The sequence below is a fragment of the Caulobacter segnis genome (assembly GCF_031454995.1).
Classification (GTDB): Bacteria; Pseudomonadota; Alphaproteobacteria; order Caulobacterales; family Caulobacteraceae; genus Caulobacter; species Caulobacter segnis_E.
Genome location: NZ_JAVDRV010000008.1, coordinates 54,858 through 161,837 on the forward strand (window position 1 = coordinate 54,858; position 106,980 = coordinate 161,837).

Sequence of the window (106,980 nt, forward strand, 5' to 3'; positions counted from 1 at the left end):
GACATGGTGTCGTCCCCCAAAGTAGGAATGGCATGGTCGGAAATGAAAAGGGCCCCCGGGACGTCTGCCCCGGGAGCCCTGATTTCAACCCGCTACTTGCGGATGTCAGGCGGGGGTCTTCTGCTTGATCAGGCCCTTGTCGTGCAGGAGCTGGGCGATCTGCACGGCGTTCAGCGCCGCGCCCTTGCGCAGGTTGTCGGCCACGCACCAGAGCGCGATGCCGTTCTCGACGGTCGGGTCGGTGCGGATTCGCGAGACATAGACCGGGAACTCGCCGGCGCTTTCCTTGGGCGTCATGTAGCCGCCGTCCTCGCGCTTATCGATGACTTCCACGCCGTCGGCGTCGCGCAGGATCTCGCGGACGTCTTCCTCGTCCAGCGGGGTCTCGAACTCGATGTTCACCGACTCGGCGTGGCCGACCATGACCGGCACGCGCACGGCGGTGGCGGTCAGCTTGATCGACGGATCCAGGATCTTCTTGGTCTCCGCCATCATCTTCCATTCTTCCTTCGTGTAGCCATCCTCCATGAACACATCGATGTGCGGGATGACGTTGAAGGCGATCTGCTTGGTGAACTTCTTGGGCGGCGAAGCGCCCAGGACGAAGACGCCCTTTGTCTGCTCCCACAGCTCGTCCATGCCTTCCTTGCCCGCGCCCGAGACCGACTGATAGGTCGAGACGACCACCCGCTTGATCTTGGCTTCGGCGTGCAGCGGGGCCAGCACCACGACCAGCTGGGCCGTCGAGCAGTTGGGGTTGGCGATGATGTTCTTGGGCAGCTTGTCGACGGCGTTCGGGTTTACTTCCGGCACCACCAGCGGCACGTCCGGGTCCATCCGGAAGTGGCTGGAGTTGTCGATGACGATCGGACCGGCCGCGCCGATCTTCTCGCCCCAGGCCTTGGAGATCGCGCCGCCGGCGCTCATCAGCACGATGTCGACCGTCGAGAAGTCGAACTGCTCCAGGTCCTCGCACTTGAGGATCTGGTTGCCGAACGAGACCTCGACGCCGATGGATTTGCGGCTGGCGATGGCGTGCATCTTGTCCACGGGGAATTTCACTTCCTCGAGGATGTTGAACATCTCGCGGCCCACATTGCCCGTCGCGCCGACCACGGCGACCCGGTAACCCATCGCGCTCTCCTGAAACTCTTGGTCCGCGACAGATCGCGGAGCCGCGTTCCGTTACGCCTCGCGCCCCCTTTTCGCAAGGCGAGGAAAGCTGGCGCGGCGATCAGCCGGGCTGCCCAGGTCTCAGGGCTGGCCGCCCTGAGGCTTGGCGGTTTCGGCGGGCGCGGCGTCGTCGAAGCTGAACTGGAAGGGCACCGTGACCTTCAGGCCATCCAGGGTGTCGCCTTCCTTCGTCCAAGGGTTCATGCGCATCGCCGTCGCGGCCTTGATGGCGGCCGCGCCGAAGTCGAGCCCGACCGGGGTCTCGCGCGCGGCCTCGCAGTTGACCAGACGCCCTTCGGCGGTGACGACGCAGGTCGCCGCCGCCTGACCCGACATCACCTTGGCCTTGATCGCGGCCTCCGGATAGATCGCGGCCATGCCCTCGGCGGTCAGCGTCGCGATCCAGTGGGGTTTCGTCAGCTTGCGATTGTCCGGCAAGCTCGGGTCGCGGAAGCGGAACGGGACGTCGACCTTGTAGTCGCGAAGCTTCTTGTCGTCGGGATCGACATTGACCTGGAAGAGCTTCGAAAGGTCCTGCGCGGCGCGTCCGAAACCCTTGCCGCGGGGTTCCTCCGAGATCACGGCGCAGGAGCGCGGTTGGCCGGTCTTGGCCAGGATGCAGCGCAAGGCGACTTGGGCGGAGGCGATCCCCGCCGCGCTTATGGGCCAGGCGGCGTTCAGCTCGGCCTGGGTGGGCACGCGGGTCCAAGGCGGATCGAGGATGACGGGCGTGCTGTTGAAGTCCGAACCGCGGGCGGGCTCGCCCCAATTGATCGGAATCTCGACCGTGCCGCCGGGCGCCGGCTTTCCGCCCCGCATCATGGGCGTCATGCGCAGTTGCGGGGTGATCTGCAGTCCGGCCGCGCCGAAGGCGTAGTCCTTGGGCGACTCGCTCAGGACCTTGCAGTTCTGAAGGAAGCCCTCGACCGTCACGTCGCAGCCGATCACGGCCTTGCCGCCAACGCCGTCCGCGAGCGCCTTCTTGGGGAAGACGTTGGCGATGTCCTGGGCGGTGGGCTTGCGTAGCCAGTTCGGATTGGCGTCGCCTGGCGCGAAAAATTGGAGGTAGGTCCGCACGGGTCGGCCCGCGACGGAGTCTCCGGCGTCATCCTTCGGCTTGATGCGCTCATAGCCCACCACCGACAGCGCCGCGGCGCCAAAGCCTTGGCCCGCGGGGTCCTCCTTGGCCACCTTGCAGTCGACCAGCTTTCCGCCGCCGGCGGCGACGCAATCCAGCGCCACCTTGCCGCTCACTGTGGCCCCCCGCGGGTAGGCCGCCTTCAGCTTGTCGGCCGGGACGCTGGCGGTGAATTGCGGCCGCCAGCCGTCCTTGGCGCTGTCCTCCTGGGCCAGGGCCAAGGACACAGATAGGCCGCTGATCAGCAGGCCAAGCACAAGCGGACGCGACAGCACCGGAAACCCCCTCGCGATCATCGATACGCCGAAGGCGCAACTCGACCCTAGGTCGAGGCTATGACAGGTGATCGCGCGCCGCCAGAGGGTTTCCGAGGCTCGCCGGTCCCCCTATGTTCGCGACCATGACCGACGTCGTTTCCGAATCCCCGCCCGCCTCGCACTTGACCCAGGACGGCCCCGCCCTCCGGTTGTTCCTGGTCGACGGCTCGGCCTATCTGTTCCGGGCCTATCACGCCCTGCCGCCGCTGACCCGCAAGAGCGACGGCCTGCCGGTCGGCGCGGTGCAGGGCTTCTGCAACATGCTGTGGAAGCTGTTGCGCGACATGCAGGGCGACACGCCCACGCACCTGGCGGTGATCTGGGACCATTCGGAGAAGACGTTCCGCAACACCCTCTACGATCAGTACAAGGCCCACCGTCCGCCGCCGCCCGAGGACCTGATCCCGCAGTTCCCGCTGGTGCGCGAGGCCACGCGGGCGTTCGGCGTGCCGGCCATCGAGCTGCCGGGCTACGAGGCCGACGACCTGATCGCCGCCTACGCCTGCAAGGCCCGCGAGGTGGGCGGCGAGGCCGTGATCGTCTCGTCCGACAAGGATCTGATGCAGCTGGTCGGCGACGGCGTCTCGATGTTCGATCCGATGAAGAACGTCCGCATCGAGCGCGAGCAGGTGTTCGAGAAGTTCGGCGTCTATCCCGAGCAGGTCGTCGACGTTCAGGCCCTGTGCGGCGACAGCGTCGACAATGTGCCCGGCGCTCCGGGCATCGGCATCAAGACCGCCGCCCAGCTGATCACCGAGTTCGGCGACCTCGACACGCTTCTGGAGCGCGCCGGCGAGATCAAGCAGCCCAAGCGCCGCGAGACCCTGATCAACTTCGCCGACCAGATCCGCCTGTCGCGGGCCCTGGTGAAGCTGGACTGCGACACCCCGCTGCCCGAGCCGCTGGACGACCTGAAGGTGCGCGAGCCGGACAAGGAGGTTCTGGCCGCCTTCCTCGACCAGATGGAGTTCCGCACCCTGGCTCGCCGCGTCGGCGACGGATCGGCCGCCGCGGTTCCGGGGACGCTCGACCGCCCGGCCGCCCCGCCCAAGGCCCCGGTCTCGACGGTGTCGTACATGGGCGCCGCCGCCCGGGCGGCGGCCTCGCCCGTCGCCGAGCCGGTGAAGATCGACCACGCGGCCTATGCCTGCGTGCGCGACCTCGAGACCCTAAAGGCCTGGGTCGATAAGGCGACAGCCAAGGGCGTGGTGGCGTTCGACACCGAGACCGACGCCCTGTCCTCGGCCACCGCCGGCCTGTGCGGCGTGTCCTTGGCCATCGCGCCGGGCGAGGCCTGCTACATCCCGGTCGGCCACTGCGAGAAGGAAGGCCTGGCGCTGGAGGCCGCCGCCGACCTCGTCCAGATACCGCTCGGGGACGTGATCGCCACCTTGAAGCCGCTGCTGGAGGATCCGGCGGTGCTGAAGGTGGCGCAGAACGCCAAGTACGACATCGCCGTCCTGGCTCGCCACGGCATCCAGGTGTCCCCGATCGAGGACACCATGCTGATCAGTTACGTGCTGGAGGCAGGGCTGCACGGCCACGGCATGGACGAGCTGTCGGAGCTGTGGCTGGGCCACAAGCCGATCCCGTTCAAGCAGGTGGCCGGGACCGGCAAGGCGCAGATCAGCTTCAAGCATGTCGCCTTGGCCGAGGCGACCGCCTACGCCGCCGAGGACGCCGACGTCACCTTGCGCCTCTACGAGGTCCTCAAGCCGCGCCTGGCGCGCGAGGGGCTGCTGACGGTCTACGAGACCCTCGAGCGTCCGATGCCGGCCGTGCTGGCGGCGATGGAGAACGACGGGATCAAGGTTGATCCGGAGGCCCTGCGCCGCCTGTCCAACGAGTTCTCGATGCGCATGGCCGAGTTCGAGGCGCGCGCCACCGAACTGGTCGGCCGGCCGTTCAACCTCGGCAGCCCCAAGCAGATCGGCGACGTGCTGTTTGGCGAGATGCAGATCAAGGGCGGCAAGAAAACCGCCACTGGCCAGTGGTCCACCGACAGCGACGTGCTGGAGAGCCTGGCGCTGGAGCACGAACTGCCGCGCGTCCTCCTGGACTGGCGTCAGCTGTCGAAGCTGAAGGGCACCTACACCGAGAACCTGGTCGCGGCGATCGCCGAGCGGACCGGCCGGGTGCACACCTCGTACGCCCTGGCGGCGACGACCACGGGGCGGCTGTCGTCGTCGGACCCGAACCTGCAGAACATTCCGGTTCGCACCGAGGAAGGCCGCAAGATCCGCAAGGCGTTCATCGCCGAGCCAGGCAAGGTGCTGATCAGCGCCGACTACAGCCAGATCGAACTGCGCCTCCTGGCTCACATCGGCGACATCCCGCAGTTGAAGAAGGCTTTCCAGGAAGGCCTCGACATCCACGCGATGACGGCGTCGGAGATGTTCGACACGCCCATCGAGGGCATGGATCCGATGATCCGCCGCCGGGCCAAGGCCATCAACTTCGGCATCGTCTATGGCATCAGCGCCTTCGGCCTGGCCAACCAGCTGGGCATCCCGCAGGGCGAGGCCGGGGCCTACATCAAGACCTATTTCGAACGCTTCCCCGGCATCCAGGCCTATATGGACGCGACCAAGGCCTTTGTGCGCGAGCACGGCTATGTCACGACCATCTTCGGCCGGAAGATCAACATCCCCGAGATCCAGGCCAAGTCGGTCGGCCAGCGGCAGTTCGCCGAACGCGCGGCCATCAATGCTCCGATCCAGGGCGCGGCGGCCGATGTCATGCGCCGCGCGATGATCCGCATGCCAGCGGCGCTTCAGGCGGCTGGCCTGTCGACCCGGATGCTGCTGCAGGTGCACGACGAACTGGTCTTCGAGGCGCCGGAGTCCGAGGCGGACGTCGCGCGTGGGGTTATCGCCAGTGTGATGGAAAAAGCGGCGGAACCGGCTGTCGCCCTGTCCGTCCCGCTGACTGTCGAAGTTCGAGCCGCGCTCAATTGGGACGAGGCTCACTAACGGCGACAATAGTGTTTTCAGTACCTGAAATGAGTTTTCTAAAACCCAATGTGCGACATTCAGTCGCGTCAGGGTTAATGCCTCCGAAACTTTGCCTGCGCGAAAATTGGGCTCGACGGTGATGTTTTGAGCACGGCCCTAGTCTAGGCGTCTATCGAGCCCCCGTCATTCTAGGGATGAGGAGTTCGCGTGGTGTCTTTCGGCAATCTGAAGATCCCCCAAAAGCTTATGGCGGTTTTCGCCGTTATGCTGGCGACGATCATGGCGATGGGCATCGCTCTATACGTCAACAAGGTCAATCTCGGCCAATCGGTCGAGCGGACCCAGCGGGCTTACGAGATGCTGCGTGAGGCCGATACCGCGGCGTTCCGCCTGACCCGGCAGGAGAACTCGCTGCGCGGCTTCCTGCTCTCGGGCGACTCCTACTACGTCAAGCGTCTGGAAGAGGCCCACAAGCCGAAGTTCCTCAAGGCGCTGGATAGCATCAAGACCCTGGCCGACGGCGACGCCGACGACCTGGCCCGTGTCGCCACGGTCGAGGCCGCCTACGCGAACTATCGTAAGCTGGCCATCGAGCCAGGCGAGCGGCTTGGCGCCGATCCGGCCACTCGCCCCCAGGCGATCGAGCTGGTCCGCAATGATGGCGTGGCCGATCAGGCCGTCGGCCCGGTCGAGGACGCGATCGAAGCGATCGTCAAGCATGCCGAAAAAGAGCTGGCCGCCGAGGCCGACGCGCAGAAGAAGGCCATGCTTCAATGGACCCTGGTTCTGGCCGTCGGCATCCTGGTCACCGCCGGCATCGCCATCGCGGGCGGCCTGCTGTTGACCGGCGCCATCGCTCGTCCCGTCGCGGCCATGACCAACGCCATGCGCCGCCTGGCGGCCGGCGACAACAGCGTCGAAGTCCCGGCCATGGGCCGCAAGGACGAGATCGGCGACATGGCCGGCGCCGTCGTCTACTTCAAGGACGCGGCCATCGAGAAAATCCGCATCGAGCAGGCCGCCGCCGAGGAGCGTCAGGCCGCCGAAAGCGAGCGCTCGGCCAACGAAGCCGAGAAGGCCACCGCGGCCCGCGAGGACAACGCCGCGATCACCGCCTTGAACGAGGCCCTGGACCGCATGGCCTCGGGCGACCTGACCCACCGGATTGTCGTGCCGTTCGCGCCGAAGACCGAGAGCCTGAAGGCCAACTTCAACGCCGCCGCCGACCGCATGCAGGACGCCATCAAGGCGATCGGCAACGCCACGGGCGGCGTCAATCGCGGCGCCGACGAGATCGCCGACGCCTCGGACAACCTTTCGCGCCGCACAGAACAACAGGCCGCCAGCCTGGAAGAGACCGCCGCCGCGCTCGACGAGATCACCGCCACGGTGCGCAAGACCGCCTCGGGCGCCAAGGAGGCCTCGCATGTGGTCGCCACCGCGCGGACCGACGCCGAGCGCTCGGGCTCGATCGTCAGCCAGGCCGTCTCGGCCATGAGCGAGATCGAAACCTCGTCCAGCCAGATCAGCCAGATCATCGGCGTGATCGACGAGATCGCCTTCCAGACCAACCTGCTGGCCCTGAACGCCGGCGTCGAAGCCGCCCGCGCGGGTGAAGCCGGCAAGGGTTTCGCGGTCGTCGCCCAGGAAGTGCGGGCCCTGGCCCAACGCTCGGCCGAAGCCGCTAAGGAGATCAAGGCCCTGATCTCGACCTCGACCCAGCAGGTCGAGGCCGGTGTGGACCTGGTCGGCCAGACGGGGGAGGCGCTGCAGCGCATCGTCGATCAGGTCGCCGCGATCGACGCCCTGGTGACCGAGATCGCCGCTTCCGCCGCCGAGCAAGCCACGGGCCTGAACGAGGTCAACACCGCGGTCAACCAGATGGACCAGGTCGTGCAACAGAACGCCGCCATGGTCGAGGAAGCCACGGCCGCGACCCATTCGCTGAAGGGCGAGGCCCGTTCGCTGAGCGAGATGGTCTCCCGCTTCCGCGTCGCTCAAGGCGCCGCCATGGCCTCTTCGGCCCCGGCCCCGGCCCTGGCTCCCACGCCCGCGCCGCGGGCCGCGGCCCCGGCCTCGACGCCTTCGGCGCCACCGGCTTCGCGCCCGGCTCGCGCCGTCCGTCCGGGCCGCGCCTCGGGATCGGCGGCGGTGGCCGTCTCCGAGGACTGGGAAGAGTTCTAGGCTTTAGGTCGCTAACCGCGATGGGCTCCTCGGGCGACCGGGGAGCCCTTTTCCTTGCGCGCTCAGTCGATGGGGATCGTCTCGAACGACGAGCGGGTGGCTTGCGGCTCGTGGGTGACGCCGGGCGTTGGCAGGGCCAGGCCTATGGCGGCGGCGACAAGCAGGGCGACGGCGAAAAAGGCCTTGGCGGCCATGACGGTCGGGTCCGTTATTGTTGAAACGACAACAATAAAGGCCGGAAACCACCTTGGCGGTTCCCGGCCTTCCGACTGTCTTGTTCCGCTCTCGATCAGAAGATTTCGAATGGGCCGGCGGCGCCGCCCCGAGATCGCGGGAGCGATTTCGGGTCTCTTTGGCCGATGGGCGCCGTCCTCCGTCCTGATCGAAATCAGAAGATTTCGAACAGGCCGGCGGCGCCCATGCCCCCGCCGATGCACATGGTCACCACGCCCAGCTTGGCCTTGCGGCGCTTGCCTTCCAGCAGCAGGTGGCCGGCGCAGCGGGCGCCGGTCATGCCGAACGGGTGACCGATGGCGATCGAGCCGCCGTTGACGTTGTACTTTTCCGGATCGATGCCCAGGCGGTCGCGGCTGTAGAGGCACTGGCTGGCGAAGGCCTCGTTCAGCTCCCACAGGTCGATGTCGTCGACCTTCAGGCCGTGGCGCTCCAAGAGGCGCGGCACGGCGAAGACCGGGCCGATGCCCATCTCGTCGGGCTCGCAGCCGGCGATGGCGAAGCCCCGGAAGGCGCCCAGCGGCTCGAGGTTGCGGCGGGCGGCCTCCTTGGCCTCCATCACCACCACGGCGGCGGCGCCGTCCGAGAGCTGGCTGGCGTTGCCGGCGGTGACGAACTTGCCCTCGCCCATCACCGGCTTGAGGCTGGCCAGGCCCTCCAGCGTCGTCTCCGGGCGATTGCACTCGTCCTTGGTGACCACATAGTCGACCAGGCTCTCTTCCTTGGTCTCCTTGTTGACCACCTTCATCTTGGTGGCCATCGGCACGATCTCGTTGTCGAACAGGCCGGCGGCCTGGGCGGCGGCGATGCGCTGCTGGCTGCGCAGCGAATATTCGTCCTGATACTCGCGGCTGACGTTGTAGCGCTTGGCCACGATGTCGGCCGTGTCGATCATCGCCATCCAGAGGGCCGGATGGGTCTGCATCAGCTTCTCTTCGGTGATGTGGAAGCGGTTCATGTGACCGCCGCCTTGCACCAGCGAGATCGACTCCACGCCGCCGCCGATCGCGACGTCGGCGCCGTCGTTGCGGACATAGTTGGCGGCCGTGGCGATGGCCTGCAGGCCCGAGGAGCAGAAGCGGTTGACCGTCTGGCCCGAGGTGGTGACCGGCAGGCCGGCCCACATGGCCGCGTTGCGGGCCACGTTCATGCCGGTGGCGCCCTCGGGGCCGCCGCAGCCCAGGACCACGTCCTCGACCTCGGCGCCGTCCAGCTTGGCGCGCTTGACCGCGTGCTGGATGGCGTGGCCGGCCATCGCCGCGCCGTGTGTGTTGTTGAAGCCGCCGCGGTTGGACTTGGCCAGGCCCGTGCGGGCGTAAGAGACGATGACCGCTTCGCGCATGAGGCGCTCTCCCCGTTAAAACATTAGTTTGAATTGCCGCCACCCTAGACCGGCTTCTCGCGGCGCGAAAGGTCACGCGCGCGTCAACGTCTCCGCTGAAGAAACGGGGTCATGGGCGGCGGCTTGGAGGCGGGGTCTACCGCTTGGGCAGGATGGTCAGGCCGTCGGCCAGTTCGTTGTGGTTGTCGGACCCGGGCGGCACATGCTCGGCCAGGATCGCGCCGGCGCGGCGCACGGCGGCCACGAAGCCGTCGGCGATCGCCTCGCGCTTCATCCCCGCGACCAGGTCGGCGACGACCTCGTCCCAGACGGCGTTCGGCGCGGCGGCGTAGATGCCCTCGTCGGCGATCACCTCGACCCGGTGCTCGGCCAGGGCCGCGAAGATCAAGACGCCGGTTCGGTCGCGGGTGACGTGCAGGCCGTGGCCGAGGAACTGCTCCATGGCGGCCTTCTTGACCCGGGCGGCCTTCAGCGCGCCGGGCGTCAAGGCGCGGCGGACGGGCGGGATCGAGACGATCAGCGCCGCGAGCACGAACACCACGGCTTGCAAGGCGATATAGGTCGAGAGCGCCGACAGGATCGCCCCGTCCATCGCCGCGGAGTGGCCGACGCTCCAGCCGCCGAACAGGCGGGTCAGCATCTCGGGGCGGAAGCCGGCGAACAGCGCCGCCGCCGGCAGCACCAGGGCGGTCGCCGCCGCCCAGACCAGCGGCGTCTCGCGATAGTCCGACACCTCCGGCGCCAGGACGCAGAAGATCTCGCCGGCGGTGGTCTTCTCGGCCTCGGCCACGGCCTCCGCGATGCGGTCGAGGTCTTCCGGGGTCATGTTCATCGCCATCTCACCAGCTCCCCGAACTGCCGCCGCCGCCGAACGATCCGCCGCCGCCCGAGAAGCCGCCGCCGCCACCTCCGCCGCCGCCCCAGCCGCCGCCACCGCGACGACTGTCGCTCAGCGCGCTCAGGATGATCCACGGCAGGGCCGAGCCCAGGCCGCCGCGGCGTCCGCCTCGGAACAGGCTGGAGAACACGAAGACCAGGAACAGGATGATCAGGATCGCCGCGATCGGCGAGCCTTGCGCCTTGTGGCGCTCGGGCTGGCTGGCCTCGGCGACGCGCGCCTTGGCCTGGTCGGCGGGCAGGCTGAGCTGCTCGATCAGGGCGTCCGTCCCGGCCACGACGCCGCCTGGCAGGTCGCCGTCGCGGAACTTGGGCAGGATCACGCTTTGGATGATGACGCTGGACAGGGCGTCGGTCAGGACGGGCTCGAGTCCATAGCCGACTTCGATCCGAACCTTCCGCTCGTTGGGCGCGACCAGCAGGATGACGCCGTCGTCCTTGTCCTTCTGGCCGATGCCCCAGGTCCGGCCCAGCTGATAGCCGTAGTCCTCGATGGGGTAGCCCTGCAGGCTGGGCACGGTCGCGACGACGAGCTGACGCCCGGTGGTCGTCTCGAGATTTTCCAGCTTGTCGGCGAGGTCGCGTTCGGCGTCCGGCGACAGCACCTTGGCCTCGTCGACCACGCGTCCCGTCAAGGTTGGGAAGGTCGGGGCGGCGAGGGCGGGCAGGGCGAACAGCACCGCGACCAGCGCGAGCGCCCACATCCTCACCCGTGAAACGGGGGAGGGGGACCGCGAAGCGGTGGAGGGGGCGTCGGGGCGACGCCGCGAAGCGCCCCCTCTGTCGCGACGCCATTGGCGCCGCGCCACCTCCCCCGCCGCGCGGGGGAGGATGAAAGCGGCCTGGCCCACGATCCTATTGCACCTTCGGCGGGGTCGCCGTCGGCGGGCTGGAGAAGTCCACCGTCGGCGCGCTCTGGGCGGCGGCCGAGGCCTGGAACAGCTGGGCCGGCTTCTGGCCGCTGTAGACGGTCTTGGCCCACAGGATGCTGGGGAAGGTGCGCAGGGTCGTGTTGTATTTTTGCGCGGCCTCGTTGTAGTCGCGCCGCGCGATGGTGATGCGGTTCTCGGTGCCTTCCAGCTGGCTCTGCAGGGCCAGGAAGTTCTGGTTCGACTTCAGGTCCGGATACTGCTCCTGAATGACCATCAGGCGGCCCAGCACGCCGGATAGCTGGTCCTGGGCGGCGGCGAATTTCTGGAACTGAACCGGATCGGTGATGGTCGAGGCGTCGACCTTCACCTGGGTGGCGCTGGCGCGAGCCTGGGTGACGGCGGTGAGCACGTCCTTCTCCTGGGCGGCGTAGCCCTTCACCGTGGCGACCAGGTTCGGCACCAGGTCGGCGCGACGCTGGTACTGGTTCTGCACCTCGGCCCAGGCGGCCTTGGTGGCTTCGTCCTGGGTGGGGATGGTGTTGATCCCGCAGCCGGCCAGGGTGGCCGGGACGGCGACGATCAGCGCCACGCGCGCGGTGTTACGGACGAGACGGTTCATTCAATCCTCCAGCAGTCCGCGCGGCGGCGGACGGTCGCTCGAAAGCCAAACGGGCGAGACCCTAACGCGCAAGTACGACGCGCGAACATGGCTGTTCGCGTACCTCCGTTAGATAGCGCGTCGTTTGATCCGCGTCAGGAGGCGCGGAATTAAACCTTGTCCATATCGGCGTGAGGCGGCGGCCGAAAGTGTAAGCGGTTTCGGCGCCCGCCGCCCGCCAACTATTGAAAGGCTTGTTTGCGCGGGCCGATGTAGCCGAACAGCCAGGCGGCCACCTTGCGCATCTGGATCTCCTCGGCGCCTTCGGTGATCCGATAGCGGCGGTGGTGGCGGTAGATGTGCTCGAAGGCCTTGTGGCGCGAATAGCCGATGCCGCCATGGATCTGCATCGCCCGATCGGCGGCTTCGCAGCACAGGCGGTTGGCCCAGTAGTTACACATCGAGACCTTGTCCGAGAGGCGCTTTTCGACCTCGGGCTTGGTCATCTGGTCCATCTCCCAGGCGGTCTTGCGGATCAGAAGGCGCAGCATCTCGACCTGGGTGGAGAGCTCGACGATCGGGAATTGGATGGCCTGGTTCTCGGCCAGCGCCTTGCCGAACGGCTTGCGAGCGCGCGCGTACTTTATGCTCTCTTCTATGCAGTAGGTCGCCGCGCCCAGGCTGGAGGCCGCCTGGCGGATACGGTTCTCGTGCACGAAGTGCTGAGCCAGGGCCAGGCCCCCGCCCTCGGGGCCGAACATGGCGCTGTCCGGAACCCAGACGTCGGTGAAGCTGACGCGCGGGTGGTCGGTGGGCATGTTGAAGGTCCAGAGGTACTCCTCGATCTTCACGCCGGGCGCGTGGGCCGGGACCAGGAAGGCGGTGATGCCGCGCGCGTCGCCGTCCTGGCCGCTGGTGCGGGCGAAGAGGCAGCAGTGCGTGGCCGCGTGCATGCCCGTGGTCCACATCTTCTCGCCGTCGATCCGCCAGCCGGGCTCGCCATGACGATCCTCGCGGACGGCGCGGGTCTCCATGTGGGTGGCGTCCGAGCCGTGGTCGGGCTCCGTCAGGCCAAAGGTCGGGCGGAAGGCGCCGCGATCCAGCATGTCCTCGATCAAGTGTTGCTGGTCGGGGCGGCCGAAGTCGCGGATCATCAGCACGAACGGATTGTTGCCGACGATCGAGTGCTCGTTCTGCAGGTCGTTGAACAGGCCCAGGCCCTTGGCCGCCAGGTGCTCGCGGATCATCGCCATGCCCAGGTTCGTGCCGTCCTTTCCGCCGTAGGCGGATGGCAGGGCGTAGCGATAGTGACCCGCCTGATCGGCCAGCTTGCGGGCCTTGGCCAGCAGCTCTTCCCACTCGTGGCGGGGCAGGCCGCCGGCGTCCCAGTCGGTGCGGGCCCATTCACGGCGGTGGTCGAAGAAGCGCTGGTTGTCGTCGCGCGCCTGCAGCGGCGCGATCTCCTTCTCGATGAAGGCGTCCAGCTCCGCCAGATAGGCGGTCAGTTCCGGCGGCGGTCGGAAGTCCATGGCCAAGCCTCCCCAGCCCTTTCTGTCGTTGGGCGGAAGAGTACGCTCGTTGCGAGGCCGGCCAACCTTGCCCCGACGGAACGGCTCGATCTTCGCCGTTTCCGCGCGAAACCGGCGTTTTTCGCGAATGTCGAAGCGCGATCGAAAATCCGCTTGCGCAATTTGTAATCACTGTTATCTAAGCGATGCTTAGTTCGGATCCGAAGCACCGGTGGGGATACCGGCGCCGTCATCCCCCGGCTCCGAGCGGCCAGTACGCGTTCCCGCCGATCAACGATCTGACCGCAACTCCCCAAACGCTGGAGGGCTTTCCCATGAAGCTCCGCACCCTGGCGGCCGTCGCCGCCGTTTCCGTCTCCATGTTCGCTGGCTCCGCTTTCGCCGACGGCCGCATCGCCGCCGCCCTGGACGCGCCGGTCCCGGCCAAGACCAAGGTGGTCGCCGGCGGCGCCGTCTTCGTCTGCGAAGGCTCCGAATGCGTCTCGGCCCAAGCGCCGTCTCGCGCCCTGACCGCCGTCGCCTGCAAGGCGCTGGCCAAGGAAGTGGGTCGCGTCTCGGCCTTCGGGGGCGAAACGCGCTCCCTGGACGCCGACGACCTGACCCGCTGCAACGCCTCGGCCAAGGGCGCCGCCCTGGCCTCGGCCAAGTAGGGAGCGCGCCTGGCGCTCCTTATTCAGTACCCAGACGCTTTGGGCCGTTTCGTTTCTCCGGCCCGTCTGGCTGTTTCCTCGAGCATTCGCCTTAATGGGGCGGCGGAGCTTTCCGCCGCCTTTTTTCTAATTCGGACGACGAGTGACGCTTATGGACACGAGCCTCTCCGCCCAGCTGGAAGCCGCTCTGCGAGACGTCGCGGGCGACGGCTCGGCCCTGACCTCGATGACGATCGACTTCGCGGCCGAGGCCGGGGAGGGCGCTCTCGAACAAAAGGCTTGGGTTGAGCGGGCCACCCGTAGCCTGGTCTTCGCCCAGGGCGAACTGAGGCGCCCTAACGGAAGTCTGGCGGCTTCGGCCTCGGCTGTATTCCGTCGCGCCGTCGACTGATCGCGCCCGCTTGGTTGCGACTGCGAAAAGCCCGTGTTATCAGGCGCGCGGCTTCGGACGGGGCGGCGTTTACGCGCCGGCCGTCCATGTGCTTTTTTCAAGCGCGCTCAAGCCTTTAAGCCGCGATAAGGGTTAACCTTCTTGTTCGCGGCCATTTGCAACGCACCGGGCGGATACCAAGTGGCGGACGAAACCAAGGCGACGGATGCGGGTCAGCGCTACGCGCAGTCCCTGTTCGAATTGACGATCGAGAACGGCTCCCTGCAAAAGGTCGAAGCCGATCTGAAGAGTCTGAAGGCGATGATCGCCGACAGCGCCGACCTGCGCCGCCTGATCGCCTCGCCCGCCTTCTCGGCCGAGGACAAGGGCAAGGGTCTGGTGGCCGTCGCCGTGAAGGCCGGCTTCGACATGCTGACCACGAAGTTCCTGGGCCTGGTGGCCGCGAACGGCCGCGCGGGCGATCTGTTGGGCGCCATCTCGGCCTTCGTCGAGCTGTCGGCCAAGCACCGCGGCGTCGTCACCGCCGAGGTCGTCTCGGCCGCGCCGCTGTCGGCCGCGCAGTTGCAGGGCGTGCGGACCGCCCTGGTCCAGGCCCTGGGCAAGACCCCCGAAGTTTCCACGCGCGTCGATCCGTCCCTGCTGGGCGGTCTGAAGGTGCGCGTCGGTTCCCGTCTCTTCGACGCTTCGCTCCGTTCGAAGCTCGATTCCCTGAAATTCGCCCTGAAGCGCGCCTGAGCGTATAAGCGCGCCTAAAAAGATTAGATCGCAGAGAGCCCTGAAGACCATGGACATCCGCGCCGCCGAAATCTCGGCCATCCTCAAGTCGCAGATCGCCAACTTCGGCGAGGAAGCCGCCGTCTCGGACGTCGGCCAGGTGCTGTCCGTCGGTGACGGCATCGCCCGCATCTACGGCCTGGACAACGTCCAAGCCGGCGAAATGCTGGAGTTCCCGAAGGCCGGCGTGAAGGGCATGGCCCTGAACCTCGAGCGCGACAACGTCGGCGCCGTGATCTTCGGCCAGGACCAGGAAATCAAGGAAGGCGACGAAGTCCGTCGCCTCGGCGAGATCGTGGACGTGCCGGTCGGCCGCGGCCTGCTGGGCCGCGTCGTCAACCCGCTGGGCGAACCGATCGACGGCAAGGGCCCGATCCAATACACCGAGCGTCGCCGCGTCGACGTGAAGGCTCCGGGCATCATCCCGCGGAAGTCGGTGCACGAGCCGGTGCAAACGGGTCTGAAGTCGATCGACACCCTGATCCCGGTTGGCCGCGGCCAGCGCGAGCTGATCATCGGTGACCGTCAGACCGGCAAGACCGCCGTCGCCATCGACACCATCCTGAACCAGAAGGCCGTGAACGCCGGCAAGGACGAAAGCGCCAAGCTCTACTGCGTCTACGTCGCCATCGGCCAGAAGCGCTCGACCGTCGCCCAGATCGTCAAGACCCTGGAAGAGCACGGCGCCCTGGAATACACGATCGTCGTCGTCGCCTCGGCCTCGGAGCCGGCGCCGCTGCAATACCTGGCCCCGTTCTCGGGCTGCGCCATGGGCGAGTGGTTCCGCGACAACGGCCTGCACGGCCTGATCATCTATGACGACCTTTCCAAGCAGGCCGTCGCCTACCGTCAGATGTCGCTGCTGCTGCGCCGCCCGCCGGGCCGCGAAGCCTATCCGGGCGACGTGTTCTATCTGCACTCGCGCCTGCTGGAACGCGCCGCGAAGCTGAACGAAGACAACGGTTCGGGCTCGCTGACGGCTCTGCCGATCATCGAAACCCAGGCCAACGACGTGTCGGCCTACATCCCGACCAACGTGATCTCGATCACCGACGGCCAGATCTTCCTGGAAACCGACCTGTTCTACCAAGGCATCCGCCCGGCCGTGAACGTCGGCATCTCGGTGTCGCGCGTCGGTTCGTCGGCCCAGATCAAGGCGATGAAGCAAGTCGCCGGCCCGATTAAGGGCGAGCTGGCCCAGTACCGTGAAATGGCCGCCTTCGCGAAGTTCGGCTCGGACCTGGACGCCTCGACCCAGAAGATGCTGGCGCGCGGCGAACGCCTGACCGAGCTGCTGAAGCAGCCGCAATACGCCCCGCAGGCGGTGGAAGAGCAGGTCTGCGTGATCTACGCCGGCACGCGCGGCTACCTGGACAAGATCCCGACCTCGGCCGTCCGCCGGTTCGAGACCGAGCTCCTGGCCCGCCTGCACAGCCAGCACAAGGATCTGCTGGACGGCATCCGCACCAAGAAGGCGCTCGACAAGGATCTGGAAGCGACGCTGAAGAGCGCGCTCGACAGCTTCTCGTCGACCTTCGCCTAAGCCCCTCGGAACCGCTCGGAGAGAGTAGCGCCGAATGGCCAGCTTGAAGGAAATGCGCAATCGGATCTCGAGCGTCAAGGCGACGCAAAAGATCACGAAAGCGATGCAGATGGTGGCGGCGGCCAAGCTGCGCCGGAGCCAGGACGCGGCGGAAGCCGCCCGTCCCTACGCCCGGCGTCTGGCCAGCGTCATCGCCAATCTCGCCGCCGGCGTGTCCGGAGACGGCGCGCCGAAGCTCCTGGCCGGCACGGGCCGCGACGACCGCCATCTGGTGGTGGTCGCCGCCGCCGACCGTGGTCTGGCGGGCGGCTTCACCTCGTCGATCGTTCGCGCCGCGCGCCAGCACATCGACGGGCTGATCGCCCAGGGCAAGACGGTGCGGGTGATCTGCGTCGGCAAGAAGGTGACGGCGCAACTCGCCCGTCCCTACGCCGGCAAGATCGTCGAGACGTTCGACCTGTCCGCCTATCGCCAACTGACGCTGTCGGTGGCCCAGCCGATCGCCGACGTTGTCACCCGCGAATACGAAGCGGGCGAGACCGACGTGGTCACGCTGTTCTACAGCCGCTTCAAATCGGTGGTGCAGCAAATCCCGACGGGCTTGCAGCTGATCCCGGCCACGGTCGAGGGCGCGGAAGCGGTCTCGGGCCCGGCGGCGGTCTACGACTATGAGCCCTCGGAAGAGGCCATCCTCGAGACCCTGCTGCCGCGCAACCTGACGGTCCAGATCCTGTCGGCCCTGCTCGACAACATGGCCGGCTTCTACGCCAGCCAGATGACCGCCATGGACAACGCCACGCGCAACGCCGGCGACATGATCAAGCGCTACACCCTCGAGTACAACCGTTCCCGCCAGGCCCAGATCACCAAGGAGCTGATCGAGATCATCTCCGGCGCCGAAGCCGTCTGATCGCAAGCCTAACGACACAAGCACGCAGAGACCGAAAGACCGCACGCCATGGCCAAGACCCCCGCTGAAAAGCCGGCGACCGCCGCCGCCAAGAAGCCCGCCGCCCCCAAGGCCGCGGCTGCTCCGAAGGCCGCCGCCGCCGCCAAGGCTCCCGCCGCCGCCAAGAAGCCGGCCGCGCCCAAGGCCGCCGCCGCTTCGGCCAACACCGCCGTGAACCTGGACGGCGCCACCGGCCGCCTCGTGCAGATCATCGGCGCGGTCGTCGACATCGAGTTTGACGGCGCCCTGCCGGCGATCCTGAACGCCGTCGAGACCGTCAACACCGCCACCGGCCAGCGCCTGGTGTTCGAAGTCGCCCAGCACCTGGGCCAGAACACCGTCCGCGCCATCGCCATGGACGCCACCGAGGGTCTGGTCCGCGGTCAGCCGGTGCGCGACACCGGCGCTTCGATCCGCGTGCCGGTCGGCCCGGGCACCCTGGGCCGCATCATGAACGTCATCGGCGAGCCGATCGACGAACAAGGCCCGATCCGTTCGGACATCACCCGCACGATCCACCGCGACGCCCCGACCTTCGCCGAGCAGACCAACACCGCTGAAGTGCTGGTCACGGGCATCAAGGTCATCGACCTGATGTGCCCCTACACCAAGGGCGGCAAGATCGGCCTGTTCGGCGGCGCTGGCGTCGGCAAGACCGTGACGATGCAGGAACTGATCAACAACATCGCCAAGGCTTACGGCGGTTACTCGGTTCTGGCCGGCGTGGGCGAACGCACCCGCGAAGGCAACGACCTCTATCACGAGATGATCGAGTCGAACGTGAACGTCGACCCGAAGGCCAACAACGGCTCGACCGAAGGTTCGCGTTGCGCCCTGGTCTACGGCCAGATGAACGAACCCCCGGGCGCCCGCGCCCGCGTCGCCCTGACCGGCCTGTCGATCGCGGAATACTTCCGTGACGAGGAAGGCAAGGACGTGCTGCTGTTCGTCGACAACATCTTCCGCTTCACCCAAGCCGGCGCCGAAGTGTCGGCTCTGCTGGGCCGCATCCCCTCGGCCGTGGGCTACCAGCCCACCCTGGCCACCGAGATGGGCAACCTGCAGGAGCGCATCACCTCGACGAACAAGGGCTCGATCACCTCGGTTCAGGCCATCTACGTCCCCGCCGACGACTTGACCGACCCGGCTCCGGCCACCTCGTTCGCCCACTTGGACGCCACCACCGTTCTGTCGCGCGACATCGCGGCCCAGGCCATCTTCCCGGCCGTGGACCCGCTGGACTCGACCTCGCGGATCATGGACCCGCTGGTCATCGGCGAGGAGCACTACACGGTCGCTCGCCGCGTCCAGGAAGTGCTGCAGCAGTACAAGGCGCTGAAGGACATCATCGCCATCCTGGGCATGGACGAGCTGTCGGAAGAGGACAAGCTGGTCGTGTCGCGCGCCCGCAAGATCTCGCGCTTCCTGAGCCAGCCCTTCCACGTCGCCGAGCAGTTCACCAACACGCCGGGCGCCTTCGTCCAGCTGAAGGACACGATCCGCTCGTTCAAGGGCATCGTGGACGGTGAATACGACCACCTGCCGGAAGGCGCCTTCTACATGGTCGGTCCGATCGAGGAAGCCGTGGCCAAGGCCGAGAAGATGGCGGCCGAAGCCTAATGACCGAAGACGCCGATCTGGGCCATTTCTGCTGCGAGGAACTGGCGGAAGCCGTGTCTCCGGACACGACCGCCAGCCTCATCGAGCACGACAGCGGCCTGATCCTGCTGAATCTTGGCGAACGCGAGGAAGAGGGCGAGACGGGCCTGGTGCTGGCCACCATCCGCTTCTGCCCCTTCTGCGGGACCGAGATCCAGACCGACGAAGACGTCGAAGCCGCCCTGGGCGGCGTCGAGGAGACCTTCAACTGATGGCCAAGCTGCACTTTTCCCTGGTCGCGCCCGAGCGCGAACTGTTCTCCGGCGACGTGGACATGGTCCAGGCCCCGGGCGCGGAAGGCGACTTCGGCGTCCTGGCCAACCACGCTCCGTTCATGACCACCCTGCGCGAAGGCAAGGTGACCGTGAAGGACGGCGCGACGACCAAGGTGTTCGACATCCAGGGCGGTTTCGCGGACGTCGGGCCCGACGGCCTGACCATCCTGGCCGAACACGCCGTCGAAGCGGCCTGATCGCTCGGGTTTTTCGAGTTTGGAGACGCCCTCGTTCCTGGTGATCGAGGGCGTTTTCATGAGCGCTCCGGTCTCGGGCGCGAAAAAATTACACTTGTGACCCAATCTCCGCCGCATTCGGCGGCCATAAGGGTTGCGAGGGACCGCCTGTCGGTTTTAATGCCGACCTCTCGTTCAGTTGGGGATAACCAGCCTATGCGCCTAGCGCTCGTCAGCCTGATCGCTCTCGGCGCGGTTTCGACCGCCGCCGTCGCCCAGGAGCAAACCGCTCCGGCTCCCGCCACGCCCGCGCCGGCTCCCGCCGCCGTTCCGGCTCCGGCCCAAGCCGCCCCGGCCGCTCCGGCTGACCAAGCTGCTCCGGCTGCTCCGGCCGACCAAGCCGCGCCGCCCGTGGCGGCCGCTCCGGCTGCGGCCCCCGCCGAGACCTACACCGCTCCGGTGCGCGGCCCGAAGACCACCGACCCGGTCACGCTGAAGCTGCTCGACGTGCTGGACAAGGTCTGCAAGCCGCAAGTCGCCGGCGGCGACTTCGCTCAGCTGGTCAAGGACTACGGCTTCAAGAAGAAGAAGGAGCAGTGGATCCTCGACCTGGGCAAGCCCTTCAACATCACGCTGGATAACCCGGGTTCGAACAAGAACATCTGCACGGTCACCATCGACTACGCGCAGACCCCGGAACAGGCTCAAGAGCTGGCCAACGGCCTTCACGACTGGGCGACCTGGGAGAACAGCCCGCAGCTGCGCCTGATCCGCAACGACCAGACGGTCGGCAGCGACTTCCGCCGCTTCACCGTGTCGTGGGACGACAACTGGGCTGGCGGTCATGCGGGTCTGGTCTATGTGCGCCTGAAGAAGCTGGACGAGTCCTCGGTCGGCAAGAACTTCGAGCGCGCCCAGATCCTGTACAGCACCAACAGCCGCTGATCCGGTTTCGGTTGCCCCGCCTTCCGGGCGGACCTATCTAGCGAAGGCGCGGGGACGACCCCGCGCCTTTTTGCTGTTCCGGGGACGACCCCGCCTTTTTCGAAGAAAGGGCTCGTCGTGGCCTGGATCATTCTCCTGATCGCCGGACTGTTCGAGGTGGGCTGGGCCGTGGGGCTGAAGTTCACCGAAGGCTTCACCAAGCCGATCCCGATCGCGTTCACCGTCGTCAGCCTGGCCTTGTCCATGGGACTGCTCGGCTGGTCGGTGAAGACCTTGCCTCTCGGCACGGCCTACGCCGTCTGGACGGGCGTTGGCGCCGTGGGCACGGCCGTCGTCGGTATCCTGCTGTTCAAGGAGCCCGCCACCGCCGCGCGGCTGGCGTGCCTCTGCCTGATCGTGGCGGGGATCCTGGGGCTGAAGGTGTTCAGTCCCCAGTGAGGGCTAGGCCGCCGCGCGGTCCTCGGCGGCGATGAAGTCGAGGCACAGCGCGGCCACGTTTTCCCAACCCGGTTCGCCCGGCAGCCAGTGGCTCATTTCCGGGAAGATCTCGACCGCCCCGCCGAGGCGCGCGGCCGTCTGGCGGACCGTGGCGGGCGGGTGGATCACGTCCTTGCCGCCGGCGATCGCCAACACGGGACAGCCCGGCGCGGCCACGCTGGTGGTCATGAACGGGTCGAGCCACCAGTTCAGCGTCTCCCACAGCGCGCGGCCGCTCTCGGCCGTCATGCGGGCGAAGATCGCCTTGCGGGCGGGACGGGACAGGCGGTCGACGCTATAGCGGCGCACGACGCCGTAATCCGGCGCGACGGCCTGCAGCCAATAGGGGCCAAGAGCGTAGAGGCTGACCGCTGAGGCGGCTTCCTCGAGGCTAGCGCCACTGACGCCCCATGGCGCCGAGGGGGCTAGAAGGATCAGCTTGGAAACGCGCGCGCGCGCGGCCGCCATCTGGGCGACGAGGCCGCCCATCGAGTGACCGATGAGAATGGGGGGCGTTTCGCAGGCTTCGACAAGCCGGGCGATCTGTCGGGCGTAGTCGGTCATCGAGACGCCAGCCACGCCGCCGGACCCATCGTGGCCGATCAGGTCGGGCGTCAAAACCGTATGGCCAGAGACCTCGAACGGCGCGCGGAACGCGTCGAAGGTCCAGCCGCCGCAGAAGGCCCCGTGGACCATGATGACCGGTGCGCGCATGGACGCCCTTGAACCCGACTAAACCCCGTCGGCCAGCTTGGCCGACGGGGCAGAGTACACGGTCTACTTCGACTTGGGCGAGGTTTTGGCGGGCGCCTTTGTCGCAGGCTTCTTGGCGGCCGGAGCCTTCGCCGCGGCGGCCTTGGCGGCGGGCGCTTTCTTGGCGGCGGCGGGCTTGGCGGTCGCCGGCTTAGCGGCGGCGGGCTTAGCTGCGGCCTTCGGGCTGGCGGCCTTCGGAGCAGCGGCCTTGGCCGGGGCTTTCGCCGCCGCCGGCTTGGCGGGAGCCTTGGTCGCCGCGGGCTTGGCGGCCGGAGCGGCCTTGGCCTTGGGAGCGGGCTTGGCGGCCGTCTTCGGAGCCGCCGCCGCTTTCGGCTTGGCGGCCGGCTTGGCCGCGGCCTTGGCGGGCGCGGCCTTCGGGGCGGCGGCCTTGGCGGCCGGAGCCTTCGCGGCGGGCGCCTTGGCCGGAGCGGCGGCTTTCTTGGGCGCGGCGGCCTTCGGCTTGGCCTCGGCCTTCGGCGCGGCGGTCGGCGCCGGAGCGGGCTTGGGCGCGGGCGCCGGGGTTGGCGCGGGAGCCGGGGCCGGAGCCGGAGCCGGAGCCGGCGCGGGCTCGGCCGCCTTCACGGGCGCGGGCGCCGGAGTCGGCGCTTTCGCGGGGGGCGGCGCGGGCGTGGCGGCCGGCGTTTGCTTCTTGCCGCCCAGCCAGGCGATCAGGTCGTCGAGGATCTTCATCGTGTTTGGCTCATCTATCAGATAGTGGGCGTTGTTGGGGTACTCGCGATACTCGGCGCCGGCGTACTTCTTGCCGACGAGACGCACGTCCCCAACGGGTGTCGTGCGGTCCAGCGCGCCCGCCAAGACCAGCATCGGCGCGGTGACCTTGCTGGCGTCGACATGGGCGGCCTTGTTGGGGTCCTTGGCGGGGTAGGCCAGATCGGCCAGCACCTGTCCGCTGTCATAGACCATGGTGGCGTAAAGAGCGTCGTGACGCTCGGCGGGCACGGCGTTGGCGACGCCGAACTTGAAGCCGGTCTTCCACATCTTGCCGGCCTTGGTCTCGGGCTTGCCGGCCAGGACCATGTTCAGGAACGTGAAGACAGGGGTGAGCTTGGGTTTTCCGCGCGCATCGGCGGGCGAGGCGGGGGCGAACAGCACGACGGCCGAGGCCTGCCCGGCCTCCGCGACTTTTTGGGCGATCAGGCCGCCCATGGAGTGGCCCATGACAATCGGCTTCTTGCCGGTCTCCCGGGTCAGGGTCTGGGCGTAGGCGATCATCTCGGCGACATAGTCGGCCAGCGTCAGGCCGGCGAGGCCCGCGCGGGGGCCATCAACGGTCCGCACCGCCGCCCGGATCGTCGGCGTCTCGACGCGGTAGCCCTCGGCGCGCAGCCGTCCAGCCACGGGGCCCCAGACGTCGCCGCCGCAGCCGTAGCCGTGAATCAACAGAACTGTTTCCACCACCGTTCTCCCCTCGCGCGAAAGCCCGGAAATCAGGCCCTTCGCGCGAACCCCGCGAACGCGGCGACGACTGCTTCGTAGACGCCACGCTTGAAGGGTACGATCAGTTCGGGTGCTTCGTCGAGCCTACCCCATCGCCAGGCGTCGAACTCGACGTGTTCGTCCGCCGTAAGATCGATCTCCGACTCGTCTCCGGTGAAGCGATAGGCGAACCAGACCTGCTTTTGCCCAAGCCAGCCGCGCGAAGATCTAGGGTCGGCCAGAACCTCGGGCGGGAAGTCGTAGGTGATCCAGCCGGGCGTCCGTCCAAGCAGCTCCACGGAGCTGACGCCGGTCTCCTCCGCGAGCTCGCGCCTGGCGGCCGATTCGAGGTCCTCGCCCTCATCGACTCCGCCTTGCGGGAACTGCCAGTTATAGGGCGGCGCCTGTTTGTGCCGCCGGCCCAGCCAGACGCGGCCGTCCGGATGAAACAGGACGACGCCCACGTTCGGGCGATGCTGCGGATAGTCAGGCTCTACGGTCATGCGAGCCTTATTCCACAAGGTTTAGCGGTGGGCGAGAGCCGAGGCCGGCGCCAGCTGCAGGCCGCGCGCCTCTAGACCAGCGGCCCAGAGGCGGACCTGGTTGATGGTCACCGGATAGGCGAAGCCGGACCCCAGCGACTGCCCGCGAGCGGACGCGCCGTTTTCCAGCGCGCGGAGTTGCGCGTCGATCGCGCTGGCCGACAGCTCGTCGTCGATCACCCGATCGGCCGAGGCGCGGGGGATGGGGCCCGCGTGGCGGGCGACCAGGCCGTCGTCCACGAAAGCCAAGCCGCGCGTCTTGAGCACGGCGGTGAAGGTGGCCATCGCCTGATCGTTGTCGACGAAGCGCGCCCCCAGATAGTTCGACAGGCCGAAGTAGCCCGTGGCCCGTGACATCAGCCATTCGAGCTTTCGAACGGTGTCCTCGGGGCGGTTGGCGGCGATCAGGGTGTAGGGGCCAGGATCGTTGGCCGGATAGTCCGCCGGCTCCATCGGCGTCTCCAGCAGCACTTCGTGGCCATGCTCGCGCGCCAGGTCGATCCAGCCTTGCAGCCCTTCGGCGTAGGGCGCGAAGGACAGGGTGATCTCGGCGGGCAGGGTCTCGATCGCGGCGCGGGTGGTCTGGGCGTTGAGGCCAAGGCCGCCGATCACGACGGAGACCTTGGGTCGACCATTCGGCGTGAAGGGGCGGGCGTAGGCGTCGGCGGCGGTGCGCCCGTCGGCGGCGATGATCGGCAGCGGCGCGCCGCCAGGACCAGGCGCGGTCAGGCCGGCGATCGGCGCCTGGGGCAGGCCGGGGCCTTGCTGGATGGGCGGCGGCGGCTGCTCGCCCTCGAAGGCCGGCTTCTCGCCCTCCTCGGCGCCGGCGGCCGGGAACGGGGCGCGGGAGAGCTGAAGCTCGCTGGGCTTCAGCGGCGCCTCGTGCGGGGCCTCGGCCGTGAGCGCCTCGCGCCAGCCCTCGGGCGCGTTCTTGGTGGCGCCGATCTTGGTCAGCTCCAGGCGAACGCTGGGATTGCCCGCGGACGGGTCGCTGGTCACCAGGACCAGCGTCGCCAGCGAAGCCAGGAACAGGCAGGCCGCGCCGCCGGCGCCGATATAGGGATTGGTCAGGGCGGTCCCGAGCTTGGCGCGCAACCCTTCGGACCCGCCGGACGCGGGCGTCGCGGCGGCGTAGGCGGGCTTGCGGGAAAACGTGACGGCCATCGCCTCGCAAGCTAAGCGCAAGGGCCGAAGAGATGGTTAACAAGGCGTCGCCAGCGGGCGCGCCACACGCGACGGGACGCCGCACGGCCTGCGGAAAACGCCGCCTAGAGCGCGTTCGAGCGGCTTAACACCGCTCACACCTAACCTGACGCGCTCTCTCGCGGGGCGAGGCGGCGTTCGAGGCGGCGATGCCGAGCGGAGCCTACTTCTTCTCGGGAGGCGGCGCCTTGCCCGCCGCCGTGGCCGCCTTGGCGGTGACCTCGGCGATCTTGGCGGCCGGCTTGGGCAGCTTGGGCGTGTTGGCCACGCCGCCGGCCTTGAGAACCGCCAAGGCGCGGTCCAGCTGGAAGTCGCCCTTCTTGTCGTCGAAGCCCGTCGGCGGCGCCTCGGCCGGCGCGTGCGGCGCGATCCGGGTCTTGCCCTCGTCGCCGTTCAGGGCGTTCTTGAAGCTGGCCTCGCTGAACCAGACGCGGTTGGCGATGTCCTGGGCCTGGTCGCGGGTCTGGGCGACCTCGAGGTCAGGGGCGATGCCGGTCTTCTGGATCGAGCGGCCCGACGGCGTGAAGTAACGGGCCGTGGTCAGCTTCAGGGCGCCGTCGGCGCCGCCGCGCAGCGGGATCACGGTCTGCACCGAGCCCTTGCCGAAGCTGGTCAGGCCGACCAGTTCCGCCCGGTGACGGTCCTGCAGGGCGCCGGCCACGATCTCCGCCGCCGAGGCCGAGCCCTGGTTGATCAACACCACCATCGGCAGGCCGTTCAGCAGGTCGCCGGGCTTGGCGTTGTAGCGCTGGATGTTGCGCGGATCGCGGCCGCGCTGGCTGACCACCTCGCCGCCGTCCAGGAAGACGTCAGAGACGCCCACGGCCTGGTCGAGCAAGCCGCCCGGATTGTTGCGAAGATCCAGGATCAGGCCCTTCATCTTCGGGTTCTTGGTCTTCAGCTCATTGATCGAGCTGACCAAGGCGTCGGTGGCCTTTTCGTTGAAGCCGGGCAGGCGGACATAGCCATAGTCGCCTTCCATGCGGGCGATGGCGGCCTTGGGCTTGATGATCTCCCGGATCAGCTTGACGTCGAAGGGGTCGTTCTTGTCGCGAGCGATCGTCAGGGTGACCGGCTCGCCGGCCGCGCCGCGCATCTGCTTGACGGCTTCGTTGACCGTCAGGCCCAGAACGCTCTGGCCGTTGACGGCGGTGATATAGTCGCCGGCTTGCACGCCCGCGCGCGAGGCGGGGGTGCCGTCCATCGGCGAGATCACCTTGACCACGCCGTCCTCGCTGGTGACTTCCAGGCCCAGGCCGCCATATTCGCCGCGGGTGGTGTCCTGCATGTCCTCGTAGCTGTCGGGCGACAGATAGCCCGAATGCGGGTCGAGGCTGGTCAGCATGCCGTCCAACGCCGCCTCGATCAGCTTCTTGTCGTCGACCTCGGTGACGTACTGGTCCTCGACCGTGCCCAGCACGTCGCCGAACAGTTCCAGCAGCTTGTAGGTCTTGGTCTTCGGCGCGTTGTTCGCCTGAGCGATGGGGCTGATATAGGCCATGGTCCCCGCGCCGAGGACGAAGGCGGAAACGCCGATGAGCAGATACTTGCGCATTAAGGCCCAGAAGGCTCCCTGGCGACGCGCGGCGTCGCAAACCGATATTAGCCCCGTCCAACCCGATTTGGCGGCTGTCCGAAGACAGTCACATTACCGAAAAAGCCGCTTATCGCGACTCCTGTTTGAACCAACGTTCCGGATCGGCCGGTTCGCCGTTCTCCCGCACTTCCATATAGAGCTCCGGATCGGAGGATACATGGTCCGGCATCTTTCCGATCGCGGCGCCGACCGCGACAGATTGTCCGGGCGCGGCGGTGATCTGGTCGAGGCCGGCCAGCACGACGTGATAGGCGCCCTGTGCTCGTAGAATGATCACCGCGCCCCAGCCGTTCAGCGCGCCGGCGTACTCCACGGTTCCCGCGACGGGCGAGGCGATCGAAAGGCCCTTGGTGGTCCGCAGAGTCAGGCCCGGCGCCCTGCCGCCGGCCGGCATCTCTTGGCCAAAGCGCCTGACGATCGCGCCGGCCGCCGGCGCGCGCAGAACCAGCGGTCCGGTGGGCGCCGCGCGGCCCAGGCCGTCGCTGAGGGCGCCCAGGGTGCGCAGCTCGGTCTCCTGGGCCAGGGCCTCCTGGGCGTAAGCGCGCTCCAGTTGGGTCTTCTCGATGATCAGCCGCTCGATCTCGCCCTTGCGGTCGGCCACCACGCTTTCGGCGGTGAACAGCTCGGCCGAGGCGGCGGCGGCTTCGCGGCGTAGGGTCCCGACGGCCGTGGCCTGGCGGGCGTAGGCACGCGCCCGATCCCGCAGATCCGGCGTCATGGCGCGGATCAGGATCGCGGCGCGGACGGCGTCGCGAGCATTGTCCGGCGAAACCAGCAGGGCCGGCGGCGGATCGCGGCGGAACAGCTGCAGCGCCGACAGCAGCCGGGCCAGCCTCTGCCGGTTGAGGCCAAGGTCCGCCAGGATGGCGCGCTCGCGGGCGTTCAGGGTCTCCAGCCGGGCGCGCTTGGCGTCAACGTCCGCGCCGGCGGCGACGCGGGCGTGGTCCAGGCGATCGAGCTCGGCGCGCAGGTCCTCGATCTCGCGGCGGGTGTCGGCCGCGGTCTGGCGGTCCTTGGCGCGCTGTTCCATGGCGGCGCGGTCGACGCTCTGCCAGGCGATCCCGACCGTGGGAACGGCGAGCGCCAGGGCGGCGATGGTGAGCAATAGACGCGAGGGACGGCGAAGCATCGCGCCCTTAGTAGCGCCTAGCCTGTTCAGGCGAACAGGCTCTTCTTCAGAAAAGTTGAGCATGACAGTCGCCGAAACCGGCTTCCACTTTCGGCTGTCATGCTCAATCCCGGTGATAGGGCGAGCCCGAGAGAATGGTGGCGGCGCGATAGATCTGTTCGGCCAGCATGGCGCGGGCCAGGGCGTGCGGCCAGGTCTGGGGCCCGAAAGCCATGGTCTCGTTGGCGCTGGACAGGATCGAGGGATCCAGGCCGTCGGCGCCGCCGATCAGGAAGACCACGCGGCGGGTTCCGTCATCGCGCAGCTTGGCCAGATGGTCGGCGAAGTCGCGGCTCTTGCGGACCTTGCCGTGCTCGTCGCAGGCGATGACGTGGGCGCCCTCGAGGTGCGGACGCAGCACCTCGGCCTCGGCCGCCTTGCCGGGCTTGCGAGCCTCGACCTCGACGATCTCGACCGGGCCCAACGCCAGGGCGCGACCGGACGCCGTGGCGCGGGACGCGTAGTCCAGCGCCAGCTGAGCCTCGACCATGCGGCCCAGCTTTCCGACGGTGAGGATGGTGATCTTCATCAGGTCAGCCTTTGCCACGGACGCCCGCCGCCTTAAAGGTCCGGCGTCATGACCGCCTTTCAAACGCCTCGCTTGACCGTTCGGCCGTTCGAGCCCGGAGACCTAGACGCCTTGGCCGCGATCGTTGGCGATCCGGAGGTCATGCGCTTCGTTGGCGACGGCCAGCCCTTGGATCGCCCGGCCGTGGCGGACTGGATCGTCCGGTCGCGCGAGAACGTGGCTCGCCACGGTTACGGCACGGCGGCGGTGCTCGATCGGGACAGCGGCGTCCTGATCGGCTGGGCGGGCGTGGCCCGGCCACCCGAGGGCGGAGAGGAGTTGATCTACGGCCTCGCGCGGGCTTGGCAAGGAAAGGGTCTGGGGCGCGAGATCCTGGACGGCTTGATCGCTGTCGCCCGCGCCCGCGGCGTCGAACGCCTCCGCGCCCTGATCTATCCCCAGAACCATGCCTCGGCGGCGATGCTGGCGCGCGCGAGCTTCACCCTCGCCGACACGATGTACGAGGGCGAGGCGGACACGCATCTGTATGTGCTGGAGATCGCCTAGGAAAGGCGGGGCGGCGACGGCTCAGGTCCGTCGCCGCGCGCGAAAGATTAGTTCGCCGCCGTGCGGTGCGGGGCGTCGACCGCCCAGATCTTCTCGATGTTGTAGAAGCTGCGCACTTCGGGACGGAACAGGTGGATGACCACGTCGCCGGCGTCGATCAGCACCCAGTCGCAGTGCGGCAGGCCTTCGACCCGCGCCTTGCCGTAGCCGTTTTCCTTCAACGCGCGCAGCAGGTGATCGGCCAAGGCGCCGACGTGACGGTGCGATCGGCCCGACGCCACGATCAGGCTGTCGGCGACCGAGCTCTTGTCCGTCAGGTCGATGTGGACAATGTCCTGGGCCTTGTCGTCGTCCAGGCGCTCCAGGATCAGGCGCTCCAGCGCCTTGAGGTCGAGGGGGAGACTCAGGCCCGGGGATTCAGTCGAGGATTCGGCTCCAGCCGTTCCCTCGTGCGCACTAAGCGCGGGGTCGCTACGCAGCGTATTGCTCCTTATGGGGTCGCTGTGGACAGTCTTCTTAGCACGGAATTGGGCGAAAACAGAGAGGTCGCGTTCATTGACGTCGATTTGGGCTTCCGTCCGCGCTGAAGCTACCGGCCCAGCTTGCCCTTCTGCCGCGCCCGCATCGCCGTCGATGAGGCGAAATTGAGCGGCCCCGTCAGATAGACCCAGGCCGGCGCGGTGGCGTCGGGAAGCCGCGCCGCGGCGCTGGCCGGCCAGCGGGCGAAGGCGAAGCGACGGGCCGCCGGGGCCGTGCGGGCCTTCAGCGCGATCCACGGCCGCGAGATCACCGCCACCGGAACCTCGCGCATGATCTGGGTCCAGCCGCGCCAGCGATGGAAGCCGGCCAGGCTGTCGGCGCCCATCACCCAGACGAACTTCACGCCCGGGAAGCGGGCTTTCAGAACCCGCAGGGTGTCGATCGTGTATTGCGAACCCAGCCGCGTCTCGGCGTCCGAGACGATCATGCCCGAGCCCCGCGCCCAGCGGCGAGCCTCCGCCATCCGCTCGGCCAAAGGGCGGGTTTCGTGCGAGGATTTCAGCGGGTTCTGCGGCGACACCAGCCAGATCACGCGGTCCAGCTCCAGACGGCGCATGGCCGTCTCGGCCACGTGGGCGTGGCCCTCGTGCGCCGGGTTGAAGCTGCCGCCGAACAGGCCAACGCGCATGCCCGGTTCCAGGTGGAAGCCAAGGCGTTGCGCGGCGGGCCGGCCGGCGTCAGGGACGAGTCTGGCCGGTCCCGCGAACCACATATTTGAACGTCGTCAGTTGCTCGGCCCCAACCGGGCCGCGGGCGTGAAGCTTGTCGGTGGCGATGCCGATTTCGGCGCCGAAACCGAACTCGCCGCCGTCGGCGAACTGGGTAGAGGCGTTGACCAGCACGATGGCGCTGTCGACCGCGGCGACGAACGCCTCGGCGGCGGCCTCGTCCTCGGTGACGATGGCGTCGGTGTGGCCCGAACCGAAGGCGGCGATGTGCGCGGCCGCGCCCTCGACGCCGTCGACCACGGCCACCGCCAGGATCGCGGCCAGATACTCGGTGGTCCAATCCTCGGACGTCGCGGCCTTCATCGACGGGACGAGGGCGCGGGCGGCGGCGTCGCCGCGCAGCTCGCAGCCGGCCGCGATCAGCGCTTCGGCGATCGGCGGCAGAAGCTTTTCGGCGACGGCCTTGTCGACCAGCAGGGTCTCGGCCGCGCCGCAGACCGACACCCGCCGCAGCTTGGCGTTGACGACGATGTCGACGGCCTTCTTGGGATCGGCGGCGGCGTGGACGAAGACGTGGTTCAGACCTTCCAGGTGGCCCAGCACCGGGGCGCGGGCCTCGGCCTGGACGCGGGCGACCAGGCTCTTGCCGCCGCGCGGGATGATCAGGTCGATCGAGCGGTCCAGCCCTTGGAGGATCATGCCGACGGCGGCGCGGTCGGGCGTCTTGACCGCCTGCACGGCGCTGGCGGGGAGGCCGGCCGCTTCCAGGCCGCGCTCGATCGCCGCGTGGATCGCGAGGTTCGAGGCGATGCACTCCGAGCCGCCGCGCAGGATCACCGCGTTGCCCGAGCGCACGCAAAGCGCCGCGGCGTCGGCGGTGACGTTCGGGCGGCTCTCATAGATCATGGCGATCACGCCGATCGGGGTGCGCACCCGGCTGATGTCGAGGCCGTTGGGCCGCGTCCAGCGCGAGGTGGCCACGCCCAGGGGGTCGGCGATCTCGGCGACGGCCTCGACCCCGGCGGCGACGCCTTCCAGGCGCGCGACGTCGAGCGCGAGGCGGTCGAGCATCGGGCCCGAGACGCCGTTGGCCTCGGCGCGGGCCAGGTCTTCGGCGTTGGCGGCGAGGATGGCGGGGGCGGCGGCGCGGATCTCGGCGGCCATGGCGCGGATCGCGACGGTGCGCTGCTCTGGCGAGGCCAGGCGCAGGGCCCGCGCCCCGTCGCGCGCCGCCCGGCCCATGTCCGCCATCGTCGCCTGCAAGCTCACCACGCCCGCGTCATCCATGTTCGCTCGTCCCCGCATGCTTATGCTCAGGTTGAGGCTTACCTAGGCGCTTTCCCGCGCGGATGAAACGGCTTTCGTCTGAAAGCGGAGGGAGTTTTGGTGGGGCGCGACGGTCCTTACTCCGCGTCCCACTGGTACGCCTCGTCGATCCAGTCGCCGATCCGCCCATCCGGCCGCGCCAGGCCGTGGATCTCCGCCATCTCCTTTTCCGTCAGCTCGAAGTCGAGGATGTCGAAGTTCTCTTCGATGCGCTTGGGGTTGCTGGTGCGCGGGATGGCGATGATCCCCTGCTGGATGATCCAGCGCAGAGTGACCTGGCCGGGCGTCTTGCCGTGGGCGCGGCCGATGTCGATCAACAGCGGATCCTGGGCGACCTTGCCCTGGGCCAGCGGCGACCAGGCGGTGATCGAGACACCCAGTTCGTCGGCCTTGGCCTTCAGGGTCTTCAGCGACAGGTAGGGGTGATATTCGACCTGGTCGGTGGCGATCGGGGCGTCCGACAGCTTGGCGGCCTCTTCGAGCTGGGCCGAGGGGTAGTTCGAGACGCCGATGGCGCGGGTCCAGCCCTTGGCGCGGACCTCGTTCAGCGCCGCCAGGGTTTCGGCCATCGACGGGTTGGGCTTGGGCCAGTGCAGCAGCAGCAGGTCGACGTGGTCGAGGCCCAGCTTTTCCAGGCTGATCTGCGCCGAGCGCTGAAGGTCGCCGTCGGCGAAGTTGTCGATCCAGATCTTGGTGGTGACGAAGAGTTCGTCGCGCTTGATCCCGCTGTTCTTGATCGCCGCGCCGACGTCCTGCTCGTTTCCGTAGATCTGCGCGGTGTCGATGTGGCGGTAGCCGACCTCCAGCGCCTTCTCGACCAACGGGACGGCGGTCCCGTTCTCGAGTTGCCAGGTGCCAAAGCCGATGGCGGGCATCAGGACGTCGCCAGAGCGAATAGCGGGGACGAGCTTGGACATCGAGAACTCCGGGATAAGGCGATCAGGCGGATAGGGGAGCGGGCTTGGCGGACGCGGTCCTGGTCCGAACGCGCGACAGGGCGACGAAGATCAGGCAGACGATAGCGAATGCAACGCCCATCTGGACGATCGTGGCGAGTACGGCCGGATAGCCGCGCTTGGCGACATCCATGAACGGATAGGGATAGAAGCCCGAGACCGCGCCGTGCGCCAGGGTCCAGGCGCCGAACAGGGCGGGGAAGGCCATCGACTTCAAGGCCGCGATCCAGCGCGCCTCGCCCTGGCCGCCGCGTAGGGCCAGATCGACCAGGAACGCAGCCGGCGTGATCGTGTGGTTGAGCGTCGTGGCGGCGAGACGCAGGCCATGCGGGTCCCAGGTGTGGGCCAACATCGTATGATAGACCACGGCCGTGATCGCCAGATAGGTCGCGATCGCCGCGCGCGGGCCGGCCCGCTCGGACCACAACGCGAGGCGGCTCTCCGGAGCGACCAGGGGCGCGGCCAAGGCGATGGCGGCCAGGGTGTTCGACAGGATCGTGAAATAGCTGAAGAACTCGACGGTCTTGGCCGGCAGGGTCGCGAGGGTCTCGTCATAAGCCATCAGGCCGTACTGCAGCAGCGGGCCCGAGGCGGCGACCAGCGCGATCAGGACGCGCCAGGCCTTGGTCTTGTCGGTCATTCGGTCTCCGTTCCGCGGCTTTCGTCCCACGCCTTCAGCGCCTTCTTGGGCGCGGTGGCCCGCCATTGGCGAAGCACCATCCGCTCGACCGTGCCGTCATGGGCGGCGGCCAGGCGGATCAGGACATAGGGATAGTTGCGGAAGTGATCGGTGAAATGGAAGACGTCCGGCTCGGCCTCGACCAGCATTTCGCGCTCGTCGAACGGCACGCCGGGGCAGACCAGACTCTCGCCGTCCTCGAACAGGCGGGTCAGGAACTTGCCGTGCGCCTTCAGGCACGGGCGGCCATAGGCGGTCCCGTGTTCGACGCCGGGCAGGCGCAGGGCGAAGGCGACGACATCGTCATAGGTCATGGGCAACCTCTCGGCGGCGGGACTATATGTTGGCCATGGACTCCGACAACACCCTCAAGACGCCCATTCTCGTGCTGGGCGCGACCAGCCTGATCGGCGGCCACCTGATGGCGCGGCTGGCGGAGGAGGGCTTCGACCCGGTCGCCATCAGCCGTCGGCCGCCCGCCGGCGACGCCTGCTGGATCGATGTCGACCTGACCGATTCCGGCGTGGAGGAGCGTTTGCCGCCGGCGGCCACGGTGTTCTCGCTGTCGCCGATCTGGCTTCTGCCGCCCGTCCTGCCCGGGCTGAAGGCGCGCGGCATGGTCCGGCTGATCGCCTTTTCCTCGACCAGCCGCTTCACCAAGGTCGCCTCGCCCGAGGCCGGCGAGCGCGCGGTGGCCAAGGCGCTGATCGACGCCGAGCATGCGGTCGAGACCTGGTGCGCCGAGAACGGCGTGGCCTGGACCATCCTGCGGCCGACCTTGATCTATGACGAAGGCCACGACGAGAACGTCAGCCGCATCGCGCGCCTGGTGACGCGGTTTCATGTGATGCCGTTGTCGGGGCGGGGCGAGGGCCTGCGCCAGCCGGTGCACGCGGCCGATCTGGCGGTCGGCGCGCTGGCGGCGGCCAAGGCGCCCGCCGCGCGGGGCCGAGCCTATGACCTGGTCGGCGGCGAGACCCTGACCTATCGCGCCATGGTCGACCGCGTCTTCGAGGGGCTGGGCAAGACCCCCAGATCCCTGCCGATGCCGACCTGGCTGTTTTCGCTGCTGATGCGGCTAGCCAAGCCCTTCTATCCCGGCGCCACGGCGGCGATGGGAACGCGCATGGGCCAGGACCTGACGTTCGACTCGTCGGCGGCGGCGCGGGACTTCGGCTGGAGCCCGCGGGATTTTCATCCGCGGTTCTAGTCCGCGTCGGCCAGCACCATGGCGAAGGGCGTGAGCGCCCCGTCCCGTTCGATATAGCCGCTGACCAGCTTGCGGTCGGGCGGCAGCACGCCCAGGTCGATCTCCTCGGTCGGGAAGACCACGGTCCGGCGGTCGCCAACGCAGACCACCAGCTCGTAGCCGTCGAGCGCCCGGCGCGACATGGCCTTGATGTAGGAATAGTATGGCTCGCGCCGCCAGGCCGTCGGCTTGCCGGGATCGGCCACGACGTTCAGCCGCTTGCCGTCGCGGTCGGAATACATGACGAAGCCGGCCTTGTCGGGCCGCCATTCATCGCCCAGCTTGGCCGAGGTCAGCCAAAGACATTCGAAAGCCCGGCAGGCCGCGGGCCGATGCTCGTAGAAGCCGCAGCCGCCGCCCTTCTTGAAGTGGCCGCACCAGACGCCGTCGAGCTTGTCGAGGGCCTCGATCGCCAGGACCTTGCAGCACAGGCCGCAGGACCCGCAGCTTTTGTCCGCCGTCATCGCCTCGCCCCTGTCGGCCCCCAATCGTCAGGAGACGGACATTAGCGGGGCTGTGTGACGGTTTGATGCGGCCGGCCGGCCACCTACTTCGCCGGACAAGCGGCGCGGGTCAGGGCGTAGGCGGCGAACGGCGCATCCTTGCCGCCGGATCGGGCGACGATGGTCCAGGATAGCTTTCCGCCCTCGGCGAGCCGCCAGCGATTGACGAAGGCGGCGTCGGGATAGGGGTAGATGACGTCGAAGCCGCCCGGCACCGCCTCGCCCTTGCCGACGGCGGTGAAGTCGCCGCCGAAGCTGTCGGCCCAGAAGCCGGAGATCCCCGTCGCCGAGCCGTCCTTGGGCGCCGGGCCGCGGCCCGCCAGCACCAGGTGGGCGGCGTAGCGGTCGGCGGGATCGGCCTTGGCGTGGCTGTCGGCGTCCACGGTCAGAGCGGTTCCCAGCGCGGCGGGCCTGACGTTCAGGGCCATGTCGACGGGCTTGCCCATCACGTCACCGCCGCCGCGCCAGCAGCCTTCCAGCGCCTTGACCGGGGAGGGGATCGGCGCAGGCAACGGGTCCTCGGCGCGCGCGACGCCCGCCATCCCGATCGAAGCCATCCCGATCGAAGCCGTCCCGATCAGCGCCAAAGCCCATGCCCGCATGTCATTCCCCCTCGGAAAGCAGAGACGGCGAACCGATCGCGATTCGCCGCGCTCGCCTATTCGACGCCCGTGGCGCTCCAGACGCCCAGCTCGTTGCCGGACGGGTCGGTGAAGTGGAAGCGGCGTCCGCCGGGGAACTCGAAAATCGGAGCGGTGATCGTCCCGCCGGCCTTCACGACCTTGTCCAGCATCGCTTCCAGGTCGTGGGCGTAGAGGATGACCAGCGGCCGGTCGCTGGAGCCTTCCTGCGGCTTGGCGAAGCCGCCGTCCGCGCCCTCGCCCTCGAAGGCGGCGTAGTCTGGCCCATAGTCGGTGAAGCGCCAGCCGAAGGCGGCGGAATAGAAGCTCTTGGTCGCGGGCAGGTCGCCGGCGGGCCACTCGATATAGTCGATCTTGCCGTCTTCACGCATGGCGCGCTCCGTCACTGATGTTCCGCAAATGTTCTTATCGGCCGCTCAGGGCAGAGTCCAGACGCTGGTGCGCTTGACGGCCAGGTCTTCAAGCTCGCGCGTGGTCGGCACCTGGTACTCGGCCAGCTTCTCCAGGCCGTCCTTGGGGAAGTAGGTGCGGCCCGGGTCGCCGATCAGCACGCGGGCGCCCGCCGCGCGACCCTGACCCAGCCAGGCCATCACCGCCTCGGCCATCGGCCGCTCGTAGCAGATATCACCGGCCAGCAGCACGTCGGCGGCCGGGGGCGGACTATCGAGCAGGTTCTGGTCGGTGAAGGCGATCTCGACGGCGTTGGCGTCGGCGTTCAGGCCGACGGCCGCCTCGCAGAAGACGTCGATATCGGCCGCCAGCACGCTTGTAGCGCCGGCCTTCATGGCCGCGACGGCGACGATGCCCGAGCCCGTCGCGAAATCGATCACCCGCTTGCCGGCCACGATCTCGGGATGATCGAGGATGTAGCGCGCCAAAGCCTGGCCACCTGCCCAGGCGAAGGCCCAGAACGGGGGCGGCAGGCCGATCTCCTCCAGCGCCTCCTCGGTCAGCTTCCAGATCGGCGTCACCTCGTCGGCGAGGTGCAGCTGGAGCTCCGGCGTATGCGGCGGCGCCTGGAGGCGCGTATTCTCGCGGATGAAAGCCCGGCGGCCTTCCAAGGTCTGGACGATCATGGACGGCGTTAGAGCACGCCCGACCTCAGGCCGCGACCGCTTTGCTCGACGCGGCCTTCAGCACCGACAGGTAGCCGGGCGCGGTCAGCATCCGCTCGGTCAGGCCCTTCTTCTCCAGCAGCCGGTGCGCGAGCGGCAGGTTCCAGCACGGGGTGTGCATGAACATGTGGTGCTCGGCGTGGAAGTTGACGTGGTAGGGCGCGATCAGGGCGCGCTCGATCCAGTTGGCGCGGGTGGTGCGGGCGTGGCGGAACGGGTCCGGCTCGTCCCTGGCCACCAAGGCGTGCTCGGCGATGTTGCGCAGGCGGGTGACCAGCGGAAACCAGGTCGCCATCGGCACGATCCACAGCGCCAGCCAGGCCCACCACAACCCGAAGGCCGAGAGCACGATCAGCAGACCCAGGTTCCACAGCAGGAAGGGGGCCTGCCGCGCCACTTCGCCGGCGACGATCGCGCCCTTGGGCGTATCGCCCTTGGCCCTGCCCAGCAGCGGCCCGAAGCGCTGCTTGAAGAAGGTCTGGCCCGTCAGGTCGCGGATCATCTTCCGGCGCAGCGAGACGCGGGTCGTGGGGAAGGGCGCGGACAGGACGAGGTCCGGATCCTCGGCCTGCTGGGCGTACTTATGGTGGGTCAGGTGGTAGGGGCGATAGCGCGCGAGCGAAGCGCCGATCGGGGCGGCGCACAGCCACTCGCCCAGCCAATCATTGACCTTGAGATTGGGGTGCAGGCCGCCGTGGGCGGCCTCGTGCATCAGGATCGCCAGCCCTAGCTGGCGCGCGCCGATCAGCATCACGGCGAGGACGTAGGTCAGCGGATTGGGCAGCAGCACGAACAGCGCTCCGGCCGCGACGATCACCGCCCAGGCATGGGCGACCAGGGCGATCCCGCGCCAGGACGAGCGCGCGGAAATCCGCGTCCATTCGTCGGACGTGAACAGGTCCTGCGGTTTGACGCGGGCGGCGACGGCCATGGAACCGATCATCGCACATTCAGCTTAGGCCCGACAGGATGACCCTGCGTCATGAGTTTCGGAGGTTTCGATGCGTCGCCTGCTCACCGCCCTCGTCCTGGCCGCCGCGGCCGCGACGCCCGCCGCCGCCGCCAGCTTCGACTGCGGCAAGGCGCGGGCGGCCGACGAGCGGGCCATCTGCGCCAATCGCGCGCTGAACGATCAGGACGTCCGTGTCGACCAGCTGTACGGCATCACCCGCCACCTCGTGCCGATGGGCGGGCGCGACGCGATCATCGGCGACCAGCGCGCCTGGCTGAGGAACCGCCACGCCTGCGGCGGCAACCAGGCCTGCTTGGCCCGGAGCTATGACCGGCGGCTGGTCGAGCTGAACCAGGTGATGGAGCGGGTCTACCGCCAGGGGCCGTTCTAGAAACTCACGCCTGGCTTCCAGAGCCCCGCCACGAGGCCCAGCACCACCATCAGCCCCGCCACGGCGTTCGACTTGAATAGCTTCAGCGCGCCCTGTCCGTCCTCCAGGCGCACGGCGGCGGCCTGGCGCGACAGGTGCAGGGCGAAGGCGCCGGCGAAGGGCAGGAACAGCGGGCCAAGACCGCCGACCCAGGCCGCCGCGATCACTAACACCGCCGAGGCCGCGTAGAAGCCGGCGACGCCCAGCTTCACGTGCCGGCCCAGGCGCCGGGTCGAGGACTTGATGCCGGCCAAGGCGTCGTCCTCGATGTCCTGGATGGCGTAGATCGTGTCGTAGCCCAGGGTCCAGAAGATGCCCGCGCCGTAGAGCAGGGCGGCCGACCAGGACAGATGCCCGACCGCGGCGGCGTAGCCCAGCAGGGCGCCCCAGTTGAACGTCAGGCCCAGCCAAGCCTGCGGCCACCAGGTGATCCGCTTCATGAACGGATAGGCCGCGACCAGGCCCAGGGACAGCACGCCGAGCAGGATCGCGGTCCAGCCCAGACACACCAGGATCAGGAAACTGATCAGGCTGCAGCCCACCAGGAAGGCCCATGCCTGCCTGACGCTGATCAGGCCGGCGGGGATCGGCCGCATGGCCGTGCGGGCCACCTGGGCGTCGAAGTCGCGATCGACGATGTCGTTGAAGGCGCAGCCCGCCGCCCGCATCAGCGCCGCGCCGACGAAGACGGCCAGCAGCAGTAGCGGATTGGGCCAACGGCCCTGCTCGGCGGCGGCCAGGGCCACGCCCTGCCAGCCCGGCAGCATCAAGAGCCAGATCCCCGCCGGCCGATCGAACCGACCGAGCTTCAGCCACGGCCGCAGGCGATCGGGCGCGTAACGGTCGACCCAGTTCGTCGCCGCCGCGTCGGGCAGGATGGCGTGCGTGTTCATGGCGGCAGGCTTACCCGCGCCCGCGCGAGCGGAAAAGAGCGGCCGCAACGTTCAAGCCCGGCTTGGCGCGATCGGCCATGCTTTGGGATGCGAACATAGATAAATCCGATCCTGTCGAGAAAAACGATCAATTGGATTTATTTGAGCCCGGCGGCCAAGGTTCGCGCACATCCACGGCGGAGGCAGCCATGACCAAGACGACCATGACGACGACGGCCGGCGCGCCGATCGCGGACAACCAGAATTCGATCAGCGCCGGTCCGCGCGGTCCGCTGCTGATGCAGGACTACCAACTGCTGGAGAAGCTGGCCCACCAGAACCGCGAGCGCATCCCCGAGCGCGTCGTCCACGCCAAGGGCTCGGCGGCGTACGGGACGCTGAAGATCACCCAGGACATCAGCCGCTGGACCAAGGCCAAGGCCCTCCAGCCGGGCGCCGAGAGCGAGGTTCTACTGCGCTTCTCGACCGTGGCCGGCGAACGAGGCGCGGCCGACGCCGAGCGCGACGTGCGCGGCTTCGCCCTGAAGGTCTATACCGAGGAGGGCAACTGGGACCTGGTGGGCAACAACACGCCGGTGTTCTTCATCCGCGACCCGCTGAAGTTCCCCGACTTCATCCGCACCCAGAAGCGCCACCCGGTCACCAACCTGCGCTCGCCGACGGCGATGTGGGACTTCTGGAGCCTCTCCCCCGAGAGCCTGCACCAGGTCACGACCCTGTTCAGCGATCGCGGCCTGCCGCAGGGCTACCGGTTCATGCACGGCTTCGGCAGCCACACCTACAGCTTCATCAACGCCGCCAATGAGCGCGTCTGGGTGAAGTTCCACTTTAAGTCCCAGCAGGGGATCAAGAACTGGACGAACGCCGAGGGCAATGCGGTCATCGCCAATGACCGCGAGAGCGCCCAGCGCGACCTGTTCGAGGCGATCGAGCGTGGCGACCATCCGCGCTGGACCTTCTGCGTCCAGATCATGACGGAGGAACAGGCCGAGCGGACGTCGTACAATCCGTTCGACCTGACCAAGGTCTGGCCGCACGCCGATTTCCCGCTGATCGAGGTCGGCGTGCTGGAGCTGAACCGCAACCCGGACAACTACTTCGCCGAGGTCGAGCAGAGCTCGTTCTCGCCGTCGAACATCGTCCCGGGGATCGGCTTCTCGCCGGACAAGGTTCTGCAGGCGCGGATCTTCGCCTATGCCGACGCCCACCGCTACCGGATCGGCACGCACTACGAGGCGCTGCCGGTCAACCGTCCGCGCTGTCCGGTGCATCACTACCACGCCGACGGCGCGATGCGCTTCGACAGCCCGCCGCGCACCGACGCCTGGTACGAGCCCAACAGCTTCGGCGGGCCGGTCGAGGATCCGTCCGTGGCCGAGCCGCCGCTACCGCTGCACGGCGACGCCGATCGCTTCAACCACCGGGACGGCAATGACGACTACAGCCAGCCCGGCGCCCTGTTCCGCCTGATGAGCCCCGAGCAGCAGGCCCAGCTGTTCGACAACATCGCGGCGGCCATGCAGGGCGTGCCCGAGGCGATCATCAAGCGCCAGCTGGTCCACTTCCACCGGGCCGATCCGGCCTATGCCGCGGGTGTCGCCCAACGCGTCGGGGTCTCGATCGCCGACATCGCCATCGCCGCCGAATAGGCGACGGTTTCGGGGAGGCCGGGCAACGCGCTCCGTCCGGACCTCCCCGCCTTTTTCGAGGAATTCCGCCATGACCACCGCCGCTCTTCGTGTTTCCAGTTGGAGCCTGCTGCTGGCCGGCGGCGCGGCCGGGATCGTCCTGCCGCACCCCGTCACCACGACCCTCTGGACCGCAGCCGCGCGGCTATTCGCGCGGGCCGGCGATCAGAAGATGGTCGCCCGTCTGCTCTCGGCGACCAAGTTCGGGCCGCGCATCCGGCGGGGCCTCGCCAAAGACGATCGCGCCTCGACCCTGCGCCTCCGCCCCGCTTAAGGGTTCGCGATGTTGCGAGCCGCTCTCAATCCTCTCGACAGCGGGTTCGCTGGGCGCGAGGATCGGCGCATGGCCTCCGCCGCCCCGGATCGTAAATCGCGACGTCGACGTCTCAGCCGCGCGGAGCGCTGGGCGCTGGACGGGCTGGGCGGGGTGCTGGTCGCGACGGGCGCGATCGGAATCGTGACGCCCGGCATGCCGACCACCGTCTTCTGGATCGGAGCGGTGGTCTGCTTCCTCAAGACCCGTCCCCACGCGGTCCGGCCCATGCTGCGCACCCCCGTCGTCGGGCCGGCGATCCGGTGGTTCCTGCGCTGGCGGCCGTTCGGGCGACGAAAAGGCGCCTCCCGCTAAAGCCCCCGAGGCCCTATGTAGCCTCACCATGAGCGACCTATTCGAGGACGAAGACGAAACCGGCGCCAGGAAGCGCGCGCTGTCGAACCGCCAGGTGCTGGCCTTTATCGCCCGCTTCTGGAAGCGGCGGCCGCTGCTGTTCGGCCTGGGCGTGGGCCTGACCCTGGTCGCGGTCGGCTTCGATCTCGCGCTGCCCTACGCCTCAGGACATCTGGTCGACACCGTCGCGACCAAGCCGCGCGGCGACGCCGGGGCCTGGTCGGCGCTGGCCATGTTCATCGGCGTCTATTTCGCCTTCGCGGTGGTGCGCAACATCGCCCACCGGTTCTGGATCCCCCTGGCCGCCCGGAACATGGAGGAGATGACCAACGAGAGCTTCGCAAAGGTGCAGGCCTTCTCGTCGGACTGGCACGCCGACAGTTTCGCCGGCGCCACCGTGCGCAAGCTGACCCGCGCCATGTGGGGCTATGACAGCGTCACCGATGCGGTGACGATCTGGCTGGGGCCGGGCGTCATCGTGCTGGTCGGCCTGTCGATCGCCATGCTGCTCCGCCAGCCGCTGGCCGGCGGGATCTCGCTGGTCGTGGTGATCGCATACCTGTCGGTGAACCTGTGGGTCACCGAGCGCTATGTGCGGCCCAGCAACCTGAAGTCCAACGCGCTCGACTCCCAGATCGGCGGGGCCCTGGCCGACGCGGTGACCTCCAACCCCACCGTGAAGAGCTTCGGCGCCGAGCAGCGCGAGGCCCAGCGCCTCGCCGAGGTTACGGCCGCTTGGCGCGAGGCGGTGATGGTCACCTGGAGCCGCTTCACCGACGTGTGGCTAGGCCAGAACCTGCTGCTCGTCGTGCTGCAGGCGGGCCTGACGGGCGCGATGGTCTGGGGCTGGACGCAGGGCACGGCCACGGCCGGCGACGTCGCCTTCGCCATCACCGCCTTCATGCTGATGAGCGGCTATCTGCGGAACCTGGGCGAGAACATCCGCATGCTGCAAAAGGGCCTCGACGACACCGAGGACGTCGCGGCCTGGACGCGTCTCGCGCCCCAGATCGCCGACGCGCCCGACGCGCTCGACTTCCAGCCGGGCCCCGGCGCGATCGAATTCCAGAACGTGACCTTCCGCTACAAGGCCGCCGGCGCGCCGCTATACGACCGCTTCTCCTTGAAGATCGCGCCGGGCGAGCGGGTGGCGTTGGTCGGGCCCACGGGCTCGGGCAAGTCGACCTTCGTCAAGCTGATCCAGCGCCTGCACGACCTGCAAGACGGGGCGATCCTGATCGACGGCCAGGACGTGTCCCGGGTGACCCAGACCAGCCTCCGCCGCGCGATCGCGGTGGTGCCGCAGGACCCGGCCCTGTTCCACCGCTCGCTGTACGAGAACATCGCCTACGCCAAGCCGGACGCCACCCGCGAGGAGGTCGAGGCGGCCGCCAAGAAGGCGCGCGCCCACGACTTCATCCTGAAGCTGCCCAAGGGCTACGACACCCTGGTCGGCGAGCGGGGCGTCAAGCTGTCGGGCGGAGAACGGCAACGGGTGGCCATCGCCCGGGCCTTCCTGGCCGACGCGCCGATCCTCGTCTTGGACGAGGCGACTTCGTCGCTGGACGTCGAGACCGAAGGCCTGGTTCAGGCCGCCGCCGAGGCGCTGATGGAGGGCCGCACGACGATCGTCATCGCCCACCGCCTGTCGACGGTGCGCGGCGCCGACCGGATCCTCGTGTTCCAGAAGGGCCGCGTCGTCGAGGAAGGCCGCCACGACCAGCTGAAGGCCAAGGGCGGCGTCTACGCGCGGCTCAACGCGATCAGCGAGGGCGTGGGCTAGGAGCCGGCGGCGAAGGGGCGTGGCAGCCCACGCCGGCCGGCGCCAGGATCAACCTTTGATCGCCGACCATGAGGTCGCGGCGGGCGGTGGGCTCCGACATGTTCACCTCGCCCGCCTTCAGCGCCCCGTCGATATCAGCGCCTGGGCACGCGCCCATGGCTTGACCCACGCGACGCCAACGGTTGTCGGACATCTTGAAGACATCGAACGCCGCGCCGCTGGCCAGCAGCACCTCGTCCACGCCGTCGCCGTCCACGTCGATGATCAACGCCGAGCACCGCATGTCGGTGTAGGTGCAGGCCGAATCCGAGTCGGAGGCCTTCCAGTCCTGACGGCGGAAGCTGTCGGGCAAGACCTTGCCGGCCGGGTAGACGGCCATGTTCGCGAAGTCGGGACCGAGCTTCTCGACGGGCGCGGTCTTGGCGTTCGCGATGCTCGCCGCGGTCGCCCGTCGCGCGATGTCGCCGTTGGAACTCTTCTTCAGCCGCTCCAGCGCCAGGCGCCCGTAGCGATAGCTGTCGAAGCGCAGGAACTGGAAGTCGAACTTCTCCGCCGAGACCTTGCCCGACTCCAGCCGCTTGACCTGGCTGGCCACCGACAGCCGCGCTGGATCGGCGATCGGGGTGAAGAGGGCGATCAGCAGGAGGACCGAGACGGCGGCCATCACCAGGTTGGTCCGCTCCAGCGGCTTCATCCAGGCGCCCGGCCGCGTGGCGGCGAGCGTGTAGCCAATCGTGAAGCCGACCGCGACGATCAGGTAGGTCGTGGCCATCACCCGGTCGGGCGTCAGGCCGTACTGATGGATCCGCAGCCACAGGGCGTAGGCCGTCAGGATGACGATCGGGATCAGCAGCAGGCTGGCGGCGCGGGCAGCCCAGCGCAGGATCGGGTTCGGCGGCTCCAGGCCGTCCTGATAGGCGGCGTTGATCAGGATGATCAGGGCGGCGGCGGCCGATAGCAGCAGGGACGCCGCGGCCTTGGTGCTCCACAGCGGGGCCAGGCCCGTGAAGGGCAGGGTGGCCAGGAAACCGCTGGCGATCACGACCATCAGCGGCAGCAGCCAGGCCAGGAGGACCAGGCCGACGGTCCGCACCCCGCGCACCAGGCCCGCCCGCGCCTCGGTCAGCTGCACGGCCATGTGGACGGCGGCGGCGAACATCAGGCCGGTGGCCGGGAAGGCGAAGGCGGCCTCGCCGATCAGCTTCTGGATCGCCTCGACGCCGATCAGCTTGAATAGGGCGCCCGCCAGGAACAGCAGCAGCCAGAAGGCGCCGGTGAAGGCCAGGGAGAGAAAGAGTCGGACGACATTGGTCCCGACCAGGTCGAAATAGTCGGCGTAGGGCGCGATCGGCCTTCCCGCCGCCTCGGCCGGCTGGACCAGGTGGTGGGCGATGAACAGCAGGGCGGCCACGCCGATGAACAGCGGTGGCGACAGCGGGCCCACGCCCAGGCGCTCGGGCGCGGCGCCGTCCCATGCGGCGTGGATCGCCATGATCGCGACCAGGGCGGCGGCCACGGCGCTCCAAGCGACGAGGGCGCTCCGGCGCATGGCCGACAGGGCCGACAGCGGGATCAGGGGAACTGTCAGGGCGCAGACCAGCAGCGGGGCGTAGAGCATCGGCTGGGTGGCCGGCCAGCTCTTCCCCTCGTCGGCCTTCTGCAGCAGGAACAGCGCGATCCCCTGCGCCAGCCCGATCGCCAGGCGCGTCAGGGCGGTGGTTCGCGCCGTCCCGGCGGTCGTGGCGTCCATGCGGAGCTCCTTCTTCTGGCGGCCAAAGCACCATGCCGCGCCCGGCTTGTGAAGCTGGCGCGGCCGATGTCGGAAACGGGGGCTTTCGCTCGTCCTCGTTTGGCGGTCGAATGACCGTGAGCCGGAGACGCCCCATGATGAAGCCCCCCGCCGCGTCCGTCGACGACTACCTCGCCAAGCTTCCCGCCGATCAGCGCGCGGCTCTGGAGAGCCTTCGCGGCCAGATCCGCGCCGTGGCGCCCGACGCCAGCGAGGCCATCAGCTATGGCCTGCCGACCTTCAAGCTGAACGGCAATCTCGTCCATTTCGGCGCGGCCGCGAAGCACTGCGCCTTCTATCCGGGCGCGGTGATCGACGCGTTCGCCGAGCGTCTGAAGGGCTTCGAGACGGCCAAGGGCACGATCCGCTTCCAGCCCGACGCGCCGCTGCCGCCGGACCTGGTGGCCGACATCGTCCGCCATCGGGTGGCTGGGAACGCGGCGGTCGCGGCCGAGCGGAAGGCGCGGAAAAGGCGCTAGCGCGCCAGCCGCCCGTCCTCGAGCGCGCTGGGCTCGAACGCGAAGATCACTTCCGGATCGGGCCGCGCCACGCCCTTGGCGATCTTCTTGTCGCCGGCGGCGTGCAGCAGCCAGCGGATGACGTTGAGCCGGGCGGCCTTCTTGTGGTCGGCGCGGACGCAGATCCAGGGCGCGACGTCGCTGTGCGTGCGCATCAGCATCTCGTCGCGAGCCTTGGTGTAGTCGTCCCACTTCTCCTCGGCGACCTTGTCGAGTTCGCTGGTCTTGAAGGCCTTCAGCGGGTCCTCGCGACGAGCCTTCAAGCGCTGGGCCTGTTCCTCGCGACTGATGTCCAGCCAGAACTTGACGTAGCGGGTGTCGTTCTCGACCAGCATCCGCTCGAACGCGGGCACGTCGCGCAGGAACTGCTCCTGCTGCTTCGGTGTCGAGAAGTCCATCACCCGCTCGACCCCGGCGCGGTTGTACCAGGAGCGGTTGAACAGCACCGCCTCGCCGCAGGCCGGCAGATATTCGACATAGCGCTGGAAGTACCACTCGCTGCGCTCGCGCTCGTTGGGCTTGGGCAGGGCGACGACCGAGGTGGCCCGCTTGGACAGATGCTGGACGATTCGGGCGATCGTGCCGTCCTTGCCGGCGGCGTCGCGGCCCTCGAACACGGCCAGGATTTTCCAGCCGTCCTTGATGGCCTTCTTCTGCATGGCGATCAGGGCCAGCTGCAGCTGGACAAGCTCGTTGTCGTAGTCGTCGGACTTGCTCATGACGGCGAGCCTACCCCTAAATCTCTTTGTTTGTCGCGCGTTAGGGCGGCGAAACCGCCCACACTTTCGCCTAACGCGCTTGAAGCTGAGTTGCGCTAGAAGGACGCCATGATCCGTCTATTCGTTCCCAACGATCTGTCGGCCGGGGCCGGCGTCGTTCCCACCGTCGACCAGTCCCGCTACCTGACGTCGGTCATGCGTCTGTCGGTCGGCGACGAGGTTTTGCTGTTCAACGGTCGCGACGGCGAGTGGCGCGCCAGCATCGTCGAGGCGACCAAGCGCGGCTGCCTGCTGAAGGCCGACGCCCAGACCCGCCCGATGGAGACGGGGCCAGACCTTGATCTGATCGTCGCCATGGTCAAGCGCGGGCGCGTCGAGACCATCGTCGAAAAGGCGGCCGAGCTGGGCGCGCGCCGCGTTCGCCTGACGATCACGCGCCGCACCAATGTCGACTTCGTCAAGCTGGGGCGCCTGGACGCCATCGCCATGGAGGCGGCCGAGCAGACCGGGCGCCTGGACGTGCCCGAGATCGTCGATCCCGAGAAGCTGGACAAGATCCTGGACGCCTGGGACCCCGCGCGGCGCTTGGTGTTCTGCGACGAGGGCGGCGACGCCAGGCCGGCCATCGAGGCGCTCGCCGGAAGCGGCGCGCCTGCCGCGATCCTGATCGGACCGGAGGGCGGCTTCGCGCCCGAGGAACGCGAGCGGCTGCGGGGACTTTCGTTCGTCACGCCGGTGTCGCTGGGGCCTCGCATCCTGCGCGCCGACACCGCCGCGATCTCGGCCATGACCCTGTGGCAGGCGAGCGCCGGCGACTGGCGTTAGCGCGTCGGAAGAAGAATATGCTCAAGGCTGCCCCTTGAGGTTCGCAAAGAAAACGCCCAACTGGGCGTGACCGAGTAGTATCGCCGTCGGCGGAGAGAATGGGCCCTCTCCACCCTCTGCATCGCAACCCCTGGGGAGGGACGGCTTGCATGGCCGACACCGCTAGCGTCCAGGAGCGTCAACTGACGCTCTCCGATCTGACCGACTATTTCGCCCGGGGCAGCAAGCCCAAGGACGCCTTCCGCGTGGGCGCCGAGCACGAGAAGTTCGGCTTCTACCTGGGCTCGCACGCGCCCGTGCCCTACGAGGGCGACAGGGGCGTCCACGCCCTGCTGACGGGCCTCCAGCGCTTTGGCTGGACCCCGGTCATGGAAGGTCCGACGATCATCGGGCTCGAGCGCAACGGCGCCAATGTCAGCCTGGAGCCGGGCGGCCAGTTCGAGCTGTCGGGCGCGCCGCTGGCGACCATGCACGACATCTGCGACGAGACCGGCAAGCACCTGGACGAGGTCAAGACCGTCGCCGACGAGCTGGGCCTGGGCTTCGTGGGCCTGGGCTTCTCGCCGCTGTGGAAGCGCGAGGAGGTCCCGGTCATGCCCAAGGGCCGGTACGTCATCATGCGAAACTACATGCCCAAGGTCGGTAACCTCGGCCTCGACATGATGCTGCGCACCTGCACGGTGCAGGCCAATCTCGACTTCTCCAGCGAAGCCGACATGGTCGCCAAGTTCCGCATGAGCCTGGCCCTGCAGCCGATCGCCACGGCCCTGTTCGCCAATTCCCCGTTCACCGAAGGCAAGCCGAACGGCTTCCTGTCGGCGCGCGCCAACGTCTGGACCGACACCGATCCGAACCGCACGGGCCTGCTCGACTTCGTGTTCGAGGACGGTTTCGATTTCGAGCGCTACGCCCGCTACGCGCTCGACGTGCCGATGTATTTCGTCAAGCGCGGCGACCAGTACATCGACGTCGCCGGCCGATCGTTCCGCGACTTCATCGAGGGCAAGCTGCCCGAGCTGCCGGGCGAGATCGCCACGATGAAGGACTGGGCCGACCACACCACGACCGCCTTCCCGGAAGTGCGGCTGAAGACCTATCTGGAGATGCGGGGCGCCGACGCCGGGCCTTGGAGTCGGCTCTGCGCCCTTCCGGCGCTGTGGACCGGCGTCTTCTACGACGACGCGGCCCTGGCGGCGGCCTGGGACCTCTGCAAGGACTGGACGATCGAAGATCGCGAAGGCCTGCGCCGCGACGTGCCGCGGCTGGGCCTGAAGGCGAAAGTCGCGGGCCGCGCGGTTCAGGACGTGGCCAAGGACTTTGTCGCCATCGCCAAGTCGGGCCTGAAGAACCGCGCTCAGCTTAACGGCGGCTTCCTGGACGAGACGATCTACATGGGCGAGCTGGAACAGATCGCCGACAGCGGGATCACGCCGGCCGAGCGTCTGCTGGCGCTCTACAACGGTGAATGGAAGGGCGACATCGGCCGGGTGTTCACCGACTGCGCCTACTAGGCCGCGGCTAGAAGATCGCCCTAGCGCCGACGATGACGGCGGCCCAAGAGCCGGCGGCGAAGGCGACGGCGGCCAGGCGCCCCCAGGCGAGGCGAGGGCGTTCGGTCGTTGCGTGAACGACGGCCGTCCGGTTGTACGAGATCGTGGCCATGGTTTCCTCCGCGCCCCTCTGCCGGGAGCTCGACCGTAGGGTCGCGCCAGCAGCTCTTAACGCGGACTTAAGTCCGGCGGCATGCGACCAAGTGGCGAACGGGTGCGGCTAAATGTTCCGGGCGCCCTTGTCGGCCGGATCCAGGTCGCGCTCGACGCTGTCGGGATCAGGCATGTCGACATTGGGCGGCCAATGCTCGGCCTGACTGGCGCCCGAGCCGCTGTCGGTGTGGCGCACCACCGCGTCGATATCCAACGCTTCCGTCTCGGCCGGCGAGTGGCCGTCGCGCTGGAATTCGACATGCTCCGGATAGAAGGCGATCCTTCCCGCGATCGCGCCGACCGCGGCGTATGGGGCCTCGTACGACCACGCCGCGTTCTCGATGATCTGGCCGTCGCGATAGATCGTGAAGTACGCCGCGTCGCCCTTGTAGGGGCAGTGCGTCACCTTCTCGGCGCGCCGCAGGAACGCCATCTCGACGTCATCCCGCGAGAAGTAATAGACCGGCGGATAGTTGGCCTCGCGAAGGACGATCACGTCGTCGCTGTCGGCGATTCCATGGCCCTCGAAGATCACCCGCACCGTGCCGGGGACTCGATCGATCGTGATCGGATGGCTTTCGTCGGGGATCTTCATCTTCGGCTCCCGGGAAACGGAAAGGTCGCGAGGACAACGCGCGGAGGCGCGGCCAAGCTCCCGCGCCGGCCACGCGCGAAGGCGCGAACGGCATGCCGTTGCTTGTGAAACGGCGGGCCGCGTGATCTTCTCCCGGCCAATTGGGGTCGGCGAGGGCGATTTGACCCGGGCCGCGTCCGGGGGCGCGCGCCGGGTCGATCCGCGTGGCTCGTCATATGACTTGGAAGCTTGGGTAAGGCTTGGGTATGAACATTGTTATCGCCGCGGGCGTCCTGATCACGCTCGTGACCGGGATTCCTGTCCTCATCCAGCTTCTACGGGGCCATCCGCGCGGCCTGATCATCTGCTTCCTGGCCGAGATGTGGGAGCGGTTCTCCTACTACGGCATGCGCGGCCTGCTGATCTTCTATCTGACCCAGCACTTCCTGTTCGATTCGAAAGCCGCCAGCGGCCACTACGGCTCGTACACCTCGCTGGTCTATATCGTGCCGCTGCTCGGCGGCTTCCTGGCCGACCGCTATCTGGGCACGCGCAAGGCGGTGGCGTTCGGAGCCCTGCTGTTGGTCGCGGGGCATCTCGCCATGGCGGTCGAGGGCAAGCCGGCGGTCCAGACCTTGACCTACGGCGGTCAGGTCTATGAATTCCAGGCCGAGGGTCGGGGTGACCAGCGCGTCGCCAAGATGATCGTGGCCGGCAAGCCGTACGACGTCACCGCCACCGAGACCGGCGACTTCGCCGTCAAGGGTCTGCCCGCCGACGCGCCCATTCCCGCCGTGCTGGCCAAGAGCCAGTACAAGCTCGACGTCGCGGGTCGCGACCCGCTGTATCTGAACATCTTCTGGCTGGCCCTGGCGCTGATCATCGTGGGCGTCGGCTTCATGAAGGCCAACGCCGCCTCGCTGGTGGGCCAGCTCTATCCGCAGGGCGATCCGCGCCGCGATCCAGGCTTCACCCTCTACTACTACGGCATCAACCTGGGCTCGTTCTGGGCCGCGATTCTGTGCGGCGTGCTGGGGGTCAATGTCGGCTGGTGGGCCGGCTTCGGCGCGGCGGGCCTCGGCATGCTGGCCGGCTATGTCATCTTCGTGCTGGGCAAGCCCTGGCTTCTGGGCAAGGGCGAGCCGCCGGAACCCGAAAAGCTGAGAGAGAAGGTCGCCGGCCCGATCACCCGCGAGACCGTGATCTACGGGATTTCGTTGCTGGCGGTGGTCGCGGTGTTCTTCTTGGTGCAGCACACGCCCGTCGTCAGCGTCGCGCTGATCGCCGGCATGTTCGGGTCGCTGGGCTACATCCTGTGGCTAGCCTTCGCCAAGTGCGAGAAGGTCGAGCGCGAGCGCCTCTTGCTGGCCACGGTGTTGGTGCTGGGGGCGGTGGTATTCTGGACCCTGTTCGAACAGGCGGGCTCGTCCCTGAACCTGTTCGCCGCCACCAACGTCGATCTCAAGCTTCTCGCCAAGCCCGTCGAATGGTTCGGCGGCGCGGTGGTTCTGGGTTCGCCCGAGCAGTTGGCGGCCGCCGGAATCTCGGCGGCGGGCAGGCTGTGGGTCAACACCGGCTTCAACGCGGCCCAGACCCAGGCGATCAACGCTGGCTGGATCCTGATCTTCGCCCCGGTCTTCGCCGCCCTCTGGACGGTGCTGACCGCGCGCAAGATCAATCCCGGGCCGATGGTCAAGTTCGGCCTGTCGCTTATCCAGGTTGGGGCCGGCTTCCTGATCCTGCTGGTCGGCGCTCAGTTCGCCGACGGCGCCTTCAAGATGCCGCTGATCTTCCTGGTGCTCATGTACATGCTGCACACCACCGGCGAGATGTGCATGTCGCCGGTCGGCCTGTCGCAGATGACCAAGCTGTCGCCGGCCCATGTCGTCTCGTTCGTGATGTCGGTCTGGTACATGGCGCTGGCCATGGCCAACCTGTTCGGCGGCTGGATCGCCGGCATCGCCTCGACCGAGACCATCGGCGGTCAGGTGCTCGATCCGGGCGCGGCCCTGACGCAGTCGCTGATGGTCTTCAAGGTGATCGGTCTCGTCGCCATCGGCATCGGTGTGCTGTTCCTGGCGTTGTCGCCGGTCCTCAAGAAGTGGTCGCACGGCGCCGACGACGTCACGGCGTGACCCTGAAAGCGAAGGGCCCCGGCGACGATCCGGGGCCCTTCTCGGACATGGAGGGGCCACGTCCGTACTCCAGGTGGGAACGGCCCGGCGATGGCTCAAATCGCCGGACCGCTTTCCGCTCCTACCCGAAGCTCTTAGCGCGGCGTCTGGCCGCGCGATTCGAACGTCCGGTGGCCGAGTTCGCCAAGCGTGTTGCGACGATTGCGACGGTCGCCGGACTTGGGTTCAGCGTGCCGCGAGGGCGCGCGCGGGGAAAGTTACAAGCCGGAAAGCTGGATTAAACCTTCGACAGAAAAGACGCGTGGAGGCGGCATGGACAACGCGACGACGGTTCTGGTGGCGGGCGACCTCCAGGGCGCTGGCGGCGAGGCGCTGCTGGCCCTGAACAACGTCCATGCGCTGGAGTTGTCCTGGCTGGAGCCGGAGCGGCTGGGCAAGCTGGTCGCCGAGGCCTTCGTCGCGCGCCGCGTGGGCCTCGCCGACGCCCTGCTGTTGGCCTTCGACCAGGACGCCGATTACGACAGCGTCAACTTCCTGTGGTTCCGCGATCGCTTCGATCGCTTCGTCTATGTCGACCGCGTGGTCGTCGCCGACGCGGCGCGGGGCAGGGGGCTGGCGCGACGCCTGTACGACGACCTCTTCGCCGTCGCCCGCGCCGCCGGCCACGCGCGCATCGTCTGCGAGGTCAATTCAGACCCGCCCAATCCGGCGTCGGACGCCTTCCACGCCGCGCTGGGCTTCGTTCCGGTCGGAACGGCCCAGATCCATGGCGGCGAGAAGACGGTGACCTATCTGGAGCGGCGCCTCTAGACCGCCGTGCCGCCCACGGTCAGGCCGGTGATCTTCAGCGAGGGCTGACCCACGCCCACGGGCACGCCCTGGCCGGACTTGCCGCAGACGCCGATACCGGGATCGAAGTCGAAGTCGTTGCCGATCATCGTCACCTTGGTCAGGGCGCTGGGCCCGTCGCCGATCAGGGTCGCGCCCTTCACGGGGGCGGTGATCTTGCCGTCCTCGACCAGATAGGCCTCGGTGCACTGGAAGACGAACTTGCCGTTGGTGATGTCGACCTGACCGCCGCCGAAATGGGCGCAGTAGAGGCCGCGCTTCAGGGAGGCGATCATCTCCTGGGGATCGTCCTTGCCGGCCAGCATGCCGGTGTTGGTCATGCGCGGCATCGGCATGTGGGCGTAGGACTGCCGGCGGCCATTGCCGGTGGCCTTCATGCCCATCAGGCGCGCGCTCATCCGATCGTGCATGTAGCCCACCAGGACGCCGTCCTCGATCAGGACGGTGCGCTCGGTCGGCGTGCCCTCGTCGTCGACGGTCAGGGAGCCGCGACGGCCCGCGATCGAGCCGTCGTCGAACACGGTGACGCCCGGCGCGGCGACGCGCTCGCCGATTCGGCCCGAGAAGGCGCTGATGCCCTTGCGGTTGAAGTCGCCTTCCAGCCCGTGGCCGACGGCCTCGTGCAGCAGCACGCCGTTCCAGCCCGGGCCCAGAACCACGTCCATCTCGCCGGCCGGGCAGGCCACGGCGTCCAGATTGACCAGGGCCCGGCGCAGGGATTCCTCGACCTGCTCCTGCCACTTGTCCGGGCTGATCCAGGCGGCGAAGCCGGCGCGGCCGCCGGCGCCGGAGCTGCCGGTCTCGCGGCGACCGTCCTTCTCGACGGTCACCTGGACGTTGACCCGCACCAGCGGGCGCACGTCGCGGATCAGGCGGCCGTCGGCGCGCAGGATCTCGACGACGCGGCGCTCGCCGGCCATCGAGGCCATCACCTGCACGACGCGCGGGTCGCGGGCGCGGGCGAAGGCGTCGATTTCCTGCAGCAGGGCGACCTTGTCGGAGAAGTCGGGCGAGGAGACCGGGTTGTCCTCGCCATAGAGCTTTTCGTTGGTGGCGCGGGGGCCTTCGGCGGCGACGCCGGCGTGGCCGCGCTTGGCCAGGCTGGCCGAATCGGCGGCGCGGCGGATCGCGGCCTCGGAGATCTCGGCGGCGTGGGCGTAGCCGGCCGTCTCGCCGGCCACCACGCGCAGGCCAAAGCCCTCGCCGCTGTCGTAGGAGGCGCTCTTCAGCCGTCCGTCGTCGAACACGAAGGACTCGCTCTCGGAGCGTTCGAGGAAGAGCTCGCCGTCGTCGGCGCCAGCGAGGGCCTCGCCCAGGATCTGACGGGCGCGCTCGGGATCGACGCCGGCCGCGTCGAGCAGGGACAGGGAAGAGGCGGGGAAGGGAGCGTTCATGAGCCTACAGGTAGGCCTTCAAAGCGCATCCGTCACCCCGCCCCTTTTGTCGCGGATCAGTACTCGCGGCGGATTTCGCCCGAGCCGGTGATGTCGCTGACGACAGTCTTGGGCTCGGTGCGCAGCTCGACGTCGCCGCTGCCGGAGATCTGGATCTTGGCCTTGGCGGTGGCGAAGATCGCGCCGCCGCCGCTGCCGGAGACGTCGACCACGGCTTCCTTGGCCTTCAGGTCGCCGAGATCGACATGGCCCGAGCCAGAGTTGTCGATCGAGGCCATCTCAACGCGCCCCGCCGCCTCGACGTCGCCGCTGCCGCTGACGGTGACCCTGAAAGTCGGGTGGTCATAGCGACGGATGTCGAGGTCGCCCGACCCGCGCACGTCGAACTGGGTGACGTCCGGGGCAATGACCGTGATCTTCACGCGCTCGGAGTCGCTCTCGACCCGCAGGCCCATGGCGTCGATGGTCAGGCGGTCGTGATCGACGTCGTCGTTCCCTTCGAGGGTGAGACGGCCGCCATCGACGCGCAGGCGCTCGATATAGTCCTTGGGTCCGGACGCGACGATCTTGGCCTCGGGGCCTTGGATGAACACCACATCGACCGGGAGGTCGATGATCAGGTCGTTCTTTCCCGTCCACGCGAATGCCCGGTCGATCATCGGCGCGGGCCGTTCGCCATACACTCGGTTGGCGCCGGTATGGATGACCTTGCCGTTGTGCCGGACGACGATGGTTTCGTCGTAGCGGCTGAAGGGCAGTGTCCAGCCGTTCTTCATGATCTCGGGCCCGGCGATGGCCGCCACCCCGGCGAAGCAGCCGATGGCGAGCGCGAAGCTGGCCCCGGCGACGATGAGCGTGTTGCGGATCAACATAGTCCCCTCCTCTTGCGCTCAGGCTTGTTCGATGGCCGGCTTCAGCAGCCGGTAGTGAAGGCGGGCGTACCAGACGACCGCGTTGAAGACGCCGACGGTGACCAGGGTCAGCAGGGCGCCGAGGCAGGTGGCCAGGCCCATCAGGCCCAGGCCGGCCAGGAAGGCCGTGATCGGTCCCCCGGGCGGCGCCGTCAGGGGCCCCGCCGCGAAGACGAAGCCGCCCGAGACGAAGATCGCCACGACCGCGACCAGCACACCGAACAGCGCGCCCAGCACGCCCATCAGCAGCGGAAGCAGGACGATCACGTCGATGGCGCCCAGGCCAAGCAGGGCGATGACCGCCGCCATGGCGTTGGAGGGGTTCTTGCGCTCTTCCCACTGCTTGAGGCCGGCCTCGGCGCGAAGCTCGCGGGCCAGGCGATCGGGATCGCCCAGGGCGGCGGCGACCTCGGCCTCGCTGCGGCCGGCGGCCACGGCGTCGGCGAAGTGGGCCTCGTGATCGGCGACGATGTCGGCGATGGTGGTCACCGGCAGGCCGGCCAGACCCCGGCGCAGGCGGGTCATGAACTCGGCCCGGGTCATGCGGCGACTCCCACGATGGCGTTGACGGCCTGGGTGAAGGCGACCCACTCGGTCTTCTGCTGTTCCAGGCTGCGACGGCCCTCGGCCGTCAAGCGGTAGTATTTGCGCGGCGGACCGCTCTGGCTTTCCACCAGATAGGTCTCGACCAGCCCATCCGACTGCATGCGGCGCATCAGCGGATAGATCGTCCCTTCCCCCATATCGATGTCCCTCGTGAGCCTGCTGGCGATCTCGTAGGCGTAGCTGTCGGCGTGCGAGAGCAGGGCCAGCACGCACAGCGCCAGCACGCCTTTCTTCAGTTGGATTTCAATGGCTTCGGGCACGTCGTCCTCGCCTCGTTGGATGCTCTCTACTACCGCATGGTACTGAGTATCGCAAGGTACCTGTCCATGAACGATACGTAATGATGCGGAAATGGCGGGAGGCGCGAGGAGCGGGCTGACTTGGGAGGGGGAGGAAACGCGCGCGCGCTAAAGCCGCGCTCAGAGTGTGGTCTCTGGCGCTTGGCAACGGCTGGCGATGCGCGTATGCAGCCTCGGAACGGCCTTTTTTGGGGCGGGCTGCGTGTGACTTGGCGTCTTATTGGACGCTGTCGCTCGCACGACCGCATCGGGGGCCGTCATAAGCAAGTCGGCGCGGCGTGACATTGATCGACGTCAAACGATCATCGTCAAATCGCCGCCGAAACGGACCGTGAGGGACATGAAGGCGCAATTTTCGGGGATTCGGCGGATCTTGACGGGCGCCAGCGCGCTCGCCGCTAGTGTCGTTTTCGCGGGGCACGCCCTCGCCGAGGATCTGTTGGGGCAGCCGACGCCGGGGGCGATCGATCTGCAGCCCGCCGCGTCGGAGCTGAAGCACCACGCGATCTGGTTCCACAATGTGATCCTGCTGCCGATCATCACGGCCATCACCCTGCTGGTGCTGGGCCTGCTGATCTGGATCGTCGTTCGCTACAACAAGAAGGCGAACCCGGTTCCGGCCAAGTTCAGCCATAACACCACGGTCGAGGTCATCTGGACCCTGGTGCCGGTGCTGATCCTGATGGTCATCGCCATCTTCTCGTTCCGGCTGCTGTTCCACTACAACGACATGCCCAAGCCCTACATGACCGTGAAGGCCACGGGCTATCAGTGGTACTGGGGCTACGAATATCCCGACCAGAAGATCAGCGAGATCGTGTCGCTGCCGCTCACCAAGGAGCAGGCCGACGCCAAGAAGGTCCCGTATCTGCTGGCCGCCGACAACGCCATGGTGGTTCCGGTCGGCAAGGTGGTCCGCGTGCAGGTCACCGGCGCGGACGTGATTCACGCCTTCGCCCTGCCGGCCTTCGGCCTGAAGACCGACGCGATTCCCGGCCGCCTGAACGAAACCTGGTTCAAGGCCGAGAAGACCGGTGTGTTCTACGGTCAGTGCTCGGAGCTGTGCGGCGTCGACCACGCCAACATGCCGATCGAGATCAAGGTCGTGACGCAGGCCCAGTTCGACGCCTGGGTGAAGTCGAAGACGGCTCCGCCGGCTCCGGCCGCCGCCCCCGCCGAGGCCGCTCCCGCCGCCGCGACGCCCGCCGCGACCCCGGCCGCCGCTCCCGCTTCCGCTCCGGCCGCGGCGCCCGCCGCGCCGGCGGCTTAAGATACTCGCAGGATAAAGTCCGATGGCTCACGCCGCTGACATAGATCACCACGACGGCCACGACGCCGATCACAAGCCGCCCTTCTTCGCCCGCTGGTTCTTCTCGACGAACCACAAGGACATCGGCACGCTGTACATCCTGTTCGCCATCATGGCGGGCATCGTCGGCGGCGCCCTGTCGGGCCTGATTCGCTGGGAGCTGATGGAGCCGGGCGTCCAGGTGTTCTCCGACACCGGCCTGCTGGCTCAACTGGGCGTCTTCAAGGGCAAGCACGGCTACAACGCCGTGGTCACCGCCCACGCCCTGATCATGATCTTCTTCATGGTCATGCCCGCCATGATCGGCGGCTTCGGCAACTGGTTCGTGCCGATCATGATCGGCGCGCCGGACATGGCCTTCCCGCGGATGAACAACATCTCGTTCTGGCTGCTGGTCGCCGCCTGGATCCTGCTCTGCGTGTCGATGTTCGTCGACGGCGGCCCGGGTCACGGCTTCGGCGGCGGTTGGACGATCTATCCGCCGCTGTCCACGATCGGCCACAAGGGTCCGGCCATGGACCTGGCGATCCTGTCGCTCCACCTGGCTGGCGCTTCGTCGATCCTGGGCGCGATCAACTTCATCACCACGATCTTCAACATGCGCGCGCCGGGCATGACCCTGCACCGCATGCCGCTGTTCGCCTGGTCGGTGCTGATCACCGCCTTCCTGCTGCTGCTGTCGCTGCCCGTGCTGGCCGGCGCCATCACCATGCTGCTGACCGACCGTAACTTCGGCACCCACTTCTTCGACCCGGCCGCCGGCGGCGACCCCGTCATGTTCCAGCACCTGTTCTGGTTCTTCGGCCACCCGGAAGTGTACATCCTGATCCTGCCGGGCTTTGGCATCATCAGCCACATCGTCTCGACCTTCTCCAAGAAGCCGGTCTTCGGCTACCTGGCGATGGCCTACGCGATGGTCGCCATCGGCTTCGTCGGCTTCGTCGTGTGGGCGCACCACATGTACACCGTCGGCATGAGTATCAACCTGCGCGCCTATTTCGTGGCCGCCACGATGATCATCGCCGTCCCGACCGGCGTGAAGATCTTCAGCTGGATCGCCACGATGTGGGGCGGCTCGCTGGACTTCAAGACGCCGATGCTGTGGGCGATCGGCTTCATCTTCCTGTTCACGGTCGGCGGCGTCACCGGCGTCGTCCTGTCGAACGCCGGCATCGACTACAGCCTGCACGACACCTACTACGTGGTGGCCCACTTCCACTACGTGCTGTCGCTGGGCGCGGTCTTCGCCATCTTCGCGGGCTTCTACTACTGGTTCGAGAAGATGTGGGGCGTGAAGTACAACGAGTTCCTCGGCGCGGCCCACTTCTGGATCATGTTCGTGGGCGTGAACCTGGTGTTCTTCCCGCAGCACTTCCTGGGCCTGCAGGGCATGCCGCGTCGCTACATCGACTATCCGGAAGCCTTCGCGAAGTGGAACTATGTCTCGTCGGTGGGCTACATGATCACCGTCGTCGGCGTGGGCGTCTTCATGCTGGTGCTGATCGAGGCGGCGATCCGTCGTCGCAAGGCCGAGGCCAACCCGTGGGGCGAAGGTGCCACCACGCTGGAATGGACCCTGTCCTCGCCGCCGCCGTTCCACCAGTTCAGCGAACCGCCGGTGATCAAGGCGGACGACCACCACTAAGGGGGACGTCCGGACTGGACCAAGCGGGGGCGCGGCCGGGATCCAAGCAGGGTCTTGGCCGCGCCCTTCGCCCATCGAGCGAGACAGAAAAGCTCAGTATCGTACACCGATGAAGACCGCCGCCATGACCCCGGAAACCGCCTCGACCCCGACGGCGGACACCTCGCAAGCCGCGCGCTGGCAGGACTATTTCCAGCTGATGAAGCCGCGCGTCATGTCGCTGGTGGTCTTCACCGGCTTGACGGGGCTGCTGGCGGCTCGCGCGCCGATCCATCCGATCCTCGGCGCGGTGGCGGTGCTGTGCATCGCGATCGGGGCCGGCGCCTCGGGCGCGCTGAACATGTGGTACGACGCCGACATCGACCAGCAGATGCGCCGCACGCGCGGCCGCCCGGTCCCGGCCGGTAAGGTCAAGGGCGAGGAGGCCGCCTCTCTCGGCGTGGTCCTGTCCCTGCTCTCGGTGATGTTCCTGGGTTTCGCGATCAACTGGTTCGCGGCGGGCCTGCTTGCCTTCACCATCGTCTTCTACGCCGTCGTCTACACGATGTGGCTCAAGCGCTGGACCGCGCAGAACATCGTCATCGGCGGTCTGGCCGGGGCTCTGCCGCCGGCGATCGGCTGGGCGGCGGCCACGGGCCACGCGCCGCTGAACGCCTGGCTGATGGTCGCCATCATCTTCTTCTGGACCCCGCCGCACTTCTGGGCGCTGTCGCTGTACGTCACCACCGACTACGCCAAGGCCGGCGTGCCGATGCTGCCGGTGGTCAAGGGCGCGCGCGAGACGCGCAAGCAGATCCTGCTCTATAGCCTGGTCTTCGTCCCGATCTGCCTGGCCCCGGTTTTCACGGGCCTGGGCGGGCCGTTCTACCTAGCCGTCGCGGCCCTGGGCGGGGCGGTGTTCCTGCTCCTGGCCGCGCGGGTCTTCGTCAGCAAGGCCGGCGACGCGGCCGATCCGCGCGTGGCCGACCGGGCGCTCTATGAAGTCACCGAGGACGAGCGCGCCGCCGGCGCCAAGGCCGCCCGCAACCTGTTCGCCTTCTCGATTCTTTACCTGTTCGCCTTGTTCGCCGCCCTGCTGGGCGAGGCTGTGATGGGCGTGCGGGCGCTGGAGCTTCTGAAGTGAACAAGTCGATCGACACGAACGCGGAAAAGCAGGCCGCCAAGAAGGCGCGCGATGGTCGCAACATCGCCATCGGCCTGGGTCTGGCGGCGTTCGTCGTCCTGGTGTTCGTGGTCACCCTGGTGAGGCTGAGCGGCAATGTCCATCCGCACCCCTAAGGCGCCCCCAAAAGCCCCCAAGGGGCCGCCGACCCCGCAGGAAGCCATGGCCCGCCGCAACGGCCGGGTGGCGTTGATCTGCGCGGCGACCTTCTTCGGCATGGTCGGCGCCGCCTACGCGGCCGTGCCGCTCTACAAGCTGTTCTGCCAGGTCACCGGCTTCGACGGCACGGTCCGCAAGGCCGAGGTCGCGCCGACCCGGATCCTGGACCGCAAGGTGACGATCCGGTTCGACGCCAACATCCGCGAGCTGCCCTGGACGTTCCAGACGATGCAGGCCAGCCAGGACGTCCGCATTGGCGACACGGGCCTGGCCTTCTTCAAGGTCACCAACCCCACCGACAAGCCGATCACGGGCCGCGCCCTGTATAACGTCGTGCCGGAACAGGCGGGGCCGTACTTCCAGAAGCTGGAATGCTTCTGCTTCACCAGCCAGACGATCCAGCCCCACCAGACGGTGGAGTTCCCGGTCGTCTATTTCGTGGATCCCCAGTTCGCGGACGATCCCGAGACCAAGGGCAAGAGCGAGATCACGCTCAGCTACACGTTCTTCCCGGCCGTCGACGACGGCAAAGGCAAGACGGGCCAAGTCGCGGCCGCGACAACGCCCCGCATCGTCGAACCTCTTGGCGGCGCGCCGTCGAGAGGGCTATAGCTTTCAACGAGATCGCGGCGCGGGGGGACCAGCGACCGTGTTCAGAGGGATATAAGGGTTAGCAGCAACATGGCCGGCGCCGTCAAACACGACTACCACATCCTTCCGCCCAGCCCCTGGCCGTTCGTCGGCTCTATGGCCGCGACCATCATGGCGATCGGTCTGATCGGCTGGATCAAAGGCGGCGTGCTTGGCATCGAGAAGGGCAACTGGGCCATTTTCGCGGCCGGTATCGCTGGCGTGCTCTACACCATGTTTGGGTGGTGGTCGGACGTGGCCAAGGAAGCCAAGGCCGGCGACCATACCCCGGTCGTCTCGATCGGCCTGCGCTACGGCATGATCCTGTTCATCGCCTCGGAAGTGATGTTCTTCGTGGCGTGGTTCTGGATGTTCTTCGAGATGGCGCTGTTCCACGAGCACCGCACGCTCTCGACCATCGAGGAAGTCCGCACCGCCTGGGCCGCCTGGCCGCCGGCCGGCGTCGAGACCGTCTCGGCCTGGCACCTGCCGCTGATCAACACCCTGACCCTGCTGCTGTCGGGCACGACCGTGACCTGGGCGCACCACGCCCTGCAGGTCGGCGACCGCAAGGGCGCCAAGTGGGGTCTGATCCTGACCATTCTGCTGGGCGCGCTGTTCACGACCATACAGGTCTATGAGTACGCTCACATCAACCACGAGCAGCTGTTCTATTCGGAAGCCGCCGCCAATTCGGGCCTCTATGGCTCGACCTTCTTCCTGGCCACGGGCTTCCACGGCTTCCACGTGTTCGTCGGCACGATCTTCCTGCTCGTCTGCCTGATCCGCCTGATGAACGGCGCCTTCACGCCCAAGCAGCACTTCGGCTTCGAAGCGGCCGCCTGGTACTGGCACTTCGTGGACGTCGTCTGGCTGTTCCTGTTCGCCTTCATCTACGTGATCTTCGGGGCCTCGGCCCACTAAGGTCTTAGGATCCAAGGGGCCCGGAACGCCGACCAGCGTTCCGGGCCTTTTTCGTTTCGGGAGGTTCTCGTGACCCATTCGCCTTCTTTTGGGACCAACCCCTACGCCGCCGGCGCGCGCGGCCTCTGCCCCCACTGCGGCGAGGGCTATCTGTTCGACGGATTCCTGAAGGTGGCCCCGACCTGCGAGGCCTGCGGCTTCGAGCTCGGCAAGTACGAGACCGGCGACGGCGCGGCGACCTTCGTGATCCTGATCGCGGGCACGGTCTGCGCGTTCGGCGCGCTGTTCTCGATGTTCGCCTGGAACTGGCCGGTCTGGCTGCTGCTGGTCGTCTGGCTGCCGGCGGTGCTCGTGATCACGCTCGGACTCATGCGACCGGCCAAGGGCTTGATGGTCGCCGCCCAGGTCGCCCAGAAGGCCTCCGAGGCCGGCCGCGACCATGTCTGATATCCGGCCAAGGAAGGATGGCTTTCCCGTCGGCCTGACGATCGCCACGGCGATCTCGTTCGCCATTCTGTGCGGCCTGGGCGCCTGGCAGATGCAGCGCCTGCACTGGAAGCAAGGCGTCCTCGCCCGGATCGAGGCCCTGAAGACCGCGCCGGCCATGCCGCTGGTCCAGGTGCTGACGGAAAAGACCCGTCCCGAGGATCTGGCTTGGACCCGGGTCAGCGTCGACTGCGGCGACGTCGCCGGCGAGCCCTTGCCGCTCGTCTATGGCGTCCGCGACGGCGATGTCGTTTGGCGGGCCCAGGCGCCCTGCGCGGTGCTGGCGGGCCCCTACAACATGATCCTGGTTGATCGCGGCGTCGTCCCGGCCCTAAGCGGCCAGGTGGCGCCGGCGGCGCGGTCTTTCGCCCCTCCGCGTCGGGTCGTCGGCGTCCTGATCCCGACGGCCCAACTCGGCGGCGACCGAGCCAAGGTCCTAGACCGGTTCACGGGCCGCGCGCCCGCGCCTCTGGTGCTGATGGCCGAGGCCGAGACCCCCGCGCCGGCGGGAATCACGCCCGCGCCGCTTCCGGCAGAAATTTCCAATCGGCACCTCGAATACGCCCTGACGTGGTTTGGTCTTGCCGTAACCCTGCTGTTTATCTATGCCGCCATGCTCTGGCGAAGAGTGAGACCCTGATGCGTTACGTGTCGACCCGCGGGCAGTCCGCGCCCATCGGCTTCCTGGATGCGGTGCTGGCCGGCCTGGCCCCCGACGGCGGCCTGTACGTGCCGTCCGAGTGGCCGAGCTTCCGCTCGTCGGAGATCGCGGCCTTCGCCGGCAAGTCCTACGCGCAGGTCGCCGCCGCCGTGGTCGGCAAGTTCGTCGGCGACGACATCCCCAAGGAAGACCTGGCCCAGATGTGCGAGGAGGCCTACGCCACCTTCGCCCACACCGCCGTCGTCCCACTGAAGCAGCTGGGCCCCAACCGCTTCCTGCTGGAGCTGTTCCACGGCCCGACCCTGGCCTTCAAAGATGTCGCGATGCAGCTGCTGGGCCGCCTCTACGACTATGTGCTCGAGCGCCAGTCGCGGAAGATGACCATCATCTGCGCCACCTCGGGCGACACCGGCGGCGCGGCCGTCGAGGCGTTCCGGGGCCGCAAGAACGCGCGCATCGTCGCGCTCTTCCCGGAGGGCCGGATCAGCGCCGTGCAGCGCCGGTTCATGACCACGGCGACCGACGCCAACGTCGCCTGCATCTCGGTGCTGGGCTCGTTCGACGACTGCCAGGCCATCGTCAAGCAAGCCTTCCAGGACGACCAGTTCCGTCACGGGGTGGACCTGTCGGGCGTCAACTCGATCAACTGGGCGCGGATCGCCGCGCAGAGCGTCTACTACTTCACCGCCGCCGTCGCCCTGGGGGCGCCGGCCCGTGAAGTGGCGTTCGTGGTGCCCACGGGGAATTTCGGCGACGCCTACGCCGCCTTCGTCGCCAAGAAGCTGGGCCTGCCAATCCACTCGATCACGGCGGCGACCAACTCCAACGACATCCTGGCCCGCGCTTTCGAGACCGGCCGCTACGCGCGCGGCGCGGTGGCGGCGACCCAGAGCCCGGCCATGGACATCCAGGTCGCCAGCAACTTCGAGCGTCTCTATTTCGAGGCCGTGCGCCGTGACGCCGTCGAGACCGAGCGCGCCTTCCGCGCCTTCGCCGACACCGGGCTGCTGGACATCCCGCCGGCCGCCCACGCCTGGATGCGCGAGCTGTTCCGAGGCGCGTCGGTTAGCGAGGCAGACACCGCCAAGACGATGCTCTCGACGCTGAACGAGACCGGCGAGATCGTCGATCCGCACACGGCCGTCGGCCTGGCCGCCGCGCGAGGCGTCGACGTCAAGCCGTCGGTGCCGGTCGTGGTGCTGTCGACCGCCCACCCGGCCAAGTTCCCCGAAGCCGTCGAGGCCGCCATCGGCGTCCCGCCGATCACGCCGCGCGCCACGCCCGACCTCTCCAAGAAGCCGGAGAAGTTCGAGCGCCTGCCCGCCGACGGCGCGGCGGTGAAGGCCTTTGTCCGCACCTTCGCGGCGACGACCTGACGTCGCGCCGCCCTCGGAGTGGCCGCGGGGGCGTTTAGCGACTATATGCAGCGCGCCCTCCATCTCCCCCTTTCGCGGGGGAGGCGTAAAAAGAGCTGAATGACCGCCACCCTCCGCACCCTGAAGAACGGCGTCCGCGTCGTGTGTGACCCGATGCCGGGCCTCGAGACCCTGGCGCTCAGCGTGGTGGCCGGACGCGGCGCGGCCTATGAGGATCCGGCCCGATCGGGTTGGTCGCACCTCCTGGAGCACATGGTGTTCAAGGGCGCGGGCCAGCGCTCGGCGCGCGACATTGTCGAGGTGATCGAAAGCGCTGGCGGCTCGATCAACGCCGCGACGGGTTACGAGCGCACCAGCTTCCAGGTGCGGGCGCTGAAGGGCGGCCTTGATCTAGGCATGGACGTCATCGCCGACCTGGTCCGCCGCCCGACCCTGGACCCCGCCGACCTCGCCCGCGAGAAGCAGGTGGTCGCCCAGGAGATCGCCGAGGCGGCCGACGCCCCCGACGACTATGTCTTCGACCTGATCCAACGCGCCAGTTGGGGCGACCACCCGGTGGGGCGTCCGATCTTGGGCAGCGACGCCACGGTCGAGGCCGCCAGCGTCGAGGCGCTGTCCGATTGGCGCGGCGCGCTGTACGCCGCCGATCGTCTGGTCGTCAGCGCCACCGGCGCGGTCGACGAGGCCGAGCTGATGGCCGCCGCCGAGCGCGCCTTTGGCGACCTGCCAGCGACGCCGGGCGAGGCTGTCCCCGTCGCCGCGCATTTCATCGGCGGTCCCCAGAGCGAGGCGCGCAAGCTGGAGCAGAGCCACCTCGTCTTCATGCTGCCGGCCTGTGGCGCGCGCGATCACGACTACTTCGCCCTGCGGATTTTCGCCGAGGTGCTGGGCGGGGGCATGTCCTCGCGCCTGTTCCAGGAGGCGCGCGAGAAGCGCGGCCTCGCCTACAATATCGACGCCTATGCCGACACCTACGCCGACCACGGCGCGCTAGGGATCTATGTCGGCTGCGCGGCGTCGGACGCGGTCGAGACCGCCAAGGTCTGCGCGGCCGAGGTCGAGAAGCTTGTCGCGCGCATCGACGATGCCGAACTGGCCCGCGCCAAGGCCCAGTTGAAGGCCCACATGTTCATGGCGCGCGAGCAGCCGCTGTCGCGGGCCGAACAGGGCGCGGGGCAGGTGCTGCTGTTCGATCGCCTCTATGCGCCGGCCGAGCTGGCCGGCGAGGTCGACGCCGTGACGGCCGACGATGTCGCACGCCTGGGACGGCGGCTCCTGGCCGACGGCCGCGCCGCCTCCGCGGTGCTGGGCGCCAAGACCGCGCTGAAGGCGGGCGAGGCGTTCGACAAGACGTTGTTCTCCGCCGCCTGACGTCGGAAGGTGCGCCCGTGATTGATCTCCAGCCTTCGCCGCGCCCGTGCTCCCGTCGTTCCTGAAACCTCGTCCCGCGTTGCGCCTGCAAGGGCGGGCCGTCTATCTGCGGCCGCCGAAGCCGAGCGACCATCGCGCCTGGGCGGCCCTGCGCGGGCGCTCGCGATCGTTCCTGGAGCCTTGGGAGCCGGTCTGGCCTGAGCACGACCTGACCCGCGCCGCGTTTCGGGCGCGCCTGGCCGCCTATGCGCGCGAGATGGCGATGGATGAGGCCTATCCATTCTTCGTCTTCCGCCGCGCCGACGACGCCCTGGTCGGCGGCGTGCGGCTTTTCCACGTGCGGCGTGGCGTCGCCCAGATGGGGACCATCGGCTACTGGATTGGCCAGCCCTTCGCGCGCCAGGGCCATACGCGCGACGCCGTCGAGACCTTGATTCGCTTCGCCTTCAAGGGCTTAGGGCTTCACCGCCTGGAAGCCGCGTGCATGCCCGAAAACGCCCCCTCGGCCGCGCTGCTGCTGAAATGCGGCTTTTCCGAGGAGGGATACGCCCACGCTTATTTGAAAATTAACGGCGATTGGCGAGATCATCGTCTGTTCGGCCTCGTGGCGCCCGAGTGAGTGAGGGTGTCGCGGCGTGGCCGACGCGGCGGGACGAGTATGTCTTTTCGGACAGGCGAGCGACGAATCTGGGACACGACCGCGACGCTCGAGGCGTTGGGCGGAGCCGATGTCGCGCTCTGGATCTGGGAGCCTGAATCCGATCGCCTGCGCCTGAATGGCGCGGCCCGCGCCCTGGGTCTTGGCCCGTTGGCCCCCGAATGCTCCTCCGCCGCCTTCCGCGCCCTGGCCCTGCCGCAGGATCGCGCCCAGGCCGAAGAGGTCCTGAAAGTCCGTGAGCCCGGCCAGCCGGTCGTCGCCCGTTTCCGCGTGCGCGGCGGCGAGGTCTGTCTGTGGCGCGGCGTCTGGCTGGAGGAGGGGGTGCGCGCCGCGGGCGTGGTCGCCGCCGAAACCAAATTCTCCGCGTCCGAACGCTGCGACCTGACCGGCCTGCTGGACCGACGCAGCTTTATCGCCCGCGCCCGCGAGCGCTTGTCCGAGGTCGGCGCGCACGAGCTGGTCGTCGCCGACCTCGACCGCCTGCGGCGCCTGAACGAGGCCCTGGGCCACGATCGCGCCGACTTGGTCCTGGCGGCCCTGGGCTCGCGCCTCGTCGCCGCCTTTCCATCCGACGCCGTCCTGGGCCGTATCGGCGAGGACGAGTTCGCCGTGCTGTGCACGCCGGACGGCTACGAGCCCGCCGAGATGCTGCGCGAGGCGCTGGAGCAGCCGCTTCGCATCGCCGGCTTCGATATCCACCCCACGCTGTCGGTCGGCGCCGTGTCGGCCGAGGGCGGTCTGGAGGCTCCGGATCCCGCCGAGTTGCTGCGCCGCGCGGAGCTGGCCGTCGAGGCCGCCGCCGCCGCCGGCCGTGGCGGCGCGGCGGCGTACGGCCGCTCGATGGAGACCGACGGCCTGTCCCGCCTGGCGCTGGAGGCCGATCTGCGCGGCGCCATCGGTCGCGGCGAGATCATCCCTTACTTCCAGCCCGTGGTGCGCCTGTCGACCGGCGCGCTGTCGGGCTTCGAGGCCCTGGCCCGCTGGATCCACCCGCGTCGGGGCATGCTGCCGCCCGACGAGTTCCTGCCGCTGATCGAAGAGATGGGGCTGATGAGCGAGCTGGGCGCGCACATGATGCATGCGGCCGCCCGTCAGCTGTCGATCTGGCGCGCCTGCCATCCGGCGATGAGCGCCATGACCGTCAGCGTCAATCTCTCGACCGGCGAGATCGATCGGCCGGGGCTCGTGGACGATGTCGCCCAGACCCTGCGCGACAACAACTTGCCGCGCGGCGCGCTGAAGCTGGAGGTCACCGAAAGCGACATCATGCGCGATCCCGAGCGCGCGGCCGTGGTGCTGCGGACCCTGCGCGACGCCGGCGCTGGCCTGGCGCTGGACGATTTCGGCACCGGTTTCTCGTCGCTGTCGTACCTGACGCGCCTGCCGTTCGACACGCTGAAGATCGACCGCTACTTCGTCCGCACCATGGGCGCCAACGCCGGCTCGGCCAAGATCGTCCGCTCGGTCGTCAAGCTGGGCCAGGACCTCGACCTCGAGGTTGTCGCCGAAGGCGTCGAGAACGCGGAAATGGCGCGCGCCCTGCAGGGGCTGGGCTGTGACTACGGTCAGGGCTTCGGCTATGCGCCGGCCCTCTCGCCGCAGGAGGCCGAGGTCTATCTGAACGAAGCCTATGTCGACGGCGCCGCGCCGGTGAAGGCGCGGGGCTAGTAGATCGAGATCCTCCCTCGCGTAGCGGGGGAGGCGGCCCAGAGGGCCGGAGGGGGAGGTTCTCCTGGCCCGACCTTTCCCCTCTCCGTCGGCTACGCCGACACCCCTCCCAGAGGGAGAGGATTTCCTAGGCCTGTCCCGTCTGCGCCGACAGGTGGTCGGCGCTGATCCCGAGCTTCGCCAGAGCCCGCGTCCACTTGTGCTCGTGGTCCTCGTCGAACAGCAGGCTCTCGTCGGCGTCGCAGATCAGCCAGATGTTGTCGCGCAGTTCCTGCTCCAGCTGTCCGGGCCCCCAGCCGGCGTAGCCTAGCGCCAGGATCGCCTTGCGCGGGCGACGCATCGGGCTGGCCATGGCGTCCAGCACGTCGCGGGTGGCGGTCAGGCTCAGGCCCTCGGCGATCGGCAGGGAGGAGTCCGGCGAATGGAAGTCGTCGGTGTGCAGCACGAAGCCGCGCTCGCGCTCTATCGGCCCGCCCAGCAGGACCAGGTCGCTCGGCGCGTGGATGTCGGACTTCACGCCCAGCCGTTCCAGCAGCTCGAACACGGTCAGGCCCTCGACCGGGCGGTTCACCGCCAGGCCCATCGCCTGCTCCTCGTCGTGGGCGCAAAGGTAGAGCACGGCCCGCTCGAAACGCGGGTCCTCGATGCCGGGCATCGCCACCAGAAGACGGCCCGTCAGAAACTCGCCTTCGTCCTCGTCGTCGATCATGTTGGCCATGACCAGAGCATTGGCTCTCCGTGTGACGCTTTCAAGTCGCGGCGCTTAGAATCCGCTCGGCGGTTTCCCAAAACGGTGGCTTGGCGGTCGGGCGACGCGGGGATATCTCCAAGACCTTCGAAAACGCACAACAGAGGAACACGGCCCATGGCGATCAAGGTTGGCGACACGCTGCCGGCGGCGACTTTCATGACCAGCACGGCCGAAGGGCCGGCGCCGATCAGCACCGACGATATCTTCAAGGGCAAGACCGTGGCGCTGTTCGCCGTGCCGGGCGCCTTCACCCCGACCTGCTCGGCCAAGCACCTGCCGGGCTTCAAGGAAAAGGCCGCCGAACTCAAAGCCAAGGGCGTGGATACGATCGCCTGCGTCTCGGTCAACGACGTCTTCGTGATGAAGGCCTGGGGCAAGGACCAGGGCATCGACGGCGAAGTGCTGCTGCTGGCCGACGGCAATGGCGACTTCACCCGCGCCATCGGCCTTGATTTCGACGGCAGCAAGTTCGGCATGGGCGCGCGCTCGCAGCGCTACTCGCTGATCGCCAAGGACGGCGTCGTCACCCAGCTGAACATCGAGGAAGCCGGCCAGTTCAAGGTCTCGTCGGCCGAGTATCTGCTGGAACAGCTGTAGACCTGATGCTCCCCCGCCTCGCGGGGGAGCACCTAACCCGCCGTCGGCCTCGCCCAGCGCGTTCAGCGCCAGGTCAGGCCGAGCCCGCCCAGCGGCGGCTCGTACGCCATGCTGGCGGCCTAGAGGGTGAAGCGGATCCGCTGATCCAGCGAGCGCGTCGGCGGCGTCTCCATGACAGGGCTCTCCCTTGAGTCGCGAAAAATGATATCGCGATAAATAATCCTCTGGACTCTGCCTCGGATCGGGTTTAGCTATCTCCTTGTCGCGATAATCATTATCGCAAACAAGGAAATGAGGGATCATCATGAGCCAGTCGAACCAAGCTTCCCGCCGTGGTCTGATGACCGCTGGTCTCGGCCTCGCCGCGGCCGCCGCCGCCGCGCCCCTGGCCGTCCAGGCCGCGACCCCCGAGGCCGCCGCCAAGCCGACCACCAGCCGCGCCCAGAGCGGCTTCGTCACCACCCGGGACGGTGTCCAGATCTTCTACAAGGACTGGGGCCCCAAGACCGCCCAGCCGATCGTGTTCCACCACGGCTGGCCGCTGTCGTCCGACGACTGGGACGCCCAGATGATGTTCTTCCTGCTGAAGGGCTACCGGGTCATCGCCCATGATCGTCGCGGTCACGGTCGCTCGACCCAGACCGACACCGGCAACGAGATGGACACCTACGCCGCCGACGTCATCGCCCTGACCGATCACCTGGACCTGAAGAACGCCATCCACGTCGGCCACTCGACCGGCGGCGGCGAGGCCATCCACTACGCCGCCCGCGCCAAGCCGGGCCGCGTGGCCAAGGTGGTGCTGATCGGCGCGGTGCCGCCGATCATGCTGAAGACCGCCGCCAATCCGGGCGGCCTGCCGATCGAGGTGTTCGACGGCTTCCGCTCGGCCCTGCTGGCCAACCGCGCCCAGTTCTTCCGCGACGTCCCGGAAGGCCCGTTCTACGGCTTCAACCGTCCGGGCGCGAAGGTCAGCCAAGGCCTGATCGACAACTGGTGGCGCCAAGGCATGACGGGCGGCGCCAAGGCCCACTACGACTGCATCAAGGCTTTTTCGGAAACCGACTTCACGCCGGACCTGAAGAAGGTCGACGTTCCGGTCCTGATCATGCACGGCGAGGACGACCAGATCGTCCCGATCGCCGACAGCGCCCATCTGGCCATCAAGCTGGTCAAGAAGGGCACGCTGAAGACCTATCCGGGCCTGCCCCACGGCATGGCGTCGACCCACCCCGAGGTGATCAACGCCGACCTGTTGGCCTTCTTCAAGGCGTAGGGGCGACTCGCCTAACCGTGTCATCCCGGGCGGCGTAGCCGACCCGGGACCCAGGGGCCGGCGCACTGCCGCTCGCCCCTGGGTCCCGGCTCTCCGCTTCGCTGCGGCCGGGATGACACAGTTTTAGGTGATGGCTTTACGCCCCCAAAACCTCGGGCGTCATGGCCTCCAGGTCCGCCGCGCCCAGCAAGACCCCAGCCGCCGCGCCGGGGACTTGCGCCAGCACGCTCTCGGCGAACACGCGAGCCAGGGCGCGCTTGCTTTCGGCCCAGGCCGTGTCGGCCTCGCCAGCCGCCGCCAGGGCGCCCTTGGCCAGCATCCAGCCGCCGACCACGTCGCCCAGCAGCTTCAGATAGGCCGTGGCGCCGGACAGGGCGTCGGGCATGGCCTTGGCGCGGCGTTCGACCAGCCAGGCGGTGGCGCCGGCGGCGGCGTCGAGCGCGGCCTCCAGACGCAGGCCGACGCCCTTCAGGTCGGAGCCCTTCAGGTCCTCGATGGTGTCGCGGATGTCGTCCATCAGGTCGGCGACCGCCTGGCCCTCGCCCATCGACAGCTTGCGGCCCACGAGGTCGATGGCCTGGATGCCGTTCGTGCCCTCGTAGATCGGGGCGATGCGGGCGTCGCGATAGTGCTGGGCCGCGCCGGTCTCCTCGATGAATCCCATGCCGCCGTGGATCTGCACGCCCTGCGAGGCCACCCAGACGCCGACATCGGTCGACCAGGCCTTGGCGATCGGGGTCAGCAGCTCCTCGCGCAGCTTGGCGCTGGTCCGGGTCGTCTCGTCGGCGGCGGCGCGGGCCAGGTCGGCGGCGACGGCGGTCGACAGGCAGATGCCCCGCGCGGCCTCGATGTGAGCCTTCATCAGCACGAGCGAGCGGCGCACGTCCGGATGATCGAACAGGCGCGAGGGATAGGCCTGCGTCCAGGCCGAACGCCCCTGGGCGCGGTCCTGGCTGAAGGCCAGGGCCTGCTGGTAGGCGCGCTCGGCGATGGCGGTCCCTTGCGTCCCGACCTGCAGGCGCGCGGCGTTCATCATCGTGAACATGTTGGGCAGGCCCTGGCCCAGGCCCCCAACCAGCTCGGCCTTGGCACCCTCGAACAGCATCACGCAGGTGGGCGAGCCATGGATGCCCAGCTTGTGCTCCAGCCCGCCGACCCGGAGGGCGTTGGCCTCGCCGAGCTTGCCGTCCTCGCCGACCAGCACCTTGGGGGCCAGGAATAGCGAGATGCCCTTCACGCCGGGAGGCGCGTCGGGCGTACGGGCCAAAACGAGGTGGACGATGTTGTCGGCCGCGTCGTGGTCGCCCCAGGTGATGAAGATCTTCTGGCCGGTGATCCTCCAGCCGCCCTCGCCGTCGGGCGTGGCCAGGGTGGTCAGGGCCGCGAGGTCCGAGCCCGCCTGCGGCTCGGTCAGGTTCATGGTGCCGGTCCATTCGCCCGACACCAGCTTGGGCAGGTAGAGCGCCTTCTGGCGGTCCGAGCCGTGGTGATCCAGCGCCTCGATCGCGCCCAGGCTCAGCATGGGGCAGAGGCCGAAGGCCATGTTGGCCGCCTGGATCATCTCCAGAACCGCGACCTCCAGCGTCTTGGGCAAGCCCTGGCCGCCATGCTCGGGCGCGGCGGCGAGGCCCGCCCAGCCGCCCTCGGCGAACTGCCTGTAGGCGTCGGCGAAGCCCGGGGCGCAGCGAACCACGCCGTTCTCCAGCTTGGCGCCCACGAGGTCGCCGGCGCGATTCAGCGGCGCCAGGACGTCGGCCGCGAAGGCCCCGGCCGCCTCCAGCACCGCCGCCACGGTGTCGGCGTCAGCCTCGGGGAAGGCGTCGGCCAGCCGATCGAAGCCCGCCGCGTGGCGCAGCGAGAAGGCGAGGTCGCGAACGGGGGCGCGGAAGGTCATGGCCGACGAAGCTCCAGATTATCGGCGTTCTGTTTAGGCGTGAGCGGTACGGACGCCAAGCCGACCACAGATTTGTTGGCCAGGTAACGACCTCGTGATCGTCGGCCCCTTCAAAGCTGTGCCTGACTCCTTAAGTCGGGAAAACCGTAACTGATGCTGTTTTAATTGGAGATCTCCGATGTCCCGCCGTTTCGCCTCGCTCGCCTATGGCGCGCTCGCCGTGGCCCTGCTCTCGGCCCCCGTCGCCTTCGCGGCGCCGGGCGTCACCTCCACCAAGCCCGCCGACCTGCCGGCCGGCCACTACGTGCTCGACAAGACCCACGCCTCGGTCGTGGGCAAGATCAAGCACATGGGCTTCTCAAACTATCAGTTCCGCTTCACCAAGGTCGACGCCAGCTTCGACTATGATCCGAAGGCCCCGCAGGACGCGAAAATCTCGGTGAGCATCGATCCGGCTTCGATCGACACCTCGACGGGCGCTGATGCCTTTGGCCTGAAGTTCAACAAGGAGCTGGCTGGCGACGGCTGGCTGGAAGCGGGCAAGTTCCCGACCGCGACCTTCGTCTCGACCAAGGTCGAGCCGGGCGCGGGCCAGGCGGGCAAGGTCTACGGCGACTTCACGCTGCACGGCGTGACCAAGCCGATCGTGCTGGACGTGACCTTCAACGGCGTCGGCTCGAGTTTCGTCCCGGGTAGCGTCAAGACCGGTTTCTCGGCCTCGACCACCATCAAGCGTTCGGACTTCGGCGTCAGCAAGTACGTGCCGCTGGTCGGCGACGACGTCGCGCTGAGCATCGAAGTCGAGTTCGACAAGAAGTAATCTGTTGGCGCATCGCGCGGGCCCCCTCGGACCGGCGCGATGCGCTCTTCCTTTCCGTGTCTGGCCTTGCCCGCCTGGAGTAAACGATGGCCGCGACCCGCACGCGCTACACGACAGTGGCGATTGTTCTGCACTGGCTGATCGCCGCGACCATCATCTTCCAGATCATCGTGGGCTGGCGCATGGGCGACGGGCCGAAAGGCTCGCCGACGACCTTCGCGCTGTTCCAGCTGCATAAGTCCATCGGCTTCACGATTCTGCTGCTCAGCCTGGCGCGTCTGGCGTGGCGACTGTTCAACCGCTCGCCGGCGCCGCCTTCGCATCAGCCGCGATGGGAGCGGATCGCCTCCAAGATCGTGCACGTGGGCTTCTACGTCGTCATGATCGGCCTGCCGCTGACGGGCTGGATCCTGGTCTCGACCAGCCGCGTGGTCGTGCCGACCCTGTGGTGGGGCGTGATCCCGTGGCCGCACCTGCCGGGCCTTCCCGAGCTGGCCGCCGGTCCCAAGCATGTTTGGCACGAGGTCGGCGAGATCGGCCACGGCGTGCTGGTCAAGCTGACCTACCTTCTGCTGGCCCTGCACCTGGGCGCGGTGGCCAAGCACCAGATCCTCGACAAGGACGAGGTGTTCCAGAACATGGCGCCGGGCGCCAAGCCTGGTCTGAAGGAGCCGCGCGCCTGGCTCGCCGCCGCCGGCTTCGCCGCCGTGGTCGCAGCGGGCTACCTGTTCACCCCGACGCTCAAGGCCGCCAAGCCGATCGCGCCGCCGCCCGCCGCTGACGCCGCGGCGCCGGCCGCGCCCGCCGCGCCCGCGCCCGCCCAGCAGGCCGCTCCGATCGCCGACGCCGCCAAGCCGGAGGCCGTCGCCGCCGAACCCGAGTCCGCCTTGAAGGACCCCGTGGCCTGGGCCGTCCAGAAAGGCGCGAGCCTGACCTTCTCGGCCACCTGGTCGGGCAGTCCGATCGAGGGCCGCTTCAACCGCTGGACCGCCGACATCCTGTTCTCGCCCGAAGCGCTGGAACGCTCGAAGCTGACCGTCGGCGTCGACATGGCCTCGGCCGTGACCGGGGACGACCAGCGCGACCAGAGCCTGCCCAGCGGCGACTTCTTCGACACCGCCGCCCATCCCAAGGCGACCTTCACGGCCAGCAAGTTCCGCAAGACGGGCGAGGGTCAGTACGTCGCCGACGGGACCCTGGACCTGCGGGGCGTGAAAAAGCCGCTCAGCCTGCCGTTTTCCTTGAAGATCGTCGGCGACACGGCGACCGCGCGCGGTGTAACCACCCTCGACCGGACCACGTTCGGGGTTGGACAGGGCGAATGGGCGTCAACGGATCAGATCGCGGCCAAGGTGAAGGTCAGCTTCTCGCTGACCGCCAAGCGGAAATAGAGGCCGCGGCCAGCGCCCTGCGCGCGGGCGGTCTCGTCATCCTGCCGACGGAGACCGTCTACGGGCTCGGCGCCGACGCGGCCAATCCGACGGCGGTGGCGGCGATCTTCGCGGCCAAGGGGCGCCCGCGCTTCAATCCGCTGATCGCCCACGTCGCCGACCTGGAGACCGCCGAGCGGATCGCCGACTTCGATCAGCGCGCCCGCGATCTGGCCCGCGAGTTCTGGCCGGGCCCGCTGACCATCGTGGCGCCGATCAAGGACGGCGCGGCCGTGTGCGACCTGGCGCGCGCGGGCCTCGACACCGTGGCCATCCGCGTGCCGCGCCATCCGGTTTCCCGCGCCGTGCTGGCCGCGTTCGGAGGGGCCGTTGTCGCCCCCTCGGCCAACCGCTCGGGCCGGCCCAGCCCCACCACCTACGCCGACGCCATGGCCGAGACCGGCGACAAGGCCGCCGCCGCTCTGGACGGCGGTCCCTGCGCCGTCGGCCTGGAGTCGACCGTCGTCTCCGTTCTGGACGGCCAAGCGCGGCTGCTGCGCCCTGGGGCGGTGACCCGCGTCCAGCTGGGGCAAATCGTCGGCCCGCTGGCCGAGGCCGACGACGACGCCAAGCGCTCGCCCGGACGCCTCGCCCTGCACTACGCCCCCGACGCGCCGGTGCGGATCAACGCCAAGGCGCCCAAGCCGGGCGAGGCCTTCCTGGCCTTCGGCGGCGGGGCCAGCGGGGAGGGGGTGTTCAACCTCAGCCCGGCCGGCGATCTGGCCGAGGCGGCCTCGAACCTGTTTTCCTATCTGCGCGCCGCCGACCGCACCCATCCCTCGGCCATCGCCGTCGCGCCCATTCCCGACGAGGGGCTGGGCGAGGCGATCAACGACCGGCTGCGCCGCGCCGCCGGCTTCATCGGCTGACTTTTCGAGCGTAAGGTAGCGACCATGACCAAGCCTGTTCCCGCCGATGTCGTCTCGCGTTTGAAAGCCGTGCTCGGCGAGGGCGGCTGGAGCCAGGATCCCGAGCTCATCGCGCCGATGCTGGTCGAGTGGCGCGGCCGTTGGAAGGGCGAGACGCCGCTGCTGGTCACCCCGCGCACGACCGCCGAGGTCGCCGCCGTGGTCGGCATCTGCGCGGCCGAGGGCGTGGCCATCACGCCCCAGGGCGGCAACACCGGTCTCGTCGCCGGCCAGATCCCGCACGGCGAGATCCTGCTGTCGACGCGCAAGCTGACGGCCGTCCGCGACGTCGATCCGATCGACGACGTCATGGTGCTGGAGGCGGGGGTCACGCTCTACGAGGCCCATCAGCGGGCCGCCAAGGTCGGCCGGCGCTTCACGGTCGGGGTCGCCTCCGAGGGCTCGTGCACGATCGGCGGGCTGATCTCGACCAACGCCGGCGGCACGGCCGTGCTGCGCTACGGCATGATGCGCGAGCAGGTGCTGGGCATCGAGGCGGTGCTGCCCAACGGCGAGATCTGGAACGGCCTCAAGCGCCTGCGCAAGGACAACACCGGCTACGACCTCAAGCAGCTGCTGATCGGCGCCGAGGGCACGCTGGGCGTGGTCACCGCCGCGTCGCTGAAAATTCAAGCGCCGCTGGCCTCGCGAGCCGTGGCGATCGTGGGCCTCGGCTCGCCCAGCGACGCCATCCAGCTCTTGGCCCGGGCCAAGGAGGAGACGGGCGGCTCGGTCGAGGCGTTCGAGCTGATGGGCCTTCTGGGCTTCGCCCTGACCGTCCGCAACGTGCCCGGCCTGCGCGATCCTCTACCCACCGAGCATCCCTGGTACGTGCTGATCGAGATCGCCAGCGGCGAGCCCGGCGCGGCCGAGGCTGCGCTGGAGCGGCTGCTGGCCGGCGCTCTGGAGAGCGGTCTGATCGCCGACGCCGCCGTCGCCCAGACCGAGACGCAAGAGAAGGCCTTCTGGCACATCCGCGAGGGCCACTCCGCCGGCCAGAAGCCGGAAGGAGCTGTGTGGAAGCACGACGTGTCCGTGCCGGTCTCGAAGATCCCGGACTTCATCGCCCGCGCCGACGCGGCGATCGAGCAGGCCTTCCCGGGCACGCGGATCATCGCCTTCGGCCATGTCGGCGACGGCAATGTCCACTACGACGTGCTCAAGCCCGTGGGCGCGGACGATGACGCCCACGACGTCCAGCGCGAGGCCGGCGCCAAGATCGTTCACGACATCGCCGCCAGCTTCTCCGGCTCGATCAGCGCCGAGCATGGCCTGGGCGCGATGAAGACGGCGGAGGCCCTGACCTACAAGGACCCGATCGAGGTCGCGGCCCTGCGGGCGATCCGCCTGGCGCTGGACCCCAAGCGCATCATGAATCCGAGGGTGCTGTTCTAGCCGCGCGCTTGCGGGCTCGCAGGAACAGCACGGCCATCACCGCGAAGGCGCCGGCGGGGATCGTGGACTTGTAGAAGCCCGCCTGCGATCCAGGCAGCAGGTTGATCGCCAGCGGGATGAAGCCCCAGCGTCCCGTGGACTGCTGCATCCAAAACGCCCCGACGCCGACGAAGCACATCACCGCCCACACCGGGCGGAACTTCAGGGTCCGGTCGCGCAGGACAAAGAACAAGGCGACGATCATCGGGATTGGCCAGGCGAGGGCGGCGGCGAGGCCAAGGGTCTGCATGAGCCGCTGATACCCCCGTCGATGACCAAGGTCGAGACTGGACACGGGCCCAGGGCGGGTCAAACTCTTGGCATGAGCCGTCTCTTCAGGTTCTCGAGCGCGAGGCCACGCCATCCCGAGGTCGAGGCCTGGCTGGCCGGACACGATCCGATGCGCGTCGTCGCGCGACCCTGGTTCGAGCGGATCAGGACGCTGGGGCCCGATGTCCGTGAGCTGCTGCACGACGGCCATCCGACCGCCTGCGTCGAGGACGCCGCCTTTGCCTATGTCGACGCCTTCAGCGCTCACGCCAGCATCGGCTTCCATGAAGGCGCGGCCCTGCCGGATCCGGTCGGTCTGCTCGAAGGGGGCGGAAAACGCATGCGGCACGTGAAGCTGCGCTGGGGATCGCCCACGAACGAGGCGGCGCTGCGGGATCTGATCGGCGCGGCCTATGTCGACATGCGCGGTCGCCTCGCCGCGGGGGAATAGTCGCGCCTCTCGGCTAGCGAAGGCCGCCCGAAGGCTCTATCTCCCGGGCCATGTTGATGGTCATTTCCCCCGCCAAGTCGCTGGACTTCACCGCGCCCGCCCAGGCGCTGCCCATGACGACGCCCGAGCTCAAGGTCCAGATTGGCGAGCTGGCCAAGGTGGCGCGCAAGCTGACCGCCGCCGACCTGAAGCGGCTGATGCACATCTCCGACGCCCTGGCCAAGCTGAACCGCGAGCGGTTTCAGGCCTTCGACTCCGAACTGGAGGACGGGTTGCAGGCGATCATCGCCTTCAACGGGGACGTCTATGGGGGCCTGGCCGCGCGGGAGCTGGATCGTCCGGCACTTGAATGGGCCCAGGACCACCTGCGGATTCTGTCGGGACTCTATGGCGTGCTGCGCCCCTTCGACGCCCTGCAACCCTATCGCCTGGAGATGGGCACGCGCCTGAAGACCAAGCGCGGCCATAACCTCTACGACTACTGGGGCGAGACGATCTCGAAGACGCTGAACTCGGCCGCCGCGGGCCACGCCGATCCGACCTTGGTGAACCTGGCCAGCCAGGAATATTTCGGCGCCGTCGACGCCAAGGCCCTGAAGCTTCCCGTGGTCACCTGCCACTTCAAGGAGGAGAAGGCCGGCGAACTGCGGGTGCTGGGCTTTTTCGCCAAGAAGGCGCGTGGGCGGATGGCGCGGTACGTGATCGACAACCGGATCGACCGCGCCGAAGGCCTGAAAGGCTTCGACCTGGACGGCTATCATTTCCAACCGTCGCTCTCGACCGAGGCCGACTGGGTTTTCGCTCGCCCGCAGCCATAAATTCATCTATCGATGAATTTATAAGCGCTCGCCCTTCGCGGTAGCGAGCGATATGCTGCGCCGCAACATCGTTGGTGCGTTATCCAGGAGCGCGTGAATGGCCGTCGATTTCGGTTTGCAGGGGCAGGTCGCCATCGTCACCGGCTCGACCAGCGGCATCGGACACGCCCTGGCCGACGCGCTCGCGGCCCAAGGCTGCAACATCGTCATGAACGGCCTGGGCGAAATGAACGCCATCGAGCGCGCCCGCTCTGAACTGGCCGAGAAGCACGGCGTCGAAGTGCTCTACCACGGCGCGGACATGACCAAGCCGATCGAGATCGCCGACATGGTCAAGGCCGCCAAGGCCGAGTTCGGCGAGCTGGACATTCTGGTCAACAACGCCGGCGTCCAGCACGTGGCCCCGATCGAGGACTTCCCGGACGACAAGTGGGACCTGATCATCGCGATCAACCTGTCCTCGGCCTTCCACGCCACCAAGGCGGCGGTGCCGATCATGAAGGAGCAGGGGCGCGGGCGGATCGTCAACATCGCCTCGGCCCACGGCCTGGTCGCCTCGCCGTTCAAGTCGGCCTATGTCGCGGCCAAGCACGGCATCCTGGGTCTGACCAAGACGGTCGCCCTCGAGGTCGCGACCCACGGCATCACCTGCAACGCCATCTGCCCGGGCTTCGTGAAGACCCCCCTGGTCGAGGCCCAGATCACCGACCAGGCCAAGGCCCGCGGCATCTCCGAAGAGGCCGTGATGAGGGACGTGATCCTGGCCGCCCAGCCGACCAAGCAGTTCGTCACCTTCGAACAGCTGGGCGGCATGCTGCTCTATCTGGTGTCGGACGCCGGCGCCTCGGCCAACGGCGCGGCTTTCCAGGTCGACGGCGGCTGGGTGGCGCAATAGGGTCGGCGGGTGCCCATCCCGCCCTTCACCCGCAAGAAGCCCACCGGTCGCGCGCTGAGCCTGGCGCTGCAGGGGGGCGGCGCGCACGGGGCGTTCGAGTGGGGCGTGCTGGATCGCCTGCTCGAGGAAGAGGATCTCGAGATCCGGGCCGTCACCGCCGCTTCGGCCGGCGCGATGAACGCGGTCTGCCTGGCCCAGGGCATGCTCGACGGCGGTAAGGCCGGGGCCAAGGCGCGGCTGGAGTCCTTCTGGCGGCAGGTCAACCGCTCGGGCGGCCGCAACGTCTTCGGCGACACCTCGATCTGGACCAGCGCCTTTTCCGGCGGCGTGGACTGGTGGAAGAACACGCCGGGGTGGCGGATGGCCGAGACCCTGGCCCTGTCGTTCAGCCCCTACGAGTTCAACCCCTTCAACCTCAATCCCCTGCACGACCTGCTGGAGGCCGAGGTCCAGTTCGATCAGCTGCGCGAGCGCTCGCCGATCAAGCTCTACATCTCGGCCACGGCGATCCGCACCAGCAAGTCCAAGATCTTCCGCGAGACCGAGCTGACCTCGCGCCACATCATGGCCAGCGCCTGTCTGCCTCAGCTGTTCCAGGCGGTGGAGATCGACGGCGAGCCCTACTGGGACGGCGGTTTCCTGGCCAATCCGCCGCTTTGGCCGCTGTTCTACGAAGACACCCCCGACGACATCCTGATCGTCACGCTCAATCCGTTCGTCCGGGACGAGACGCCCAAGTCGCCGGGCGAGATCATGGACCGGCTGAACGAGATCACCTTCAACGCCTCGCTGGCCTCCGAACTGCGGGCGATCGGTTTCGTGCAGAAGCTGCTGGACGAGGGGCTGCTCAAGGACACCGCCCGGGGGCGCTACCGCCGGATGCTGGTCCACGCCATCACCGCCGACAAGCCGCTGGCGGATTTGTCGCTGTCCACAAAGTTCAACACCGAGTGGAGCTTCCTGTCCGACCTCAAGGACCGCGGGCGGGCCGCCGCGGATGTCTGGCTGGCGGACTGCGGGACCTGCATCGGCGTGAAGTCCAGCATCGACCTGAAGGTCGGCTTCCCGTGAGTCTTCATCCCGTGCCCACGGTCGGGGTTGTCTGTCTGCGCGGCGACGAGGTGCTGTTGATCAAGCGGGGCACGCCGCCGCGTCTGAACCAGTGGAGTCTGCCGGGCGGGCGGCTGGAGTGGGGCGAGACCACGGCCGTCGCGGCCCTGCGCGAGCTCAAGGAAGAGACCGCCGTCGACGCCGAGCTTCTGGGACTGATCGACGTCATCGACGGGGTGTTTCCGGCGCGCCCCTCTCTCGATGGAAAAGGGGGCGGGGAGATCACCCGCCACTACGTCCTGATCGACTACGCCGCGCGCTGGACCGACGGCGAACCGGTGGCCGGCGACGACGCTGCCGACGCGCGGTTCGTCACCCGCGACGAGGCGATGGCCCTGGTGGAGTGGGACGAGACCCGACGGGTGATCGCCGAGGCTTACGCGCGGTTCGGGGGCTAGCGCCTTTCCGTCGCGTCCTAGGACGTGACCCGCGCGCCGCTGAAGTGGGCCAGGGTGCCAGGACCGATCCAGAGCGCCACGGCGCCCTTGGCGTCGGCGCCGTGCTTGAGGTCGCCGACGATCAGGGTCGGCTGCTCGGCGCCGTCGACATGGAGTTGGGCCTTGGAGCCCTTGACCACGATCCGCACGTGCGTCCATCGGCCAGGCACGAGATCGACATAGGTCTCGTACTTGGCCGGAGCTTCGGCGCGCAGCCGCTCCCAGGTATGGTCGGGGTGCGAGATGTATTGGACGGCATGGTTGCGGCGTAGCTGGTCGTCGGCCCGGCCGTTGGTCGGGCGTAGATAGATGGCCTCCAACCTGTCCTCGTCTCGCACCCGGAAGGCCACGCCCACGAAGCCCCGCGCCGTGGCGTTGGCCGTCGCGCTCGGCGCTCCGCTAATCCACGCTTCGATGACGCCATCGCCGAAGGCGGGCGTGTCCAGAACCACCAGTCGGTCGAGCCCCGGGGCGTTCTCCAGCGCCAGGGCGCGCAAGGCGGGACGGCCCTCGTACTCCGTCCGCGCCGTCTCGACGCCAATGGCCCGGATCGCTCCGGCTTCCAGTCCGGTCCCAACGGCGCTCCGCGGCGCGGCCAGGGCGCTGGCCGAGACCATCGTCAACGCGGCGCCGCCCATCACGGATCGACGGGTTTGGGCATTGCTGGACATTGGAGACCCTTCGTGGCGAGAGGACATCAGCTTCATAGCGGTATGGCCGGATCAAGGCCGAGCTTCGTCGATCGCGGATGAACCACGGCGAGTGTTCCGCAAGGCTGAATGGCTCGTGGTTCGTCGCGGCGCTTGCGCTGGCGCTTCAATCCCCCGACATCTCTTCCATGACCCCAATCGACGCGCCCGCGCCCCGCTTCTCCATCAGCCCCAACGCCCTGATCCTACTGGCCGCCTGCGTCGGCCTCGGCTGGGCCGTCGCCGCCGCGATTCCGCCCGTGGGCGTCATCACCTTCGCCTTCGTCGCGGTCGCCTGGGTGTTCAGCGTCGGCATCCATGAGTTCGGACACGCGCTGACGGCCTACAAGGCTGGCGACACGAGACGATCATCGAGAAGGGCTACCTGACCCTCGATCCGCTGAAGTATTCCGATCTCGCCACAACCGTCGTCATCCCGCTGATCGCGCTGGCGCTGGGCGGCATCGGTTTTCCGGGTGGGGCGGTCTATCTGCGCGAGGACCTGATGCGCTCGCGAGGCTGGCGGTCGCTGGCGTCGCTGGCCGGGCCGCTGGGGACGCTGGTCGTCCTGGTCGTGCTCGCTCTGGCCCTGCCGATCGTGACGTCGCCGCCGCTGCGCCACGCGCTGGCCCTGCTGGCCTTCCTGCAGGCCACGGCCTTCGTCCTGAATCTGCTGCCGGTCCCGGGGCTCGACGGCTACGGCGTGATCCGGCCGTTCCTGCCCGACGGCGTCCGCGCGAAGATGATCAAGGTCGAGCGGGTCGGGTTCCTGGTGCTGTTCGCCCTGATCTTCTTCGTCCCCGGCGTCAGCGACCTGATCTTCAAGGCCGCCCTGACCATCACCGACCTGTTGGGCGTGCCGAGGACGGCGATCGGCGATGGCTGGCGCGCCTTCCACTTCTGGGGGTCTTGACCTTCGGCGCCTGATCGCCTCCCCTTCAAACAAGCGTTCAACATAACAAGGGGAGGATCGCCATGGCCTACGCGCCGTTCAATCTGTCGGGCAAGGTCGCCCTCGTCACCGGCGGCAACCGGGGCATCGGCCTGGGCATGGCCAAGGCGATGGCGCAGGCCGGCGCGGACATCGTCATCTGGGGCTCAAACCCCGAACGCAACCTCGCCGCCGAACAGCAGCTGACGTCGCTGGGCGTGCGCGTGAAGGCCCAGACCGTCGACGTTTCCGACGAGGCGCAGGTCGCCGAGGGCATGGAAGAGGCCGTGGCCGCCATGGGCCGGGTCGACGCCGTCTTCGCCAACGCCGGCATCGGCTACGGCTCGCCCTCGTTCATCGAGATGAAGACCGAGGTCTATCGCAAGGTGCTGTCGGTCAATCTGGACGGCGTCTTCTTCACCCTGCGCGAGGCCTGCCGCCACATGGTCGAGCGGGCGAAGGCCGGGGATCCGGGCGGCTCGCTGGTCGGGATCGCCTCGCTGGCCGCCATCGAGGGCGCGGCGCGCAACGAAGCCTACGCCGCCACAAAGGGCGCGGTGATCTCGATGATCAAGTCGGTGGCCGTCGAGCACGCCCGCTACGGCGTCCGCGCCAACGCGATCCTGCCGGGCTGGATCGCCACCGATATGACGGCCGGCGCCCAGGGCAATTCCGCCTTCGCCGAGAAGGTCATCCCCCGCGTGCCCGCCCGCCGCTGGGGCGAACCCGAGGACTTCGGCGGCATGGCCGTCTATCTGGCCTCGGACGCGTCGAGCTATCACTCGGGCACGACGATCGTCATCGACGGTGGATACTCGATCTTCTAGAGCTGTGTATCTTGGACTCGCGGGTCCAATAAAACCCTATTGAAAACAGGTCCTTGCGGAGCCGGCGCGACGGTGAGAAGCTTTCCTCGCGGCAGCCTGGACATCAGATCCGGGCGCCGGCGAGGAAACGAGAGAACGATGACGCCCCAAGACGTTGTCAGCCTGGCGCCGCCGCGCGGCTTCCTGATGATGCTGGCCCTGGCCTTCACGGGCATGATGGCCTGTTTCTGGACGCATCACGCGGACGTCGAGGCTGAGCTGGTCCGGCGCGACTAGAGCCCTTTAGTTTTAGATGGAATCATCTAAAGCGTTCAAAAGGGCTCTAAATGTTTGAGTCTAGAGCCTATCCCGTTTAGATGGTTCCATCTAAACGGGATAGGCTCTAGGCCTCGGCCAAGGCCTTCTCGAAAGCCGCCCGCAGTTCGGCGCTGACCGAGCGCGCGGGCGGTGGCGCGCCTAGATGGATGGCGCGCAGCTCGTCCATGAACGCCTCCCACATCGCGGGACCCCCGGCCTCCAGGAGCTCGGCGCGGATCGCCAGCTCGGGCGTGGTCGGCGTATGGCGTCGGCCCCAGGCGCCCATCTGGGCCAGCAGGGGCACCAGCTGGATCGAAGGCTCGGTGAGGCTGTAGACGCCCTTCTGCTTGTGGCTGGGGTCGTCGACGCGCGACAGCAGGTCGTTGGCCAGCAGCCGCTTCAGCCGATCGGCCAGCACATTCGAGGCGATGCCTTCCTCCGACTGGTTCAGCAGCTCGCGATAGTGTCGCCGTCCCCCGAACATCACGTCGCGCAGGACGATCAGGCTCCAGCGATCGCCCAAGAGTTCCAGCGTCAGATTGATCGGGCAGCCGGATCTATGAGGGTGGGACATCGTCGCTCCAACAAACCACTTGCGATGTAGGAGCAGTGTGGCTAGTCATCAACTGCTTGCAAATTGCAATCAGATTGAGGCGGCCCGTGTCCCTGACCCTCTACGCGCATCCCTTCTCGTCCTACTGCCAGAAGGTGCAGATCGCGTTTTATGAGAACGCCGTGCCCTTCACCTACCGACTGCTCGGTCCGGAGGACCCCGCCGCGATGGAGGAGCGCCAGGCCCTGTGGCCGCTCGGGCGCTTCCCGGTGGTCGTCGACGACGGCGTCACCGTGGTCGAGTCCAGCATCATCATCGAGCACCTGCAGCTGTTTCACCCTGGGCCGGTGAAGCTGCTGCCGGAGGATCCCAAGGCGGCGCTGAACGTGCGCTTCCTGGACCGCTTCTTCGACAACTACGTGATGACGCCCATGCAGGTCCCGGTGTTCGAGTCTCTCCGGCCCGACGGCGGGCGCCCGGAAGCGATGGCCGAGGCGGTCGTCGCCCTCGACACCGCCTACCAGTGGCTGGAAGACCATCTGACCGGCCCCTGGGCGGTGGGCGACGATTTCACCCTGGCCGACTGCGCCGCGGCGGCGTCGCTGTTCTACGCCGACTGGGTGCGTCCGATCGGCGAGGCCTTTCCGAAGGTGCGCGCCTACCGCGCCCGTCTGTTGGCGCGGCCTTCGGTGAGCCGCTGCGTGGAGGAGGGGCGGCCGTACAGGGCGTTCTTCCCGCTCGGCGCGCCCGACCGCGACTGACCTCGCGGCACGCTTGCCGAGGGGCGGCCGCCCTCCGATCCTATCCCAAAATACGGGAGGAACGGGTCATGGGCCTGCGCACGCTGCTCTGCGATCTCTTACGCATCGAGCATCCGATCCTGCTGGCCGGCATGGGCGGGGTGTCCTACGCGCCGTTGGCGGCGGCCGTGTCCAACGCCGGCGGCTATGGCGTGCTGGGCATGGCCGGGACCTCGCCGGACTTCATCCGCGCGCAGATGCGCGAGGTCAAAAGCCTCACCGACAAGCCGTTTGGGGTCGACCTGCTGGCCGCCACGCCCGACGCCCTGACCGCCAGCGTCGAGGTGATTGTCGAGGAGGGGGCCAGTTCGTTCATCGCGGGGCTGGGCGTTCCCTCGCCGATCATCGAAAGACTGAAGGCCGCCGGCCTGAAGGTGATGGTCGTCTGCGGGGCCGTGAAGCATGCCGTGAAGGCGGAAGCCGCCGGTTGTGACGCCGTGATCTGCCAGGGCGGGGAGGGCGGTGGCCACACCGGCCTGGTCGGCACGCTGCCGCTGGTGGCTCAGGCCGTCGAGGCGGTGAAGATCCCGGTCGTGGCCGCCGGCGGGCTGCACGACGGGCGGGGCCTGGCGGCGGCGTTGGCCCTGGGCGCCCAAGGCGTCTGGATGGGCACGCGGTTCATCGCCTCGGCTGAGGCGCATGCTGGCGACCTCTACCGTCAGGCCGTGATCGCGGCGACCGACGAGGACACCGTCCGCACCCGCTGCTACTCGGGCAAGCCGATGCGGGTGAAGAAGAACTCCTATGTCGAGGACTGGGAGGCGCGGCCGGCCGACATCCAGCCGTTCCCCCAGCAGGCCATGGTCTCGATCCGCGAGGGCGCGATGGGCGGCATCGGCGGCCAAATCGACGGGCTCGACCCGGACAAGTCCTGCTTCGCCATGGGCCAGAGCGCGGGCGGGATTCGCGACGCCCCGCCGGCGGGCGAGATCGTCGCGCGACTGATGGCCGAGGCCGAGGCGGCCTTGGCGCGGGCCAACGCCTATCGGACCTGAAAATCCTCCCCCGCTGGGGGGGAGGATTTCTAGTCGATATCGACCTTCGGCAGCACCTTCTTGAAGTGCCCCTCGATGGCGTCGTGGCACTCGCACGCGCGCTTCTCGAGGGCGGGGCGGTCGAGGATCTCGATGCGGCCGCGGCCGATGTGGACCACGCCCGCGTCCTGCAGCGTTCTGGCCACCGCGCTGATCGTCGTGCGCTGCACGCCCAGCATTTGCGCCAGGGTCTCCTGGGTCAGGCGGATCGGCGCGTCGCCCGCGCGGTCATGGGCGGCCAGAAGCCAGCGACAGACCCGCTGCTCGATCGGATGCACGGCGTTACAGGCGACGGTCTGCATCATTTGAGCGATCAGGACGTCGGCATAGCGCGAGAACAGGTCGGCCACCGCGGGAACGCGCGCCTTGATTTCCTCCAGGCGCTGGACCGGAACGGTGAAGGCGCGCCCCGCCGTACGGACCACCGTCCGGCCATAGGCGGGCTTGAAGCCGGCGCTGACCACGCCGCCGATCGCGCCCTCGCGGCCGACGTTCGCCGCCTCGATCTCTTGGCCGTCGGCGGTGACGACCAGCAGCGAGCAAAGGGTCGTGTCGCACGGCAGGTAGGTGTGTTCGACGTCTTCACCGGCGTCGAGCAGCACGGCGTCCTGCGGGAGGTCGACCAGCATCAGATAGGGCGAAAGCTCCGCCAGGGCCTCCGCCCTCAGGGCGGCCAGCAGGCGATTGGAAGAGAACGGCGGAGCGTCGTCGCTCGCGCCGCCCCCGTGAGAAAGACGGGCGGCAGCTGACATGGAAACCTCCGTGACGATGCTTAAGCGCACAGCTAACGGCTTAGTTTCCGAAGAGGTCTGATAACGCTCTAGCTAAGCGCCGTCGGACGCCGCGTCATCCAGTCGTCTTCCTGCTCGTGCATGACGACCGGCAAGCCCAATCCGGCGGGATGCTCGGCCAGGCGAAGCGCGGCGGCGCGGGCCGCGTCGCGCGTCTCGTAAGCGCCAAAGCGCAGGTTGTCGCCGATGATCGACCAGCGATCGCCGACGCGAACAACGCCGTAATGCACCTCAGTCATGGCTAGACCTCCTTGCAATATCCACAGGGAACGCCTGATTAACGGCGACCGCAAGTCCTTTATCGCTAAAGCTTTTTTGACACCGGTGGACTCTTTATCCCCAAAGCGACGAAGATTTGTCCGTGGTCGGGCGCGGAGCGGGTGACAAGGCGGCCTTTGATTGGCGATAACCGTCCGTATGTTCCGCACGCTCCTCCTCGGGGTTATCACGACCGCGCTGTTCGCCGCCGGCGCCGCCCGCGCGCAGGACCGTCCGGCCGACCAGCGCCAGCGCCTGCTGGAGCTGGCCTACGCGCTCGGCGAGAGCCACGCGCTACGGCAGGGCTGCGAGGGCGAGGGTGACCAGTACTGGCGGGCGCGGATGATGCGCCTCGTCCAAGTCGAGCGCCCGGGCCCGACGCTGGAGACCCAGCTGCGTGAGCGGTTCAACGCCGGCTTCGTGGTCCAACGCGCAGCTTACCCCGGTTGCGACGAGGCCAGCCACGAGGCCGAGGCGCGGGCCGCTCGCCGCGGTCAGGCGCTGGCGCTGAAGCTCTCGCGATCGACGATCCAGGTCCGTCGGGAGGCCCCGGCGCCGGATTCCGTGGCGGACGACGAAGCGGCGCGCTAACCTCAACCTCAAGGTTGTGGAGGAGGGCGTCTTGGGCGCTTCGATTGTCGTTCTGATCCTGCTGGTCCTGGCGTTCGTCCTGGTCGTCAGCGTGATCAAGATCGTGCCCCAGGGGCGCGAATTCACCGTGGAGCGGTTCGGCCGCTATACCCGGACCCTGAAGCCCGGCATCAGCATCCTAACCCCGTTCGTCGAGACGATCGGGCGCAAGGTCAACATGATGGAGCAGGTGCTCGACGTCCCGCAGCAGGAGGTCATCACCAAGGACAACGTGTCGGTGAAGGTCGACGCGATCGTCTTCATCCAGGTGATGGACGCCGCCGCGGCCGCGTACCGCGTCGACAACCTGATCTACGCCATCACCCAGCTGGCCCAGACCAACCTGCGCACCGTCGTCGGCTCGATGGAGCTGGACGAGGTTCTGTCGCAGCGCGACGCGATCAACACCCGGCTGCTGTCGACCATCGACCACGCCACCGGCCCCTGGGGCGTCAAGGTCGCGCGGATCGAGATCAAGGATCTGACCCCGCCGCCGGACATCACCAACGCCATGGCTCGCCAGATGAAGGCCGAGCGCGAGAAGCGCGCGGTCATCACCGAGGCCGAGGGCGAAAAGCAGTCCCAGATCGCCCGCGCCGAGGGCCAGAAGCAGTCGGCCATCCTGCAGGCCGAGGGCCGCCGCGAGGCCGCCTTCCGCGACGCCGAGGCCCGCGAGCGCGAAGCCGAGGCCGAGGCCAAGGCGACGGCCTTCGTGTCGGAAGCGATCTCGAAGGGCGACGTCAACGCGATCAACTACTTCATCGCCCAGAAGTATGTCGAAGCCTTCGGCGAGCTGGCGCGCAGCCCGCAGCAGAAGACGGTGATCGTGCCCGCGGACTTCGCGGGCCTGACCGGGACCGTCGCGGGGGTGAGCGAGCTGATCAAGAGTCTGGGCGCCGACACGCCACGTCCCGGGCCGGCGCCGCGCTCACCCTCCTCCACCACCACCACCAGCACGCCGACCGGCGGCAAGCGGGGAGCCTGAGCCATGGGCGCCCTGCAAGGCCTCTATGCGTCGCATCCGTTCTGGCCGTGGCTGGCCCTGGCGGCGCTGTTCCTGGCGATCGAGGTGGCGACCGGCACGGGCTGGCTGCTTTGGCCCGCCGCCAGCGCCTTCGTCGTCGGCCTGCTGGCCGAGGCGCTGCATCCGGGTCTGGCGTTTGAGCTTGGCCTGTTCGCGGTGCTGACCATCGCCTCGACCTATCTGGCGCGGCGCTTCATGCCTCCGGTGCTCGAGCCGACCGGCCCCGACTTGAACGACCCCCTGCGGCGCCTGGTCGGCCAGCACGGTCAGGTGGTGGCGGGGTTCGAGCAGGGGCGGGGGCGCGTGTTCGTCGACGGCAAGGATTGGGCGGCGGAGGCCATTGGGTCCGAGCCTCTTCTCGACCAGACGGTGATCGTCACCGGTGTCGACGGCGCCGTGCTGCAGGTCCGGCCCGTCGTCCACTAGAGCGCGTTAGGTTAAACCGCTCCAAGGCGTGTCGCTTTGCCGGCGGCTGCTGACAAAAAGCGTCGCCGCCCCCTGTTATCCGCGCGCGGCGGCGCCATCTTTGCCGCGAGCGACCGTTCGGTCGCATCCGCTTCGCGCTCATAGGGAGACGGCGTGACTTCCATCATTTCGGTACAGGGTCTGAACAAGACCTATGCGTCCGGGCACCAGGCGCTGAAGACGATTGATCTCGACATTCGTAGAGGCGAGATCTTCGCGCTGCTGGGGCCCAATGGCGCGGGCAAGACCACGCTGATCAGCATCATCTGCGGCATCGTCAATCCCAGCCAGGGGACGGTGACCGCCGACGGCCACGACGTGGCGCGCGACTATCGCGCCGCGCGGACCAAGATCGGCCTCGTGCCCCAGGAGCTGCACACCGACGCCTTCGAAACCGTCTGGGCCACGGTCAGCTTCTCACGCGGGCTGTTCGGCAAGCCGCGCAACGACGCCCTGATCGAGAAGATCCTTCGCGACCTTTCCTTGTGGGACAAGAAGGACAGCAAGATCATGGCGCTGTCGGGCGGCATGAAGCGCCGGGTGATGATCGCCAAGGCGCTGAGCCACGAGCCGACCATCCTGTTCCTGGACGAGCCCACCGCCGGCGTCGACGTCGAGCTGCGCCGCGACATGTGGGAGATGGTCCGCAAGCTGCGCGAAAGCGGCGTCACCATCATCCTGACCACCCACTACATCGAGGAGGCCGAGGAGATGGCCGACCGGATCGGGGTGATCAACAAGGGCGAGATCATCCTCGTCGAGGACAAGACCGTCCTGATGCGTAAGCTGGGCAAGAAGCAGCTGACCGTTCACCTGAAGGAGCCGCTGGCGACCTTGCCCGCGGGTCTGTCGGATCCGTCCCTGGCTCTGGCGAACGACGGCGCCGACCTCGTCTACGTCTTCGACGGTCAGGCCGAGGACACCGGCGTCGCCGACCTGCTCAAGCGTCTCGGCCAGCACGGCATCGAGTTCAAGGATCTGAAGACCGACCAGAGCTCGCTGGAAGACATCTTCGTTAGCCTGGTGAGGGCCCCGCAATGAACCTCCACGCGATCAAGGCCATCTACCGCTTCGAGATGGCGCGGTGGTTCCGCACCCTGGCCCAGAGCGTCATCTCGCCGGTGCTGTCGACCAGCCTCTATTTCGTGGTGTTCGGCTCGGCGATCGGTTCGCGCATGCAGGCCATCGACGGGATTAGCTACGGCGCCTTCATCGTACCGGGCCTGATCATGCTGTCGCTGCTCAGCGAGAGCATCTCCAACGCCTCGTTCGGCATCTACATGCCCAAGTGGGCGGGGACGATCTACGAGCTGCTGTCGGCCCCCGTGGCCTGGTACGAGGCCGTGGCCGGCTATGTCGGGGCGGCGGCGACCAAGTCGATCTGCCTGGGCCTGCTGATCCTGGCGACGGCGCGAATCTTCGTGCCGTTCGAGATCGCTCACCCGTTCGTGATGCTGCTGTTCCTGGTGCTGACCTCGGTGACCTTCAGCCTGTTCGGCTTCATCATCGGCGTCTGGGCCGACGACTTCCAGAAGCTGCAGATCGTGCCGCTGCTGATCGTCACGCCGCTGACCTTCCTGGGCGGCAGCTTCTATTCGATCAAGATGCTGCCGGAGATCTGGCAGAAGATCACCCTGTTCAACCCGGTGGTCTATCTGATCAGCGGCTTCCGCTGGGCCTTCTATGGCCAGTCGGACGTCGGGGTCGGGATCAGTCTGGGCATGACGGCGGTGTTCCTGGCGGTGTGCCTGACTGCGGTCTGGTGGATCTTCAAGACCGGGTACCGACTGAAGGTCTAGTCTTCGGCCTCGTCTTCGGTGTCCTCGGCCTCGGTCGGGGGCGGCGCCTTCAGCCCCTTCAAGCCCCCCGCCTTGGCGCCCTTGGCGACCAGGGCGGTTTCGGCGCGGCGGACCATGGCGCGCTCGCCGTTGAAGCCGGTCAGCGCCTGGCAGGCCTCGAAGAAACCTGGATCGGCGCGGGTGTCGATCTCGGGTTGCTGGACCAGCAGGTGCAGGTCGCGGGCGCGCAGCTTCAGCACGGCGTCCATCACCGCGACGAGATCGCCGCCCAGGGCGTGCAGGCTGGGCGCGGCCAGGACGCCGCCGGGCTCGAGGGCTTCCATGGCGCGCTCCAGCCCCGGACGCACCACGCCCGAGGCCAGGCAGCGATCGCTGAACACCTGCTCGCAGCCCAGCAGCAGCAGGCGCTCTTCCTGGGCGGGGCTGAAGAACACCCCCGGCGCGGGCGGCACGCGATAGTAGCCGACGAATTTCATGGTCAGCCCATCGCAAACCCGCCGCCCTCTGGCGAGGGGAAAACCGCGACCGCCCACAGACTTCGCGAGCGGTCCCGACGGCGAGGGCTAGAGCGACTTCAGGACGCCGGCCACAAAGGCCGGCAGCGGCGTGGTCGGACGCCCGATCAGGCTCGAAAGCTGGCGGCCTTCTTCCAGCAATCCGCCCTTCGAGACGCCGATATCGGACTGCGCCAGCATCGCGGCCACCGGCGCGGGAAGCCCGATGCTTTCCAGGACCTTGGCGTAGTCGGCTTCCGGAAGATCGTTGTAGGGCAGCGAGCGGCCGGTCTGGCGGGAGACCTCGGCGGCGAGATCGGCCATCGAGAAACTCTCGTCGCCGCCCAGCTCGTAGGTCTTGCCCGCGTGATCCTCGCTGGTCAGCACGACGGCGGCGGCTTCGGCGTATTCGGCCCGAAGCGCCGCGGAGATCCGGCCCTCACCGGCGCTGCCGGCAAAAGCCCCGGCGTGAAGCGCGCCCGCGATCGCGCCGGCGTAGTTCTCAAGGTACCAGCCGTTGCGCAGCAGGGTGTAGGCGAGCCCGGACTCGTGGATCAGCGCTTCGGTCGCCCGATGCTCCACGCCAAGGCCGATCGGCGTGTCGTCGGCGCGCAGGATGCTGGTGTAGGCGATCCGCTTCACGCCCGCGGCCTTGGCCGCTTCGATGACGTTGCGGTGCTGGCCCACGCGCTGGCCGATCGCGTCGCTGGAGATCAGTAACAGAACATCGACGCCGTCGAGGGCGGTGGCAAGGGTCTCGGGCTTGTCGTAGTCGGCGGCGCGGACCTGGACGCCGAGATCGGCCGCCTTCGCCGGGTCGCGGACCAGGGCCACGAGGGTCTCGGCCGGCGCGCGGACCTTCAGTTGCTCGATGACCAGGCGGCCCAGTTGGCCGGTGGCGCCAGTGACGGCGATGATCGTCATGTTCCTGCTCCTTTTCAGCGGACCGGGCTCATCTAGGATCCTTGCTTACTATTCGTAAGTACGTACATGAATGTAAGCATGGAAAAGCTCGATCCTTTCGAACTGGCCCCGCGCCAGCCGCTCTCCGAGATCGTCGCCAGTGGCGGCATGCAGGGGAATGTGATGGTCGCCGCATGTCCCTCGCGCGAGGTGCTCAACCATGTCACCAGCCGCTGGGGTGTCCTGGTGCTGTTGGCGCTGGAGACTCGCACCTTGCGGTTCAGCGCGCTGAAGCGGCAGATCGGCGGCGTCAGCGAGCGGATGCTCGCCCAGACGCTCAAGTTGCTCGAGGGCGACGGCTTCGTCCGCCGCCAGGCCTTCGAGGTCGTGCCGCCTCACGTCGAGTATAGCCTGACGCCGCTGGGCCTGGAGGTCGCCGAGCGGGTGCGCGGCCTGGCCGATTGGATCCAGGTGAACCTTGGCCGCATCCTTCCGAACTGGGATCCGGAGGTGCTGGCGACCTACGCGCCGGAGACGGTCGCCTAGGTCCGGGCGCGCCGGGCGTCGCTACCCGAAACGCGGATTGGCCTGGCGCAGGCCTTCGTTGGCCAGGGCGTCCGCGCGCTCGTTCAGCGGATGGCCGGCGTGGCCCTTGACCCAGCGCCAGTCGACGTCGTGGCGCGCGCGCGCGGCGTCGAGCCGCTTCCAGAGGTCGTCGTTCTTGACCGGGCTCTTGTCGGCCGTTTTCCAGCCGCGCGCCTTCCAGCCGCGGATCCACTCCTGGATGCCCTTCATCACGTACTGGCTGTCGGTGTGGAGCTCGACCTTGCAGGGGCGGTTCAACAGTTCCAGCGCCTGGATGGCGGCCATCAGCTCCATGCGGTTGTTGGTCGTCCCCGGCTCGCCTCCGCAGATTTCCTTCTTCTTGTCGCCGTAGAACAGGATGGCGCCCCAGCCGCCGGGGCCCGGATTCCCCTTGCAGGCGCCGTCGGTGTAGATCGTGACCTTGGGCGTCATCAGAAGAGCACGAGGCCTTCGCGGTGGACGGCCAGCTTGCGCTCGTACTCCAGCGGGTCCTTGGGCCTCACAAGCGCGCCGGCGGGCGTCGCGCCCCAGTCGGCGAGGCGCGTCAGGAAGAAGCGCATGGCCGCGCCGCGCGCCAGGATCGGCAGGGCTTCCTTCTCGGCCGGGCTCAGCGGGCGGCGGCGCTCATAGCCGTTCAGCAGCGCCTTGGCCGCGGTGATGTTGAAGCTGCCGTCCGCCTCGAAGCACCAGGCGTTCAGGGTCACCGCCAGGTCGTAGGCGTAGGCGTCGTCGCAGGCGAAATAGAAGTCGATCGTCGCGGCGAACTTGCCGTCGGTGCGGAAGAAGACGTTGTCGGGGAAATAGTCGGCGTGGACCGTGCCCGAGGGCAGGTTGCGCGGCCACATCAGGGACAGTTGCGCCAGGTCCTGGTCGATGGTGGCCGAGAGGCCCGGTTTCAGGTCTTCGGCGGCCTTGCGGTGCTTGGCGAACAGCGGCGCCCAGGCGGCCTGGCCGAGGTCGTTGGCGCGGCGGCCGGGATAGCCCTCGCCGGCCAGGTGCAGCCAGGCCAGACCTTCGCCCGCCTCGCGGCAGTGGGCGACGGTCGGCTTGCGCGCCGACAGGCCCGACATGAACTCGACGATGGCGGCCGGCTTGCCGCGCAGGGGCGACAGCGTGCGGCCGTTGCGGTCCGGCACCGGCCGGGCGCTGGGATAGCCCTTGTCGGCCAGCCAGGTCAGCAGGTTCAGGAAGTAAGGCAGGTCCTCGGCCTTCACCCGACGCTCGTAGACGGTCAGGATGTAGCGACCCTTCTCCGTCTCCAGCAGGAAGTTGGAGTTCTCCACGCCCTCGGCGATGCCCTTGAACGCCAGCGGCGCGCCAAGGTCGTAGCCCTCGAGGAAGGCGGAGAGTTCGTCGTCGGTGATGTCGGTATAGACGGCCATGACGCGGGGATGCGCGACGCGGCGCGTCCGGTCAAGCGGCCCTTACGCCGTCAACAGCCTCGGCAGCTTGAAGGTGATCGTCTCGCGCGCCTCGACCAGTTCCTCGACCGTGGTGTCGAACCGCGCGGCGATGGCGTCGATGACGCCTTGCACGAGATCCTCGGGCGCCGAGGCACCGGCGGTCAGGCCGATGCGCGAGACGCCATCGAACCAGGCCCAGTCGATGCCGGAGGCGTCGTCGATCAGATGAGCCTCGCGAGCGCCGGCCTTGAGGCCGACCTCCTTCAGGCGCACCGAGTTCGACGAGTTCTTCGAGCCGACCACCAGCACCAGCTCGGCCTGCTCCGCTAGGCGCCGCACCGCGTCTTGGCGGTTGGTCGTGGCGTAACAGATGTCTTCCTTGTGCGGGGCGGCGATGCCAGGGAAGCGCTCGCGCAGCAGGGCCACCATCTCGGCGGTGTCGTCGACCGACAGGGTGGTCTGGGTGAGGAAGGCGACGTTGCTGGCGTCCTTGGGCTCCCAGGCCGCCGCGTCGTTGATGTCCTCGATCAGGGTGACGGCGCCGTCGGGCAGCTGGCCCATGGTGCCGATCACCTCGGGATGGCCGGCATGGCCGATCAGCACGATCTCGCGGCCGGCGTCATAGTGCTTCTGGGCCTCGACATGGACCTTGGAGACCAGCGGGCAGGTAGCGTCGAGATAGATCATCTCGCGCGACTTGGCTTCGGCCGGCACCGACTTGGGCACGCCATGGGCCGAGAACACGACCGGGCGGTCGTCGGGCGCCTCGGACAGTTCCTCGATGAACACCGCGCCCATCGCCTTCAGGCGATCGACCACGTGGCGGTTATGGACGATCTCGTGGCGGACATAGACCGGAGCGCCGAACTTCTCGACGGCGCGCTCGACGATCTGGATGGCGCGATCGACGCCGGCGCAGAAGCCGCGCGGGCTGGCCAGCAGCAGCGAGATCGGGCGACGGACGGGGGCGTGGGCGTTCATGGCGCGGAAACTAGTGGTTCCAGCCGCTGGGCGCCAGGAGTCTGCGTCGTTGCGACGTCACGCATATGCCTTTATCAGGCTGCATGACGCCGAAGGGGCCGCGTGGCTCCGCTTGGCTCTGTCTTCTTTGCACCGGACGTTTCATGCGCCGCAATTTCACGCTCGCCCTCAGCGCCCTGATGGCCGTTTCGATCGCCGCGACCACGGCGACGGCCGCTTACGCCCAGCGCGGTCCTGGCGGCGACCAGGGCGGCGGCGACGATCAGGCCGCCAAGAAGAAGAAGCGCGACGAGGAATGGAACCAGCCCAAGGCGCCGCTGCAGCAGCTGCGCAACGCCGGCCCCTGCCCGTTCGTGAAGGTGCTTTACGACGCTAGCCGCTATGTCGAGTTCAAGGACGGCAAGGAGTCGGCCTCGCAGGCGGGCTTCACCGGCGAGATTCAGAGCCTCGCCTCGGGCTGCGCCTACAAGAGCGACGAGCCGATCAAGATTCGTGTCGAGGCGCTGTTTCAGTTGGGGCGTGGCCCCCAAGCCGAGGGCGACAAGCACGTCTATCGCTACTGGGTGGCGGTCACCGAGCGGAACCAGGCCGTGATCGCCAAGGAATATTTCGACCTGCCCGTGACCTTCCCGGCCGGCCAGGATCGCGTCTACGCCACCGAGACCATCGAGCAGATCACCATTCCGCGCGCCGACGCCAAGGTCAGTGGCGGTAACTTCGAGGTCCTCATCGGCTTCGACGTGACGCCTGAGATGGCGGCCTTCAACCGTGACGGCAAGCGCTTCCGCGTCCAGGCCGGTCAGGTTCAACCAGGGACTTCCACCAAGCAATGAACGATTTGAAGCGGTCCTTGAGCGAGGCGGCTTCGGCCGCGTTCCAGGCCGCCGGACTTCCTCCCGAATTCGGACGCGTCACCGCGTCCGACCGTCCCGACCTGGCCGATTTCCAGTGCAACGGCGCCCTCGCGGCGGCCAAGAGCGCCAAGCGCAACCCGCGTGAGATCGCCACCGCCGTGGTCGAGATCCTGAAGGCCGACCCGCGTCTGGCCTCGGTCGAGATCGCCGGCGCCGGCTTCATCAATCTTCGCGTCAGCGACGAGGCCCTGTCGGTCCGCGCGCGCGAGATCGCCGCCGACGCCCGGACCGGCGCCCAGGTGCTGGACGCCCCGCGCCGCGTGCTGATCGACTACGCCGGTCCCAACGTCGCCAAGCCGATGCACGTGGGCCACCTGCGGGCCTCGATCATCGGCGAGTCGATCAAGCGCCTGTACCGCTTCCGCGGCGACGAGGTTCTGGGCGACGCCCACTTCGGCGACTGGGGTTTCCAGATGGGCCTCTTGATCAGCGCGATCCTCGACGAGGACGCCGCGATCGCCGCCCTGGTCGAAAAGCTGCCCGAGACCGCCGCTGGGGCCGACGCGGCCGACGTGGCCGCGCTGAACGCCGAGCTCGACGCCCGCGTCAGCCTGGCCGACCTCGACCGCATCTATCCGGCCGCCTCGCTGCGCCAGAAGGAAGACCCCGCGTTCAAGGAGCGCGCCCGCAAGGCGACCGCCGAGCTGCAGAACGGCCGCTACGGCTATCGCGTGCTGTGGAGCCACTTCGTCAAGGTCAGCCGCGTGGCCTTGGAGCGCGAGTTCCACGCCCTGGGCGTGGATTTCGACCTCTGGAAGGGCGAGAGCGACGCCAACGACCTCATCGGGCCGATGGTCGATCAGCTGGAGGCCAAGGGCCTGCTGGTCGAGGACCAGGGCGCCCGCATCGTCCGGGTCGCCCGAGAGGACGACAAGCAGGACGTGCCGCCGCTGCTGGTGGTCTCGTCCGAGGGCTCGGCGATGTATGGCACGACCGACCTGGCCACGATCCTGGATCGCCGCCAGTCGTTCGACCCGCACCTGATCCTCTACTGCGTCGACCAGCGCCAGGCCCTGCACTTCGAGACCGTGTTCCGCGCCGCCTATCTGGCCGGCTACGCCGAGGAAGGCTCGCTGGAGCACATCGGTTTTGGCACCATGAACGGGGCCGACGGCAAGCCATTCAAGACCCGCGCCGGCGGTGTCCTGAAGCTGCACGACCTGATCGAGATGGCCCGCGAAAAAGCGCGCGAGCGGCTGCGCGAAGCCGGTCTTGGCGCCGAGTTGTCTGAGGAGGCGTTCGAGGAGACCGCCCACAAGGTCGGCGTCGCGGCTCTGAAGTTCGCTGACCTGCAGAACTTCCGCGGGACGTCCTACGTCTTCGACCTCGACCGCTTCACCAGCTTCGAGGGCAAGACCGGGCCGTACCTGCTGTACCAGTCGGTGCGCATCAAGAGCGTGTTGCGCAAGGCCGCCGAGGCCGGCGCGACCGCCGGCGAGATCATCGTCGGCGAGCCGGCCGAGCGGGATCTGGCCATGCTGCTCGACGCCTTCGAGGGCGCGCTGCAGGAAGCCTATGACAAGAAGGCCCCGAACTTCGTGGCCGAGCACGCCTACAAGCTGGCCCAGTCGTTCTCGAAGTTCTACGCCGCCTGCCCGATCATGAGCGCCGACAGCGACGCCCTGCGGGCTTCGCGCCTGGCGCTGGCGGAGACGACCCTGCGTCAGCTGGAGCTGGCCCTGGACCTGCTCGGCATCGAGGCGCCGGAGCGGATGTGACGACCAGTCCCTTCCCCCGGGAAAGGGGGAGGGGAGTTGGCCGTTGACTCTCGACCTCGGCTCCCGCATTGAGCCGAGGACCCTCGCGGGAGACATCGGGATTCGCTCCCGAGGCCGAAGGCGCAACCGCCCCGGAAACGCTCAGGCAAAAGGACCGCGCGAGTTTAGGAACGCTGGAAAGAGGCCTCCCGAAAGGGCGGCTCGCCGAAGGAGCAAGGGACGGAGCGTCCCGGAATCTCTCAGGCCCAAGGGACAGCGGGGGCGCGACCAACCGGCGGAAGCCGGTCCCGTCGCCGACCTCGTTTGGAGCCCATCGCGTTGTCCGACCAAGATCTCAAGAAGACCCCGCTCTTCGACGCCCATGTGGCGGCGGGCGCGCGCATGGTGCCGTTCGCGGGCTATTCCATGCCGGTGCAGTACAAGGACGGGGTGCTGAAGGAGCACCTCTGGACCCGTGAGCACGCCGGCCTGTTCGACGTCTCGCACATGGGCCAGGCCCGCATCCGCGGCGCCAATGGTGAAACAAGCCCGGCCAAGGCTTTCGAGAAGGTCGTCTCGGCCGACTACCAGGGCCTCAAGCCCGGCAAGCAGCGCTACGGCGTGCTGCTCAACGCCCAGGGCGGCATCGTCGACGACCTGATGACCGCGCGCCCGGACGAGGACGGCCTGTTCGTCGTCGTCAACGGCGCCTGCAAGGACAACGACTACGCCATCATCGCCCGCGAACTGGCCGGCGAGGCCACGGTGACCCGCCTCGAGGACCGCGCGCTGCTGGCGCTGCAGGGCCCCGAGGCCGCCGCCGTGCTGGCCGCCCACGTCCCGGAAGCCGCTCAGATGGTGTTCATGGACGCCAAGGCGCTGACCGCTTTCGGCGTCGATGCGATCATCTCGCGCTCGGGCTACACCGGCGAGGACGGCTACGAGATCTCGGTCCCGGCCGATGCGGCCGAACGCGTTTGGAATACGCTTCTGGCCGACGAGCGCGTCAAGCCGATCGGTCTGGGCGCCCGCGACAGCCTGCGCCTGGAAGCCGGTCTGCCGCTCTACGGCCACGACCTGGACGAGACCGTCTCGCCGATCGAGGCGGGTCTGAACTTCGCCGTCGGCAAGTCGCGCCGCGAGGCTGGCGACTATCTGGGCGCCGACCGCATCGCCAAGGAACTGGCCGGCGATCTGTCGCGCGTCCGCGTGAACCTGAAGGTGCTGGAGGGCGCTCCGGCCCGCGAAGGCGCCGAGATCGCCGACGAAGCCGGCGCCGTGATCGGCAAGGTCACCAGCGGCGGCTTCGCCCCCAGCCTGGGCTATCCCATCGCCATCGGCTTCGCTCCGCCGGCCTACGCCGCGATCGGGACGAAGTTGAAGGTCATCGTTCGTGGCAAGGCGGCCGCCGCCGAGGTGGTCGCCAGCCCGTTCGTTCCGAACCGTTACGTCCGCAAACTTTAATCCAAGGGCCCCCGAGATGCGCTTCACCAAAGATCACGAATGGGTCGTCGTCCAAGGCGACGTGGCCACCGTCGGCATCACCGCCTACGCCGCCGAGCAACTGGGCGACGTGGTGTTCGTCGAGGTTCCGGAAGCCGGCAAGACCGTCAAGCAAGGCGATGGCCTGGCCGTGGTCGAGAGCGTCAAGGCCGCCTCGGACGTCTACGCCCCTGTGTCGGGCGAGGTGACCGAGGGCAACACCGAGCTCGCCGACGCTCCCGAGACGGTCAACGCCTTGCCGGAAAGCGGCGGCTGGTTCGCCAAGATCAAGCTCTCGAACCCGGCCGAGGTCGACGCCCTGATGGACCGCGACGCGTACGAAGCGTTCCTGGCCACGCTGTAATTCTTCCGCCTCTCCGCGAAAGCTGACCATGCGCTATCTCCCCCTGACCCCCGAAGACCGCGCCGAGATGCTCGGCGTGATCGGCGTGAAGTCGATCGACGACCTGTTCGTGGACGTGCCGGCCTCGGCCCGCCGCGACGCGCCGGTCGACCTGCCCCACCACGCCGGCGAACTGGAAGTCGAGCGGGAGATGGCCGCTCTGGCCAAGCGCAACCGCGCGGCGGGGGAGGGGCCGTTCTTCTGCGGCGCTGGCGCCTATCGCCACCACGTGCCGGCCACGGTCGACCACATCATCCAGCGGTCGGAGTTCCTGACCAGCTACACGCCCTACCAGCCGGAAATCGCCCAGGGCACGCTGCAGGTGCTGTTCGAGTTCCAGACCCAGGTCGCGGCCCTGACCGGCATGGAGGTGGCCAACGCCTCGCTCTATGACGGCTCGACCGGCGCGGCCGAGGCCGTGATGATGGCCCAGCGCGTCACCCGTCGGAACAAGGCGGTGATGTCGGGCGGCGTTCACCCGCACTACGTCGGCGCGATCGAGACCCTGGCCCACGCCGCTGGCGTGACGACGGCCCGGATGCCGGCCGCGATCGACGCGGAGGACGCGGTGATCGCCGCGATCGACGCCGACACCGCCTGCGTCGTCGTCCAGACCCCGAACGTCTTCGGCACGGTCACCGACGTGACCAAGATCGCCGAGGCGGCCCACGCCGCCGGCGCGCTGCTGATCGTGGTCACGACCGAAGCGGTCTCGTACGGCCTGCTAAAGTCGCCTGGCGAGATGGGCGCCGACATCGCCGTGGCCGAGGGCCAGTCGATCGGCAACGGCCTGAACTTCGGCGGTCCTTACGTCGGCCTCTTCGCCTGCAAGGAAAAGTTCGTCCGCCAGATGCCGGGTCGCCTGTGCGGCGAGACGGTCGACGCCGACGGCAAGCGCGGTTTCGTGCTGACGCTGTCGACCCGCGAGCAGCACATCCGTCGCGACAAGGCGACCTCGAACATCTGCACAAACAGCGGCCTGTGCGCCCTGGCCTTCTCGATCCACATGAGCCTGTTGGGCGAGGCCGGCCTGCGCAAGCTGGCGGCGCTGAACCATCAGAAGGCGATCGCCCTGCGCGACGCCCTGGCGGCCGTGCCGGGCTTCGAGATTCTCACGCCGCGCTTCTTCAACGAGTTCGCCGTCCGCGTTCCGGGCAAGGCCGCCGAGCTGGTCGAGACCCTGGCCAATCATGGCGTGCTGGCCGGCGTGCCGTTCTCGCGCCTCGACGCCGGCGCGGGCATGGACGATGTCCTGCTGGTCGCCGCGACCGAGACGACCCTGGATATCGACATCACTTTCCTGACCAAGCTTCTGACCAAGGTGGTGGGCCAATGAGCATGAACAACGTCGGCCGCCCCACGCGCCCCGAAGCCGCGAATGATGCCCCCACCGCCCACGAGACCCTGACCGGCGGCCGCGGCCTGCTGCAGGACGAAGCCCTGATCTTCGAACTGGACGGCTGGAACAAGACTGGCGTCGACCTGCCGGACGCCGCCGCCCCGTCGGACGACCTGGCCGGCGTGCTGCGGTCCGAGCCGATCGGCCTGCCGGGCCTGTCGGAGCCGGAAGCCGTGCGTCACTACGTGCGCCTGTCCCAGAAGAACCACGCCATCGATCTGGCGCTGTATCCGCTGGGCTCGTGCACGATGAAGCACAACCCGCGCCTGAACGAGAAGATGGCGCGCTTGCCGGGCTTCTCGGACATTCACCCGCTGCAGCCCACCTCGACGGTGCAGGGCGCTCTGCAGCTGATGGACCGCCTGGCCCACTGGCTGAAGACCCTGACCGGCATGCCCGCCGTCGCCCTGAGCCCCAAGGCCGGCGCCCACGGCGAGCTGTGCGGCCTCTTGGCCATCCGCGCCGCCCACGAGGCGGCCGGCAACGGCCACCGCAAGACGGTCCTGGCCCCGACCAGCGCCCACGGCACCAACCCGGCCACGGCGGCCTTCGTCGGCTACACCGTCGTCGAGATCGCCCAGACCGCGGACGGCCGCGTCGATCTCGCGGACCTCGAGGCCAAGCTCGGCGACCACGTGGCCGCGATCATGGTCACCAACCCCAACACCTGCGGCCTGTTCGAGCGCGACGTTGTCGAGATCGCCCGCCTGACCCACGCCGCCGGGGCCTACTTCTACTGCGACGGCGCCAACTTCAACGCCATCGTCGGCCGGGTGCGGCCGGGCGACCTGGGCGTCGACGCCATGCACATCAACCTGCACAAGACCTTCTCGACGCCCCACGGCGGCGGTGGTCCGGGCGCGGGTCCGGTGGTGTTGAGCGAGGCCCTGGCCCCGTTCGCGCCGACCCCATGGCTGACCCACGGCGAAGACGGCTTCGATCTGGCCGAGCACGCCGGCCAGGAGGGCGCCAAGACCGCCTTCGGCCGCATGAGCGCCTTCCACGGCCAGATGGGCATGTATGTCCGCGCCTACGCCTACATGCTCAGCCACGGCGCCGACGGCCTCAAGCAAGCCGCCGAGGACGCGGTGCTGAACGCCAACTACATCAAGGCGCGTCTGAAGGACGTGATGAGCCCGGCCTTCCCGGACGGCCCGTGCATGCACGAGGCCTTGTTCGACGACAGCTGGCTGGAAGGCACGGGGGTGACCACGCTCGACTTCGCCAAGGCGATGATCGACGAGGGCTTCCACCCGATGACGATGTATTTCCCGCTGGTGGTGCACGGCGCGATGCTGATCGAGCCGACCGAGACCGAGAGCCGCCACGAACTGGATCGCTTCATCGCCGCGCTTCGGGCGCTGGCGGGCGCCGCCAAGGCGGGCGATACGGAGCGTTTCAAGGGCGCGCCGTTCCACGCCCCGCTCCGGCGCCTGGATGAGACCCAGGCGGCCCGCAAGCCCCGGTTGAGGTGGAAGCCTGTGGCCGCGGCGCCACTGGCGGCCGAATAGCATTTTCCACACCCCCCTTGCGACCAGAGGGCGCCTTTACGGCGCCCTTATCGCTCCACATATCGGAGGAGCGCGTCGGGGTTGGCTGGATGTTCCAGGGAGCATGCGTCGCGCAAGCTCGTTGTCCTCCCATGACCGCCTTAGTCCTCGCCATGCCGCGCGCCCACCGCACCGCCGATGATCTCGCCCGTGAGCTCGTCGCGCGTTTCCTACGCGTGATCCTGGTCGCGCTTGGCGTGTTGCTGGTCATCGGCGGCATCGTGATCGCGCCGCTGCCAGGACCCATGGGCCTGCCGCTGACGGTCGTCGGCCTGATGCTGGTGCTGCGCAACTCCTTCAAGGCCCGCAAGCAGTTCGTGCGCTTTCAGCATGCTCACCCGAAGCTGATCTTCCCGCTGCGCCGCCTGCTGCGCCGCGAGCCCGAGGTCGTGCTGGTGGCCTGGCAGCAGGCTCTGCGCGTCGAGCGCTTGATCGTACCGCGCCGCTGGCGCGTCGCCATCCGTTGGCGCAAGTCGCTGAAGCGTCGGGCCGCGAGGCGCAACGGACAGTGAATTCAACGGTCGCGACGATCGACGTCAAGCACAGGGTCCGACGTCGCGCGCGCTTAGCCCTGCTGCTGCGCGAGTCGGCGGCCCGCGCGTTTCGCTGGATCGCCATCGGCTTCGGAGCCCTGGTGATCCTGGCGGGCGCGGTGCTGACGCCGCTGCCTGGGCACGTAGGCCTGCCATTGCTGGTCATCGGACTGATGATCGTGCTGCGCTACTCGTTTCAGGCGCGCAAGACCTTCATCCGCTGGCAGCGACGCCACCCCAAGCTGGTGTTTCCGATTCGCCGCCTGATGCGTCGCGAACCCGAGGTCCTGCTGGTTGTCTGGCAGCAGATGCTCCGCACCGAGAAGCTGGTCCTCCGAAGGGCCCGCTGGCGTCTGCTCAAGCGCACGCGCAAGCGTGTAAAGCGGTACGTCACGCGCAAGCGGGCCAAGGCGGCTTGACGGCCGAACGGCGATCGCCGAAGCCCGAAAATCGACGCCGATCTCGATAGGGGCGAAGAGGCGGCTTACGCCCCCTCGACATTTTTCTCGGCCGCCTGTCGAATCCCGATGAGCCGGCGCGTCTCTCGAGCGAAGCGCCGCGATGGTCGCGGGCTCGACGGGAGACATCGCCATGCAATACGCCCTGCTGATCTTCGAAGATGAGACCGCCCTCCGCGAGGACCGTGGCCGCGCCTGGGAGGAGATCCTGGCCGCCCACCAGGCCTTCGCCGGCGAACTGGCCTCCAAGGGGATTCTCAAGGGCGGCGCCGGACTGAAGACCAGCGACACGGCCACCACCGCCCGCAAGAGCTCCGGCCAATACGCCCTGCACGACGGTCCGTACGCCGAGGCCCGTGAACAGCTGGGCGGCTTCTACATCGTCGAGGCCGCCAGCCTCGACGAAGCCCTGGCCCTGGCCAAGCGCGTGCCCTTGGCCGGCGACGGCTCGGTCGAGGTGCGGCCGCTGATCGACGAGGACTAAGACCTGGCCCCGCTGGACCAGACTTTCCGGGAGACCGGGGGCCGGATCGTCGCCGCCCTGGCGGCGGCGTTCCGTGACCTCGACATCGCCGAGGAGGCCTTCGCCGACGCCTGCGCCAAGGCCGCCCAGGTCTGGCCGGCGGCCCCGCCACTGGATCCCGCCGCTTGGCTCTACGCCGCCGCGCGCCGGCGTGCCTTGGATATGATCCGTAGACGGATTGTTCGGCGAAGACTGGTCCCCGACCCGCCCGAACCGGAGCCCTCGATCGAGGCGAGGCTGGCCTCGGACTCCCGCCTGATCCCCGACGAGCGCCTGCGGCTGATCTTCGTGTGCTGTCACCCGGCCGTCGCGCCCGACGCCCGCGCGGGCCTAACCTTGCGGCTGGTCTGCGGGCTGTCGGCCCAGGAGATCGCCCGGGCCTTTCTGGCGTCAGAGCCCGCCATGCTGCAACGCCTGACGCGGGCCAAGCGCAAGATCGCCGAAGCTGGCGTGTCGTTCGAGGTCCCCGGCCCCGAGGCCTGGCCTGAACGGTTGGCGGCCGTGCTCGCCACCCTCGATGTCGCCTACGCCCGCGCGCACGAGGACGCGGCCGGGGCGGGGCCCCACGCGGGGTTCGCCCAGGAGATTCTGGAGCTGACCACCGTTCTGGTCGAGCTGCTGCCGAATGAGCCCGACGCCTTGGCTTTCGCGGCCCTGGTCCGCTACGCCGAGGCCCGTCGCGCCGCGCGGCTCGACGTCGAGGGCGCGATGGTCCCGCTGGATCGCCAGAATCCAGCCCTTTGGCGGCGCGATCTGATCTCCCAGGGCGAGGCCTTGCTCCGCCGAGCGGGAGGCTTGGGGCCGCCGGGACCGATCCAGTTGCGCGCCGCCCTGCACGGCGCCTGGTGCGCACGACAGACGCTGGACGAGGCGCCGCCCTGGCCCGCGATCCTGTCGCTGTACGACGCCCTGCTGAGTTTCGGCGAGGACCCGTTCGCGCGGGTCAACCGCGCGGTGGCCCTGGCGGAGGTCGCTGGACCCGTGGCGGGACTCGCGGATTTGGACACGTTGGACGCCGAGCGGATGGCGGGATTCCAGCCCTTCCACGCCGTGCGGGCGGACCTGCTGGCGCGCCTTGGACGGCGGGAGGAGGCCTTGAGCGCCTACGACCAGGCCCTGGCGTTGGATCCGGCGGAGGCCGAGAGGCGCTGGTTGATCCGTAGGCGGACGGATTGCCTCCAGACTGCCTGAGGCGCCGCTAACCCGCCAGCGTCTCCAGGAACCGCACCGGCTCGCCGCGGCCTTCGGCGATTACCTCGTCGTCGCGCATGACCACGATGCCGCGCACGATCGTCGCTTTGGGCCAGGCCTTGGCCTCGAAGCCGTCGAACGGGGTCCAGCCCGAGCGGGTGGCCATCCAGTCGTGGGTGATGACGCGGCGCGCCTTCATGTCGACGATGGTGAAGTCGGCGTCGAAGCCCTCGGCGATGCGGCCCTTGTCGGCCAGGCCGAAGATGCGGTTCACGCCGTGGCTGGTCAGGTCGACGAAGCGCTCCAGCGAGAGCTTCCCGTCGACCACGTGGGTCAGCATGATCGGGACCAGGGTCTGGACGCCCGGCATGCCCGACGGCGAGGCCGGATAGGGGCGGGCCTTCTCCTCGCGGGTGTGCGGGGCGTGGTCGCTGCCTAGGACGTCGGCGACGCCGGTGTCGACCCCGCGCCAGATGCCGGCCACGTGGTCGGCGGAGCGGATCGGCGGGTTCATCTGGGCGAAGCCCTTCAGGCGCTCATAGGCCTCGGGCGCGACCAGGGTCAGGTGCTGGGGCGTAACCTCGACGCTGGCGACGTCCTTGTTCTGGGCCAGGAAGTCGATCTCTTCCTTGGTGGTCACGTGCAGCACGTGGATGCGTTTGCCGAGGCTCTTGGCGATGCGAACCAGGCGGTGGGTCGACTGCAGGGCGGCCTGGGCGTCGCGCACCTCCGGGTGGCTGGTCCAGTCGCCGGGGCGGGCCAGGCTGCGGCGCTCGGCCAGGCGGTACTCGTCCTCGGAGTGGAAGGCCGCGCGGCGGTTCACGTGCCGCAGCACGTTCTCGACGCCCTCGTCGTCCTGCACCAGCAGGCTGCCGGTCGAGGCGCCCATGAACACCTTGATGCCGCAGCAGCCGGGCAGGCGCTCAAGCTCGCCCAGGAAGGCGGCGTTCTCGTGGGTGCCGCCGACATAGAAGGCGTGGTCGGTATGCATCCGGCCCTTGGCGCGCGAGAGCTTGTCGGCCAGGGCGTCGGCGTCCGTGGTGGTCGGCTCGGTGTTGGGCATCTCGAAGACGGCGGTGACGCCGCCCAGGGCCGCGCCGCGCGAGCCGCTTTCCAGGTCTTCCTTCCACTCCAGGCCCGGCTCGCGGAAGTGGACCTGGCTGTCGATGACGCCCGGCAGCACCGTCAGGCCGGTGGCGTCGAACACCTCGCCGGCGCTGGCCTGGGACAGGTCGCCGATCGCGACGATCTTGCCGCCGCGCACGCCGATGTCGGTAAAGCCCCGGCCGGCGTGGTTCACCACCTCGCCGCCGCGCACGATCAGGTCGAAGGTCTGGGTCATGGGGCGGCTCCTCGCGATGGTTCGAGGCGATCTAGGGCCGCCCCACGTCCGAGGCAACCCGGAACTAGCCGGCGTCGCGCTTGGTCGCGCGCTTCCCGGTGGTGGCCTTTCTGGCGGCCGAGGGCGCGGGCGGCGCCTCGGCCAGGGTTTCGGCCTCGACGTCTGGGGGGGGCGCGTCGACGTCCTGGATGGGCTCACCCCACGGCGAGGTCTCGGTCTCGGCAGGCTCGACCACCGCCTCGGGCGCGGAAACCTCGACCGGCGTCGCCACGCGCGCCAGCAATTCCTTCGCCGCCCGGACCACGGTGGTCACCGGCAGATCGCTCATATGGCGGATGGCCTGGGAGAGCGCGGGATCGACGGCCATGAACTGTTGGAAGGTTCGCGGGCCGCGCACGGCGACGGTCTTGTCGCCCCAGGGGCCATAGCGACGCTCGTCCGAGGGACCGAACAGGCCCACGGTCGGGCATCCAGCGGCGGCGGCGATGTGCATCAGGCCGGAGTCGTTGCCGATGAACAGGCTGGCGCGCTTCAGGCAGGCAAAGGCGGTCAGCAGATCCACCTTGCCGGTCAGGTCGATGGTGCGGCCGCGGGCCGAGGCCATGCGCAGCTCCTCGACC

General features: G+C 68.4%; 116 protein-coding genes, 3 pseudogenes and 1 riboswitch (2 of these 120 running past the window's edge). Of the genes and pseudogenes, 68 read left to right on the forward strand and 51 right to left on the reverse strand.

The window, feature by feature from the left end; genetic code table 11:
- The 3 genes from rarD to J2728_RS20295 all read right to left on the reverse strand — a co-directional run.
- A protein-coding gene (gene rarD / locus J2728_RS20285; RefSeq protein ID WP_310001974.1) for an EamA family transporter RarD crosses the window boundary here: on the reverse strand, positions 1-5 show its 5' end (the start). It extends 907 nt beyond the left edge of the window; the window shows 5 of its 912 coding nt (coding positions 1-5); it begins with the start codon at positions 3-5; its stop codon lies off the left edge, out of view.
- A gap of 100 nt (positions 6-105) precedes the next feature.
- Positions 106-1,134, reverse strand: a complete 1,029-nt coding sequence (locus J2728_RS20290) for an aspartate-semialdehyde dehydrogenase (protein WP_310001975.1) — start codon at positions 1,132-1,134, stop codon at positions 106-108.
- A 120-nt stretch (positions 1,135-1,254) separates the two neighbouring features.
- The gene (locus tag J2728_RS20295; RefSeq protein ID WP_310001976.1) at positions 1,255-2,586 is read right to left on the reverse strand and encodes a TonB family protein; all 1,332 of its coding nucleotides are present in this window, start codon (positions 2,584-2,586) and stop codon (positions 1,255-1,257) included.
- 125 nt (positions 2,587-2,711) lie between these two features.
- Here J2728_RS20295 and polA point away from each other — a divergent pair, with 125 nt between their 5' ends.
- Both polA and J2728_RS20305 read left to right on the forward strand, forming a co-directional pair.
- Complete coding sequence (gene polA / locus J2728_RS20300) at positions 2,712-5,600, forward strand: DNA polymerase I (protein WP_310001977.1); 2,889 nt, start codon at positions 2,712-2,714, stop codon at positions 5,598-5,600.
- Positions 5,601-5,792: 192 nt separating this feature from the next.
- Complete coding sequence (locus J2728_RS20305; protein WP_310001978.1) at positions 5,793-7,766, forward strand: methyl-accepting chemotaxis protein; 1,974 nt, start codon at positions 5,793-5,795, stop codon at positions 7,764-7,766.
- Between the two features lie 62 nt (positions 7,767-7,828).
- Here the strand turns inward: J2728_RS20305 and J2728_RS20310 are convergent, their stop codons facing one another.
- From J2728_RS20310 to J2728_RS20335, 6 genes are all read right to left on the reverse strand, one after another.
- Complete coding sequence (locus J2728_RS20310; RefSeq protein WP_310001980.1) at positions 7,829-7,960, reverse strand: hypothetical protein; 132 nt, start codon at positions 7,958-7,960, stop codon at positions 7,829-7,831.
- A 194-nt stretch (positions 7,961-8,154) separates the two neighbouring features.
- Positions 8,155-9,342, reverse strand: coding sequence for an acetyl-CoA C-acyltransferase (locus J2728_RS20315; protein WP_310001981.1), 1,188 nt, complete (start codon positions 9,340-9,342; stop codon positions 8,155-8,157).
- Between the two features lie 136 nt (positions 9,343-9,478).
- On the reverse strand, positions 9,479-10,180 hold the full coding sequence (locus tag J2728_RS20320) for a TPM domain-containing protein (RefSeq protein WP_310001982.1): 702 nt from the start codon (positions 10,178-10,180) through the stop codon (positions 9,479-9,481).
- A 1-nt stretch (position 10,181) separates the two neighbouring features.
- Entirely contained in the window at positions 10,182-10,943 is a 762-nt protein-coding gene (locus tag J2728_RS20325) for a TPM domain-containing protein (RefSeq protein WP_310001984.1), read from the reverse strand.
- A 151-nt stretch (positions 10,944-11,094) separates the two neighbouring features.
- A complete protein-coding gene (locus J2728_RS20330; protein ID WP_310001985.1) occupies positions 11,095-11,730 on the reverse strand; it encodes a LemA family protein in 636 nt (211 codons plus the stop codon).
- 221 nt (positions 11,731-11,951) lie between these two features.
- A complete protein-coding gene (locus J2728_RS20335) occupies positions 11,952-13,244 on the reverse strand; it encodes an acyl-CoA dehydrogenase family protein (RefSeq protein WP_310001986.1) in 1,293 nt (430 codons plus the stop codon).
- A gap of 308 nt (positions 13,245-13,552) precedes the next feature.
- Here J2728_RS20335 and J2728_RS20340 point away from each other — a divergent pair, with 308 nt between their 5' ends.
- The 10 genes from J2728_RS20340 (at position 13,553) to sugE (ending at position 21,038) form a co-directional block, all read left to right on the forward strand.
- A complete protein-coding gene (locus tag J2728_RS20340; RefSeq protein ID WP_041538135.1) occupies positions 13,553-13,888 on the forward strand; it encodes a DUF8200 family protein in 336 nt (111 codons plus the stop codon).
- Between the two features lie 151 nt (positions 13,889-14,039).
- Positions 14,040-14,279, forward strand: a complete 240-nt coding sequence (locus J2728_RS20345) for an acyl-CoA thioesterase domain-containing protein (protein WP_404979813.1) — start codon at positions 14,040-14,042, stop codon at positions 14,277-14,279.
- A gap of 180 nt (positions 14,280-14,459) precedes the next feature.
- The gene (locus J2728_RS20350; RefSeq protein WP_310001990.1) at positions 14,460-15,014 is read left to right on the forward strand and encodes a F0F1 ATP synthase subunit delta; all 555 of its coding nucleotides are present in this window, start codon (positions 14,460-14,462) and stop codon (positions 15,012-15,014) included.
- Between the two features lie 49 nt (positions 15,015-15,063).
- Positions 15,064-16,596 (forward strand): F0F1 ATP synthase subunit alpha, encoded by a 1,533-nt coding sequence (gene atpA, locus J2728_RS20355; protein ID WP_310001991.1) that lies wholly within the window; start codon positions 15,064-15,066, stop codon positions 16,594-16,596.
- Positions 16,597-16,630: 34 nt separating this feature from the next.
- The gene (locus tag J2728_RS20360; RefSeq protein ID WP_310001992.1) at positions 16,631-17,506 is read left to right on the forward strand and encodes a F0F1 ATP synthase subunit gamma; all 876 of its coding nucleotides are present in this window, start codon (positions 16,631-16,633) and stop codon (positions 17,504-17,506) included.
- Positions 17,507-17,554: 48 nt separating this feature from the next.
- The gene (gene atpD, locus J2728_RS20365) at positions 17,555-19,165 is read left to right on the forward strand and encodes a F0F1 ATP synthase subunit beta (protein ID WP_013077431.1); all 1,611 of its coding nucleotides are present in this window, start codon (positions 17,555-17,557) and stop codon (positions 19,163-19,165) included.
- Entirely contained in the window at positions 19,165-19,416 is a 252-nt protein-coding gene (locus J2728_RS20370) for a hypothetical protein (RefSeq protein ID WP_310001994.1), read from the forward strand. Before atpD ends, J2728_RS20370 begins: the two co-directional genes overlap by 1 nt.
- Entirely contained in the window at positions 19,416-19,676 is a 261-nt protein-coding gene (locus J2728_RS20375; protein WP_304280342.1) for an ATP synthase F1 subunit epsilon, read from the forward strand. The genes J2728_RS20370 and J2728_RS20375 overlap by 1 nt, the downstream gene beginning before the upstream one ends.
- Before the next feature lie 159 nt (positions 19,677-19,835).
- The gene (locus J2728_RS20380) at positions 19,836-20,600 is read left to right on the forward strand and encodes a hypothetical protein (protein ID WP_310001996.1); all 765 of its coding nucleotides are present in this window, start codon (positions 19,836-19,838) and stop codon (positions 20,598-20,600) included.
- Between the two features lie 117 nt (positions 20,601-20,717).
- On the forward strand, positions 20,718-21,038 hold the full coding sequence (gene sugE, locus J2728_RS20385; protein ID WP_310001998.1) for a quaternary ammonium compound efflux SMR transporter SugE: 321 nt from the start codon (positions 20,718-20,720) through the stop codon (positions 21,036-21,038).
- 3 nt (positions 21,039-21,041) lie between these two features.
- On the opposite strand, the gene J2728_RS20390 is transcribed toward sugE, so the two are convergent.
- The 7 genes from J2728_RS20390 to rlmH all read right to left on the reverse strand — a co-directional run bounded on the left by J2728_RS20390 (position 21,042) and on the right by rlmH (position 28,306).
- Positions 21,042-21,791 (reverse strand): alpha/beta fold hydrolase, encoded by a 750-nt coding sequence (locus J2728_RS20390; protein WP_310002000.1) that lies wholly within the window; start codon positions 21,789-21,791, stop codon positions 21,042-21,044.
- A gap of 63 nt (positions 21,792-21,854) precedes the next feature.
- Positions 21,855-23,249: an alpha/beta hydrolase gene (locus J2728_RS20395; RefSeq protein WP_310002003.1), complete on the reverse strand. Its 1,395-nt coding sequence runs from the start codon at positions 23,247-23,249 to the stop codon at positions 21,855-21,857.
- Positions 23,250-23,278: 29 nt separating this feature from the next.
- Positions 23,279-23,770, reverse strand: coding sequence for an RNA pyrophosphohydrolase (locus tag J2728_RS20400; protein WP_310002006.1), 492 nt, complete (start codon positions 23,768-23,770; stop codon positions 23,279-23,281).
- A gap of 21 nt (positions 23,771-23,791) precedes the next feature.
- A complete protein-coding gene (locus J2728_RS20405) occupies positions 23,792-24,973 on the reverse strand; it encodes a divergent polysaccharide deacetylase family protein (protein WP_310002008.1) in 1,182 nt (393 codons plus the stop codon).
- A 202-nt stretch (positions 24,974-25,175) separates the two neighbouring features.
- Entirely contained in the window at positions 25,176-26,567 is a 1,392-nt protein-coding gene (locus J2728_RS20410; RefSeq protein WP_310002010.1) for a S41 family peptidase, read from the reverse strand.
- 109 nt (positions 26,568-26,676) lie between these two features.
- The gene (locus J2728_RS20415; protein WP_310002011.1) at positions 26,677-27,738 is read right to left on the reverse strand and encodes a murein hydrolase activator EnvC family protein; all 1,062 of its coding nucleotides are present in this window, start codon (positions 27,736-27,738) and stop codon (positions 26,677-26,679) included.
- Positions 27,739-27,841: 103 nt separating this feature from the next.
- A complete protein-coding gene (rlmH, locus tag J2728_RS20420) occupies positions 27,842-28,306 on the reverse strand; it encodes a 23S rRNA (pseudouridine(1915)-N(3))-methyltransferase RlmH (protein WP_310002013.1) in 465 nt (154 codons plus the stop codon).
- 48 nt (positions 28,307-28,354) lie between these two features.
- Here rlmH and J2728_RS20425 point away from each other — a divergent pair, with 48 nt between their 5' ends.
- The gene (locus J2728_RS20425; protein WP_310002014.1) at positions 28,355-28,852 is read left to right on the forward strand and encodes a GNAT family N-acetyltransferase; all 498 of its coding nucleotides are present in this window, start codon (positions 28,355-28,357) and stop codon (positions 28,850-28,852) included.
- 47 nt (positions 28,853-28,899) lie between these two features.
- On the opposite strand, the gene rsfS is transcribed toward J2728_RS20425, so the two are convergent.
- From rsfS to J2728_RS20455, 6 genes are all read right to left on the reverse strand, one after another.
- The gene (rsfS, locus tag J2728_RS20430; RefSeq protein ID WP_310002154.1) at positions 28,900-29,331 is read right to left on the reverse strand and encodes a ribosome silencing factor; all 432 of its coding nucleotides are present in this window, start codon (positions 29,329-29,331) and stop codon (positions 28,900-28,902) included.
- A 110-nt stretch (positions 29,332-29,441) separates the two neighbouring features.
- Complete coding sequence (locus tag J2728_RS20435; RefSeq protein ID WP_310002015.1) at positions 29,442-30,104, reverse strand: nicotinate-nucleotide adenylyltransferase; 663 nt, start codon at positions 30,102-30,104, stop codon at positions 29,442-29,444.
- Entirely contained in the window at positions 30,070-31,347 is a 1,278-nt protein-coding gene (locus J2728_RS20440; RefSeq protein ID WP_310002016.1) for a glutamate-5-semialdehyde dehydrogenase, read from the reverse strand. The genes J2728_RS20435 and J2728_RS20440 overlap by 35 nt, the downstream gene beginning before the upstream one ends.
- A gap of 116 nt (positions 31,348-31,463) precedes the next feature.
- Positions 31,464-32,303 carry an aldo/keto reductase gene (locus J2728_RS20445; protein ID WP_310002017.1) on the reverse strand — a complete coding sequence of 280 codons (840 nt, stop codon included), beginning with the start codon at positions 32,301-32,303 and terminating at the stop codon, positions 31,464-31,466.
- Between the two features lie 22 nt (positions 32,304-32,325).
- Positions 32,326-32,982: a Pr6Pr family membrane protein gene (locus J2728_RS20450; RefSeq protein WP_310002018.1), complete on the reverse strand. Its 657-nt coding sequence runs from the start codon at positions 32,980-32,982 to the stop codon at positions 32,326-32,328.
- Positions 32,979-33,341 carry an MmcQ/YjbR family DNA-binding protein gene (locus J2728_RS20455; protein ID WP_310002019.1) on the reverse strand — a complete coding sequence of 121 codons (363 nt, stop codon included), beginning with the start codon at positions 33,339-33,341 and terminating at the stop codon, positions 32,979-32,981. Before J2728_RS20455 ends, J2728_RS20450 begins: the two co-directional genes overlap by 4 nt.
- A gap of 29 nt (positions 33,342-33,370) precedes the next feature.
- Between J2728_RS20455 and J2728_RS20460 the strand changes: the two genes are divergently transcribed.
- On the forward strand, positions 33,371-34,231 hold the full coding sequence (locus tag J2728_RS20460) for an NAD-dependent epimerase/dehydratase family protein (protein ID WP_310002020.1): 861 nt from the start codon (positions 33,371-33,373) through the stop codon (positions 34,229-34,231).
- On the opposite strand, the gene J2728_RS20465 is transcribed toward J2728_RS20460, so the two are convergent.
- The 5 genes from J2728_RS20465 to J2728_RS20485 form a co-directional block, all read right to left on the reverse strand.
- Positions 34,228-34,734 (reverse strand): YkgJ family cysteine cluster protein, encoded by a 507-nt coding sequence (locus J2728_RS20465; RefSeq protein ID WP_310002021.1) that lies wholly within the window; start codon positions 34,732-34,734, stop codon positions 34,228-34,230. The two genes, J2728_RS20460 and J2728_RS20465, sit on opposite strands and share 4 nt — an antisense overlap.
- Before the next feature lie 83 nt (positions 34,735-34,817).
- Positions 34,818-35,375: a hypothetical protein gene (locus tag J2728_RS20470; RefSeq protein WP_310002022.1), complete on the reverse strand. Its 558-nt coding sequence runs from the start codon at positions 35,373-35,375 to the stop codon at positions 34,818-34,820.
- 56 nt (positions 35,376-35,431) lie between these two features.
- Positions 35,432-35,785 (reverse strand): VOC family protein, encoded by a 354-nt coding sequence (locus J2728_RS20475; RefSeq protein ID WP_310002024.1) that lies wholly within the window; start codon positions 35,783-35,785, stop codon positions 35,432-35,434.
- A 45-nt stretch (positions 35,786-35,830) separates the two neighbouring features.
- Positions 35,831-36,490: a class I SAM-dependent methyltransferase gene (locus J2728_RS20480; RefSeq protein WP_310002026.1), complete on the reverse strand. Its 660-nt coding sequence runs from the start codon at positions 36,488-36,490 to the stop codon at positions 35,831-35,833.
- A 25-nt stretch (positions 36,491-36,515) separates the two neighbouring features.
- Positions 36,516-37,460 (reverse strand): fatty acid desaturase family protein, encoded by a 945-nt coding sequence (locus J2728_RS20485; RefSeq protein WP_310002155.1) that lies wholly within the window; start codon positions 37,458-37,460, stop codon positions 36,516-36,518.
- Positions 37,461-37,530: 70 nt separating this feature from the next.
- On the opposite strand from J2728_RS20485, the gene J2728_RS20490 reads away from it, so the two are divergent.
- Positions 37,531-37,872, forward strand: a complete 342-nt coding sequence (locus J2728_RS20490; protein WP_310002027.1) for a lysozyme inhibitor LprI family protein — start codon at positions 37,531-37,533, stop codon at positions 37,870-37,872.
- On the opposite strand, the gene ubiA is transcribed toward J2728_RS20490, so the two are convergent.
- Positions 37,869-38,804: a 4-hydroxybenzoate octaprenyltransferase gene (gene ubiA / locus J2728_RS20495; protein WP_310002028.1), complete on the reverse strand. Its 936-nt coding sequence runs from the start codon at positions 38,802-38,804 to the stop codon at positions 37,869-37,871. The two genes, J2728_RS20490 and ubiA, sit on opposite strands and share 4 nt — an antisense overlap.
- Positions 38,805-38,992: 188 nt before the next feature.
- Here ubiA and J2728_RS20500 point away from each other — a divergent pair, with 188 nt between their 5' ends.
- The 4 genes from J2728_RS20500 (at position 38,993) to J2728_RS20515 (ending at position 42,942) form a co-directional block, all read left to right on the forward strand.
- Positions 38,993-40,453, forward strand: a complete 1,461-nt coding sequence (locus J2728_RS20500) for a catalase (protein ID WP_310002029.1) — start codon at positions 38,993-38,995, stop codon at positions 40,451-40,453.
- Between the two features lie 70 nt (positions 40,454-40,523).
- The gene (locus tag J2728_RS20505; RefSeq protein ID WP_310002030.1) at positions 40,524-40,766 is read left to right on the forward strand and encodes a hypothetical protein; all 243 of its coding nucleotides are present in this window, start codon (positions 40,524-40,526) and stop codon (positions 40,764-40,766) included.
- 69 nt (positions 40,767-40,835) lie between these two features.
- The gene (locus J2728_RS20510; RefSeq protein WP_310002031.1) at positions 40,836-41,120 is read left to right on the forward strand and encodes a DUF454 family protein; all 285 of its coding nucleotides are present in this window, start codon (positions 40,836-40,838) and stop codon (positions 41,118-41,120) included.
- A gap of 28 nt (positions 41,121-41,148) precedes the next feature.
- The gene (locus J2728_RS20515; protein WP_310002032.1) at positions 41,149-42,942 is read left to right on the forward strand and encodes an ABC transporter ATP-binding protein; all 1,794 of its coding nucleotides are present in this window, start codon (positions 41,149-41,151) and stop codon (positions 42,940-42,942) included.
- Here the strand turns inward: J2728_RS20515 and J2728_RS20520 are convergent.
- Positions 42,923-44,692, reverse strand: a complete 1,770-nt coding sequence (locus J2728_RS20520; RefSeq protein ID WP_310002033.1) for a DUF4153 domain-containing protein — start codon at positions 44,690-44,692, stop codon at positions 42,923-42,925. The genes J2728_RS20515 and J2728_RS20520 overlap by 20 nt on opposite strands.
- 134 nt (positions 44,693-44,826) lie before the next feature.
- Between J2728_RS20520 and J2728_RS20525 the strand changes: the two genes are divergently transcribed.
- A complete protein-coding gene (locus J2728_RS20525; protein ID WP_310002034.1) occupies positions 44,827-45,210 on the forward strand; it encodes an iron chaperone in 384 nt (127 codons plus the stop codon).
- Here the strand turns inward: J2728_RS20525 and ppk2 are convergent.
- The gene (gene ppk2, locus J2728_RS20530) at positions 45,207-45,968 is read right to left on the reverse strand and encodes a polyphosphate kinase 2 (protein WP_310002035.1); all 762 of its coding nucleotides are present in this window, start codon (positions 45,966-45,968) and stop codon (positions 45,207-45,209) included. The genes J2728_RS20525 and ppk2 overlap by 4 nt on opposite strands.
- Before the next feature lie 108 nt (positions 45,969-46,076).
- Here ppk2 and J2728_RS20535 point away from each other — a divergent pair, with 108 nt between their 5' ends.
- Together J2728_RS20535 and J2728_RS20540 are read left to right on the forward strand one after the other, a co-directional pair.
- Complete coding sequence (locus tag J2728_RS20535; RefSeq protein ID WP_310002036.1) at positions 46,077-46,793, forward strand: 16S rRNA (uracil(1498)-N(3))-methyltransferase; 717 nt, start codon at positions 46,077-46,079, stop codon at positions 46,791-46,793.
- 149 nt (positions 46,794-46,942) lie between these two features.
- Entirely contained in the window at positions 46,943-48,304 is a 1,362-nt protein-coding gene (locus J2728_RS20540) for a glutamate--cysteine ligase (protein WP_310002037.1), read from the forward strand.
- Between the two features lie 7 nt (positions 48,305-48,311).
- Here J2728_RS20540 and J2728_RS20545 read toward each other — a convergent pair whose 3' ends face one another.
- Together J2728_RS20545 and J2728_RS20550 are read right to left on the reverse strand one after the other, a co-directional pair.
- Positions 48,312-48,455, reverse strand: coding sequence for a hypothetical protein (locus J2728_RS20545; protein WP_310002038.1), 144 nt, complete (start codon positions 48,453-48,455; stop codon positions 48,312-48,314).
- Between the two features lie 108 nt (positions 48,456-48,563).
- Positions 48,564-49,091, reverse strand: coding sequence for a DUF427 domain-containing protein (locus J2728_RS20550; RefSeq protein WP_310002039.1), 528 nt, complete (start codon positions 49,089-49,091; stop codon positions 48,564-48,566).
- 245 nt (positions 49,092-49,336) lie between these two features.
- Here J2728_RS20550 and J2728_RS20555 point away from each other — a divergent pair, with 245 nt between their 5' ends.
- Both J2728_RS20555 and J2728_RS20560 read left to right on the forward strand, forming a co-directional pair.
- Entirely contained in the window at positions 49,337-51,205 is a 1,869-nt protein-coding gene (locus J2728_RS20555) for a peptide MFS transporter (RefSeq protein ID WP_310002040.1), read from the forward strand.
- A gap of 312 nt (positions 51,206-51,517) precedes the next feature.
- The gene (locus tag J2728_RS20560) at positions 51,518-52,015 is read left to right on the forward strand and encodes a GNAT family N-acetyltransferase (RefSeq protein WP_310002041.1); all 498 of its coding nucleotides are present in this window, start codon (positions 51,518-51,520) and stop codon (positions 52,013-52,015) included.
- Here the strand turns inward: J2728_RS20560 and tldD are convergent.
- The 4 genes from tldD to J2728_RS20580 are packed head-to-tail and all read right to left on the reverse strand — an operon-like array spanning position 52,012 to position 55,225.
- Positions 52,012-53,448: a metalloprotease TldD gene (gene tldD, locus J2728_RS20565; protein ID WP_310002042.1), complete on the reverse strand. Its 1,437-nt coding sequence runs from the start codon at positions 53,446-53,448 to the stop codon at positions 52,012-52,014. The two genes, J2728_RS20560 and tldD, sit on opposite strands and share 4 nt — an antisense overlap.
- A gap of 56 nt (positions 53,449-53,504) precedes the next feature.
- On the reverse strand, positions 53,505-54,320 hold the full coding sequence (locus J2728_RS20570; RefSeq protein WP_310002043.1) for a GIN domain-containing protein: 816 nt from the start codon (positions 54,318-54,320) through the stop codon (positions 53,505-53,507).
- An 18-nt stretch (positions 54,321-54,338) separates the two neighbouring features.
- Positions 54,339-54,902: a DUF1700 domain-containing protein gene (locus J2728_RS20575; RefSeq protein WP_013077475.1), complete on the reverse strand. Its 564-nt coding sequence runs from the start codon at positions 54,900-54,902 to the stop codon at positions 54,339-54,341.
- Positions 54,899-55,225 (reverse strand): PadR family transcriptional regulator, encoded by a 327-nt coding sequence (locus J2728_RS20580; RefSeq protein ID WP_310002044.1) that lies wholly within the window; start codon positions 55,223-55,225, stop codon positions 54,899-54,901. The genes J2728_RS20575 and J2728_RS20580 overlap by 4 nt, the downstream gene beginning before the upstream one ends.
- Positions 55,226-55,604: 379 nt before the next feature.
- Here J2728_RS20580 and coxB point away from each other — a divergent pair, with 379 nt between their 5' ends.
- The 12 genes from coxB (at position 55,605) to J2728_RS20640 (ending at position 67,313) form a co-directional block, all read left to right on the forward strand.
- Positions 55,605-56,534 carry a cytochrome c oxidase subunit II gene (gene coxB / locus J2728_RS20585; protein ID WP_310002045.1) on the forward strand — a complete coding sequence of 310 codons (930 nt, stop codon included), beginning with the start codon at positions 55,605-55,607 and terminating at the stop codon, positions 56,532-56,534.
- 22 nt (positions 56,535-56,556) lie between these two features.
- A complete protein-coding gene (gene ctaD, locus J2728_RS20590; protein WP_310002046.1) occupies positions 56,557-58,218 on the forward strand; it encodes a cytochrome c oxidase subunit I in 1,662 nt (553 codons plus the stop codon).
- Between the two features lie 109 nt (positions 58,219-58,327).
- On the forward strand, positions 58,328-59,341 hold the full coding sequence (locus J2728_RS20595; RefSeq protein ID WP_310002047.1) for a heme o synthase: 1,014 nt from the start codon (positions 58,328-58,330) through the stop codon (positions 59,339-59,341).
- Positions 59,338-59,496 (forward strand): hypothetical protein, encoded by a 159-nt coding sequence (locus J2728_RS20600; RefSeq protein WP_013077480.1) that lies wholly within the window; start codon positions 59,338-59,340, stop codon positions 59,494-59,496. Before J2728_RS20595 ends, J2728_RS20600 begins: the two co-directional genes overlap by 4 nt.
- Positions 59,477-60,151: a cytochrome c oxidase assembly protein gene (locus J2728_RS20605; RefSeq protein WP_310002048.1), complete on the forward strand. Its 675-nt coding sequence runs from the start codon at positions 59,477-59,479 to the stop codon at positions 60,149-60,151. The genes J2728_RS20600 and J2728_RS20605 overlap by 20 nt, the downstream gene beginning before the upstream one ends.
- 69 nt (positions 60,152-60,220) lie before the next feature.
- On the forward strand, positions 60,221-61,093 hold the full coding sequence (locus J2728_RS20610) for a cytochrome c oxidase subunit 3 (protein WP_310002049.1): 873 nt from the start codon (positions 60,221-60,223) through the stop codon (positions 61,091-61,093).
- A gap of 69 nt (positions 61,094-61,162) precedes the next feature.
- Positions 61,163-61,540 carry a DUF983 domain-containing protein gene (locus tag J2728_RS20615; RefSeq protein WP_310002050.1) on the forward strand — a complete coding sequence of 126 codons (378 nt, stop codon included), beginning with the start codon at positions 61,163-61,165 and terminating at the stop codon, positions 61,538-61,540.
- Positions 61,533-62,219 (forward strand): SURF1 family protein, encoded by a 687-nt coding sequence (locus J2728_RS20620; RefSeq protein ID WP_310002051.1) that lies wholly within the window; start codon positions 61,533-61,535, stop codon positions 62,217-62,219. The genes J2728_RS20615 and J2728_RS20620 overlap by 8 nt, the downstream gene beginning before the upstream one ends.
- Positions 62,219-63,616: a threonine synthase gene (gene thrC / locus J2728_RS20625; RefSeq protein ID WP_310002052.1), complete on the forward strand. Its 1,398-nt coding sequence runs from the start codon at positions 62,219-62,221 to the stop codon at positions 63,614-63,616. Before J2728_RS20620 ends, thrC begins: the two co-directional genes overlap by 1 nt.
- A 99-nt stretch (positions 63,617-63,715) precedes the next feature.
- Positions 63,716-64,987, forward strand: coding sequence for a M16 family metallopeptidase (locus J2728_RS20630; protein WP_310002053.1), 1,272 nt, complete (start codon positions 63,716-63,718; stop codon positions 64,985-64,987).
- A 46-nt stretch (positions 64,988-65,033) separates the two neighbouring features.
- Positions 65,034-65,606 (forward strand): GNAT family N-acetyltransferase, encoded by a 573-nt coding sequence (locus J2728_RS20635; protein ID WP_310002054.1) that lies wholly within the window; start codon positions 65,034-65,036, stop codon positions 65,604-65,606.
- Between the two features lie 39 nt (positions 65,607-65,645).
- The gene (locus J2728_RS20640; protein ID WP_310002055.1) at positions 65,646-67,313 is read left to right on the forward strand and encodes a putative bifunctional diguanylate cyclase/phosphodiesterase; all 1,668 of its coding nucleotides are present in this window, start codon (positions 65,646-65,648) and stop codon (positions 67,311-67,313) included.
- Positions 67,314-67,440: 127 nt separating this feature from the next.
- Here the strand turns inward: J2728_RS20640 and J2728_RS20645 are convergent, their stop codons facing one another.
- Positions 67,441-68,031, reverse strand: a complete 591-nt coding sequence (locus J2728_RS20645; protein ID WP_310002056.1) for a YqgE/AlgH family protein — start codon at positions 68,029-68,031, stop codon at positions 67,441-67,443.
- Between the two features lie 147 nt (positions 68,032-68,178).
- Here J2728_RS20645 and J2728_RS20650 point away from each other — a divergent pair, with 147 nt between their 5' ends.
- Both J2728_RS20650 and J2728_RS20655 read left to right on the forward strand, forming a co-directional pair.
- Complete coding sequence (locus J2728_RS20650) at positions 68,179-68,661, forward strand: peroxiredoxin (RefSeq protein ID WP_310002057.1); 483 nt, start codon at positions 68,179-68,181, stop codon at positions 68,659-68,661.
- 304 nt (positions 68,662-68,965) lie between these two features.
- A complete protein-coding gene (locus tag J2728_RS20655) occupies positions 68,966-69,937 on the forward strand; it encodes an alpha/beta fold hydrolase (protein WP_310002058.1) in 972 nt (323 codons plus the stop codon).
- Between the two features lie 36 nt (positions 69,938-69,973).
- Here the strand turns inward: J2728_RS20655 and J2728_RS22385 are convergent.
- Positions 69,974-70,058: pseudogene (locus tag J2728_RS22385) on the reverse strand (hypothetical protein); the annotation flags it as partial.
- Positions 70,059-70,073: 15 nt separating this feature from the next.
- The gene (locus J2728_RS20665; RefSeq protein ID WP_310002059.1) at positions 70,074-71,831 is read right to left on the reverse strand and encodes an acyl-CoA dehydrogenase family protein; all 1,758 of its coding nucleotides are present in this window, start codon (positions 71,829-71,831) and stop codon (positions 70,074-70,076) included.
- 178 nt (positions 71,832-72,009) lie between these two features.
- Here J2728_RS20665 and J2728_RS20670 point away from each other — a divergent pair, with 178 nt between their 5' ends.
- From J2728_RS20670 to J2728_RS20685, 4 genes are all read left to right on the forward strand, one after another.
- A complete protein-coding gene (locus J2728_RS20670) occupies positions 72,010-72,651 on the forward strand; it encodes a YceI family protein (protein WP_310002060.1) in 642 nt (213 codons plus the stop codon).
- Positions 72,652-72,737: 86 nt separating this feature from the next.
- Positions 72,738-74,042: a YceI family protein gene (locus tag J2728_RS20675; RefSeq protein WP_310002061.1), complete on the forward strand. Its 1,305-nt coding sequence runs from the start codon at positions 72,738-72,740 to the stop codon at positions 74,040-74,042.
- Entirely contained in the window at positions 73,973-74,950 is a 978-nt protein-coding gene (locus J2728_RS20680; RefSeq protein ID WP_310002062.1) for an L-threonylcarbamoyladenylate synthase, read from the forward strand. Before J2728_RS20675 ends, J2728_RS20680 begins: the two co-directional genes overlap by 70 nt.
- A gap of 24 nt (positions 74,951-74,974) precedes the next feature.
- Entirely contained in the window at positions 74,975-76,384 is a 1,410-nt protein-coding gene (locus J2728_RS20685) for an FAD-binding oxidoreductase (RefSeq protein ID WP_310002063.1), read from the forward strand.
- Here the strand turns inward: J2728_RS20685 and J2728_RS20690 are convergent.
- Entirely contained in the window at positions 76,359-76,673 is a 315-nt protein-coding gene (locus J2728_RS20690; RefSeq protein WP_310002064.1) for a hypothetical protein, read from the reverse strand. The genes J2728_RS20685 and J2728_RS20690 overlap by 26 nt on opposite strands.
- Before the next feature lie 72 nt (positions 76,674-76,745).
- On the opposite strand from J2728_RS20690, the gene J2728_RS20695 reads away from it, so the two are divergent.
- The 5 genes from J2728_RS20695 (at position 76,746) to J2728_RS20715 (ending at position 80,365) form a co-directional block, all read left to right on the forward strand.
- Complete coding sequence (locus J2728_RS20695; protein ID WP_310002065.1) at positions 76,746-77,144, forward strand: DUF1801 domain-containing protein; 399 nt, start codon at positions 76,746-76,748, stop codon at positions 77,142-77,144.
- A 50-nt stretch (positions 77,145-77,194) separates the two neighbouring features.
- Entirely contained in the window at positions 77,195-77,962 is a 768-nt protein-coding gene (gene yaaA / locus J2728_RS20700; protein WP_310002066.1) for a peroxide stress protein YaaA, read from the forward strand.
- A gap of 97 nt (positions 77,963-78,059) precedes the next feature.
- On the forward strand, positions 78,060-78,857 hold the full coding sequence (locus J2728_RS20705; protein WP_310002067.1) for a 3-hydroxybutyrate dehydrogenase: 798 nt from the start codon (positions 78,060-78,062) through the stop codon (positions 78,855-78,857).
- A 9-nt stretch (positions 78,858-78,866) separates the two neighbouring features.
- Positions 78,867-79,928: a patatin-like phospholipase family protein gene (locus J2728_RS20710; RefSeq protein ID WP_310002068.1), complete on the forward strand. Its 1,062-nt coding sequence runs from the start codon at positions 78,867-78,869 to the stop codon at positions 79,926-79,928.
- Entirely contained in the window at positions 79,925-80,365 is a 441-nt protein-coding gene (locus J2728_RS20715) for an NUDIX hydrolase (protein WP_310002069.1), read from the forward strand. The genes J2728_RS20710 and J2728_RS20715 overlap by 4 nt, the downstream gene beginning before the upstream one ends.
- Before the next feature lie 17 nt (positions 80,366-80,382).
- Here J2728_RS20715 and J2728_RS20720 read toward each other — a convergent pair whose 3' ends face one another.
- Positions 80,383-81,075: a hypothetical protein gene (locus J2728_RS20720; protein ID WP_310002070.1), complete on the reverse strand. Its 693-nt coding sequence runs from the start codon at positions 81,073-81,075 to the stop codon at positions 80,383-80,385.
- Positions 81,076-81,242: 167 nt separating this feature from the next.
- On the opposite strand from J2728_RS20720, the pseudogene J2728_RS20725 reads away from it, so the two are divergent.
- The 3 genes and pseudogenes from J2728_RS20725 (at position 81,243) to J2728_RS20735 (ending at position 83,127) form a co-directional block, all read left to right on the forward strand.
- Positions 81,243-82,006, forward strand: a pseudogene (locus tag J2728_RS20725) (site-2 protease family protein).
- Positions 82,007-82,068: 62 nt separating this feature from the next.
- Positions 82,069-82,851, forward strand: a complete 783-nt coding sequence (locus J2728_RS20730) for an SDR family NAD(P)-dependent oxidoreductase (RefSeq protein WP_310002071.1) — start codon at positions 82,069-82,071, stop codon at positions 82,849-82,851.
- A 53-nt stretch (positions 82,852-82,904) separates the two neighbouring features.
- A pseudogene (locus J2728_RS20735) lies at positions 82,905-83,127 on the forward strand (hypothetical protein).
- A 106-nt stretch (positions 83,128-83,233) separates the two neighbouring features.
- Here the strand turns inward: J2728_RS20735 and J2728_RS20740 are convergent.
- On the reverse strand, positions 83,234-83,722 hold the full coding sequence (locus J2728_RS20740) for a winged helix-turn-helix transcriptional regulator (RefSeq protein WP_310002072.1): 489 nt from the start codon (positions 83,720-83,722) through the stop codon (positions 83,234-83,236).
- 86 nt (positions 83,723-83,808) lie between these two features.
- On the opposite strand from J2728_RS20740, the gene J2728_RS20745 reads away from it, so the two are divergent.
- Both J2728_RS20745 and J2728_RS20750 read left to right on the forward strand, forming a co-directional pair.
- Positions 83,809-84,462 carry a glutathione S-transferase family protein gene (locus J2728_RS20745; protein ID WP_310002073.1) on the forward strand — a complete coding sequence of 218 codons (654 nt, stop codon included), beginning with the start codon at positions 83,809-83,811 and terminating at the stop codon, positions 84,460-84,462.
- A gap of 68 nt (positions 84,463-84,530) precedes the next feature.
- Entirely contained in the window at positions 84,531-85,496 is a 966-nt protein-coding gene (locus J2728_RS20750) for an NAD(P)H-dependent flavin oxidoreductase (protein ID WP_310002074.1), read from the forward strand.
- Between the two features lie 29 nt (positions 85,497-85,525).
- Here the strand turns inward: J2728_RS20750 and J2728_RS20755 are convergent, their stop codons facing one another.
- Entirely contained in the window at positions 85,526-86,287 is a 762-nt protein-coding gene (locus J2728_RS20755; RefSeq protein WP_310002075.1) for a Crp/Fnr family transcriptional regulator, read from the reverse strand.
- A 68-nt stretch (positions 86,288-86,355) separates the two neighbouring features.
- On the reverse strand, positions 86,356-86,565 hold the full coding sequence (locus J2728_RS20760) for a hypothetical protein (protein ID WP_310002076.1): 210 nt from the start codon (positions 86,563-86,565) through the stop codon (positions 86,356-86,358).
- Between the two features lie 178 nt (positions 86,566-86,743).
- On the opposite strand from J2728_RS20760, the gene J2728_RS20765 reads away from it, so the two are divergent.
- The 5 genes from J2728_RS20765 (at position 86,744) to J2728_RS20785 (ending at position 90,502) form a co-directional block, all read left to right on the forward strand.
- Positions 86,744-87,175 (forward strand): TIGR02301 family protein, encoded by a 432-nt coding sequence (locus J2728_RS20765; protein WP_310002077.1) that lies wholly within the window; start codon positions 86,744-86,746, stop codon positions 87,173-87,175.
- A gap of 31 nt (positions 87,176-87,206) precedes the next feature.
- Positions 87,207-88,199 (forward strand): SPFH domain-containing protein, encoded by a 993-nt coding sequence (locus tag J2728_RS20770; protein ID WP_310002078.1) that lies wholly within the window; start codon positions 87,207-87,209, stop codon positions 88,197-88,199.
- 3 nt (positions 88,200-88,202) lie between these two features.
- A complete protein-coding gene (locus J2728_RS20775; RefSeq protein ID WP_310002079.1) occupies positions 88,203-88,664 on the forward strand; it encodes an NfeD family protein in 462 nt (153 codons plus the stop codon).
- Positions 88,665-88,817: 153 nt separating this feature from the next.
- Positions 88,818-89,744, forward strand: a complete 927-nt coding sequence (locus J2728_RS20780) for an ABC transporter ATP-binding protein (protein WP_310002080.1) — start codon at positions 88,818-88,820, stop codon at positions 89,742-89,744.
- The gene (locus J2728_RS20785) at positions 89,741-90,502 is read left to right on the forward strand and encodes an ABC transporter permease (RefSeq protein WP_310002081.1); all 762 of its coding nucleotides are present in this window, start codon (positions 89,741-89,743) and stop codon (positions 90,500-90,502) included. The genes J2728_RS20780 and J2728_RS20785 overlap by 4 nt, the downstream gene beginning before the upstream one ends.
- On the opposite strand, the gene J2728_RS20790 is transcribed toward J2728_RS20785, so the two are convergent.
- Both J2728_RS20790 and J2728_RS20795 read right to left on the reverse strand, forming a co-directional pair.
- Positions 90,499-90,978 carry a recombinase family protein gene (locus J2728_RS20790; protein ID WP_310002082.1) on the reverse strand — a complete coding sequence of 160 codons (480 nt, stop codon included), beginning with the start codon at positions 90,976-90,978 and terminating at the stop codon, positions 90,499-90,501. The two genes, J2728_RS20785 and J2728_RS20790, sit on opposite strands and share 4 nt — an antisense overlap.
- Positions 90,979-91,065: 87 nt before the next feature.
- Positions 91,066-91,920, reverse strand: a complete 855-nt coding sequence (locus tag J2728_RS20795) for an SDR family oxidoreductase (RefSeq protein WP_310002083.1) — start codon at positions 91,918-91,920, stop codon at positions 91,066-91,068.
- A gap of 78 nt (positions 91,921-91,998) precedes the next feature.
- Here J2728_RS20795 and J2728_RS20800 point away from each other — a divergent pair, with 78 nt between their 5' ends.
- Positions 91,999-92,445, forward strand: a complete 447-nt coding sequence (locus J2728_RS20800) for a winged helix-turn-helix transcriptional regulator (protein ID WP_310002084.1) — start codon at positions 91,999-92,001, stop codon at positions 92,443-92,445.
- 21 nt (positions 92,446-92,466) lie between these two features.
- Here J2728_RS20800 and rnhA read toward each other — a convergent pair whose 3' ends face one another.
- The 3 genes from rnhA to ispH are packed head-to-tail and all read right to left on the reverse strand — an operon-like array spanning position 92,467 to position 94,868.
- Complete coding sequence (gene rnhA, locus J2728_RS20805; protein ID WP_013077521.1) at positions 92,467-92,916, reverse strand: ribonuclease HI; 450 nt, start codon at positions 92,914-92,916, stop codon at positions 92,467-92,469.
- The gene (thrB, locus tag J2728_RS20810; RefSeq protein ID WP_310002086.1) at positions 92,916-93,866 is read right to left on the reverse strand and encodes a homoserine kinase; all 951 of its coding nucleotides are present in this window, start codon (positions 93,864-93,866) and stop codon (positions 92,916-92,918) included. Before thrB ends, rnhA begins: the two co-directional genes overlap by 1 nt.
- 42 nt (positions 93,867-93,908) lie before the next feature.
- Positions 93,909-94,868 (reverse strand): 4-hydroxy-3-methylbut-2-enyl diphosphate reductase, encoded by a 960-nt coding sequence (gene ispH / locus J2728_RS20815; protein WP_310002087.1) that lies wholly within the window; start codon positions 94,866-94,868, stop codon positions 93,909-93,911.
- 143 nt (positions 94,869-95,011) lie between these two features.
- Between ispH and J2728_RS20820 the strand changes: the two genes are divergently transcribed.
- From J2728_RS20820 to J2728_RS20865, 10 genes are all read left to right on the forward strand, one after another.
- Entirely contained in the window at positions 95,012-95,701 is a 690-nt protein-coding gene (locus tag J2728_RS20820; RefSeq protein ID WP_310002088.1) for a Tat pathway signal sequence domain protein, read from the forward strand.
- On the forward strand, positions 95,698-97,500 hold the full coding sequence (argS, locus tag J2728_RS20825; protein WP_310002089.1) for an arginine--tRNA ligase: 1,803 nt from the start codon (positions 95,698-95,700) through the stop codon (positions 97,498-97,500). Before J2728_RS20820 ends, argS begins: the two co-directional genes overlap by 4 nt.
- Positions 97,501-97,576: 76 nt before the next feature.
- A riboswitch (glycine riboswitch) is annotated at positions 97,577-97,667 on the forward strand.
- A gap of 136 nt (positions 97,668-97,803) precedes the next feature.
- Positions 97,804-98,943, forward strand: coding sequence for a glycine cleavage system aminomethyltransferase GcvT (gene gcvT, locus J2728_RS20830; RefSeq protein WP_310002090.1), 1,140 nt, complete (start codon positions 97,804-97,806; stop codon positions 98,941-98,943).
- 16 nt (positions 98,944-98,959) lie between these two features.
- Positions 98,960-99,325, forward strand: coding sequence for a glycine cleavage system protein GcvH (gcvH, locus tag J2728_RS20835; protein ID WP_310002091.1), 366 nt, complete (start codon positions 98,960-98,962; stop codon positions 99,323-99,325).
- 28 nt (positions 99,326-99,353) lie between these two features.
- On the forward strand, positions 99,354-100,700 hold the full coding sequence (gcvPA, locus tag J2728_RS20840) for an aminomethyl-transferring glycine dehydrogenase subunit GcvPA (RefSeq protein ID WP_310002092.1): 1,347 nt from the start codon (positions 99,354-99,356) through the stop codon (positions 100,698-100,700).
- On the forward strand, positions 100,697-102,274 hold the full coding sequence (gcvPB, locus tag J2728_RS20845; RefSeq protein ID WP_310002093.1) for an aminomethyl-transferring glycine dehydrogenase subunit GcvPB: 1,578 nt from the start codon (positions 100,697-100,699) through the stop codon (positions 102,272-102,274). Before gcvPA ends, gcvPB begins: the two co-directional genes overlap by 4 nt.
- A gap of 131 nt (positions 102,275-102,405) precedes the next feature.
- Positions 102,406-102,825, forward strand: a complete 420-nt coding sequence (locus J2728_RS20850) for a hypothetical protein (protein WP_310002095.1) — start codon at positions 102,406-102,408, stop codon at positions 102,823-102,825.
- Entirely contained in the window at positions 102,822-103,265 is a 444-nt protein-coding gene (locus J2728_RS20855) for a hypothetical protein (protein WP_310002096.1), read from the forward strand. The genes J2728_RS20850 and J2728_RS20855 overlap by 4 nt, the downstream gene beginning before the upstream one ends.
- A gap of 172 nt (positions 103,266-103,437) precedes the next feature.
- Positions 103,438-103,788 carry a YciI family protein gene (locus tag J2728_RS20860; RefSeq protein ID WP_310002097.1) on the forward strand — a complete coding sequence of 117 codons (351 nt, stop codon included), beginning with the start codon at positions 103,438-103,440 and terminating at the stop codon, positions 103,786-103,788.
- Positions 103,789-103,989: 201 nt separating this feature from the next.
- Complete coding sequence (locus J2728_RS20865; RefSeq protein WP_310002098.1) at positions 103,990-105,018, forward strand: RNA polymerase sigma factor; 1,029 nt, start codon at positions 103,990-103,992, stop codon at positions 105,016-105,018.
- Between the two features lie 7 nt (positions 105,019-105,025).
- Here J2728_RS20865 and J2728_RS20870 read toward each other — a convergent pair whose 3' ends face one another.
- Positions 105,026-106,360, reverse strand: coding sequence for a dihydroorotase (locus J2728_RS20870; protein WP_310002099.1), 1,335 nt, complete (start codon positions 106,358-106,360; stop codon positions 105,026-105,028).
- 64 nt (positions 106,361-106,424) lie between these two features.
- Positions 106,425-106,980 carry the 3' end of a glycosyltransferase family 9 protein gene (locus J2728_RS20875; protein ID WP_310002100.1) on the reverse strand. 611 nt of this gene lie beyond the right edge of the window, so 556 of the gene's 1,167 nt are visible here — the last part of the coding sequence; its start codon lies off the right edge, out of view — the gene reads right to left on this strand; the stop codon is at positions 106,425-106,427.

What these genes read in the sequence shown, in the direction of transcription:
- J2728_RS20290 (WP_310001975.1), bottom strand. Translation starts at nt 1,134, where the DNA reads ATGGGTTACCGGGTCGCCGTGGTCGGCGCGACGGGCAATGTGGGCCGC.
- polA (WP_310001977.1), top strand. Translation starts at nt 2,712, where the DNA reads ATGACCGACGTCGTTTCCGAATCCCCGCCCGCCTCGCACTTGACCCAG.
- J2728_RS20310 (WP_310001980.1), bottom strand. Translation starts at nt 7,960, where the DNA reads ATGGCCGCCAAGGCCTTTTTCGCCGTCGCCCTGCTTGTCGCCGCCGCC.
- J2728_RS20315 (WP_310001981.1), bottom strand. Translation starts at nt 9,342, where the DNA reads ATGCGCGAAGCGGTCATCGTCTCTTACGCCCGCACGGGCCTGGCCAAG.
- J2728_RS20320 (WP_310001982.1), bottom strand. Translation starts at nt 10,180, where the DNA reads ATGGCGATGAACATGACCCCGGAAGACCTCGACCGCATCGCGGAGGCC.
- J2728_RS20325 (WP_310001984.1), bottom strand. Translation starts at nt 10,943, where the DNA reads ATGTGGGCGCTCGCGCTGGTCGCGGTGCTGTTCGCCCTGCCCGCCCTC.
- J2728_RS20330 (WP_310001985.1), bottom strand. Translation starts at nt 11,730, where the DNA reads ATGAACCGTCTCGTCCGTAACACCGCGCGCGTGGCGCTGATCGTCGCC.
- J2728_RS20340 (WP_041538135.1), top strand. Translation starts at nt 13,553, where the DNA reads ATGAAGCTCCGCACCCTGGCGGCCGTCGCCGCCGTTTCCGTCTCCATG.
- J2728_RS20345 (WP_404979813.1), top strand. Translation starts at nt 14,040, where the DNA reads ATGGACACGAGCCTCTCCGCCCAGCTGGAAGCCGCTCTGCGAGACGTC.
- atpA (WP_310001991.1), top strand. Translation starts at nt 15,064, where the DNA reads ATGGACATCCGCGCCGCCGAAATCTCGGCCATCCTCAAGTCGCAGATC.
- J2728_RS20360 (WP_310001992.1), top strand. Translation starts at nt 16,631, where the DNA reads ATGGCCAGCTTGAAGGAAATGCGCAATCGGATCTCGAGCGTCAAGGCG.
- atpD (WP_013077431.1), top strand. Translation starts at nt 17,555, where the DNA reads ATGGCCAAGACCCCCGCTGAAAAGCCGGCGACCGCCGCCGCCAAGAAG.
- J2728_RS20370 (WP_310001994.1), top strand. Translation starts at nt 19,165, where the DNA reads ATGACCGAAGACGCCGATCTGGGCCATTTCTGCTGCGAGGAACTGGCG.
- J2728_RS20375 (WP_304280342.1), top strand. Translation starts at nt 19,416, where the DNA reads ATGGCCAAGCTGCACTTTTCCCTGGTCGCGCCCGAGCGCGAACTGTTC.
- J2728_RS20380 (WP_310001996.1), top strand. Translation starts at nt 19,836, where the DNA reads ATGCCGACCTCTCGTTCAGTTGGGGATAACCAGCCTATGCGCCTAGCG.
- J2728_RS20390 (WP_310002000.1), bottom strand. Translation starts at nt 21,791, where the DNA reads ATGCGCGCACCGGTCATCATGGTCCACGGGGCCTTCTGCGGCGGCTGG.
- J2728_RS20400 (WP_310002006.1), bottom strand. Translation starts at nt 23,770, where the DNA reads ATGACCGTAGAGCCTGACTATCCGCAGCATCGCCCGAACGTGGGCGTC.
- J2728_RS20405 (WP_310002008.1), bottom strand. Translation starts at nt 24,973, where the DNA reads ATGGCCGTCACGTTTTCCCGCAAGCCCGCCTACGCCGCCGCGACGCCC.
- J2728_RS20410 (WP_310002010.1), bottom strand. Translation starts at nt 26,567, where the DNA reads ATGCGCAAGTATCTGCTCATCGGCGTTTCCGCCTTCGTCCTCGGCGCG.
- J2728_RS20415 (WP_310002011.1), bottom strand. Translation starts at nt 27,738, where the DNA reads ATGCTTCGCCGTCCCTCGCGTCTATTGCTCACCATCGCCGCCCTGGCG.
- rlmH (WP_310002013.1), bottom strand. Translation starts at nt 28,306, where the DNA reads ATGAAGATCACCATCCTCACCGTCGGAAAGCTGGGCCGCATGGTCGAG.
- J2728_RS20425 (WP_310002014.1), top strand. Translation starts at nt 28,355, where the DNA reads ATGACCGCCTTTCAAACGCCTCGCTTGACCGTTCGGCCGTTCGAGCCC.
- J2728_RS20435 (WP_310002015.1), bottom strand. Translation starts at nt 30,104, where the DNA reads ATGTGGTTCGCGGGACCGGCCAGACTCGTCCCTGACGCCGGCCGGCCC.
- J2728_RS20440 (WP_310002016.1), bottom strand. Translation starts at nt 31,347, where the DNA reads ATGGATGACGCGGGCGTGGTGAGCTTGCAGGCGACGATGGCGGACATG.
- J2728_RS20445 (WP_310002017.1), bottom strand. Translation starts at nt 32,303, where the DNA reads ATGTCCAAGCTCGTCCCCGCTATTCGCTCTGGCGACGTCCTGATGCCC.
- J2728_RS20450 (WP_310002018.1), bottom strand. Translation starts at nt 32,982, where the DNA reads ATGACCGACAAGACCAAGGCCTGGCGCGTCCTGATCGCGCTGGTCGCC.
- J2728_RS20460 (WP_310002020.1), top strand. Translation starts at nt 33,371, where the DNA reads ATGGACTCCGACAACACCCTCAAGACGCCCATTCTCGTGCTGGGCGCG.
- J2728_RS20465 (WP_310002021.1), bottom strand. Translation starts at nt 34,734, where the DNA reads ATGACGGCGGACAAAAGCTGCGGGTCCTGCGGCCTGTGCTGCAAGGTC.
- J2728_RS20470 (WP_310002022.1), bottom strand. Translation starts at nt 35,375, where the DNA reads ATGCGGGCATGGGCTTTGGCGCTGATCGGGACGGCTTCGATCGGGATG.
- J2728_RS20475 (WP_310002024.1), bottom strand. Translation starts at nt 35,785, where the DNA reads ATGCGTGAAGACGGCAAGATCGACTATATCGAGTGGCCCGCCGGCGAC.
- J2728_RS20480 (WP_310002026.1), bottom strand. Translation starts at nt 36,490, where the DNA reads ATGATCGTCCAGACCTTGGAAGGCCGCCGGGCTTTCATCCGCGAGAAT.
- J2728_RS20485 (WP_310002155.1), bottom strand. Translation starts at nt 37,460, where the DNA reads ATGGCCGTCGCCGCCCGCGTCAAACCGCAGGACCTGTTCACGTCCGAC.
- J2728_RS20490 (WP_310002027.1), top strand. Translation starts at nt 37,531, where the DNA reads ATGCGTCGCCTGCTCACCGCCCTCGTCCTGGCCGCCGCGGCCGCGACG.
- ubiA (WP_310002028.1), bottom strand. Translation starts at nt 38,804, where the DNA reads ATGAACACGCACGCCATCCTGCCCGACGCGGCGGCGACGAACTGGGTC.
- J2728_RS20500 (WP_310002029.1), top strand. Translation starts at nt 38,993, where the DNA reads ATGACCAAGACGACCATGACGACGACGGCCGGCGCGCCGATCGCGGAC.
- J2728_RS20505 (WP_310002030.1), top strand. Translation starts at nt 40,524, where the DNA reads ATGACCACCGCCGCTCTTCGTGTTTCCAGTTGGAGCCTGCTGCTGGCC.
- J2728_RS20510 (WP_310002031.1), top strand. Translation starts at nt 40,836, where the DNA reads ATGGCCTCCGCCGCCCCGGATCGTAAATCGCGACGTCGACGTCTCAGC.
- J2728_RS20515 (WP_310002032.1), top strand. Translation starts at nt 41,149, where the DNA reads ATGAGCGACCTATTCGAGGACGAAGACGAAACCGGCGCCAGGAAGCGC.
- J2728_RS20520 (WP_310002033.1), bottom strand. Translation starts at nt 44,692, where the DNA reads ATGGACGCCACGACCGCCGGGACGGCGCGAACCACCGCCCTGACGCGC.
- J2728_RS20525 (WP_310002034.1), top strand. Translation starts at nt 44,827, where the DNA reads ATGATGAAGCCCCCCGCCGCGTCCGTCGACGACTACCTCGCCAAGCTT.
- ppk2 (WP_310002035.1), bottom strand. Translation starts at nt 45,968, where the DNA reads ATGAGCAAGTCCGACGACTACGACAACGAGCTTGTCCAGCTGCAGCTG.
- J2728_RS20535 (WP_310002036.1), top strand. Translation starts at nt 46,077, where the DNA reads ATGATCCGTCTATTCGTTCCCAACGATCTGTCGGCCGGGGCCGGCGTC.
- J2728_RS20540 (WP_310002037.1), top strand. Translation starts at nt 46,943, where the DNA reads ATGGCCGACACCGCTAGCGTCCAGGAGCGTCAACTGACGCTCTCCGAT.
- J2728_RS20545 (WP_310002038.1), bottom strand. Translation starts at nt 48,455, where the DNA reads ATGGCCACGATCTCGTACAACCGGACGGCCGTCGTTCACGCAACGACC.
- J2728_RS20550 (WP_310002039.1), bottom strand. Translation starts at nt 49,091, where the DNA reads ATGAAGATCCCCGACGAAAGCCATCCGATCACGATCGATCGAGTCCCC.
- J2728_RS20555 (WP_310002040.1), top strand. Translation starts at nt 49,337, where the DNA reads ATGAACATTGTTATCGCCGCGGGCGTCCTGATCACGCTCGTGACCGGG.
- J2728_RS20560 (WP_310002041.1), top strand. Translation starts at nt 51,518, where the DNA reads ATGGACAACGCGACGACGGTTCTGGTGGCGGGCGACCTCCAGGGCGCT.
- tldD (WP_310002042.1), bottom strand. Translation starts at nt 53,448, where the DNA reads ATGAACGCTCCCTTCCCCGCCTCTTCCCTGTCCCTGCTCGACGCGGCC.
- J2728_RS20570 (WP_310002043.1), bottom strand. Translation starts at nt 54,320, where the DNA reads ATGTTGATCCGCAACACGCTCATCGTCGCCGGGGCCAGCTTCGCGCTC.
- J2728_RS20575 (WP_013077475.1), bottom strand. Translation starts at nt 54,902, where the DNA reads ATGACCCGGGCCGAGTTCATGACCCGCCTGCGCCGGGGTCTGGCCGGC.
- coxB (WP_310002045.1), top strand. Translation starts at nt 55,605, where the DNA reads ATGAAGGCGCAATTTTCGGGGATTCGGCGGATCTTGACGGGCGCCAGC.
- ctaD (WP_310002046.1), top strand. Translation starts at nt 56,557, where the DNA reads ATGGCTCACGCCGCTGACATAGATCACCACGACGGCCACGACGCCGAT.
- J2728_RS20595 (WP_310002047.1), top strand. Translation starts at nt 58,328, where the DNA reads ATGAAGACCGCCGCCATGACCCCGGAAACCGCCTCGACCCCGACGGCG.
- J2728_RS20605 (WP_310002048.1), top strand. Translation starts at nt 59,477, where the DNA reads ATGTCCATCCGCACCCCTAAGGCGCCCCCAAAAGCCCCCAAGGGGCCG.
- J2728_RS20610 (WP_310002049.1), top strand. Translation starts at nt 60,221, where the DNA reads ATGGCCGGCGCCGTCAAACACGACTACCACATCCTTCCGCCCAGCCCC.
- J2728_RS20620 (WP_310002051.1), top strand. Translation starts at nt 61,533, where the DNA reads ATGTCTGATATCCGGCCAAGGAAGGATGGCTTTCCCGTCGGCCTGACG.
- thrC (WP_310002052.1), top strand. Translation starts at nt 62,219, where the DNA reads ATGCGTTACGTGTCGACCCGCGGGCAGTCCGCGCCCATCGGCTTCCTG.
- J2728_RS20630 (WP_310002053.1), top strand. Translation starts at nt 63,716, where the DNA reads ATGACCGCCACCCTCCGCACCCTGAAGAACGGCGTCCGCGTCGTGTGT.
- J2728_RS20640 (WP_310002055.1), top strand. Translation starts at nt 65,646, where the DNA reads ATGTCTTTTCGGACAGGCGAGCGACGAATCTGGGACACGACCGCGACG.
- J2728_RS20645 (WP_310002056.1), bottom strand. Translation starts at nt 68,031, where the DNA reads ATGGCCAACATGATCGACGACGAGGACGAAGGCGAGTTTCTGACGGGC.
- J2728_RS20650 (WP_310002057.1), top strand. Translation starts at nt 68,179, where the DNA reads ATGGCGATCAAGGTTGGCGACACGCTGCCGGCGGCGACTTTCATGACC.
- J2728_RS20655 (WP_310002058.1), top strand. Translation starts at nt 68,966, where the DNA reads ATGAGCCAGTCGAACCAAGCTTCCCGCCGTGGTCTGATGACCGCTGGT.
- J2728_RS20665 (WP_310002059.1), bottom strand. Translation starts at nt 71,831, where the DNA reads ATGACCTTCCGCGCCCCCGTTCGCGACCTCGCCTTCTCGCTGCGCCAC.
- J2728_RS20670 (WP_310002060.1), top strand. Translation starts at nt 72,010, where the DNA reads ATGTCCCGCCGTTTCGCCTCGCTCGCCTATGGCGCGCTCGCCGTGGCC.
- J2728_RS20675 (WP_310002061.1), top strand. Translation starts at nt 72,738, where the DNA reads ATGGCCGCGACCCGCACGCGCTACACGACAGTGGCGATTGTTCTGCAC.
- J2728_RS20680 (WP_310002062.1), top strand. Translation starts at nt 73,973, where the DNA reads ATGGGCGTCAACGGATCAGATCGCGGCCAAGGTGAAGGTCAGCTTCTC.
- J2728_RS20685 (WP_310002063.1), top strand. Translation starts at nt 74,975, where the DNA reads ATGACCAAGCCTGTTCCCGCCGATGTCGTCTCGCGTTTGAAAGCCGTG.
- J2728_RS20690 (WP_310002064.1), bottom strand. Translation starts at nt 76,673, where the DNA reads ATGCAGACCCTTGGCCTCGCCGCCGCCCTCGCCTGGCCAATCCCGATG.
- J2728_RS20695 (WP_310002065.1), top strand. Translation starts at nt 76,746, where the DNA reads ATGAGCCGTCTCTTCAGGTTCTCGAGCGCGAGGCCACGCCATCCCGAG.
- yaaA (WP_310002066.1), top strand. Translation starts at nt 77,195, where the DNA reads ATGTTGATGGTCATTTCCCCCGCCAAGTCGCTGGACTTCACCGCGCCC.
- J2728_RS20705 (WP_310002067.1), top strand. Translation starts at nt 78,060, where the DNA reads ATGGCCGTCGATTTCGGTTTGCAGGGGCAGGTCGCCATCGTCACCGGC.
- J2728_RS20720 (WP_310002070.1), bottom strand. Translation starts at nt 81,075, where the DNA reads ATGTCCAGCAATGCCCAAACCCGTCGATCCGTGATGGGCGGCGCCGCG.
- J2728_RS20730 (WP_310002071.1), top strand. Translation starts at nt 82,069, where the DNA reads ATGGCCTACGCGCCGTTCAATCTGTCGGGCAAGGTCGCCCTCGTCACC.
- J2728_RS20740 (WP_310002072.1), bottom strand. Translation starts at nt 83,722, where the DNA reads ATGTCCCACCCTCATAGATCCGGCTGCCCGATCAATCTGACGCTGGAA.
- J2728_RS20750 (WP_310002074.1), top strand. Translation starts at nt 84,531, where the DNA reads ATGGGCCTGCGCACGCTGCTCTGCGATCTCTTACGCATCGAGCATCCG.
- J2728_RS20755 (WP_310002075.1), bottom strand. Translation starts at nt 86,287, where the DNA reads ATGTCAGCTGCCGCCCGTCTTTCTCACGGGGGCGGCGCGAGCGACGAC.
- J2728_RS20760 (WP_310002076.1), bottom strand. Translation starts at nt 86,565, where the DNA reads ATGACTGAGGTGCATTACGGCGTTGTTCGCGTCGGCGATCGCTGGTCG.
- J2728_RS20765 (WP_310002077.1), top strand. Translation starts at nt 86,744, where the DNA reads ATGTTCCGCACGCTCCTCCTCGGGGTTATCACGACCGCGCTGTTCGCC.
- J2728_RS20775 (WP_310002079.1), top strand. Translation starts at nt 88,203, where the DNA reads ATGGGCGCCCTGCAAGGCCTCTATGCGTCGCATCCGTTCTGGCCGTGG.
- J2728_RS20785 (WP_310002081.1), top strand. Translation starts at nt 89,741, where the DNA reads ATGAACCTCCACGCGATCAAGGCCATCTACCGCTTCGAGATGGCGCGG.
- J2728_RS20790 (WP_310002082.1), bottom strand. Translation starts at nt 90,978, where the DNA reads ATGAAATTCGTCGGCTACTATCGCGTGCCGCCCGCGCCGGGGGTGTTC.
- J2728_RS20795 (WP_310002083.1), bottom strand. Translation starts at nt 91,920, where the DNA reads ATGACGATCATCGCCGTCACTGGCGCCACCGGCCAACTGGGCCGCCTG.
- J2728_RS20800 (WP_310002084.1), top strand. Translation starts at nt 91,999, where the DNA reads ATGGAAAAGCTCGATCCTTTCGAACTGGCCCCGCGCCAGCCGCTCTCC.
- rnhA (WP_013077521.1), bottom strand. Translation starts at nt 92,916, where the DNA reads ATGACGCCCAAGGTCACGATCTACACCGACGGCGCCTGCAAGGGGAAT.
- thrB (WP_310002086.1), bottom strand. Translation starts at nt 93,866, where the DNA reads ATGGCCGTCTATACCGACATCACCGACGACGAACTCTCCGCCTTCCTC.
- ispH (WP_310002087.1), bottom strand. Translation starts at nt 94,868, where the DNA reads ATGAACGCCCACGCCCCCGTCCGTCGCCCGATCTCGCTGCTGCTGGCC.
- J2728_RS20820 (WP_310002088.1), top strand. Translation starts at nt 95,012, where the DNA reads ATGCGCCGCAATTTCACGCTCGCCCTCAGCGCCCTGATGGCCGTTTCG.
- argS (WP_310002089.1), top strand. Translation starts at nt 95,698, where the DNA reads ATGAACGATTTGAAGCGGTCCTTGAGCGAGGCGGCTTCGGCCGCGTTC.
- gcvH (WP_310002091.1), top strand. Translation starts at nt 98,960, where the DNA reads ATGCGCTTCACCAAAGATCACGAATGGGTCGTCGTCCAAGGCGACGTG.
- gcvPA (WP_310002092.1), top strand. Translation starts at nt 99,354, where the DNA reads ATGCGCTATCTCCCCCTGACCCCCGAAGACCGCGCCGAGATGCTCGGC.
- gcvPB (WP_310002093.1), top strand. Translation starts at nt 100,697, where the DNA reads ATGAGCATGAACAACGTCGGCCGCCCCACGCGCCCCGAAGCCGCGAAT.
- J2728_RS20850 (WP_310002095.1), top strand. Translation starts at nt 102,406, where the DNA reads ATGACCGCCTTAGTCCTCGCCATGCCGCGCGCCCACCGCACCGCCGAT.
- J2728_RS20860 (WP_310002097.1), top strand. Translation starts at nt 103,438, where the DNA reads ATGCAATACGCCCTGCTGATCTTCGAAGATGAGACCGCCCTCCGCGAG.
- J2728_RS20865 (WP_310002098.1), top strand. Translation starts at nt 103,990, where the DNA reads ATGATCCGTAGACGGATTGTTCGGCGAAGACTGGTCCCCGACCCGCCC.
- J2728_RS20870 (WP_310002099.1), bottom strand. Translation starts at nt 106,360, where the DNA reads ATGACCCAGACCTTCGACCTGATCGTGCGCGGCGGCGAGGTGGTGAAC.